Source organism: Halobacillus hunanensis, from assembly GCF_900166655.1.
Lineage (GTDB): Bacteria > Bacillota > Bacilli > Bacillales > Halobacillaceae > Halobacillus_A > Halobacillus_A hunanensis.
Genome location: NZ_FVZB01000006.1, coordinates 1,151,514 through 1,266,856, shown reverse-complemented (window position 1 = coordinate 1,266,856; position 115,343 = coordinate 1,151,514). Strand labels below are relative to the sequence as shown.

The window sequence follows — 115,343 nt, the reverse complement described above, 5'->3', positions numbered from 1 at the left end:
AGTTCACCAGACTAGGCCTGCCTATGAACGTGGTGAGAAGGTAGGAAAGTTCGTAATTCCTAAGTTAGGAACAGTGTATCCAGTCTTCTGGGGAACGGATGCCGATACCCTGAAAAAGGGAGTCGGGATGTACGATACCGCTTTTACGAATATTCCAGCATCCAAGCAGCATACTGCTCTTGCAGGCCACCGGGATACGACCTTTCGTCACTTGGATCAATTATCCGAAGGGGACCGGCTATATTTAAAGGTAGATAACGTGAAATACGAATATCAGATTAGGAAAACATGGATAACAAATGCTGATGATCGATCGGTGATTGTTACGAAGCAAACGCCAACTTTAACGCTTACGACATGTTACCCGTTTGATTATATTGGATCGGCCCCTGATCGATATATTGTTCAAGCTGCCTTGATTGGTAACTCCGAAGTGGATAAAGAGTGAAACAGACCAGCCGCCTCCTTTTGGGGAAGCGGCTGGCTTTTTTTGCAACCAGAATTTTCCGTTGCAATGAAACCAAGCATGTCCTTGTTCGTATATAATAAAAAGATAGTGGCTTTGGGAGGATGAGAAGGATGAATGATTTAGACGTGCTGTCTGTTGACAATTGTGATGTTTATATACGGGATCATCACATTCTTACTGATGTATCTTTTCGAACTCTGCGGGGAACCATTACCGCATTAGTCGGACATAATGGAGCTGGTAAGTCCACTCTGATGAAAGCAATTATTGGCTCACAGGAAAAGTCGGCTGGGAGAATATCGGTTGCGGGAATCGATCAAGATGATCAATTTTCATTTTATAAGCCGCAATTCAGTTATATTCCAGAAGAGCCGTTGTTAATGAGCGAATTAACCGTCTATCAACATTTTCAACTTTATCAAAAGAGTTACAACATACCTGATGACTCATTCAAACAAAGGGTCGATCAATATACAGAAGCGTTTGAGTTAACCGATAAACTGGATGAATACCCTGAGTCATTATCAAAAGGGATGAGACAGAAGGCGCAAACAATCTGTGCCTTGCTGCCTGAAGTTCCATTACTTTTAATTGACGAACCATTTATGGGGCTTGATGTTTATGCGGGCGCTTATCTTGAGAGATTACTAGCAGACCGAAAGAATGATGGAACGAGCATTTTGTTAACCACTCACCAGTTGGACAAAGTACGTGAACTGGCTGATGAATTTGTGATGTTAAAAGAAGGTGCTGTATCTTCTTCAGGAGCTGTTGAGCAATTTCATGAGCTCGATCGGAGGCATACATAAATGGAATCCTCAACTCGGTCTGTGTACAGATGGGTCAGGAGGGAGCGAGCTAGAAAGAAGCGCAATTTGTATAAGCAAGTGTTCAGCTTAAACTTTGATTGGACACTCGCCTTCTATTTAGCTATTTATACTGGTGTTATGCTGCTGATAATGTTTGAGTGGCTGCAAGATTTCATACCGATGTTCGAATCCTGGCAAACTACCAGCGCCTCCTGGCTATGGTTACTACCTTTCGCAGTATTAATACGGGCGTGCAGTCAATCCTTTTTTCATCCGGGAATATGCTTTACCTCTTCTGAATTGAAATTGAGTGTGCTTCCTCATTCAAGAAATCGGTTGTTCTGGCTCATGGTAGCAGAACGCGGACTGGTTCATTGCACGGTGGCGTTTACAGCAAGTAGTTTACTAGGAATCATCACACCATTTTCCCTCCTGTTTCTCTTGAAAGTGGCGGCTCTATACACGCTGTTTTTCTTGCTTACACTGCTCATTCATTGGAAGATGTATTCTGTTTCGCGGCGGAAAAAACTTCTCACCATATTGGTGATTTTTGCTGTCGTTGGGTTTTCACGTTATTTGATTTTATTGGCAGGCTGGAGCGGTTTCGCTATGGGTTTTGCGCTATGTATGGTTCTAACGGGAATTAACTTCTATTTGCTGCCGCGTGCATTACATCATGTCGATTGGGCTAAAGTGGTTGGCGCTAACGATGCAAAGGTCTGGAACATTAGGCTAATCAGTCAAGTGACGAGAATAGAAATTAAACCGCCAAAGCGTTACGGTATCTTGCAAACATACCTGCGGAGTCGTCGAGCAAAGCAGCGATTCACAAACATTTATTCCCTCTATCACAGGCTTTGGAGAAACCACTTGCAGTCTCAGTTTAAATATATCGGGACCACTATTGTAACTTGTATCGTAATTCTCACGGTTCTGCCCGGGCAAGTCGAGTGGATGTTACTCATTACAACTCCAATCGCTTTGTTTATCTATATTGAAGTTGCTGCGAGTCTGTTTGAAGAACAGTTTCATCAGGAGCCGATTCTCCGTCTTCTCCCAATCGAGGAAAAAGGCTGGAGGACGACGTATATTAAATGGGCGGCGACAGGAGTAAGTTTACTCGTTATCACTTTTTTCATCACCAGTTGGCTTCTTGCCGGTCTGAATATAGGCCTATTCATTCAAATTATTGGATTGGTGTATCTAGCTGTGCATGAACTTCTCGGACAAATCAGGGAGCGAATGTATAAAGTACAACGGATCAATTATCGAAAGAATGAACTCCTTCAGCTTGCTGGTTATACAGTATTAGGCCTGGGAGTCTATTTTGCACCGTTTATGCTAGCTATTTTTTTACTGCCCTGGATAGGAAAATATAAAAGCTTCTGATGTAAGTCCCATTACCATTAAAGAGGAGGGATTACACAGAAGCTTTTTATTCTAATTGCTCATGTTATCATCTCTCAGTAATAAAATCGAACTACGTATAATAAACTATATTGAAATAAAATTTCTAATTATCAGTCACTTTATTGACAAAATAGTTCACTAAGACTATGATTAGAGCAACTTAAATTTTTTAAAATACTATGAAAGCGCTTTAATAAATGACTGTGATAGATCAGTTCCTCTCTGAGCAGTAGACGGCTGATTCTGCAGTGAACGAATGTTAGGTTGTTGTTTAGAAACAACATTAACCGCGACATCAAGGGTTAATGCGTTTCATATATTTAATAAATCAAAGGGGGAAGCAACTTGAAGAAGGTATTCAAAGGTCCTGTTTTGTTTGGGTGGATAGCGATACTTAGCTTAATTCTAGTTGTGGGCTGCTCCTCAGATGAAGAAGCGTCTTCTGAAGGGGATAACAGTGAGCTTATGAACGATGGGAAAGTAAATGGCGAGCTTGAAATTCAGTATTTTGTTGGCGGATATGGAGACTCATGGTGGAAAGAAGTTATCGCCGACTTCAAAGAGAAATATCCTGATGTAACCGTAACGGAGCATGCTGGACCTAATATTAACAAAGAGATGAGATCGCGCTGGGTATCAGGCGATCCACCTGATGTTGTTTATATCGATGGTGCCGGCTCTAGTGAGACACAGATGGTTGAGGATGGCCAGTTGATGAATCTCACCGACTGGGTGAAGGATGTTGAAGTCGATGGTAAACCCATTTTAGAAAGTTTTATTGTAGACCCAGCTAAATATGATGGGGAAATCTACTCTTTACCTCTAGTCTTTGATACATGGGGAACCTGGTATGACGAAGCATGGTTTGAAGAAGAAGGCTATAAAGTACCAACTGACTTTGAAAGCTTTATGAGCACTATGGGAGATATTAAAGAAGGCGAAGATATTGCACCGTTTGTGACAACTGGACAACACCCTTACTACTTCTTGCGCGGGATGTTATACCCAGCCTTTGGAGCTGCCGGCGGGGATCAACTCCTTGAGGACGTGATTACAGGGAAAGAAGGCGCCTGGACGAGTGAACCTGTTCTTGAAGTTATGAAAAAAGTGGAACAAATGGCGAAAGAGGGCTATATCGATAAAGGGTTTGGAGCTTTGAATCATACCCAATCGCAAATGAACTTCCTTCTTCATAAGAATGCCTTTATTCCTGTAGGGTTCTGGCTGCCAAATGAAATGGAAAAAGATAAGCCAGAAGACTTTAAGTATGGATTTATTCCTTCCCCTATGCAGGATGCAGGTGAACCTTTCGCTGTAGTTCCTGATTTGCGTCCGCTTGCGATTGCTGAGGAAGCAGATAACCCCGAAGCTGCGAAAGCCTTTGTAGACTTTGTATTCACGAAGGAATATGCAACTTTATTCTCTGAACACACAGGAGCGATTATGAACATTAATGGTGTGGATTTGTCCGAGAATGAAAATGTTCCGAATTACTTAATCGAAGCGAATGCGATGATTAACGATCCAGAACAAGTCCAAATCTATCAAAAGCCGCACCCAATGAGTGCCGATTTGGAAACACCGATTAGTAACGCATTAGTGTCGTTAATGCTGGGCAATATTACAGCAGAAGAATTTTGTCAGCAGGCAGAAGAAGCTGCTGCTGAGTATCGAAACAGCAAGTAAGCAAGTGAGATGTTTACGGTATGGAATATAGAGGCTGATGTCTTTGTATTCCATACCTCTTTATATCTCCAAAGAAAGAGGGGATAAGATGGTACAGTCTAAAAAACAAAAGTATCTGTTTTTAGCCTTTTGTTTAATTCCAACTTTTGTGATGTTTTCTATTTTTACGCTATATCCATTGTTCAGTGGTTTATACTATTCTTTTTTTGAATGGTCTGGTGCGTCACAGGACAAGGAATTTATTGGGTTTAGCAACTACATACAATTAATAAATGATGAGATCATTCCTATGACCATTGTTCATGACTATTTTCTCGTGGCAGCAAAAGTGCTGGGGATTATGGTGCTGGCCCTTTTCTTTGCTGTTGCCCTGACCCAATTAAAGATAAAAGAAGCGCCATTTTACCGTATCGTTTTCTTCTTTCCTAATATCATGTCAGTTGTTGTCATCGGAATTCTTTGGACGTTCATTTACAACCCAAGCTTGGGACTGATTAATTCCGGGCTGCAGTTTGTCGGATTAGAAGACTGGGCGCGGCCATGGTTAGGGAGCGAAAAGTGGGCCCTTCCCAGTTTGGTACTGCCATCTGTCTGGGCTGGGATTGGTTTATTCATGCTGATGCTTATGGGCGGGATTGCTAATGTTTCAAAGAGTTATTATGAAGCAGCCGAAATAGACGGAGCCAATGAATGGCAGCAGTTTTGGAAAGTTACCTTGCCGCTTGTCTGGCCGCAAATCAAAATCTCTATTCTTTACATCGTGATTACTACTCTAAATGGGTCGTTTATTATCGTTCAGATTATGACGGGCGGGGGGCCTAACAACTCCACTCACGTCATGGGATCTTATTTATATGAACAGGCCTTTGTGCAATACAACTTTGGCTATGGTGCAACGATTGGGGTTATGATCTTAATCCTGTCACTAATTACCGTATTGATCCTTCAATTCTTTATGCGTCGTGAGCGAGTAGAATACTAGGATGATTGAACCGAAGGAGGGGAGAATGTGAAACGTAATAGTGTGGGGCACATCATGACAAGAACGGGAATTCGTATCCCATTAGTTCTATGGTCGCTTGCTGTACTTTATCCAATCATATGGATGTTTATTGGCTCTTTTAAATCAAATGGTGAAATTTATGCTAATCCGTGGGGCTTGCCCAAATCTTTTAATCTGGAAAATTTCACTACAGCCTGGACAGAATACAATATTGACACCAGTGTATTTAATAGTTTGATTGTAACCGTAGTAGGCGCTTTGTTAACGCTATTCCTGGCCATTCCAACAGCCTATGCTATCGAACGATTGCGGTTTCGGGGTAGTCAGTTACTGTTTACCTTGTACGTGTCGGCCATGATGATCCCAATGGTGTTAGGGTGGATTCCATTATTCTTCTTACTGGCTCGTTTTAACATGCTTGATAATATATATGGACTTGCCATTGTCTACGCCGTCAGTCAGCTTCCTTTTACGATCTTTGTATTAACGAGTTTCATGAGTACCATTCCGAAGTCGTTGGAGGAATCGGCGGCTATAGACGGGCTTTCGCCCTATGGGGTCCTGTTAAAAATTATTACTCCTCTTTCCATGTCAGGAATCATAACCGTTACGATTATGAATGCGATTCAATTTTGGAATGAATATTTCATGGCTCTCATCTTTCTTCAAACAGAAGAAAATTACACGTTAGCACTGGCGATTGATTTCATTAGCAGTGAAGCCCAGTATACGAATGCATGGGGCACTCTTTTTGCTAGTTTAACGATTGCTATCGTTCCCGTTATTATTCTATACGCGATCTTCCAACAGAGGATTGCTAAAGGGATGACAGAAGGGGCAATCAAAGGGTAAATAAAAACTCCCTCATGCGGCTTTATTGCCGCATGAGGGAGTTTTTCTGTTAAAAAGGATTCGTGGCCCACAAGCTGGCAGATTTAACAAAAGTTCGAGGGTTCAGTTTGAGTTGTGAAACGATATATTCAGCTAAATCCTCTGGCTGCATAAGGTGGTCTGTGTCATCATTTTCTTGATGTTGACCGGAAAAATTAGTTACCACTCGGCTTGGCGTTATTGCATTTACACGAATGTTGTGCTTTCTGACTTCCTGCATTAACGATTCAGATAAGCCAAGTACACCAAATTTTGAAGCACTATAGGCACTTGAAGTAGGAGTGCCTCTTAGACCTGAGGTAGACGATATATTGATAATGTCTCCGCTTTTTCTTTCTACCATACTTGGCAGAACAGCTCGTGTAACATAATACGTTCCCATCAGATTGACTTGAATGACTTTTTCCCATTCCTCAGGGTTTAAGTCCATGAATCCACCATATTTACCAATTCCCGCATTATTAATCAGGATATCAACAGGGCCTAATTCACTTGACACTTTTTTAACAGCTTGATTTACAGAGTCAATGTTAGACACATCCCCTTGAGCGATGGATCTTTTTACTCCGGTATGTTCAAGTTCGGCTGAAACGTTTTCTATATTCGCTTCCGTTAATCCAACTAGTCCAACATGTACACCTTCTTCCGCTAACGCTATGGCAGTAGCTCGGCCGATACCACGGCCGGCTCCGGTAATTAAAGCAACTTTTCCTTGTAGTGATTGCATATGTTATGATTCCTCCTTAATCTCAGATAAAATTTCATAAGAGCGCAGACGTTTCTGGTGATCGTAAATTTGAGAAGTGATCATCAATTCATCTGCTGCTGTTTCCTCAATGAACGACTGTAACTTTCGCTTTACTGTTTCTTTGCTGCCGATGATGGTAGCTCCTAATTGTTGCTGTAGAGAAGCCTTTTCATACTCCGTCCAAATCTCATCCATGTTTTCAACGGGCGGCTGCAGCGGCGTCTCGCGATTTCGAATGATATTTAAAAATTGTTGTTGGAGAGTAGTGGCTAAATACTCAGCTTCCTCATCTGTATCTGCTGCTACAACATTAACACCTAACATCGCATAAGGAGCATCGAGGACCTTTGATGGTTTGAAGCTGCGACGATATAAATCCAGGGCAGCCATCGTATTATTTGGTGAAAAATGGCTGGCAAATGAGAATGGCAAGCCTAGCTGACCTGACAGCTGTGCACTGAAGCCGCTTGAACCTAACAGCCAAATCGGCAGGTCCAAGCCATCGCCAGGAACGGCTCTTACATGATTATGATCAGATCGCAGTTCAGGATCAAAGTAGGCACGCAATTCCTGCAGTTGTTGAGGGAAATCATTGCCATCACTTCTCGAATCCCTCCTTAAAGCCCTAATGGTCACGGGGTCTGTTCCAGGTGCACGTCCAAGGCCAAGGTCAATTCTTCCTGGGAATAAGGATTCTAGTGTACCAAACTGCTCTGCAATAACGAGAGGGGCATGGTTGGGCAGCATAATGCCCCCAGAGCCTATACGCATCGCTTTTGTATGGGCTGCAACGTGACCAATAATAACAGAGGTAGCAGAACTAGCGATAAACGGCATGTTATGATGCTCAGCCAGCCAATATCTGTTATATCCCCATTGTTCTACATGCTGTGCTAGGTCGATCGTATTTTTATAAGCATCAGATGCTGTATTTCCAACAGTGATGGGAGCCAGATCGAGCACGGAAAACGGTGTGTTTTTTATTTGATTTTGTGCGTGTTTATCCGACATGTTCTCATCTTCCTTCTTCTCAAGACTTAAATACAGCTTCATCTTACCAATGTTCATTCGTGTCTCAAAATATCCTGCTTTTAAAAAGTTTATTATGCTATGGATTAGGAAAAATACAACACAGACGTTAAAAAAGGAGCGATCTCCATGCCAACACGTAAGGAACAAACTGCTAACGCCAAAACGGACAGCAAGCAGGATTATGTAGATATCAAAATGGGTGATCACGATCTGTTCGTTAAAAAGGGCTACGACGGTTTGTACACGCTAAATGATTTCTTGTTGGGCATATGGTTTTTAATCGGCAGTGTGTTCTTTTATTTTGAACATTTAAAGGACTGGGGAGTGACACTATTTGTATTAGGAAGTTTGCAAATGTTAATTCGCCCCACTATTCGTTTATTCCATCGCTTTCAACTTAAGAAACACTATGAAAAAGAATATGAGAAACAGCAATAATGGTTATGTGTAAGTGAGGAAAAGGCAAAGACTTTTTCCTCACTTTTTTTATAACTGGCAAAATCCATCATAAGATGACAAAGTTTTCAGAAAATTTTAATTGTAATAGGCCTGAGAACCTTTTATGCTTATAGTACACATAAAAAAGTTATGTTATCGAAATTCTAGCATATGAATAGGGGAGTGTAGATGTGATAGACGAAACAGCTATTGATCATGATATTTATTTGTTTCATCAGGGAAATCTTCGTTATAGCTATCAGCTCCTCGGTGCACATTTAATGACAATTGGGGGAAGAGCGGGCGTCCGCTTTATAGTGTGGGCCCCGAATGCTGAAAAGGTGAGTGTTGTAGGAATGTTTAATGAATGGGATGGCCGACGCCACCCCATGGAGAAACTGAACGATAACGGTTTATGGTGTTTGTTTATTCCTGACTTAGCCAGCGGCATCTTGTATAAGTATGAGATTTTGACAGCTCATGGGCATTTGCAGTTAAAGGCAGACCCTTATGCCTTTGCAAGTGAGCTTCGTCCTCATACAGCTTCGGTTGTGCATCCTCTTGATGATTATCATTGGAACGACGCGCATTGGATGAAGCGGCGTGAGGGGATGAATATCTATGAATCTCCCTTGTCTATTTATGAACTTCATTTAGGGTCATGGAAAAATATTGAGACGGAAGTTTACTACAATTATCGTGATTATGCAGAGATGGTGATTCCTTATGTGAAAGAGCTTGGATACACACACATTGAGCTTTTACCTTTGACGGAGCATCCATTTGACCGCTCCTGGGGTTACCAGGCCACTGGCTACTATGCTGTCACATCGAGATATGGAACGCCGGACGATTTCCGGTATTTCGTGGATCAGTGTCATGAACATGGAATTGGGGTGATCCTCGATTGGGTTCCTGGACATTTTTGTAAAGATCAACACGGACTAAGGCGCTTCGATGGTGAAGCTTTGTATGAATATGCTGATACGAAAAAGGCAGAAAAACCTCAATGGGGAACATTAACATTTGATTTTGCTAGAAATGAGGTTCAGAGTTTTCTCATCTCAAACGCTATTTATTGGCTGAAAGAGTTTCATCTGGATGGTCTGAGAGTCGATGCAGTGGCGAGCATGTTGTACCTGGATTTTGGAAAAGAAGGCGGTGAATGGGACGTCAATGAGTACGGGGGAAGAGAGAATTTAGAAGCAGTCGATTTCCTGAAAAAAATGAACGAGGCCATCTTTGAAGAGGTTCCCCATGTGTTGATGATGGCGGAGGAATCTACATCGTGGCCGCTTGTTAGTGCACCTACATACACAGGGGGGCTTGGGTTCAATTATAAGTGGAATATGGGATGGATGAATGACATGCTCCAATATATGCAATTGGATCCGATTCACCGAAAGCATCATCATCATTTAATGACCTTCTCGCTTTATTATGCTTTTTCTGAGAACTTTGTGCTCCCTATCTCTCATGATGAGGTTGTTCATGGAAAGAAGTCACTGCTCAATAAAATGCCTGGTGATTATTGGCAAAAGTTTGCTAACTTACGATTATTTCTCGCTTATATGTATGCCCATCCAGGCAAAAAGCTCCTGTTCATGGGAAGTGAATTCGGACATTTTGACGAATGGAAGGATATGGATGACCTGGACTGGGAACTTTTGGATTATGAGTCCCACAAGTCAATCTTTAATTTTATGCAGCAGCTGCATCAGTTGTATCAGGAAATGCCTGCTCTTTGGGAGCTTGATCATGAGCAGGAGGGGTTCTCCTGGATAGATCCGCACAATAATGAGCAGAGTATTTTATCTTTTGTGCGCAATAGCCGCTCACCTAACGATCAGCTTGTGGTTGTTTGTAATTTTACTCCGGAAGTTTATCGCGACTATAAGGTCGGCGTACCTAAAAGTGGTATGTATAAAGAGGTTTTTACTAGTGATGCGATTCATTTTGGAGGATCAGGCCAAACGAATGGCCTTAAGCTAGAAACGACAAAGCAGTCGTGGCAAGGACAGGATCACCATATTCACATGACGATTCCGCCCTTAGCGGTAAGTTTTCTGAAGTGTATATCGAAATCAAAGGAGGAGTCCCATGAAAGGTAAAGAATGCGTCGCTATGCTGCTAGCTGGTGGTCAAGGTACGAGGTTAAAATCACTCACTAAGAAGATCGCTAAACCTGCCGTTTATTTCGGCGGAAAGTATCGAATTATCGATTTTCCGTTAAGCAACTGTACCAATTCTGGAATCGATACCGTTGGGGTTCTGACACAGTATGAACCGCTGATATTAAATAATTATATTGGCATTGGCTCTTCCTGGGATTTAGACCGTAAATTCGGCGGGGTGTCGGTTCTCCCTCCCTATATGCAGTCAGAGGGAGGCGGCTGGTACACAGGAACAGCCAACGCCATCTATCGAAATATCGATTTTTTAAACCAATATGAACCTGAACACGTCCTGATCCTGTCCGGAGATCATATTTATAAAATGGATTATGGAGAAATGCTAGATTACCACCGTGGCAGTGGAGCAGATGCGACCATCTCTGTTATTGAAGTACCCTGGAACGAAGCCAGCCGCTTCGGCATTATGAACACAGATGGCCAGGGACGGATTACAGAATTTGATGAGAAGCCAGAATATCCAATGAGCAACCTTGCTTCCATGGGAGTGTACATTTTTCGCTGGGACGTTTTGAAAAGGTATCTAATCGATGATGAACAGAAAGGTCATTCTTCTCATGATTTTGGAAAGGATATTATCCCTGCCTTGCTTGCTGATCAGAAGAAGCTAATGGCCTACACCTTTGAAGGCTATTGGAAAGACGTCGGTACAGTCGAAAGCCTGTGGCAGGCCAATATGGACCTTTTAAAAGCAGAACCTGAGCTCAATTTGAATGACCAAACGTGGAGAATCTACTCAAAGAATCCAAACCAGCCTGCCCAGTATATTTCTCCTGCAGCTTCTGTACGCGGAGCTCTTATCAATGAAGGGTGTCGTATTTACGGCCAGGTGGACATGTCGATCATATTTTACGGAGTGCATGTGAATGAAGGATCGATTGTGAAAGATTCAGTGATAATGCCTAATGTGAAAATAGGTAAAAATGTTAGAATCTATCGGTCTATTATTGCAGAAGGTAGTGTGATTGAGGATAATGCTGTAATCGGCAACCCATCCCCTGAGAGTGATATCACATTAATTGCAGATGAAGGGAGTGTCATGGCAACCAGTTATGCAGCCAATCATTAAGGAGGAGAATCTCATGGATCGTATGGCCGGCATTATAAACTTAGATCATGAACAAGATGTACTGGATGAACTCACTTATTTCAGGTGTGGAGCAGCAGTTCCCTTTGCGGGGCGTTATCGAATGATTGACTTTGCCATTTCGAATATGACGAATTCAAGGATTGAATCGGTAGCCGTATTCACGCGTCGCAAATATCGTTCTCTAATGGACCATCTAGAGCAGGGGAAGGCATGGGAATTAGATCGGAAGCGCGGCGGATTGTTTATTTTACCCCCTGATTGGAACGACCCGACTGATATTTCCCGGGGTGACCTTCAGCACTTTCATAACAACATTGACTTTATTCATCGTACGTATGCCGACTATATTCTTGTGTCTGGCTCGCAAAACATTTGTAATATTAACTATCAGGACGTTCTTGAAGCGCACAAGGAATCGAACGCAGAAGTTACGGTTATTTATAAAAATGTAGAAGAGTTATATCCAGAACATAATCTGGCTCATAAACTCAGCTTTGATGAGAACCAAAGGGTTACAGCGATTCATAATGACAAACAGAGTACAAATGTTTATATGGATATGTATGTCATTGATAAAAACTTTCTGCACGAATTGATTGAAGAGGGGATTGCCCACGGAAGCTCACACTTTTTCTTGGATGGAATCAAAGGTAAGCTTCCGGATATTCACATTCACGCCTATGAGTATAAAGGGGTTCATGCTTTGATTAATTCAGTAGAAAGTTATTACCGCCATAGTGCGAACTTGCTTAATGAAGCGCGGCATAATGAACTATTTAAGGAAGATTCTCCTATTTTTACAAAAGTAAAAAACGAAGCACCATCGAAGTATTCCCCGCAATCAAACGTCACGAATACACTTGTGGCGAATGGATGTATAGTGGATGGCGAGGTAGAAGACAGTATTCTATTTCGTGGAGTCAAGATAGAAGAAGGGGCTGTTGTGAAAAATTCGATCATCATGCAGCGCTGTGAAATTGGCAGTGGAGCAGTACTTGAAAATGTCATTTTAGATAAAGATTGCAAAATATCGCAAGGACGTACGTTAATTGGTGCACCAGAAAAACCCTTTGTGTTAGCGAAACGTAAAACCATGTAGATTTCCAGAAGGGAACTGTCTGAAGCTACTATTCTGGCAGTTCCCTTTTACATCATAATGAAAACCGAGGAGTGGATCTAGATGAACGTGTTGATGGTTGGATCAGAGTGTACACCTTTTATTAAAACGGGTGGTCTGGCAGATGTGCTTGGGTCCTTGCCTCAAGCGCTTGAGGAACAGGGGCATCAAGTTCGAGTTGTGCTGCCTAAGTATGAAGATATGGCTGATGAGTGGAAAGAGCGGCTGACATTGTTACATAAACTGAATGTACAAATTGGCTGGAGGAATCAGTATGCGGGAGTGGAGTATTTGGAGTATGACGGAATTTCTGTGTACTTTATCGATAATGAGTATTATTTTAAACGCTCCAATTTATATGGATATGAGGATGAAGCGGAACGATTTGTATTTTTTAATAAAGCAGTGCTTGAGATGGTACGATCACTTGACTGGATTCCTGAGATTCTGCATTGTCACGATTGGCAGACAGGCTTGATCCCTGTGTTTCTACATACTCACTATCAAGATGATGAGGGATTAAACGGTATGAAAACATTGTTTACGATTCATAATTTGAAGTATCAGGGGGTCTTTGCCGATTCAGTCCTGCACGACCTGATGGATTTGGACGAACAGATGATGACAGAGGATCGGTTAGAGTTTTTCGGAGATATTAATTTTATGAAGGGCGCCTTAAATTATGCGGATGCGATCACAACAGTAAGTGAAACTTATGCAAAAGAGATTCAAACCCCTTATTATGGGGAAAACTTAGACGGAGTACTTAGAAAACAATCGGAACGGTTAGCTGGGATTGTAAATGGAATTAATACAAAAGATTACAATCCGCTAAGTGATGAATCTCTGGCATTCCCATTTCGCAGTTCTTTAGCGAAAAAGGTTCAAAATAAAATGTGGTTACAGGAAAAGCTGCAGCTGCCTGTGCGTGGAGATGTTCCTATGATTGGGATTGTTTCCAGGCTTGTTGAGCAAAAGGGATTTGACCTTGTTGCCAGAGTTATGGACGAGCTTTTATATCACGAGGATATTCAGTTGGTACTTCTGGGTACAGGTGAATACGATTACGAGAAAATGTTTGAATGGGCCCAGGTAAAGTATCCAGAGAAGGTATCTGCGAATATTATGTTTAGTGAATCGCTATCCAGGCAGGTGTATGCAGCGAGTGATATGTTCCTCATGCCTTCCCGTTTTGAGCCGTGCGGAATTGGCCAGTTGATCGCATTGCGTTATTTAGCTGCACCTATTGTCAGGGAAACAGGCGGGCTCATGGACACCGTCAAGCCGTTTAATGAAAACACAGAAGAGGGAAATGGATTCACCTTCACCAATTATAATGCGCACGATATGTTGTTTACGATCCGCCGTGCACTTGAGCTTTACCACAGAGAAGATGTGTGGAAGAAGCTTGTAAAAAATATGGTGAAAACTCAATTCCCGTGGAAATATTCCGCGCGTCGGTATAGTGAGGTATATCAATCGACGTTTCAAAAGCAGTGAACGAATGGAGGAAGCGATATGTTTAACAGCAAAGAGGAGTTCATACAGGCCTTTTCTGAAAAGCTGAGAACTACAATCGGAAAAGAAGTAGAAACAGCGACAGAACAAGATGCGTATCGATCCCTTGGTGCGTTAGTTAAAGATCATATCAATAAGTATTGGCTGCAGACGAAGCAGCAATATGAAAAAGAACAGCCTAAGCAAGTGTATTATTTTTCGATGGAATTTTTAATGGGACGTCTGTTAAGCAATAATTTGTTGAATTTACAGGTGCTGTCACTAGTAAGAGAAGGTCTGACGGATTTGGGCTTCTCTCTGGCGGATCTTGAAGAGGCAGAAAATGATGCAGGACTCGGCAACGGTGGACTCGGCAGGTTAGCCGCTTGCTTTTTGGATTCCTTAGCTTCTATGGGATTGCCTGGACATGGATATGGAATCCGTTACAAATATGGCATGTTTGATCAAAAATTGATCGATGGCTATCAAGTTGAATTGCCTGATCCATGGCTTTCTGATTCGTATATCTGGGAAGTGCGCCGTCCTGAAGAAGCTGTTGAAGTTCGATTTGGTGGTTATGTAGATGCAGGTATAACTCCTGAAGGCCTTTTGACTTTTGAGCATAGAGACTATGAACAAGTGAGAGCTGTTCCATATGACATGCCTGTCGTGGGTTATCAGAATGAGACCGTTCATACACTACGTTTATGGTCAGCTGAGGCGACACATGAGGACACACTGGCCCAAGCTTCGAAGCAAACTAAATTTGGTAATTTTCTTACTCAAAAGCGATCTCTAGAAGAGATTTCTGATTTTCTTTATCCTGACGATTCCCATGAAGAGGGTAAGAGGCTGCGATTGAAGCAGGAGTACTTCCTCGTTTCAGCTGGTGTGCAAAGTGTGCTACGTTCATTTGAGCGTTTAGAGCTTCCGCTTTCTTCCTTTCCCGAAAAAATTGCCCTTCATATTAATGATACTCATCCTGTTCTCGTTATTCCTGAATTAATGCGAATCCTCATTGATGAAAAAGGGTTAACTTGGGAGGACGCGTGGGAGATTACACAATCGTCCGTGTCTTATACGAACCACACTACATTACGTGAAGCACTGGAGACGTGGCCGATTGACTTAGTACGCGAACTGTTTCCAAGGCTCTATATGATTATTGAAGAAATTAACGAGCGATTTTGCCAAAAACTTTGGACGCAGGGCCCGGGTGACTTTGAACGAATTGCACAGCTTGCAATCATTGCTGACGGTCAGGTAAAGATGGCTCACCTGGCGATCGTGGGAAGTCACAGTGTCAATGGGGTAGCCAAACTGCACACGGAGATTTTAAAAACACGGGAAATGAAGAAGTTCTATGATGTTTTTCCAGAGCGTTTTAATAATAAAACAAACGGTATTACTCACCGCCGCTGGCTTCTGCACGCTAATCCATCGCTGGCGGACCATATTACGAGAGCGATTGGAAACCGTTGGGCTGCTCAACCCGAACGGTTATTGGATTTACTTGCAAAGAAAGAGGACTCAGCTTTTTTAGATCAATTAGAAAAGGTTAAACAGCAAAATAAAAACAAGCTGGCTGCATTTATTAAGGATGTTACCGATATTACCGTCGACCCGCAGTCTCTGTTTGATGTTCATATCAAACGGCTCCATGGCTATAAACGCCAACTGCTAAATGCCCTTCACATTATGTACCTTTATCATGAATTGAAATCAAATCCATCCTTTGAAATGACACCTCGAACCTTTATTTTTGCCGCAAAAGCAGCTCCTAGCTATCACTTTGCTAAGAAGGTAATCAAACTCATTACGACGATTGCAGATGTGGTGAACAATGATTCGGACGTACAAGGGCTAATGAAAATAGTCTTTCTGCCAAATTATTCAGTGTCTCTGGCTGAACAAATTATTCCGGCGACGGATGTTAGTGAACAAATTTCAACGGCGAGTAAAGAGGCATCCGGGACCGGAAATATGAAACTCATGATGAACGGGGCGTTGACGCTGGGCACAATGGATGGAGCCAATGTTGAGATTCATGAATTAGTTGGAGATGACGCGATTTATACGTTTGGCCTTAGTTCCGAAGAGGTACTTCATTATGCACACCATGGCGGTTACTGTTCCAGTGGAGTGTATGAGACCGATGAACGTGTTCGCAGGACAGTAGATCAACTCGTTCATTATAGTCCATTTTCAAAAGGTGAAACTGAATTTCAGGATCTTTATGATTCGCTGCTCATGCACAATGATGAATATTTTGTTCTCAAGGATTTTTCAAGTTATATAGCTGCCCAGCAGAGAATTGGTTATGATTATCATCAAAAGCGAAACTGGAATGTGAAGAGCTTAAAAAACATTGCCTGTTCCGGGAGGTTTTCCAGTGACCTTACCATACAAAAATATGCATCACAAATATGGAATATACAGCCTGTGAAAATATTAAGGTAAAACCGGGAAGGAAGGGTCTATTGTGAAGGCTCAGGATATTTATCATAATAGTTTTGACCTTACGTACAGGGAGCCATTTGGCGCAGCTCCAAATGGCTCCTCTGTTACGTTAACGATCGATATTAATCACCGACATCCTGTTTCATGTGTGATACTGCATTATATTTACGATAAATTAGATCGAGAAGCAACAATCGAAATGGATCGAGTGAGTGAGAAGCACCCGAGCAGCTCCTTTGAAGCTAGTATAATGATGCCGGAGAAACCTCAGCTCGTTTGGTATTTCTTTGAGGTGAAAATAGAGGAGGAAGTCCTTTATTATGGTCGATTGAATAATGAGGAAAGCGGGGAAGGAGAAATTTATAAAGAGGTTCCCCCCTCCTGGCAAATTACAGTGTACGATCCTAGTTATGAGACTCCTTCATGGTGGAAACATGCAACAATGTACCAAATTTTCCCTGATCGATTCAATGTATCGGGAAAAGTAAGGATTGGGGACGCTCCTAAGTCAAGTTTAATGCATACCCATTGGGATAACGATCCCTTTTATATTCGAAACGATCAAGAAGAAGTGGTTCGTTGGGATTTTTTTGGTGGGAATATAAATGGAATTATTAAAAAACTTGACTATATACAATCGTTAGGAGTTACGGTCATTTATTTGAATCCTGTCTTTGAGGCCGAAAGCAATCATCGTTATGACACAGGTGATTACCACAAGATAGATCCTCTTCTAGGTACGAAGGAAGAGTTCGAGCAACTAATTAGAAAGGCAGCCGAGTTGGGGATTGAAGTCATGCTTGATGGTGTGTTCAGCCATACAGGAAGTAATAGCAAATACTTTAACCAGAGAGATCAGTATGAAACAGTTGGAGCCTATCAATCTGTGAAATCTCCCTATTATTCGTGGTACACCTTTTATGATTATCCTGATCATTATAAAGCATGGTGGGGAATTGGGACGCTGCCGACCTTAAATAAAGAGGATGAAAGCTATCGGAATTTCCTGATTCACGAAGATAGCAGTGTGATAAAGACGTGGCAGCGATCCGGTGTGAAGCATTGGCGTCTAGATGTGGCAGATGAACTGACGGATGATTTGATTAAGCAGATCAATCGTCAGCTTAAGAAGTACGATTCGTCGAGTGTACTATTAGGTGAAGTATGGGAGGATGCATCCAATAAAACAGCCTATGGAAAACGAAGGGACTATTTCTTAGGCGGAGTGTTGGATTCTGCCATGAATTATCCTTTACGTGATGTAATGCTTGGTTTTATAAAAGGCGATGTAGATGCTTATTACCTTGATCGTCGTCTTCTGACTCTAAGTGAGCATTATCCCAAACAATTCTTTTATTCTCTCATGAATATGTTGTCCACTCATGATGTTGAGCGAATTAAAACACTGCTAGCCGAATTTTTGCCAGAGGATTTGGATAGTAATAAGAGAGCTGAATTAGTTCGTAAACAGATACAGGCGCTAAGCCTCTGGCTCTATACCTTCCCTGGCGTCCCCTCTTTATATTATGGAGATGAAGCTGGTTTAACTGGGGGAGAAGACCCTGATAATCGTAAACCTTACCCGTGGGGCAGGGAGGATCAACATCTGATTTCGTGGTATAAAACGATCGGAAACATAAGAAAGAAACATCCATCACTTAGAACAGGAAGTTGGAACTCGCTCACTCCACACGAAGATGTCTATGGCTATGAACGTTTAATTGAACACGGGGTTGATCATTTTGGGGATCCATCAGCCGACGAGCATTTATTATATATAATGAATCGTAATGTTAGTCAGGAAAGACAAGTGACCTTGCCAGCACGAAAAGGAAAATGGCAGCACTTGATTAACAAAAACCAAATGTTTCACGTGAAACAAAATGAATTGACGATTACACTTGAACCTTGTGAAAGTGTACTGCTCAGGCGTTTGAATTAGGCGGAATGTGAACCAATTGGAAAAACGTTTAAGAAAGACAGCCCGATTCAAGAAGTACAAAGAAGCCTTGCCGAGTATGTATTATAAACATTTAAAAGAGGCTGGGACAAAAGTGTTTTTATCAGATGAAAATCCGAACTAAGTAGAAATTATGATTAGTGCATTTAAACCGCTACGAAAATATACTTCGCTCCAACTGCATGTCGTTCGTCTTTTCACTTAAAATATTTAGTTATGTCCCAGCCTCTTTTTGTTTTGTTAACTTGGAGTTATAGAATCGTTCGTTCATCATAGGTTAACCATAAATGTAATCAAGTTGACAATTTGTTGTGAATAAGATACTCTTCACTACATACATAATGAAAAGCAGGTGTTGATCGTGAAGCTCAGAACAATGATTTATGCATCTTTATTTGCAGCAATAATTGGGGCGCTGGGGTTGCTTCCGCCTATTGTTACACCTTTTACGCCAGTACCTATAACAGCTCAAACTCTAGGTGTAATGCTGGCAGGCTCTATATTAGGTGCCAAACGAGGCGGTTTAAGTCTATTAGTCTTTGTTTTACTCATTTCAATCGGTGTACCATTGCTTTCAGGAGGTAGAGGAGGACTCGGGGTGCTTTTCGGTCCTTCCGGCGGCTACATTATGGCTTGGCCAATTGCGGCTTTTTCAATTGGGTTCCTTGTAGAACTTTTTTGGAAAAAGCTCAATATAGGCCTCTATATAGCTATTAATGTGGCAGGGGGGATTATCCTGGTTTACGCATTTGGGGTAACCTACCTTTCCATTATGACAGAAACGCCTTGGACAAAGGCGGCATGGGCGGCATTGGTTTTTATCCCAGGTGACCTTGTAAAGGTTGTTGCAGCCTCCTTATTAGCCAAACAAATTAATCGCGTCTATCCATTAATTGAAATGGACAGACGTGTTCAAAAAACATCTAAAGCGGCCTAAGAAGAAGGTTTGCCTTATTCGGGGCAAACCTTTTTTAAGACATAAAAGTAGAGTGAGGTGTGCAGAGTGTCTGTTATCGGTACGAGCATAAGAGAAATAGCTAAGAGATATCCTGAGCGGATAGCTATAGAAACTTGGAGGGAGCAAATCAGCTATAAGGAGTTCTATCAGTCTACTCAACTCCTTCAGCGTAAACTTACATTTTTATTTCCTAAAGGCAAGGGAAAAAAGATTGGGTACTTGCTTCCTAACGAACCAAAATGGATAGAACTATTTATAGCCATCAGTTCAATGGGAGGGATCGCAATTCCATTCGATCCTAAATGGAGTCCCCTCCAGTTATCCGAGGTTATAAAAGATGCTGAACCAGATCTAGTGGTCTATGATCAGGCTTTTGCTCATCAATTTGAAGGTATAAATACAGTTAAAACCTTTACGATAGAAGCTTTAGAGCTGCTTTCTCCAACTGGTGAGGTGGGGGGTGACTTCTCCAGTCAGGACCCATTTTATATAGGGTATACTTCAGGTACCACAGGTCAGCCGAAGGGGTTTATAAGAAGTCATGCATCCTGGGCTGATTGTTTCTCCCTGGGACGTCAGGCTTTTTCCTTAACAGAAGAAGACAAGATTCTATGTCCTGGCCCCCTGGTTCATTCACATTTTCTGTATGCTGCTGTGCAGTGTTTACATATAGGATCCACCTTACATCTGTGTTCCTCTTTCTCTGCGGACGAAGTTTGGGAACTTCTTCATACAAGGTCCATTACGGTAATGTATATGGTGCCGACTATGTTTGAAGCATTGACCAAAACAAGTGGCAGTGAGGTGAGCAATCATTTAACTACATTAATTTCTTCCGGGGCAAAGTGGAGAGAACGGTCTAAGCAGAAAGTTAGCAAAGTATTTCCGCAAGCCTCTGTTTATGAATTTTACGGAGCTTCTGAATTAAGTTTCGTTAGCTTTCGTAAGGTGAATGACGACACCCTGCCTGAAGGTTCGATCGGGAAGCCTTTCCCGAGTGTAGAGATTTCAATTCTCTCGGACAGCGGACAACCTGTACCCCAAGGGGAAGTTGGTACTCTGTTTGTGAAGAGTCCGTGGTTGTTCAATGGATATGTAAATCGACCTGAGGAAACGGCAAAGGTTTTTCATGGTGATTGGGCCACGGTTGATGATCTGGCATTTGTTAATGAAGAAGGTCATATCATCCTAAAAGGTCGGAAGCAGAATATGATCATTAGCGGTGGCCTTAATATTTACCCTGAAGAGGTGGAACAGGTGATCCGAAGACATTCGGCTATTGAAGAAGCTGCTGTGCTGGGTGTGGAGGATGAGTATTGGGGTCAGAAGGTGGTGGCTTTTGTTACCTGTGCAGGGGGCCGGAAACTAGTTATGGATGAGGTGAATGCTTACATGGCGAAGTTTTTGCCTAAATATAAATGCCCAAAAGAATGGATCCAGTTACATGAGTTCCCTTATACCGGCAGTGGAAAAATAGCGAGGAAGAAACTTCAAATCCCAATAAGGAGCGGTTAGATGAAGGAAGCAGTCATAGTCAAGGCGAAGCGTACACCGATAGGTAAGATCGGGGGATTACTCTCCCGTCTTCCACCTGAAAAACTCATCAACCCTATTTTAAAGAATTTAACAGAAGAGATCGACCCTGCTGAAATCGATGATGTGATCCTGGGGAATGTTGTAGGGCCTGGAGGGAATATCGCACGGCTGTCCTCATTAGAAGCCGGCTTACCCTTGACTATTCCTGGTGTAACGATAGACAGGCAGTGCGGATCCGGTCTAGAAGCGATTAATCTAGCAGCACGCTTAGTTCAGTCAGGTGCTGGAGACATTTTTATCGCTGGAGGGGTTGAGAGTACGAGTATGGCACCGTGGAAAGTGAAGAAACCTGTCTCTATTCATGATCCAATGGGGCCTGAACTCTATACGCGAGCACGTTTCTCCCCTGAATCAATAGGAGATCCTGAGATGGGAGAAGCGGCTGAAAATGTGGCAGAACATTATGGTATCACGCGTGAAAAACAAGATGAATGGGCTTATCTAAGTCATATGAAGGCTGTTGAGGCCCAACATGAAAACAGATTTAAGGAGGAGATCGTTGCAATAGATGGAGTACATCAAGATGAATGTCCACGGCCAAATACGTCCCTTGCAAAATTATCTACTCTTACACCCGTTTTTAAGCATGGTGGCACGGTAACCGCAGGAAATGCCTGTCCAATGAATGATGGGGCGGCTGCCGTTCTAGTGATGTCCCTGGAAAAGTGCCGCACGCTTGGTCTAAAGCCGCTAGCCCGGTTTATTGATAGTACGACAGCCGGCGTAGATCCTCACTTGCTCGGAATTGGCCCGATTCCTGCTGTGAAGAAATTGTGGAAGCGCCAGGGATTACGCTCAAAAGATATTGATCTTGTGGAATTCAATGAGGCATTCGCTTCTCAGGTTATAGCTTCATTAAATAGCCTGGAAATTCCATACGAAAAAGTGAATCAATCCGGTGGCGCACTGGCTTTAGGGCATCCTTATGGGGCGTCAGGAGCCATACTCGTGACGCGGTTAATGTCTGAGTTAGCCAGGGGGAGCAGCGTAAATCGAGGAGTCGCTACGCTTGGTATTGGCGGCGGAATGGGACTTGCAACTTTATTTGAATCTGTGAAAGGACTGTGATTTCACAATTTTATAGATACTCACGACAGAAGGATTTTTTAGATGCAATTCGCTTGTTGTATGAATACATATAGGATGTTCAAGCACAGGCACAGCTGCCTATCATACTTTATAACTGAGGTGGTAGCTGTGAAGAAGAATGTGCTTGTCTTTAGTGATTTCGGAATTGATGATTTTGTGGCAGTCATATACGCTTATTTCAATGAGGAAATAGAAATTGTAGGAGTTGTAGCTGACTATGGAAATGTGTCAAAAAGCACGGCTGTAAGAAATGCAGCTTATTTTCAGAAAGTCACTGGCAGAGAAGACATACCTGTTTTTGGAGGAGCAGAGATTCCTTTAACCGGGCGAGACCCTCAACTTTATCCAGATATACACGGTATTGGAGGGCTTGGCCCACTAACACCGGAAATAGACATTGGTAATGACCCATTTGAAAATTTTGATGAGATTAAAAAAATAATAGAAAAATATGAGGGGAACCTTACCATTCTAAACCTAGGCAGGCTGTCTTCGCTTGCTACTGCATTTATTTTATATCCTTCATGGATGGCGAAAATTACTGACTTTTATATTATGGGGGGAGCTTTTACGGTGCCGGGTAATGTGACTCCCGTAGCAGAAGCTAACTTTTACGGAGACCCGTATGCCACTAATATCATCCTTGAATTTGCCCCAAAACAACTTCACATTATTCCCCTTGATGTCACTCAGTATGCCTTGATTACACCTGAGATGATCAATCGATTAGATCACTTCTATCAATCTGTCAATAGTGATGTGGGCTTATTAGTCAAACCTATGGTCGATTACTATTACCAATTTTATAAAGAAAGGGACCCCACCATTAGGGGCAGCCCTTTGCATGACGTTTTAACGATGTGGGCAATTCAGGAAGATTCGATCATCGATTATGCAGAGATCCCCACTACGATTGTAGTTAATACTGGTGATGCCTTTGGTGAAAGCATAGGAGATTTTAGGAAAATTGAGGATAAGGCAAACTATCCACATCATAAAGTCGCTACGCAATTTTATTACCCGAAATTTATAGACTCCTTTTTCCGGATTATGACTAATGTGAATGCCCAAAAAGGGGTGTCCTTTGACGTTTCATAGAAAAACTAATTGAATGGTGTATAAACCATCGAGTAGACTATATACCAAGAGCTTTCAAAAGCAATGAGTTAGTCAATGGAGATGGGAGTCATACATTATGGGAGTTGAGGCACAGTCTAAACATCAAATGATAGACAAAAAGAAAGCTTTATCTATTTTGGGAATTATATTTGTTGCCTTTAATTTACGTCCAGCTATTACTTCTGTTGGTCCACTAATCAGTTCAATCAAGGCAGACATAGGTCTATCCAATGCTGCTGCAGGGTTTATTACAACACTGCCCCTGATAGCGTTTGCGGCATTTTCTTTTCTGGCACCAAAGTTTGGTCAGAGGTTTGGATTAGAACGAGTAGTGTTTGCGGGTTTACTAACATTAATAGCAGGAATTTTGATCCGGTTTATTTCAATGACATTTACCTTATTTGCAGGAACCGCTTTGATAGGTATTGGTATTGCGATATCCAATGTGCTTTTACCTGGGATTGTAAAGGAAAAATATCCTCTAAAGGTTGGCTTAGTAACAGCTGTTTATACCACTTGCATGTCTGTCTTTTCAGCGGTCGGCACTGGGCTTAGTATTCCTTTAGCTGAAGGATTTGGGCTCGGCTGGGAAAAAGCACTCTTGTGTTGGGGTGTGTTAGCTATTCCAGCTGCAATAATCTGGATGTCACAACTACGAAAACCAGCTAGAGCAGATGATGTAAAAACACCTGCACTGCAGGGTAGTTCGATATGGCGTTCGAAAATCGCCTGGCAAGTTACCATTTTTATGGGATTACAATCATTTTTATTTTATTCTATGATTGCGTGGCTGCCTGAAATCCTCAATGGCAGGGGGATTAGTATATCAACAGCAGGATGGATGGTATCAGTCATGCAGTTAACGGGGCTGCCGATGACGTTCCTGACACCAGTACTGGCTTCCCGGTTTACTAATCAAAGAGGAATTGTGGGAATGATTGGCTGCCTTTATACAACAGGCTTGTTAGGGGTATTGTTCGCAGAAGGCATCCCCTTATTGATTCTAAGTGTCATGCTGATCGGGATAGGCCAAGCCTCTTCTATCAGTTTGGCGCTTACCTTGCTTGGGCTTCGTGCAGATAATGCTCAGCAAAGTGCTGCACTGTCAGGAATGTCTCAATCGATTGGATATTCACTCGCTGCTGTGGGACCGGTATTGATCGGTATAATCCTGGATATTACCGCATCGGTGACAATTCCAATACTCTTGTTCATCGCCATTATTATTGTAATGGTAACAGCTGGTTTAGGAGCAGGGAGGAACCAGACAGTCTTTCAACAGAACAACCCCCCTCTTCCGTAATAGACAGAAGCAGAACACTCACGTTATAAGCAAGGCTTAGACATAACATAAAAGTTATATCATTCTATTAATATCAGTTCGGGCTGTACACCTGGAAAGATTACTACCATCGATTCGTAAGAATACTTCGCTTTCCGCGGCCCCACAGGACGTGGGGTCGTTCGGTGTTGGCAGGGGACGTGCCGATCTTAGTCGAACTTCCTAGGAAAGCAAATGTCGCTTTCCTGTGGAATCTTAGCTCGTGCTGTTTTCGCAGGAGGCTTATCATTTTGACTACGTTAATGATCTGCGTTTTCAAGTTAACTAATACTTCTCTATGCCTTTGACAATGCCTTTTGCCACTTGCTCGCGGTAATCTTTGCTTTTTAATAACTTCGCATCTTTTTTATTCGAGACAAACCCGGTTTCTACAAGAATTGCTGGCATATCAGTATGACGCAAAACATAATAATCCGCTTTAAACACCCCGCGACTCAGGTTACTAGTTTCAGAGATAACATTTTCTTGGACTAAATCCGCAATATCTTTTGCCTCCCAACTCCCTGCATTATAAAAGGTTTCAATACCTTTAGCGCTAGAGTCATAGTATCCGTTGGCATGAATACTGACAAAGAGATCGACTCCCCAGGTATTGGCCAGCTTTACACGATCTTCAAGGGTAACAAAGGTATCATCTGTTCGCGTCATTAAAACATCATAACCTTTTGCACGCAGTTTAAATTCAACGAGCTTAGCGATTTCTAGAATCACGTCTTTTTCCTGGAGAGAATTTCCGATGGCTCCAGGGTCTTTACCCCCATGACCAGGGTCGAGAATAATGCGTTCGATCTCCTGTCTCTCAGATTGATCAGGATTTTCCTCCCTGGACTCGTCTGGTTTTCTCGCGTGCTTCTCTTCAACGTGTTTTTCTTCCTCAACTCGCTCCCAAGCGCCTTCTGATAGAAAGGCGGTGCTTACAAATCCTAACTGTCCTTGATAAGTGATTTGCCCCCAGCCATTCTCAAGATCAATATACTCAACTTGTTGCCCTGGTAAAAGACTTCCGATCACCGTAGCATTCAAACTAGGCGCTTCCCGAACATTTAATGACAATTGGGTATCAACTTCGCCCGTTTGTGCTGCTTTTACTGGCGGGGTGATCGCCAGCGCAAATGTAACTGTCAGCACAAACAATAGAATGACCATGATGGAACGTGTTTTCAAATTCATACATAACTCCTCCCGACTATTAATAATGCAGTTTTTTTCTATGAAAGGTAGTGGATCATACTATTAATCTTGGACAAGTTTTAAATGATATATTCAGCAACACGCCACCAGGAGAATCTTTGACAAAAAACTCTAAAATACAAGCATTTTTTCATAATCTTTAGTAGAATAGTAGTTAATTGAATAGGCGAAGAAAACAGGCGTGATGTTACTCATCACTTAAAAGGGAAGTTGGTTCAAAATCCAACGCGGTCCCGCCACTGTAATTGCGAGCAGCCTGCAGATCCACTGTGTGTTAAACATGGGAAGGAGCAGGAAGCCATGACCATAAGCCAGGAGACCTACCTGTTTTTCTCACCAATAACCTACGCGGATAGGAGGTGTTTAGTAAAAAAGGAGTTCTGCTTATATGTCCATTCAGTGGAATTGCAAATCCTTGAATGTACACATCTTCATTGCGAGATGTGTTTTTTTATGCTCAAAAATAGATTCATTACAGGGGAGAGATTAATTTGAAACGTTTATTGAATTACATATTCATGCTTCTAATGACGATCAGTTTGCTGGCAGGCTGTGCAAGCAATGAGAACTCTGGCCAATCAGAGGAAAACAAGAAAGAAGATGCTGTAAATACGGAAGAATCCCAAGGTGCAACAGCTTACCCTCTTACAGTAAAAGATTCTGCTGGTAATGAAGTTGTCCTGGAGGAAGATCCTGAACGAATAGTTTCGTTAATTCCCAGTAACACAGAAATCACATTTGCTGTTGGTGCAGGTGAACAGGTTGTCGGAGTGTCAAAGCATGACAACTATCCCAAGCAGGTTAATGAAATTGACAAGGTTGGCGGCATGCAAATTAACACGGAGAAAGTTTTGTCATTAAAGCCTGATCTCGTGCTTGCACATGGGTCCAATGCTCATAATTCACAAGCAGCCATTAAGCAGATCAGCAATGCAGGGATTCCGGTCTATGTAGTTAAGAACGCCACTGATTTTAAAGGCGTATACGAAACGATTCAGTCAATTGGTAAATTAGTAAATGAGCAGAAGGAAGCGGATAGAATTGTTGCTGGAATGAAGAATAAGCTAAAGAAAATTAAGGAAAAAGCATCTACGATTGAAGACCCTAAAAGTGTCTTTGTTGAAGTATCCCCGGCACCGGAAATTTATACGACTGGAACGGGCACATTCATGAACCAAATGATCCTAGCGATTAATGCGAAGAATGCTGCTGCCAGCCAAGAAGGATGGGTGAAAATGAATGAAGAGGCCATTATTAGTCTACAGCCTGACGTCATCATTACCACCTATGGCTATTATACAGAGAAACCCATCGAAAAAGTTCTCAGCCGGGAAGGATGGGAACAAGTGCCGGCTATTAAAAATGAACAAGTGTTTGATGTTCACTCTGACATTGTTACACGTGCCGGCCCACGTTTAATAGAGGGTGTAAAGCGGCTGGCCGAAGCTGTTTATCCGGAAACGTTCGGTGATGAATAAACCATTAGCCTATATAGGGAGTTTTATGATCTTAATAGGTGCATGGCTGTCCGGCGTTGCTGTTGGCAGTGTACCTATTCCGCTCCCTGTCATTATCGGGGCTATAGCAGAAGCAGTTAGTCCTTATCAATCAACCATTGACCCTATAAACATCAGTATTATTGTAGATGTTCGCCTTCCGCGTGTCGTGTTAGCTGGATTAGTAGGTGCATCCCTAGCTATAGCAGGAGCATCCTTTCAGGGACTGCTGCAAAATCCGTTAGCGGACCCTTATACACTAGGTGTATCTTCAGGTGCCTCAGTTGGGGCAGTGTTGGTGTTATTTGTAGGCTTTTCTTTTCCGGTGTTCTCAGCTTTTACGCTTCCTATTGTCAGTATCAGTACGGCAATCCTTACCCTTCTTTTTGTTATCGCTTTTGCACGCATGCTTGATCGCACGCTTTCTATTGAGACGTTAATACTGACAGGGATTGTCATGGGATCTTTCCTAGGCTCGGTTATTTCACTCATGATTGCCTTGACTGGTGAAGAACTTCGGCAAATTGTTGGCTGGCTTCTCGGAAGTGTTGCGATGCGGGGATGGAATCACGTAGGGTTACTGTTCCCCTTTTTTGTAACAGGGGTGCTGCTGCTATTGACTCAGGGTCAGGAGTTAAATGCTATGTCCTTAGGGGAAGAACGGGCCAGACAGCTTGGTGTTCCTACGGAAAAGAGAAAAACAATAATATTATTAGCTGCTTCGATCCTCACCGGAGCAGCGGTTGCGGTATCTGGGACCATCGGTTTTGCCGGTCTAGTCGTTCCTCATATTTGCCGGCGTCTTTTCGGTACAGACCATCGACATCTTATTCCATTGTCCTTGATTAATGGAGCGACCTTCTTAATATTGGCAGATCTCATATCCCGAACAATAATTGCCCCTGCTGAGCTGCCGATCGGGGTGATTACATCACTTATAGGAGCGCCAATTTTTGGTTTCATTCTTTACCAACAGAGGAAAAAGGGGGCGAGTGTATGATTCAGGTAACGAACATGACAGGGGGATATGACGCGCGGCCGATCGTTAATGACGTCGACTTTCAAGTCAATCGTGGTGAGTTTTTTGGTGTGGTTGGGCCTAACGGAAGTGGAAAAACAACCTTATTTAAATTGATGAGTGGAATTCTTCCTTTGTGGAGAGGGGAAGTGATGATTGATCAGAAGCCACTTGAACACTATGGTCGTAAACAGCTGGCCAGGAAAATTGCAACTCTGCCTCAGATTCAACAGAGCTTCTTTTCCTATAATGTCTTTGAAACCGTGATGATGGGGCGATATGCTTATCAGTCTGGTTTCTTAAAACAGCCTGCGGAGCGGGATAAGGAAGTCGTCCGGAATGTACTCGATCAAACAGGACTGACGGAGATGAGCTCACTCCCTCTTAATCATTTAAGTGGAGGCGAAAAACAGCGTGCTTATTTGGCTCAAGCCCTGGCTCAGGAACCGGATATTCTGCTGTTAGATGAACCAACGAACCACCTTGATTTTAGTTATCAAAAGCAACTGCTGGATGAAATGAAACAGCTGTCTTTATCGGATCAGTTGACGGTTGTATCTATTTTCCACGATTTAAATACTGCAGGTCTTTATTGTGATCGAATGTTATTGATGGATCATGGAAAAGTGATTCGTATAGGTAAACCAGAGGATGTTATTCAAAAGTCTTTACTTGAGCAAGTCTATCATTCTTCCATTGCCGTTCACGCAAATCCGACAATATCAAGTCCACAAATGAACTTGCTTCCAAGTTATACTTCAAATGAAACACGAACTACCGTAACACCTGAACTTGTGAAGGTCACGGAGGAAAAAGTTACTGTAAGTACACGCAAGCCACTTAAAACCTTTTCCTCTGCTCTCATTGGTGGAGGATTTGGCTGGTATCGTAATTTCGTAAACGGTCATGTAGATAAAAGTTTCGCTTGTGATGCTCCTGACCAATTCATAAAGGGAAAGTGTCAACAATGGGGTCTGGCTGAACAAGATACTTTAGCGATGATGACAGCAGCCCACCTGCCTGATTATGCAGAGCGGTTTTTCAGGGGAGACGATGTTTCCATCTTAATTGTAGTTACAGCTGGACTGGGTAATGCAGTAGATGTTGTTTATGGGGATAAGCACGTGGAGTCGACCAATCCGGGGACTATAAACACATGGATTTTCGTTGAGGGCAGTCTATCTGAACAGGCATTTATTCAGGGTATCGTAACAGCGGCGGAAGCGAAGACAAAAGCTATTTCATCTTGTGGAATTAAAGGTCCACTGACTAATACAGGAGCTACAGGAACTTCCACCGACAGCATGATGATCGCAAGTACTCAAACTGGAAAGAGTCTGGAATATGCCGGACCGATAACTTTATTAGGAAGCAAAATTGGGCGGATGACTTATGAAGCAACAAAAGAAGCCATTGAACGTTATTTGGAAAGAATGAGACTTTCATGATCACACATCTTATAGCTTTAAGTTGCGCCTTTTTACTGGATATTTGGCTAGGTGACCCGCGGTGGCTGCCACATCCTGTCCGGGCGATAGGAAGTCTAATCAAATTCTTTGAAAATCGATGGAATAAAGGAAAGTTTCGCCGCTTAAAAGGGATGGTTATGGTTCTAATCGTTTGTGGTGCAGTCTACGTCATGACATGGCTTGTTATGACACTCAGCTATCATGTTCATGCCGTGCTCGGTGCAGCCGTAGAGTCTCTATTGATTTGGACAACGATCGCAATAAGAGGCCTGAAAGAAGCATCGCAGGAAGTGTATGCTCCGCTAATGGGGTCAGACTTTACCCGTGCGCGCCATCAGTTATCGATGATTGTTGGCAGAGATACCGAACATTTAGATGAATCCGAAATAGCGAGAGGGACAGTTGAGACAGTGGCTGAAAATACAAGTGACGGTATAACAGCACCACTTATTTTTGCTTTTCTCGGCGGCGCTCCGTTAGCTATGCTGTATCGTGCCGTAAATACTTGTGACTCAATGGTTGGGTACCGGCACGATCGATTTTACCTTTTTGGCTGGGCTTCAGCTCGATTGGACGATGTGTTGAATTTGATTCCAGCTCGGCTGACCTCGGTGTTACTTTTATTAGTAGAGAAAACTCATTTTCAAACGAAGAGAGAGGCTATGGCGTTATTGTTCCTTCATTCCAAGCGTCATCCTAGTCCGAATAGCGGCTGGGGCGAAGCGGTATTTGCTATTTTATTAGGAATTCAGCTCGGTGGGGAAAATCGTTATTTTGGTGAAGTATCGTTTCGACCTACAATTGGCATCCCCTATAAGAATATGGGGGCTGAACATATTAAAATCGCTCAAAACTATATGGTGCGAGCTGCTCTTTATGTTTTGACATTACTATGGATAGGAGGTGCCGCCATTGAACTGGCCGTCACATGGAGCTAACCCGCACTATTTAACAGATCCATTACAGCTCCCAAAAGTTACCCATGATTTTAGCGTGAATGTGAATCCACTTGGGCCTCCCCCATGGCTGCAGGAAAAATGGGGTGATTTTTTCGAACTCATAACTAATTATCCAGATCCTCATAACGAGGACCTACGTCAGACCATTGCACTGAAGGAGAAGGTTTCGGCGAAGCAAGTCCTTGTTGGGAATGGTGCATCTGAATTGCTTAGCTTAGTTGGACGAGTGTTTGCTGGCAAAAGGCTGTTGATTGTTGAACCGACTTTTTCAGAATACCGAACGATTGCAGAGGCAAATCAATGTATTATCGACTCTGTTTTTCTAACAGAATCAGAAGGGTGGGATTTGCCTGTAGAACGAATCAAAGCGAAGCTTCATGGTGTAGATCTCGTGGTGATTTGCAACCCCAATAATCCTACGGGCATCGCTTATAAACAAAGTGAGCTGGTTGAACTGCTGAATGAGCTGAAAAAGAGAGAGATTTCATTGTTAATCGATGAAGCATTCTACGATTTTGTTCAAAACGAACCATCGCTCATTCAGTATGTAAACAGATTCTCTCACCTCATTATTTTACGTTCACTGACAAAGATGTACTCCATCCCGGGGCTAAGGATTGGCTACCTTGCTGGGTCTGAGAAGATGGTTGAAAGGTTCGCGGCCCACCAACCGACGTGGAGCGTTAACGCCCTGGCCCAGCAGGTGGCTATGCTATGTCTCAACGATTATACTTACCGGCAGGAGACGAGAGAGCTCATACATAGCGAGAAAGAACGGATTTTCCCTCGGCTTCAGAACCTGGCTTTTACTGTGTCAAATACTGAGGTGAACTACTATTTATTAGGAGGAGTTCCGTCCTTGAGTGACACGTTGCTCCCTTTTTTATTGAAAAACCGAGTGGCGGCCCGGCACACACATAATTTCCCCAGCTTAGATGGGGATTACGTGCGAATAGCGGTCCGCACGCAACAGGAGAATGACTACTTGCTGGATCTTCTTGAAAGGTGGGTCCGAACATGATGACCTTTATCTGTGGAGGTGTAAGGAGTGGAAAAACAAGTTACGCCGAGAAGCGTACACTGGAGTCAAAGCTGCCCTATCTCCATTACGTGGCTACGGGAGTAGTAACAGATTCTGAGATGCATGAGCGGGTAACCCGCCATCAAAAAGACCGTCGTCAAAGTCTTCGGTCGTGGAAGACATGGGAACAACCGACGGCTATCGGCAAGCTTTCGTTTACGGGAGATGACGCGATATTGATTGACTGCCTTACTACATGGGTCATGAATGAAATGCTGGAGCAGGAGGACATGGAACCAGATGATAGGATAGGTTCTTTAATTGAACAGCTTGATCGGCTCATTGCGGATGCTGGAGAAGTTTATATGATTTCAAACGATCTTAGCCGTGACGTTCTTTCTGACAACGAAATGGTACGCGACTACCTTTACATTCTTGGTTCAATACATAAATATGTTGTTAAGCAGTCCGATCAAGCTATCGAGATGGTATTTGGCCGGCCTGTTTACCACAAGGGGGGAGAGGCATGAAGGGTGTAATGATTCAAGGGACGGCTTCTAATGTAGGGAAAAGTTGGATTGCCACAGGGTTATGCCGATCACTTGTAAATCGGGGCATACGGGTTGCTCCATTCAAATCACAGAATATGTCTAACAACTCTTTTGTCACTGTAAATAGCCAAGAAATTGGACGCGCGCAAGGTGTTCAGGCTGAAGCGGCCCGGGTTGAAGCAACCGTTGATATGAATCCCATTTTACTTAAACCTACAAATGATCAGTGTGCTGAAGTAATAATTCATGGAGTCAGTCAAGCTTCCTGGTCGGGGTCAGACTACCGAAGCCACTGGTATGATAAAGGCAAGCTGGCTATTCAGCAGTCTGTTCAACATTTGGAAGATCACTATGATGTTTTAGTGATTGAAGGAGCCGGAAGCCCCGTTGAAATCAATCTGAATGACCGTGAGTTGGTGAATATGTCGGTCGCAGATCAGATTGATGTACCCGTTATTTTAGTTGCGGATATTGACCGGGGCGGTGTGTTTGCCAGCATTGCCGGGACACTGGCGTTATTGTCTGAGCAGCACCGGCAGCGTGTAAAGGGATTAATCGTTAACAAGTTTCGAGGGGAACGCTCTTTGTTTGAAAGTGGAGTAGAATGGCTTGAAAACTATACAGGCATTCCTGTGTTGGGTGTGCTGCCTTATTTAGAAGATCATGGAATTGAGGGGGAAGATTCATTGACGGTTCAATCTACTTCGGCCAAAAGAGAATCGTTCTTAGATATCGCTGTGATTCACTGGCCGTATCTATCGAATGAAACGGATATAACTCCACTCACTCAAGAGGAGGATGTGTCGATCCGTTATGTACGATCCGGCTATCAGCTAGGTAAACCAGATGCGCTTATTTTACCAGGAACGCGTAGCACGATAGAAGACTATTTTGCTTGTCAGGAAAACGGAGTGACAGAAGCGATCAAGGCTTATGCTGAGCGAGGAGGAGTGATTGTTGGAATTTGCGGCGGTTATCAGATCTTATCTGATGTCATGTACCGTGATGAGGGAGATACACAGGGTGTGAAAGGGATGGGGGTATTTCCTCTCTCTACAACTTTTGTGAAAAACAAACAGACCATTCGAGTGAACGGACACATTCATGAGATGAGCGGCTATTCTCCAGGTCCTATGTCCGGTTATGAGATCCACCTTGGTCGAACGGCTGGGTCAAACACACATCCGTTTCTTCAATTAAATGATGGCCCTGAAGGCATCAGCCTTGATCAAGGACGTTTAGTAGGTACTTATCTGCATGACTGCTTTTACAATGACAAATGGCGGACAGAATGGTTAAACCGGCTGCGACTCCGTGCCAACCTGCCCCAACAGCCAATTGTCCGTTCTAAGAATCGAAAGGATCGTTACAACGACTTGGCTGATTATTTGGAAACGTACCTTAACATGGATAAAGTCCTTGAAATGATAGAGGGGAAAAGCCCATGAAAAACGTAAGCCAAGGAGGGTTGCTTGCCCTGCAGTTTTTTTCTGTCTTCCCAGTAAGGAGAAATATTGAACCAACCCCGTCTGTCGTACGTTCGTGTCTAATATGGCTGCCAGTTCTAGGCTTCATGATAGGAGCATTAAATGCACTTGTTTTCTACGGATTAGAATCCTTTACTACATGGAGTCTATTGAGTTTAGTTGTTTTCACGATCATGGTTCCTGCCATTTGCAGCGGCGGTCTTCATCTTGATGGATTAATGGATTCAGGCGATGCTTTCTTTTCTTATCGGGACAAGCCCAGACGTTTAGAGGTGATGCAGGACCCACGTACAGGAGCGTTTGGGGTATTCGTCTTGTTGGCAGTGATCATTTTACGTTTTGTATTTATATATGAAGCGTTTCTTACCGATTTTTCAGTGATCGGGTTTATGATCATTATTCCATTTTTCTCAAGAGGTGTGATGATCCTGCTGTTAGGACACACACTATCAGCTAGAAACAGCGGGTTAAGTCACTTTTTTAACAGCCACTATACCCTCAAGGTAACAATTGCGGTCATTGGGCTAACGTTCATGACCTGTGCTGCTGTGTCTCTTCTTTCAACCAGTTACTTTGCTATTAGCTTAGTTATTCTGCTGGCATCGTTAGTTGCTGTATGGGGAATCAGAGTTTGGGCTATACGATCATTTGGCGGAATAACCGGAGATGTTTGCGGTGCTACTCTAGAAGGAATGGAGACATATTTATGGTTTATCGTGTTGTTATGTATTTGATTCGTCACGGAGAGACGCCATCAAATGGACAGGGACGCTATATAGGCTGGCGAAATGAGCACATGTCACAGCGAGGACTCAGCCAAGTGAACAGGATCAAGTCACGTCTTCCTCTATTTAAAAAAGTGTACGCAAGTGATCTTGGCCGATGTGTAGAAACAGCAGCCATCCTTTCTGGATCAACTGGAACAACTCGAACAACTAAGAAGTTGAGAGAATACCATTTTGGTGATTTTGATGGGCGTACATACGAAGAATTGAAGACCCAAACCGGCTATCAGCAATGGCTCAATAATATGGAAAAGGTCACCCCTCCAGGAGGAGAAAGTCTTCCTCAGTTTAAAGGTCGCATCATGTACTTTTTTTCTGAAATACTGAATGATCATAGCCATACTGACGAGCCTATTGCGGTTGTGACTCATGGAGGAGTGATTCGAACAATGCTTCACCACTGGTCGAAGCATTCAGAGTCGATGTGGGACTGGCTGATAGCACCTGGGGAAGCGTATAAAGTGCTGCTGGAGAAGGAGGGAGATCAATGGATTTTGTCACAGGTGGAGCGTATAACGGCAAGCTAGATTGGGCCATAGAGAACTATGACAGCGATTACACAATTTTAAAAGAGGGACAGATACTTGGGACAGTGGGAACTCACTTGCTGATTGTCAATAATCTCGAGGTGATGTTTTATAAGGATTGCATGAAGCCGGAAAAAGTAGCAGATCAACGCTGGGAGGAGTTTTATCATTCATTGATGGGATGGGAACGAGCTGATCCTGCTCGCCAGCTTGTGATGATTGGAACAGATATCACAGGAGGGATTGTTCCTGTGCAGCAGCGTGACCGTTTATGGAGAGATAGAACAGGATTTATTTATCAGCAAATCACAAATGATGCCCAGCGGATCTTTCGGTTGTGGTTTGGCATTTCTGAACAATTAAAATAGGAGGAAACCCATATGAGATTATATACAAAAACTGGTGACAAAGGACAGACGAGTGTGATTGGCGGACGAGTAGACAAGGACGATATACGTGTAGAAGCTTATGGAACAGTAGATGAGGCGAATAGTTTTGTCGGGAAAGCTCGTTCAGAATTAATGGATCCCCGATTCATGGATGTTCAAGAAGAACTTGAGAAAATCCAGCATGAACTATTTGACTGTGGCAGTGATCTGGCTAATAAAAAATCAAACAGTCCTTTCAAGCTTCAGGAGGAAAGTGTTGAGTGGCTCGAGCAGCGCATGGATGATTACATTAAACAGGCTCCTGAATTGGAACGATTTATTTTGCCAGGGGGATCGCCTGCAGCATCGACATTACATATTGCCCGCACGATTACCCGTCGCGCCGAACGCCTTGTCGTTTCTCTGCAAAAAATTGAAACCATTCATCCGGTCTGCTTAACTTATTTAAATCGGCTTTCTGATTACTTCTTCGCATTAGCACGTTATGTGAATATGATCCTTGAAACGAAGGATGTGGAGTACATTCGCAGTGCAAAAGTGTTTCGGTCTGTGAAGAAAAAATCGGAAGGTGAAGAGTAACCCGATGGGACAGCCTTTGTTTATTCCTGTAGATAAGGAACGTGAGCTAGTCATCGCCACTGATAACGCAGGAGGAATCGGTTCAAAAAACAATGATATTGTTGATGTTCCCTATAAAACCGTGGCAGAGTCTTTGTTTAGAGTGTCATTCATGGATTGTTTAGCAGTAGGGGCGACTCCGTTTGCTGTAACTATCAGTAATTTTGTTGGCGACGAAGTATGGGATGAGCTTGAACAAACCGTTAGAAACCTTGGTCATTCACTTGGTTACAATCTGGATATTACCGGAAGTACTGAATCGAATATGGCAATGAGTCAGTCGGCGATCAGCTTATCTATATTGGGGTGGGTTGATACTAGTGAAAAAAGAATTAGTATTTCCCCGGAAATGAGCGGTGTGGCGCTCATTGGGGAACCGCTTGTTGGGGAGGAGGTTCTAGCCTATCCTGAGAAAATTGCTCCGCTTGAATTGTTTGTAGAAGTGAGTAAGCAAAAATGGGTATATGAGATTTTACCTGTTGGTTCTAAGGGTATTCAACAAAGTATCCAGGAGTTGAAACAAAGAAATGGCTGGAAAAATAGGGACTTAGACATTCCTTTTGATGAAAAAGCTTCTGGCGGACCATCGACTAGTTTTATGATTACCTTTGATAAACAATATAAGAATGAAGTAGTTCATTTAGCTGGTAAATACACGAGCTTCATAGTATGAGATCATTACAAGAAATCTTCAGCAATAGTTTGTTGATCTAAACTTTTGTCCCTAACAATAGTAGATCTTGTGTAAAAATAACAGCCCTTTAGAAAACAGCAAAATAGGTGATAGCTCCCTGAGCAAACGCACTTACGATTCTAGTACCAGAGGAATAGAATATTTTGAGTACATTGACATATTATTCTGACTTTAATCGAATGATATAATAGTGTATAAGATTTCCAATATATACCTTGGTAATCTAGCAAGTGCGCACAACTTGAAAGTTTTACAATCCAATTCTAGGAGGGAAAATCATGAGTGAAGTGAGTTTGATTCCGTACCGTACGGAAGAAGTGCTGGAAACGACCTCAGAAGTACCGAAGGGAATTGAGATGATTGAAGCTCCTGCACTTTGGGAGCGTACCGAACAAGGCAAAGGGAATGTCATTGCCGTTATTGATACAGGCTGCCAGACAGATCACCCTGACCTTAAAGGTCGTATCATCGGTGGAAAAAACTTCACCACGGATTATGATGGGGACGAAACGAATTTCAGCGATAACAATGGGCATGGAACTCATGTATCAGGAACTGTGGCTGCTATTGAAAATGGAAGTGGAGTAGTCGGTGCAGCTCCTCAGGCAAATCTTCTTATTTTAAAGGTACTGACTGGTGAGGGCAGCGGTAAGATGCAGTGGATTATTGATGCCATTGAGTATGCAGCAAACTGGACTGGGCCAAATGGTGAGAAAGTAAGAGTGATGTCGATGTCCCTGGGTGGTCCTAAGGATATTCCTGAACTTCATACAGTCATTAAGGATGCTGTGCTGAAACATGACATTTCTGTTGTTTGCGCTGCTGGTAATTCAGGTGATGGCCGCGGAGATACACCGGAGTATGGTTATCCTGGGGCTTATAATGAAGTGATTCAAGTGGGCGCTGTTGACTTTGAGCGCAACCTGGCGGAGTTTACCAATACAAATAATGAAATTGACCTCGTAGCGCCTGGTGTAGAAATTCTATCAACTTATCTCGAAGGAAAATATGCCAAGTTATCAGGAACCTCCATGGCAACCCCTCATGTATCTGGTGCTTTGGCCTTAATTATTAGTTTAGCGGAAGAACAATTTCAGCGTCGTATGACAGAAGCTGAGATCTTTTCACAATTAGTAAAAAGAACAGTGTCTCTAGGTCATTCCAAGGTAGCAGAGGGAAATGGCTTGTTATCATTAGCACTGCAAGATAAATTAGATAGTTTATTTAGTACTCATAATAGGAAACCTGCAAGATCAGCTCCATCCTATTCTACTAAATAACTTAATGCACAAAAGACCTCTTTCACGGAGGTCTTTTTTGTATGGAGAGGTTTTGCTGCCCTAACCTCTATTAAGGTTCAGGATCAAACATTGCTTATACTTCGTTAAAAAAGCGGTTATAAAACCATTCATAGCCTTCTACGATTTGACAACCTGAGATTATTCGTTAAGATAAGTTTGTAAAGAAAAAATTTAACATAGTTAATTATTGTCGTTTGAGGAGGTTGTAAATGTCGAACGTAAATAATGAGCAAGCTCGTACTTCTATTGAGGAGGCGAAGGCTTATGTGATCGATTCACTTGCGGAAACCATGGATTTATATGGTGTGACACGAAGTGCCGGTAATTTATACGGAACGATGTATTTTGAAGAGGATATGACATTAGATGAGATGCGTGAGAAACTTGGCATGAGTAAACCCAGCATGAGTACAGGCGTGAAAAAGCTGCAGGAGTACAACATTGTCAAACAAACATTTCGTAAAGGAACACGCAGGCAGACTTTTGTGGCAGAAAAGGATTTCTTTCAATTCTTCTCGAACTTTTTTACGAATAAGTTGTTGAGAGAAGCTAAAGTTAATTTGGATGCTATTAAGCAAGCACAACAAAAACTCGGCCATCTTCTCGAGGATAAAGATTTGGACGAAGGCTTAAGGCAGGAAGCAGAACAAACCTATATGAAGCTGGAAGATTCCAAGCCTTACTATCATTGGCTGCAAAAGCTGGTTGATTCTATTGAGAGCGGGGAATTGTTCGAAATGATTCCCATCGATAAAGACGACGAATAAAAGAATAACGCCTCTCCAAAATAACAATGTTTATTGAAGAGGAGAGGCCTGCATTCTATAGGATACATAATATTCAAATAATACCACAAAAACCCACCTCAGGTCATCCAGATTCTGGATGACCTGAGGTGGGTTTTTGTGGGAAATAATGATCTTGCTTTCTTTACTTGAAAAAGGGGGAAAAGTCAGACAATATTATAAATAGAGAAAGTTAAGGAGTTGAAGTTCTTTATTCCCCATTATTGAGAGCGCTTACCATTATTAGCAAACACAGGAAGTTGACAATTTAAATATGTGGAGGGTGCCAGGTGTGTTAAGTGTAAAAGGTGAATATAAAGACGAGCTTTTTGAAACGATTCTGGAGAATGCCTATCATTGTTTTGTAGTAGTGGATCGCAAGGGTGTCGTGACGTATATGAACAAAACGTACTGCAGATTTCTGGAGGCCAGTGAATCTGAAGTGATTGGCAGACACGTAACAGATGTAATCGAAAACACCCGCATGCACATTGTCGCAAGTACTGGAAAGGAAGAAATTGCAGACCTCCAGTTCATTCGCGGTAATCATATGATTGCCAACCGGATTCCTGTGATGTCAGGGGAGAAAGTAGTTGGGGCAGTAGGAACTGTATTGTTCCGGGATACAAAAGAGTGGATGATGTTAAATAGTCACATCAAAGATTTATTGTTAGAGCTGGAGTTCTATCGTGAACAAATGAGGGGCCATCATGGTGTAGTGTACTCGCTTCATGACATTGAAGCTAATTCACCTAAAATGATACAGCTCAAGGAAACGATTAAACAAATTGCGCCTGGTGATGTGTCCGTACTATTAAATGGGGAAAGTGGTACTGGAAAAGAATTGTTCGCTCATAGCATTCATCTGCTGAGCGAACGCCACACGAAACCATTTGTTAAGGTGAATTGTGCTGCAATTCCGGAGAATTTAATAGAGTCAGAATTATTCGGGTACAAAGAGGGAGCTTTTACTGGAGCGAAAAAAGGTGGGAAGTTAGGGAAGTTTCAGCTTGCAGATGGAGGGACACTATTTCTCGATGAAATAGGAGATATGCCTCTTAATGTCCAAGTGAAGCTGTTGAGAGTTTTGCAGGAGAAAGAGGTCGAAGCAGTGGGTGCAGTTCATCCTCAAAAAATAGATATAAGAATTGTAGCGGCTACTAATAAATCTCTTGAGAAACTAGTGCAGGAAAAGCGGTTCCGAGAGGATTTATTTTATCGGATTAATGTGATTCAAATCGATATCCCTCCTTTAAGAGAAAGAACTGAGGATATCTTGATGCTGGCCGATTTCTTTCTCCGAAAAGTTACGAATCGGACTGGAAAAAGGGTGATGGCATTCACCTCAGAAGTTCTGGAGCGATTTCAGCAGTACAAATGGCAGGGAAATGTACGGGAACTTGAGAATGTAGTAGAGGCTGCTGTACATTTGTGTCATTCCTCTACTATTACGATGAATGACTTACCAGGATATCTGCAATCTCCTCCTCTCTCTGCAATCGGAGGTGTAACGTTGAAGGAAATATTAGAAAATACGGAACGAAAGGCAATTGAAAATACGTTGGAGCAAACCAGCGGGAATAAGCTGGAAGCTGCTCGTCGATTAGGTTTAGGTAAATCGAGCTTTTATGAGAAACTAAAAAAATTTCAAATCTAAATATCGACCCATTTGAACAGCCCTCACACTCTGTTTATAAAGCTTCTGCCACAGAGATTACCAATATTAGGTGATGCCATGTTGCCGTTAAACGATTATACTAAGTACAGTAAATATAAGAGGGGTGATTGTAATATGAAATCATATATTCAAGAGCACATTGATAATTTTCTAGAAAAAAACCAAAATAAGGGTAGACTGCTCATTAAATGTCCTGACCAACCCGGGATTGTATCGGCCATGTCACTATTTTTAAAGCAAAATGGTGCTAACATCATCGAATCTAATCAATTTACAACGGACCATGAAGGTGGAACATTTTTCATTCGGATGGAATTCGAATGTCCAGATTTGCAAGAAAAAGGACAAGTACTAAAAGAACAATTCAAGGATATTGCTGACAAATTTTCAATGGATTGGGAAATTCATTTTCTCCATGATGTCAAAAAAACCGCTATTTTTGTATCCAAAGAACTTCATTGCTTACGTGAACTTTTGCTGGAATGGCAAAGCGGGGATCTGATGACGGATATTGTCGTTGTGATTAGTAATCACGAGGAATGCCGTGAGATTGTAGAATCCTTCAATATTCCCTTCTATTATATTCCTGCCAACAAGGATATTCGCAAAGAAGTCGAGGAAAAACAGCTTCAATTATTGAAGGACTATGAAGTTGAATTGATTGTGCTTGCCCGTTATATGCAAATTCTAACACCAGAGTTTGTAGCGGCACATAAGGCGCAAATCATTAATATACACCATTCCTTCTTGCCGGCCTTTATTGGAGCTAACCCTCATAAACGCGCTTTTGAACGAGGTGTGAAACTGATTGGAGCTACAGCCCACTACGTGACGAATGATTTGGACGAAGGCCCGATTATTGAACAGGATATTATCCGTGTTAATCATCGAGATAACGTAGAGGATCTGAAAAAGAAAGGACGATCCGTTGAGCGCAGTGTGTTAGCTCGAGGGGTGAAATGGGCGTTGGAAGATCGTCTCATCGTTTACGAAAACAAGACAATTGTGCTGTGAAAATTATGAGGTGGCTGGGACATAACTAAACTTTTCAAGTGAAAAGACGAACGATATGCTTTGTTAGCGAAGTATATTAACGCAGCGGATTATACAACAATCATAATTTCTACTTAGTTCGGATTTTCATTTGGTAAAAGTACTATTGTCCCAGCCCCTTTCTGATTAGAACGTAATATTATATTTTGTAAGTAAGTCTGATAAAATTGGTCTTTCGTTCCCATCTCGTCCAGTTTTATGGGTGGCTGTAACCAAAGCATTCAGTATAGCTTCTTCCGTTGCTTCTCCCGCAGCCCTGAACGCTGAGTCGATGTCTTGTTCATGAATCATTGGCAAAGTGAGGCATTGGGCCGGCTTTTCATGGGGGATTCTTGCAGCGGTAGAAAACCCGATAATGATATCGCCGCTTCCATTCGAAATGGTTGATCCAGTTCGGGATAAACCTGTTACAGATCGTTTGATAATTCGATTTAACTGCCTTTCGGATACAGGTAGATCTGTAGCGATGATTACCATAATTGACCCTTTATCCTCCTCCTCAGAAGGGTGGATAATTGCCTTTTTTAACTCCTCTCCAACTGCTCTTCCGTCAATTTTTAAATCGCTCAGCATTCCAAAATTTGCGAGCACTAATACCCCGAGTGTATAGCTTCCATGTTCCAGTTCCATTTCCCTGGAAGCTGTTCCAACTCCACCTTTTAACGAGTAACTGACCATCCCTGTTCCAGCACCGACAGCCCCTTCATGAAATTCAGCAGAGGTATGAGTCAACGCTGAGAAAACATGGTGTTCTTCTACAAACTGGGCGCGGATATCATTGAGATACATATCATTACATTCCCCTACCACCGGGTTAAGTGTGCCTGTTGTTCGTCCAATTTCAGGGTTGTCCGCCATCATATATTTTGTCAGGGCTAAGACTGCTGTACCGATATTTAACGTATTGGTTAATAAGATTGGTGTTTCAAGAGTTCCTAGTTCCTTCATTTGAATTGTTCCCATTGTTTTTCCAAACCCATTCAAAATATGACATGAGGCAATCAGCTTTTCTTTAAATAAGTTTCCTTGGTGGGGAAGGATAGCAGTAACGCCGGTTTGCATTTCTCCCTGACTTAAAGTGACGTGTCCAACTGTGACTCCGTCCACATCAGTAATTGAATTATAGTATCCTGTAGGTAATTTTCCGACCGTAACACCATAATCCCGAATTCTTTTTTGACCATGCATTTCAAATCCCTCTCTTTCAACTTCCTATTTAAACTCATTCAACTTCTTTACCAATAGTCCTTTTTTAAAATTAAATTCACGGTAAATTCCTAATAGTTAAAGAAAAATTTAAATTTTTTTTGAACAAGAATGGATACGCTTACATTTTCTGAGCAATTTATTTGAAGTCAGTTAATTCAGTAGTTTAATGGGATTTAAAATAGTTTATATTTTCTGAAAATAACGGTTAAGACTCAGGGAAATCCGTCTTTGACGCGTGAAGAAGGATTATTTTCATGCTATACTAGTAAAAAACTTCAAAAGACAGAATTTTAACACTACAATGAAAACGTAGATGAGGGGGACCTGGAATGCAGAAGAATGGCTATCCTATAGCACAAGGATTATATCACCCAGACTTTGAACATGAGGCCTGCGGTATAGGTATGATCGCAAATATAGATGGGACAAAATCACATAGCATTGTTGAAAATGCCGTAACGATTCTTTGTAACTTGGAACACCGTGGCGGCCAGGCTGCCGACATAAGTACAGGGGATGGAGCGGGAATATTAACGCAAATCCCTCATTATTTTTTCGAGAAACAGTGTGAAAAAGAAGACATTGAACTTCCGGCTGAAGGCGAATACGGTGTAGGGATGTTATTCCTTCCTTATAATCATGATAAACGTATGAAGTGTAAGGAAATGTTTGAGCAGATTGTCGAGGATGAGGGGCAGACCTTCCTTGGCTGGCGCACAGTACCGGTTAACGATTCCTTTGTCGGCAAAGATGCTAAAAAGACTAAACCATTTATTCGTCAAGCCTTCGTTGCTCCTAATAAAAGTGTAAAAAATCGAATGGACTTCGAACGCAGGTTATATATTATTCGTAAACGTGCTGAAACGACTATTGCCAAGATGGATGGTTACGATGACTTTTATTTGTCGAGCCTATCAACAAGCACCATTGTCTATAAAGGGATGCTCGTACCCGAACAAATGGATTCATTTTATATTGATTTAAATCATCCTGATTTTAAGACTGCTCTTGCTTTAGTGCATTCACGCTTTAGTACAAATACGTTCCCGAGCTGGAAACGTTCCCACCCTAACCGTTACACCATTCATAACGGTGAGTTTAATACTCTTAGAGGGAATGTGAACTGGATGAGGGCTCGCCAGCAACTTTGTGAGTCGGAACATTTCAGTAAAGAGGATCTTGATAAACTGCTGCCGATTATTGATGATGATGGCAGTGATTCCTCGATGTTTGACAATGCATTTGAATTTCTTTATTTGTCAGGACGATCCCTAGCTCATACAGCTATGATGATGGTACCAGAACCGTGGTCAAACGATGAGTCCATCAATGAGCAGAAAAAAGATTTCTATGAGTACCATAGCTGTCTCATGGAACCGTGGGATGGGCCGGCAGCACTGGCTTATACAGATGGAAAACAAATCGGTGCTTGTTTAGACCGAAATGGATTGAGACCAGCACGTTACTACGTTACAAAAGACGGCATGATTGTACTTGGTTCTGAAGTAGGAGCCTTAGACATTTTTGCTGATGATATTGAATATAAAGATCGATTACATCCAGGAAAAATGCTGCTGGTTGATTTAGAAAAAGGCAAAATTATTCCGGATGAAGACATTAAAATGCAAATTGCTGGTGAACAACCATATCGAGAATGGCTGGATGAGTATAAATGGGATTTGGCGGATTTACCAGAACCTTCACATCAGCCGACTTCACAGGTTGAGAATTTGATTGATCATCAATTGGCTTTTGGATATACAACTGAGGAATTAAATAAAATATTGATTCCACTCGTTTCAGATGGGAAAGACCCAGTTGGTTCAATGGGCTACGATTCTCCGCTCGCCGTGCTATCGAAAAAACCTCAACTTTTATATAGCTACTTTAAACAGCTTTTTGCTCAGGTAACGAATCCACCGATCGATGCCATCCGTGAAAAAATTATCACAATGGTTGAAACGACAATTGGAGCGGAAGGGAATCTCGCAGACCCACAGCCCGACAGTTGTCGAAAAATCAGGCTGCAAACACCTATATTAACAAATATGGAATTGGAAAAGCTTCGTCAGCAGAAGATTGAAGGCTTTGAAGCCGAAACCCTTTCGATTTTATTTGATACAACAGGTGAATCTGATCAAATGGAACAGACGCTTGAGTCTCTATTTACGCAGGCTGATCAAGCTATAGGGAATGGCAAGAGACTATTGATATTGTCAGACCGTGGCATTGATGAAAACCATGCGGCGATTCCTGCATTACTAGCTGTTTCAGGACTGCATCATCACTTAATTCGCCAAGGCACTAGAACAAAGGTTAGCTTGCTGGTTGAATCTGGCGAGCCTCGCGAAGTTCATCACTTCGCAACACTCCTTGGTTATGGTGCAGAAGGAATTAATCCGTATTTAGCCTATGAATCACTTGGTGCTCTCATTGACAAGGGAGATATAAATGTCCCTTCTCTGGAGGAAGCTGTTGACCGTTACATTCATTCCGTCACAGACGGGGTTATCAAAGTTCTTTCTAAAATGGGGATATCAACAATCCAAAGTTACCGTGGAGCACAAATTTTCGAAGCTATAGGGGTGCACCCAGATGTGATCGACAAGTACTTCACGCGAACAGCTTCACGTTTAGGCGGAATCGGCCTGGATATTATTGAAAAAGAGGTGCGTATGCGGCACGACCGCAGCTTCGACGATCATAGAACGAGCGGGCGGAAACTTGATGCAGGTGATGAGTTCCAGTATCGGGGAAATGGTGAAGATCATCAATATAATCCAAAAACCATTCACACCCTGCAGCATGCATGCCGTACGAATGACTACCAGCTTTTCAAAAAGTACTCGAAGCTTCTAACAGATGAAACGAACAATCTACAATCGCTGAGAGGGTTGATCTCTTTTAAGCAGCGTGGCTCTATCCCGATTGAAGAGGTAGAATCTGTCGAGGATATTACGAGAAGGTTTAAAACGGGGGCTATGTCTTACGGATCGATTAGTCAGGAAGCCCATGAAGCACTGGCCATTGCGATGAACCGTGTAGGAGGTCGCAGTAATACTGGTGAAGGCGGAGAGGATCCTGATCGCTTTACCCCGGATGAAAATGGTGATTCACGCCGCAGCTCTATTAAACAGGTCGCTTCAGGGCGCTTCGGGGTGACGAGCGATTACCTTGTAAATGCTGACGAAATTCAAATTAAGATTGCTCAAGGGGCGAAGCCTGGCGAGGGTGGACACCTTCCTGGCAAAAAGGTTTACCCGTGGATTGCAGAAGTACGTGGATCAACTCCCGGGGTTGAACTGATTTCACCGCCGCCTCATCACGATATTTATTCAATTGAGGATTTAGCTGAGCTGATTCACAACTTAAAAAACGCGAACCCGAGGGCACGTATCAGTGTGAAGCTTGTTTCCGCTGTTGGTGTGGGGACCATCGCCGCTGGTGTCGCTAAAGGACGCGCAGATCTTGTCTTAATCAGTGGTTATGATGGCGGAACTGGTGCTGCACCGAGAACAAGTATCAAGCATACAGGACTGCCGTGGGAAATCGGCTTAGCTGAGACCCATCAAACGTTGATGCTCAACCGTTTGCGTGATCGGATCGTTGTTGAAACAGATGGAAAAATGATGACAGGCAGAGATATTATTGTTGCCACATTACTCGGAGCGGAGGAGTATGGATTTTCTACAGCACCACTAGTCGTTTTAGGGTGTGTGATGATGCGCGTATGTCACCTTGACACATGTCCTGTAGGTGTGGCTACGCAAAACCCTGAGCTAAGAAAGAAATTCGGTGGTGACCCTGAACATGTGGCCAACTTTATGCGGTTTATTGCTCAGGAAGCCAGAGAATTAATGGCTGAACTTGGTTTTAGAACAATTAATGAAATGATCGGACGAACGGACGTTCTTCGCACTAATGAGGCAATTGACCATTGGAAAGCCAAAGGTGTAGATTTATCGGCCTTGCTTTATCAGCCGGAGGTAGATCCAAGCGTAGGGCATTATGCCATGAATAAACAGGATCATGGTTTAGATAAAACACTGGACCATGAAGAACTCATTCCACTATGTAAAAATGCAATTGATCATCAGGAGCCGGTTCGCGGTACAGGTTCGATTAGGAACATCCACCGTGTAACAGGAACTACGCTGGGCAGTGAAATTACTCGGCGTTATGGTGCAGCTGGTTTAGCAGAGGATACGATCCAACTGACTTTTAAAGGATCTGCTGGGCAGAGCTTTGGTGCATTTATTCCTCGAGGAATGACCCTTAGACTTGTCGGAGATGCCAATGATTACGTTGGAAAAGGCTTATCCGGCGGGAAAATTATCGTCAACCCATCAAGAAAATCAACCTTTATCCCGGAAGAAAATACAATTATCGGTAATGTTTCGCTTTATGGGGCGTCAGCTGGTGAAGCGTACATTAACGGATTGGCTGGAGAGCGATTCTGTGTCAGAAACAGCGGGGCTGAGGTTGTTGTAGAAGGCGTGGGAGACCATGGATGTGAGTATATGACGGGCGGTAAAGTAGTTGTACTCGGCGGAACAGGCCGTAACTTTGCAGCTGGTATGTCTGGTGGGGTCGCTTATGTACTGGATGATTCAGAGGCGGCATTTGAGAATAAATGTAACCAGGAACTCGTACATGTACACCAGCTTACTGATCAACAGGAAATCGATGAATTGCAAGAACTAGTGCGAAAACATGTGAATTACACTCACAGTCCTAAAGGCCAGCGAATCCTTGAAGATTGGGAGGAAATGGTGTCAAGGTTTAAACGTGTTATCCCGAAAGCATACCTTGAAGTGCAAAATAGAATCAGAACATTGAAAGACCAGGGGTTAACTAATTTTGATGCAGAAATGCAGGCATTTGAAGAAAGTAAACAAGAGAAAAAACCTGTAGAAGCTTAATCAGATCGATAAGGAGGGGATACGATGGGAAAGCCGACTGGATTTATGGAATATCAACGTCAGACTCAAGACGAGCGAGACCCGGTAACGCGTACGAAAGATTGGCAGGACTATACGATACCAATGTCAGATGAAGAGGTTCAGAGACAGGGAGCACGCTGCATGGATTGCGGTGTCCCAACGTGTCATACAGGAATGGAGATCAATGGGTCAACGACAGGATGTCCCGTCTATCATTTAATTCCGGAATGGAATGACCTTGTTTATAGGGGTCAATGGAAGGAAGCCCTGGAAAAAGAACACGAAATGAATAACTTCCCTGAATTTACTGGATTCGCTTGTCCGGCTCCATGTGAAGGAGCTTGTGTACTGGGGATTAATGAACCACCGGTAGCTATTCGGACAGTGGAACGCTCCATTATAGAGAAAGGATTTGACGAGGGCTGGGTAGTACCAGAGCCCCCGGAAAGCCGCACCGGTAAAAAAGTGGCTGTAGTGGGATCAGGACCAGCAGGGCTTGCAGCAGCCGCCCAGTTGAATAAAGCGGGGCATACGGTGACTGTTTTTGAACGTAATGACCGTGTTGGGGGACTGCTGACCTACGGGATTCCGGAAATGAAGCTCCCATATTCTGTAGTTGAACGCCGAGTTTCCTTGTTAGAACAGGAAGGAATTAAGTTTGTCACAAATACAGAGGTGGGGCGAAATTATCCAGTCTCACGCCTGCGTGAAGAGTTTGACTCTATTATTCTATGTGGCGGGGCAACCATCCCGCGTAATATTGAAGCTGAAGGAAGAGGATTGAAGGGTATCCATTATGCAATGGATTTCCTTCACGCCAACACAAAGAGCTTACTAGATTCAAACCACGAGGATGAAAATTATATTTCAGCTGAAGGGAAAGACGTTATTGTGATCGGAGGAGGAGACACCGGGACTGACTGTATCTCAACCTCTGTCCGTCATAACTGTAAGAGTCTGACTCAATTCGATATTTACGATAAGAAAGTGGAATCCCGTGATGACTTGACGAACCCATGGCCTCAATATCCAATCGTCCATCGCGTCGAGTATGGCCAGAAAGAAGCAGGAGCTGTATTTGGTCGTGACCCGAGGGCCTATTCCGTCATGACTAAGAAGTTTGTCGGGGATGAGGATGGTTACGTTAAAGAAGTCCACACAATTAATGTGGAATTAGTCTTTGATGAAGACGGCAACCGTCAACGCAGGGAGATTCCAGGTACGGAAAAAGTATGGAAGGCTGACCTGGTACTGTTAGCAATAGGCTTCAGCGGCCCTGAACAAGATCTTATTGAAAAGCTTGAAATTGAAACAGATAATCGCTCGAATGTGAAGGCGGAGTACGGAGATTACTCGACTAATGAGGAAGGGATTTTCTCAGCTGGTGATATGCGCCGCGGACAAAGCTTGATCGTTTGGGCAATTAATGAGGGAAGAGAAGCCGCCCGTGAATGTGATCGTTATTTAATAGGCGAAACGGTTTTGCCATAAATTCTATAGGTATCATGCTAACACCTGCTCGAGGGAGCAGGTGTTTTTCTATCTCTTATAGATAGATTGAAATGAGTTTAAATGACTCGTGAACGGGTACGATATCAGAGTAAAGGTTCATTCCATCTTCATCCATAAGGAGGATTACAGATGAGTGACGGGTATAATAGAAAAAAGAATAAAAAAAATGAGCAATTAGAGCAATTTAGATCTGATGACACTGGGAAGAAAATGACCACAGACCAGGGAGTTAAAGTCTCAGAAGATGAATTTTCTTTAAAAGCGGGAGAGCGTGGACCTACACTGATGGAGGATTTCCATTTCCGTGAAAAGATGACACACTTTGACCATGAACGCATTCCCGAAAGAGCTGTCCATGCTCGTGGTTTTGCTGCACATGGGGAATTCCAAGTCTATGAATCTATGAAAGAGTATACGAAGGCTGGTTTTCTACAGGATCCATCCGTAAAAACTCCAGTTTTTGTGAGATTTTCAACGGTAGCCGGCTCTAAAGGATCCGCTGAAACAGTTCGTGATGCCAGAGGATTTGCTACCAAATTTTACACAGAAGAAGGGAACTACGATTTGGTGGGGAACAATATCCCCGTTTTCTTTATACAAGATGCGATTAAATTTCCTGATTTAGTCCATTCGTTCAAACCTGAACCTCATAATGAGATGCCACAGGCTGCTACCGCCCATGATACGTTCTGGGACTTTGTTGCTAACAACCAGGAAGCGGCTCACATGGTGATGTGGACGATGTCAGACAGAGCAATTCCTAGAAGCTTCCGTATGATGGAAGGGTTTGGAGTCCATACATTCCGCCTGGTAAACGACCAAGGAGAAGCGCACTTTGTTAAATTTCATTGGAAACCTGTATTAGGAACCCATTCACTCGTGTGGGATGAGGCTCAAAAGATAAGCGGGAAGAACCCTGACTTCCATCGTGGTGACCTATATCAGTCTATTGAGGATGGAGATTTTCCTGAATATGAGCTTGGGGTTCAAATCATCAAAGAGGAAGATGAATTCGACTTTGATTTCGATATACTGGATGCGACGAAACTATGGCCAGAGGAAGATGTACCGGTTCAAATCATTGGAAAAATGACGTTGAATCGGAATGTTGATAATGTCTTTGCAGAAACAGAACAAGTTGCCTTTCACCCCGGAAATGTTGTACCGGGAATCGATTTCTCTAATGACCCGCTTCTGCAAGGCCGTTTGTTTTCCTATACAGATACACAGTTAATCCGCCTAGGCGGTCCGAACTTCCATGAGTTGCCGATCAACAGACCGGTTTGCCCTTATCACAATAATCAGCGTGACGGCTATGGCCGCATGACGATTAATCAAGGTCCTGTGAGCTACCACAATAATTCACTTGCTGACAATACGCCTGCCACTTCTAGTGAGGAGGAGGGCGGCTATGTACATTATCAGGAGAAAGTAGAAGGACGCAAGGTTAGAAAGCGCAGTGAAAGCTTTAAGGACCATTTCTCCCAGGCCACACTATTTTGGAACAGTATGAGTGAACCTGAAAAAGAACATATTATTTCTGCATTTAGTTTTGAACTTGGCAAGGTAGAGAACAAATCTGTCCAGCAGCAAAATGTGGATATGTTTGCGAATGTCAGTCTGGATCTTGCGAAAGCAATTGCCGATAACATCGGGGTAGATCGTCCTCAAAGCGGAGGTTCTGATATTACAAAATCATCACCTGCCTTGAGCCAGGAAAATACGAAGAAAAAGCCATCAACGAGAAAAGTGGCTGTGCTTGTTGCTGAAGGTTTTGATGGGGCAGAAGTTTCTTCCGTATTAGCTGCCTTAAAAGTTGAAGGAGTGATTCCTGAAATTATCAGCGAAAGGCTGGGTACCGTGAAAGGATCAAACCATGCAGAGTTCGAAGTGGATCACACCTTTTTAACCGTCGATTCAGTGTTGTTTGATGCTGTCTATGCTGTCGGTGGAAGCAAGATTAGCGAAAAGTTCCATCAAGATGCTATGTACTTTATTGATGAAGCTTTCAAACACTTTAAACCAATTGGAGCTACTCATGACGGGAAAAAATGGTTAAAAAAAGCGGATCTCGCAACTAGCAAAGGGGTTGTACTTGGAGATGATCCAAGTGGGTTTGCTAAAGAGTTTAGCGAAGCGATTGCGTCACACCGTTATTGGGATCGTCAATTAGTATAAGGTTAATGTGAAAGTCAGCCTGATCTACTTCAGAAAGTAGATCAGGCTGCTTTTTTTGCAATCAATTTATATGTTTGCGCTGGAAGTCAGAAATCGAATTATATTCCTCTTCCAGTAAACGGGAAAGCCGGATATATATAGGGAGAAGTTCCCGATAAACCTCTGTGGTTTCCTTTTCTGGCTGATGGGTATGCGTCTGGCCGATCATATTCGATACCACACTAAAGTCTTCAATTTCCCCAGTAGCATACATTCCAAGAACTACAGCCCCCAGACAGGAGCTTTCATAACTTTCAGGTACGACAACAGGTTTATCGAAAATATCTGTCATCAACTGTCTCCACATCTCAGACCTGGCAAACCCGCCGGTAGCTTGGATACGCTTAGGTTCCCCAGTTAATTCTTCAAGGGCTAGCAGAACCGTGTATAAGTTATAAATGATCCCTTCTAACACTGCTCTTACCATATGCTGTTTCTTATGGTGAATACTTAAGCCGAAAAAGGATCCTCGTGCACTCGAGTTCCATAGTGGAGCTCGCTCACCTGTAAGGAATGGATGAAAAAGCAGTCCATCCGAACCGGGTTTAATCGTAGACGCGATTCGGGTTAATACATCGTAAGGGTCGATACCTAGGCGTTCAGCGGTTTCTACTTCGGCTGCAGCAAACTCATCGCGAAGCCACCTCAGTACCATTCCACCGTTATTGACAGGGCCGCCGATGATCCAGTGCTCCTCGGTTAGCGCATAACAGAAGATTCGCCCTTTTGGATCCGTTCGGGGCTCGTTAGATACTGTACGAATCGCACCGCTTGTTCCAATCGTAATTGCAATTACCCCAGGGTCAACCGCATTTACACCAAGATTCGAAAGTACTCCGTCACTAGCGCCAATGATAAATGGAGTTTGTTCGGAAAGCCCGAGAATTTGCTGATATTCTTCCTTTAAACCTGTTAATGAGTGGGTAGTCGGTACAAGAGAAGAGAGATGATCAGGATTGATCTCCGCTAATGCTAAAGCCTCCTGATCCCAATCCAGTTCTTTTAAGTTAAACAAGCCTGTGGCTGAAGCGATCGAATGGTCAATTACATATTGATCAAATAGCTGATAAAAAACATACTCCTTAATCGAAATAAATTTAGCTGCTTTAGCAAATACATCTGGCTTCTCAGATTTTAGCCATACTAATTTTGATAAAGGAGACATGGCGTGAATAGGGGTGCCTGTCCGCATGTAAATCTCGTGGCCATTACGATTTTCTTTAATGTCCCTTGCGTGTGCTGCACTTCTCGTATCTGCCCATGTGATACTGTTCGTTAATAACGCCCCATCCTTATCCACTGCAATTAAACTGTGCATAGCTGAACTGAATGAAATAAATTGAAGCTGATTTCGTGAAATTTCACCTTTGTTCATGGCTTCGCGAATGGTGTCGAGTACCGCTTCAAAGATTTCCGCAGGGTCTTGTTCGGCTACTAGCGGGTTCGGGGTGTGAAGAGGGTAATTGACCGTATGTTGCGTTTTGATGTCTCCCTTTTTATTAAAAAGAACCGCCTTTGTACTTGTAGTGCCGATATCGACGCCTAAATAATACTGTTCGTTCATGGTGGACCTCCTCGTCATATCATTCCTGGAAAAAGAAAAAGGGCAGTCGCATCTGCCCGAATACTATCTTATTTCTTAACAACAGCATGACCGCCAAATTCATTACGAAGAGCGGCAACAACCTTACCTGTAAACGTATCATCTTCCAATGAGCGATAACGCATCATTAAGGATAGAGCTATAACAGGTGCGGCAACTTGATGATCCAGTGCTGTTTCTACCGTCCATTTTCCTTCACCTGAGGAATTCATGACCCCTTTGATTTCATCCAAGTTTGCATCTTTAGAAAAGGCCTGCTCTGTCAGCTCCATTAACCATGAGCGAATAACGGAACCGTGGTTCCATACTTTAGCAACTTTCTCGTAATCATAATCAAACTCACTTTTGTTAAGAATATCAAAGCCTTCAGCAATGGACTGCATCATTCCGTATTCGATCCCGTTGTGAATCATTTTTAAAAAGTGGCCGCTGCCCGCTTTCCCTGTATATAGATAGCCATTCTCGATGGAAACGGCTTCGAAAAGAGGTTCAATATGTTTAAATTTATCAGGATGTCCGCCTACCATCGTGCATGCACCATTTCTAGCTCCATCCGTACCGCCGCTTGTGCCACAATCAAATAAGTAGATCCCTTTTTCTTCGAGAGTTTCTGCGTGTTCTAAGGTTTCTTTGTAATTGGAGTTTCCGCCATCAATTAACATATCCCCAGCATCTAAATGATTTGACAGCTCGTCAATAACGGAACCAGTGATCTTCCCTGCAGGAACCATCATCCAGATGACGCGGGGAGTAGGAAGTTCATGGACAAGTTTCGCTAGCGAGTCCTGGTAAGAGAACTTTTCGTGTGAAACACTGTCTTGAACAGTTAAATCTGTATCGTATCCCACTACTTCATGTTCATGATCCAGTAAATTTAATGTTAAGTTCAGGCCCATTTTACCTAGACCTACCATGCCGATTTTCATATATGTTCCTCCTTGGTGGAAAAAATATTTTCCGTATGTTTGTAATTATATCAAAAATTTTTCCGTATTCAATATATTAATGTTAGTTCTTTTCTTATATAATAAAACCAGTATCATGAAGCGAGGAGATCGAGCAATGGAGAATGAAACACAGCATGGATTAGCAAGAATACGAAGCAGCTATGGAAAATTCAGTGATAAAGAAAAGAAAATAGCCGATTACATTCTGAACAGCCCTGAAACAATCATTCACCATACTATTAACCAAGTTTCGGACGAGCTAGGCGTAGCAGAATCAACAGTATTTCGTTTTTGTAAACGAATTGGGTTTAAGGGTTATCAAGCATTAAAGATAGCGCTTGCTGCGGAAATTGTTACCCCTATGAAAGACATTCACGACAAGATTGATGATGGAGATAGCTTTTCAACCGTTTCGGAAAAGGTATTCAGGTCAAACATAAAAACTTTGGAAAGTACGATGCAAATTGTTGATGGCACAACGATCACAGAAGCAGTAAATGTTATCTTAAAAGCACGCAAAATTGACTTCTTTGGATGCGGCGGGTCTGCTGTTGTAGCATTGGATGCTTATCATAAATTTATTCGCAGCGGGCTTGTAGTGAATGCCCAACTAGAGTCGCATATGCAGCTGATGGCTGCTTCACAGTTGACGAAAGATGATGTGGCTGTCGTGATTTCGCATTCTGGCACAACGAAAGACACTTTGGACGTACTGCAAGTGTTGAAAGATAATCAAGTGAAAACGATTAGTATTACAAACTTTGCGAAATCACCACTGACAAAAGCTTCTGATATCCCCTTATATACGGTAGCTGAGGAGACTGATTTTCGTTCAGAAGCTTTTTCCTCGCGAATTGCACAATTAAGTATTATCGATGCCTTGTACACGAATGTGATGATGGCCAGGGAACAGAGTGGGAATCAAGCTTTGCAGAATATGCGTAAGGCTATGGCATTAAAACGATTATAGAAAAAGGGGTGATTTTCAGTAGGGAAAAACAATGTAAAACAGGAAGAAGGTACGAATTTTCGGCGTAATTGTTTCATAATGGGCATAATAAGGAATAGGGAAACTAAGATTACTACAAAAAGAGGGTGTTCTTTTGATACGAACTATTCTAATGATAATCGGGTTAATCGTAGTTATAGGCTTCATAATTTCACTGTTTTAATACGTCTGCCCCGCCTAGTAAAGGTGGGGTTTTATATTCAAATTATTCCCACCTCAGGTCATCCATATTCTGGATGACCTGAGGTGGTTTATATTGTTATAAAACCAATTTATTCCCAAGGTTTTTGCGTTAGCGCATATTACTAGGGAATTCGGTTAAGGTAATTCCCCACACTAGTGGTATTAAGAAATATACGGCTATAGCTAATATGAAGATGGAGATAATGTTTAGCCAGAATCCTGCCTTCGCCATATCAGGGATTCTGAGATAACCTGAGCCGAATACCACCGCATTGGGAGGTGTAGCCACTGGCAGCATAAACGCACATGATGCGGCTACGCCGGCTGCAATCATTAGACTGTATGGGTGTACATTAATCGCAGCAGCTAGCGATGCCATAATAGGGAACATCATGGTTGCTGTTGCTGTATTCGATGTAATTTCTGTTAAGAAAATAACTAAAGTAATCACTGCAAGCAGGATGATAAAGAAAGATATCCCTTCTAATATGGTGAGCTGCTCTCCAATCCATTGGGCCAGTCCCGAGTCTCTAAAACCCGCTGCAATAGCCAATCCACCACCGAACAGTAAGAGAATCCCCCATGGCAGTTCCTTGGCAGTATCCCAGTTCATTAAAGCTTTTGCTTTCTTATTTCGAGCCGGAATGATAAATAAGACAATTGATGCAGCAATAGCAATGATTGCATCGTCAATACCAGGTATAAGAGAAGAGAGAACAAACGAGCGTAGAATCCAGGCTAGTGCTGTAATAACGAATACGGTCATAACAGCCTTCTCTTCGTAACTCATTTTTCCTAATGCTTTTCGTTCTTGTGAAATGACTTTGCGGCCTCCGGGAATCTCTTTCAACTTCATTGGATAAGCAACCTTAACAAGGTACACCCAGGTTATGGCCAATAACACGATAGCAATTGGTACACCAAATAACATCCAGCGCGCAAAGGAAATATCTATCCCGTATAGTTCATCAATAATACCTGCGAAAATGGTGTTCGGGGGAGTACCAATCAAAGTACCGAGCCCGCCAATGGATGCAGAGTAGGCAATTCCGAGCATAAGGGCCTTACCAAAATTAAAGTTTTCCTTAGAGGTGTCTATTGGGTCGTCTTTTAACGAGTCAGCCACTTGATAAATAATAGCGAGACCAATTGGGACCATCATCATGGCCGTAGCTGTATTTGAGATCCACATGGACAGAAAACCAGTGGCAACCATAAAGCCGAGGATGATACGCTCTGTATTCGTCCCAATCGCAGCGATAATACCGAGTGCGATTCTCTTATGCAGGTTCCAACGTTCCATTGCCAATGCAATAATAAATCCACCCATAAATAAAAATATAGTATCAGAGCCATAGGATGATGTTGTAGTATCAAGGTCTAAACCGCCAGTAACTGGGAATAGGACAATAGGCAACAGTGAAGTAACTGGAATAGGAATAGCCTCGCTAATCCACCAGGTTGCAATCCATATAGTCGACGCCAAGATGGCCTGTCCTTCACTTGATAAAGATTCAGGATTGAAGAAGATTAGTGTAAGAACAAATAATAGCGGGCCAAGCAATAGACCAACTTTTTGACTGGATTTGTAGTTTACAGGCGGCTCACTGCCATCACCATTATTACTATCTTGAGACTTTTCGTTATTCCCAGAAGCTTCGGTAGCTTTTGTGTTTCCGCTTGCAAAAAAACTTAATAAATCTTTCGCTTGCTGGTGAAGTTTCCACATATCATTCCACCAGTGAGAAATTGCATATTTCATAGGTTATTCCTCCTTTATAAATATTTGAACTTTAAAACTATTACGAAATTGACTGAATTTCAAGTCATTTACACTAGTGAAATTTTGTAAATCGATGTTAAACTCCATTATAATACAGATAACTAAACTTTTCGGAGGTTTTAATATGAGAGAAAATATTCATCTGCATGAAGATAGGTTTTTAGAAGAATTAAAAGATTTCTTGAGGATTCCGAGTATTTCTTCCTTATCAGATCATGAACAAGATGTACATAAAGGGGCAAATTGGGTAGCTGCTGCTCTTAATGAAATAGGAATGGAAAATGTCGAGGTTATAGAAACTAAGGGTCATCCGATAGTTTATGGAGACTGGCTGCATGCCAATGATAAACCAACTGTCCTTGTCTATGGCCATTATGATGTCCAGCCTGCTGATCCTCTTGAACTTTGGGATTCAGAGCCCTTTAAGCCAGCTATTAGGGATCATAAAATCTATGCTCGAGGGGCTACCGATGATAAAGGACAATTGTTTATTCATATAAAAGCGTTAGAACTCCTAATGGCGGAGCATGGATCACTTCCTGTTAACGTGAAGTTTTGTATTGAAGGAGAAGAGGAAATAGCAAGTCCGAATCTGCCGTCATTTATACATGAAAATAAGGAGATGCTCTCTGCGGATGCCGTACTTATATCTGATACTTCCTTTATTGAAAAAGGTCAGCCAGCCATTTGCACTTCACTTAGAGGAGCTCTTGCTGTGAACGTTAACGTTAAGACAGCGAATACTGATTTGCATTCTGGTTCCTACGGCGGCGGTGTACCTAATGCGATTCATTCTCTCGTAAGTATCCTTGATTCCCTTCACGACGAAAGCGGAAGTGTCGCCGTAGAGAATTTTTACGAGGGGGTTCCTGCCGTAACGGATCAACTTAGAGAAGAAGTAGCAGCCATTCCTTTTAATGATGAAAGAACAAAAGCCGAATTAGGGTTAGACAGTTTATACGGAGAAGAAGGGTTTACTTTTCAAGAACGAACCGGGATCCGTCCAACGCTTGAAATCAATGGAATTACAGGAGGATTTCAAGGGGAGGGGGTTAAAACGATCGTGCCTTGTGAGGCTAGCGCAAAGATAAGCTGCCGACTGGTAGGAGCGCAGGACCCTCAGACGATCTATAAGCTGATTAAACGGCATTTAGAAAAACATAAGCAAGAGGGAAGCCAGGTTATAACGAAATCGCTGATACAGGCCAAGCCTGTTTCTCTGAATTCTCAAGAAGCTATGCTTCAAAAGGCAGCTGATGCCTATGAAAAGGTATATGGTGTTCGCCCGCTGTTCCCGAAAGAAGGGGGATCGATCCCAATCGTTGAAGTGTTTGCAAGAGTTCTCGACACTCCTGTTGTGCTAATGGGATTTGGACTGCCGTCGGAAAACCTCCATGCTCCAAACGAACATTTTCACATTGATAATTTTACAAAAGGGATCGAAACCGTTTGTGAGTACTTAAATTCGCTTTAACGAAAAATGAGGCAGCCACTCTTTTTACGAGAGGCTGCCTCATTACATTACGATTCTTCTTGTTTGGCTGCGCATTCAAAACAATACAGGGTCTTATCTTCTGATACTTCACCATCCAGAAACCCATCTAAGCAATAGATTTCCTTCTCGCATAGGGAGCATTCGCCTACATGTTCTTTCATGATCACACCATCCTCTATTATTGATTCTCAATCAATTCTTTAAGAACAACAGCATGATTATATTTCGTTTCCTTGGCAGCGAACAGGAGAACAAGCCGTTCATTCGCTGCCATCTCCTTTAGCTCGGCCAGCTTATCCTGCCTCTCAGAACTTTGCTCAATCTCTTGTTGATAGGATTGCTTAAACTCGTCAAATTTATCAGGGTCATGAGCAAACCATTTTCTTAAAGAAGAGCTTGGCGCGATTTCCTTCATCCATTGATCAAGATCAGCATCCTCTTTAGATATTCCTCTCGGCCACACGCGATCGATTAGAATTCGATGACCTCCTGTACGCTTTTCTTCATCATAAATTCGTTGCAGTACAATTGACATCCGAATCACCTTCTCTACTATAATAATATTCCATTAGTAAGGTTATACCCTTTTTTCAATGTAAAAAAAACCTTTTAAACTCTTAATGGAAAATTAGCCGACCAAGCCAAATCCAGCTATCCATTCAGGGTAGTGTGTGCCTCTTGAGAATGCTGTCGACGCCTAGATTGATAGAGATGGAATAACCCGGCAGTCAGTAATACAATAACAGCACTCATGACATAAAGAGCTGAGAAACTAGTAAAGGTGATAAGCAGACCTAACACATAAGATCCGAGAGCTATCCCTGAGTCATATAGTGTGAAAAATGTGGCCGTAGCATGTCCGCTTCGGTGGTTTGATGCCGATTGGATGGCCATCGTTTGAAAGCTTGGCAATAAGGAGCCATAGCCAAGGCCGATTAATCCAGCTGAAATCAATAAGCCCCACGCAGATTGTGTGAAACTCAAGCTTACGAGTCCAATGGCAAAAATCATTAAACAGGGCAGAATGACAAAGCTTGGCCCCTTTACGTCAAAAGCACGCCCAAGATAAGGTCGGGATAAAATCATTAATAAGGCAAATACGACAAAGAAGTAACTGGAAATAGACGCTAAGCCTAAGGAATTAGCGTATAAAGAGATAAATGACAGGATGCCTGAGTAGGCAAAACCAGTTAAACCACTTATGGCCGCAATGGGCAGTGCTTTAACTTCAAATAGATCGTGAAACGATAACTTTTTTCTAACAGGAGCAGGGAATTCTTCTGCTTGCTGTGGAACATATACAAGCCAAGAACAGATCACGCCAAGTACCATAGATAAGCTTAAGGTAAGAAAAACAGTTTGGAATGTCGCAAATTGTAACAGGGACAAACCAATAAATGGCCCTACAACAACTGCGATATTCATAGCCATAGCAAAATATCCAAGTCCTTCACCACGACGTTCAGGAGGAATGACATCTGCTGCAATAGCTCCCGTAGCCGTAGTTAGCACCCCAAAGGATAGTCCATGGAAAAATCTTAAAGCAAGCAATGCCTCATACTCATTAATCCACATATATAAAAAGGTGGTGACAGCAAATAGGAGGACTGACATCAAAAGGGCGTTCTTTTTACCGGTCCTTTCAAGGATTTTTCCGGAAAATGGACGGACAAGAATCGCGGCAACAAGCATGATTGTTGCCAGTAACCCGCCCTGTGCTTCATTTCCCCCCATGTTATTTATAACGTAAATAGGTAATGTGGTAAGTAATGTATAAAATGTGATAAATACCACGAACTGGGTTAAAGAAATACTTACAAAACTTTTAGTCCAAATCGGATTTTTTTTGTTTGTCATAGCTGTTTATTCACTCCTTGGTTCCAAGTTTGTTTAAAAGCGTTCTTAATTGGTGTTCTTCCTCTTTCGTTAACCCAAGAAGTTCTTCATCTTCATATGTTCTGATGATATTGGCCAATTCTGCTACTTGATCGAAGGTAGACTCCTTGATCTGGATGATACGAGCTCGCTTATCCAAGCCGGGTTTTCGAGTAATCCAGTCTTTTTCCTCCAAACGGGTTAGAGTACGAGTAACAGTAGGGGCTTCAACGTTTAAATATTGGCAGATGGCTGTTTGGGTCATTGGGCCATTTTTGTATAAACAATAGAGAATAGACCACTGTGATGTGTATAAACCAAATTCATTTAACTTTTCATTAATCTGTTTATTTAATAATCGAACTTGCTGGTTTAAAAGGTGTACCAGATTATGATTAGAAGACTTCATATGTTTCACTCCATTTATTTACCTAGGTAAGTAATGTGCATAATGGCTATCGTATAAGAAATTGATGGCTTTGTAAAGAATTTTGGATCAGAGATAAGGGATTGTTTCTCCATCTATTAGGTGGTCATACGATTTTGTGATATGTTAGATGGTATAATTCCACACGAAAGGGCAGGAAAATGGAATGTCTAACGAAATAAACATAACGGTTCGCAATAAATATGCAAATAAATATAGAAAAGGCTATCCACTGATTCTCAAGGAAGCAGTGGTGCTTCCGAAAACATTGTTAGTAGAAGGCACTTTAATGAGGCTTATTGATGAGAAAGGGAAATTTATTGGGAAAGCTTATTATGGCAAACAAAACAAAGGCTATGGCTGGGTAATCAGCCACAACGAATCAGACACCATTGATGCCAGCTTTTTTGATAGAAAATTGAAAAAGGCAGTAAAAAATCGCAGTAAACTATACCAGGATGACGAAACAACTGCATTCCGAGTCTTTAACGGGGAAGGCGATGGCATTGGCGGATTTACCATTGATTATTTTGACGGATATTATTTAATTAACTGGTATAGTGAAGGGATATTTTCATTTAGCGACTATGTGATTAGTTCTTTAGAGAACAATGTCGATTTTAAAGCTATCTATCAAAAGAAACGCTTTGGCAAGCAAGGTCAGTATATAAAGGAAGATGAATTTGTAAAAGGGGAGCGCGGTGACTTCCCTATCATAGTGAAGGAAAACGGCGTGAACTTCGCGGTCTATTTAAATGAAGGAGCAATGGTGGGGATATTTCTTGACCAACGTGAGGTTAGACGCATCATAAGGGATCAATATGCTTACGGGAAAAATGTCCTTAACACTTTTTCCTATACCGGTGCGTTTTCAGTATTTGCTGCATTAGGCGGTGCTTCCCAAACAACTAGTGTCGATTTAGCTAATCGAAGCTATGCGAAAACGATTGAGAATTTTAGTTTAAATGGTATTGATTATGAAGCACACGATATTATTGTAGATGACGTGTTCAAGTATTTTAAATATGCGAATAGAAAGAATAAATCATTCGATTTAGTTATCCTTGACCCGCCTAGCTTTGCACGCTCCAAAAAATTTACTTTTCGGGCAGAGAAAGACTATACCAGTCTTCTAAAGGAAACAATCTCAATAACTGAGGACAGAGGCATAATTGTTGCTTCTACGAATTGCAGTAAATTTAATATGAAAAAATTCAAGTCCTTTGTTGACCAAGCCTTTAAGGAATCTGATATAAACTATAAATTAATTGAAGAATACTCCCTTCCAGAGGATTATAAAACTATATCCCAATTTAAAGAGGGTAATTACCTTAAAGTTCTCTTTATTCAGAAGCAGGGCGGTAAATAAGAATCCTTTATAGCCTCCCTTTAAATTATTTTTTCCTCACCATCATTTTTTGGACTCAGGTTAGAACAAAACTGAATTAAGCATCTACTAATCCGGACAATATCTTTTGAAATCAGTTCGGATTTTTTATGTGTCAATATAATAAGCACACAAAAAAGCACACAAGAAAACATTATGAATGCAACGAGTACTCAAAAATGTTTGCAAGTATGCAAAATTGAATACAAACTGGTTTAACAACTTGCTTGCAAAATAGATTGCAAGAAAACAATTTTGCACGCAAGTGTACGTAAAAGAATGCATAAAATGGCGCATTGACTATTAAGAAGAACTTTAATATGTTTGATAGTAGAGTTAGGTTATTTCTAGTAACCTGCCATTTGAATAAAAGGAGAGATTTAAATGACAAAATCAAGAATTGCTGCTGTTGATGTAGGCAATGATGCAGTAAAAGCAAACTTCGGGAAACTGGAATCTGAGTTATACATCCCTAACGTTATGGCTAGAGACTTGGAAGACCGTCCTGTTATTGGGATTGAAGAATTAGACGATAAAGACCCGCTTGATAATATACATATTAGAGTGCACTCACCTGCTTTAGATGAAAATAACGCTATTTATCGTGTGGGAAATCTGGCTGCTAAAAGTGATAATTCTACCGAACTAGATCCAGGTAGCAGTAAATCGGAAGAAGATCAGACATTGGTTATGCTGTTTGCTTCTCTAGCGTTAGACGCTGTATCAAATAAGGATGCTAAATCCTCCAAGAATAACGTAGTAGATGCAAACTATACATTGGGTACAGGGTTACCATTACGAGAAGTGAAAGAAGGAAAGGACGTAGGTTATCGTTCCCAGCTGCTCGGTTCCGTTCACCAAGTAGAATTTCTAGTAACACCCCAATATCAGGGGATGAAAGTAAATATTAAATTTGATGAAGTCAAGGTTTATCCAGAAGGATTTGCTGCGTTTGTTAATCTTGTTATGGATAATGACTTGAAGATTACCAATAAGGAGCTTATTGATAAACAAATTCTCATACAAGACATTGGTGGTCTATCAACAGATATTGCGGTCATCAGAAATAGAAATGTTGATGATGATAAGGCTCAAGGCTATAACTTGGGAGTATCTGAATCACTGGAACAGATAAGGGATGAAATTCTAACAAAACATGGAGTAGAGTTGGATAGTCGTCGTGATGTGGTAGATATTATTACCCGAAAAAATGATCGTCATCACATTATGGTTAAAGGTAGTCGTACAAGTGTTCATGATATTACAGACCGTATTCTGCTCGAACTCGCTAAGAAACAGTACCGCTTTTTAAGAAACGTTTGGCAGAAGAATTCTCAGTCCGAGATTTGCTATTTTGTCGGCGGAGGTTCTGCAGTACTTAAAGACTACATCAAGACCCTCAACAACAAGCTGGATGGCTTCAACATTGACTTTTTTGAAGATGAAGATGAAAGCATTTGGATGATGGCCAATGCGTATTACAAACTCATTTCTGACTTTGTGCGTAAATCTGAGAAAGTCGATAAGAAAACCGAAACTGCCTCATCATCAAAGTAAGGTGATTGAATGAGTAATGCCAAAAAAAGCGTGGAGAGGGGACAATCCATTACATTCCGTGTCCCTTCTGACACGCCCGATCATATATTGAAAAGTCTTTCTGATCTAAAAGAAAAAGAGCGGAGGAATTTTTCCAGTAAGATTGCCCAATATGTTATGGACGGAGTCAGCTCAACGATCTCAAAGGATAAGGAAACCGTCACAATCCCTTTGCCTCGAAAACTTACAAAAGAACAACGAAACTGGATCAAACATGAACACTCAGAAGCGCTTATGGGAAGCATTATTTATCAGCTTATGATAGATCCAACAAGGGCCATGAGTCTGCTGGCTTCCTTAAACAGCAATGCTGTAGACATCAATGAAGCTTTATTTCTTCAAGAGGAAACGGCTGCGACTACGTCAGATGAAAGTGCGAAAGAAGCAGAATTTCAAGAAGAGCGTAAAGAAGAGGAAGAAGAAGTTGTGGAGTATGATGACAACGACATAAGTGATTTAAACTTAGACAGTCTCCAGGATGAATTACATCAAGAAAAGTCGGAAGAAAATGAAGAAGAGGAAGAAGAAGGCATGCTGGATGACTTTCTTTCGAGTATGAATAGATGAAAATCAACCAAAAGCTATCGCAGCTTTTGGTTTTTCAAATTCGCGGACTAATCTATTCAGAATGATGGACTGAGTCCATAGAGAACTGCTTTATAATTACAGTTCTCTATAATGGATTATGTTCTGCGAAAGCAAGAAAAGTTCTTTCATCTTCAATCAACCCACATACCCCACATTGCACTTTATACTCTGGACCTCTATAATCCATATGGAAGGAAGCTAATTGCCCGCTGCCACATTCCGTTAATACTTCCCCAGTTCTTGGATCAAGTTGAACAGCAGTAGAAAGTTGTTTGATTTTATTAAACCTCGAGCGATTTGTCTTGCAGTTTGGACATAGATAAGGATTCATATAGATCACCTCCAGGATTATATTTTGTACAACTATTGTCTGATTATACAAAAAATAGCAGATAAACTCAGAAAGGTGAAAATTTTTGGCGGACATTTCCCGGGAAATATCGACGAATTTATACAAAGTATGAGAACAATACATAAAAGTAAACGATTTACTTTATTGAAAAAGCAGTTTGGCAATAAGTAGGGTGTTTTTCAGGTATGAAAGGTAGATGTTGAGATGGATGTCGTAATTTTGTTCATGGGAATTATTGTAGCTGCTTCTATTTTACAGACAAGTACAGGGTTTGGTTTTTCCATTATGGCAACACCTTTTTTGTTATTGCTGTTTGAACCAAGAGAGGCAATTCAAATTAACTTAGTATTATCCTTGATCATTTCTTTGGCCTTAATCAGAAAGATTCGTCGTGATATTGATGTGCTTATATTGAAAAGGTTAATCAAGGGGAGTGCGTTTGGGCTAGTGGTAGGAATCGGGATCTTCCTAAAGGTTAATACGGTTCAGTTGAAGTTAGCGGTAAGCATAGTAATCTTGTTGCTTACCTTTCTCTTAATGCTATCTTTCCGTATGAAACAGACGAGGAGAAGAGACGTTTTTACTGGTGGTATATCTGGAGCTTTAACAACGAGTATTGGGATGCCTGGCCCGCCTTTATTGCTTTACTTCGCGGGAACAGAAACAGAAAAGGAAAAAATTCGAGCAACTACTCTGGCTTTTTACTTGTTTATTTACTCAGCAAGTCTAGTCATGCAGATGATCGTTGCAGGTACGGACCGAACGGTTTGGATATCGAGCGGAATCGCACTGCCCTTAGTAATCATAGGGTTATTTTTGGGACAGAAACTTTTTAAATGGGTGAGTCCAGCTAAATTTAAAGTTATCACGTACATTATTCTACTGTTTACTGGATGTTACTTACTGGTAGAAAGCACTTTTTAAAATAAAAAAAGACAGCCTGTATCGGCTGGCGATATAGCTGCTATTTAACATTATTAAAAGCCCCTTTTGTACCTATAAATTCAATCATTGAAGAATGTTTGTTTCATCCTCTGCTTTACAGGCATCTAAATAAAGTCTGTATCGTTAAAGCAAGTAGTAAGTGTTGTGAGGCAAAAAAAGCAAAAATTTATCTTTTTCCAATTAATAGCACTATATGTTTATCCGTCTAAGAATTCAGTTGTATTTTAAAAGATCTACATAAAAAACGGCCCTGCCACAACAGAGCCTTATCCTATGATTATTTAGTCAATGGTTCTTCCTCTCCGAGCTCAATCCAATCATGAGCCCATTTCTCTATATCATCCATTATTGGTTGTAAAGATAAACCTTTATCGGTTAAAGAATATTCAATACGAACTGGCGTTTCAGGGAACACGTCTCGTTTAACTAATCCGTTTTTTTCCATATCTTTCAATCGGTCAGACAGAACTTTTCCGCTTATACCAATCGAAGATTCTATGGTACAAAAACGTTGTTTTCCTTCTAACAGCTGATAAATTATTAAACCTGTCCAGCGTTGGCTAAGGAGGCCGATTGCTTTTTCAAAACGAGGACATATTGATTTATTCATGTCTCATCACTCCTTTACTCATTATACCACGGAAAATAAGGTTATTAAATCATATTTATTTAGTTAGTTAAAATAACTAACTTTAGTTAACGAACTTACTAATAGTAATAACTATAACTTATTTTCCATTATTCAATAAAGGAAAGGCCAGGCATCCATTGCGAAAGGTGTTGTTTCTTTTCTTTTATGACTTGCTTATAGTTTGATAACTCGTTAGAAGTTAATTTATGCATAGGGATCACTTCGTAATTGTGTGGTCCAGAGGAAGTAACGTACGTCAAAACAAATCGTGGTTTTTTTACCTCAACTTTTCCATGGTCCTTCACCAAATTGAATTTTATAATACCCCCGACTCGTTTCTGAAAAGCGTCCTGCCCTGAAAAGAAATTTCCCAGGGAATAAACGGCGAGCATTTTGTTCCCTTGCTGTCCCTCCACCCATTCTATTGGCTGAAGCACATGAGGATGGTGGCCGATTACAGCCTGAACCCCTTGATCTGCAGCGAATTGAACAAGGTTTTTTTGGCGTTGTGAAGGAAAGGGTTCGTATTGTTTTCCAAAGTGAAGGCTCAGAATGACTGCATCACTCACCTTCTTTGCCTTACTGATATCCTGTTTCATTTTTCCCTTGTTAATTAAGTTTACGAGGTAAGGCTTGTTTTCTGGAACGGGAATTCCGTTCGTTCCGTAAGTGTAGCTCAGAAAGGATACGTTTATCTTTTCTTCTGTTTCATAAACGCGGATACGTTCTTGATCTTTTTTACTTTTATAAACACCTGTATACATCATACCTAGACTATTCCAATGGCGGATGGCATTGCGAATGCCGCTTTCTCCTTGATCCAAGCTGTGGTTGTTTGCCAGGGTAACAACATCTACCCCTAATTCTTTCAAAGTGTTTCCAATTTCTTTAGGGCTGTTAAACGTTGGATAACCGGATAAGCCTAGCTCCTTTCCACCAATCATTGTTTCCTGATTAGCTATTGTGATCGTGGTATCTTCTAAGTATGGCTTTACTTGTTTAAGCATGGGCATAAAGTTATAGCCATTCTTCACCTTAGCATCATTGTAAACCCGATCGTGAATGAGCACATCGCCAACCGCTGAAATACTTATAGAGGAAGGCCGCTCGGGAGCTGATTTTTGCTTAAGAGAAATATGTGAAGATGGTGCAGGCTGGGATTCTTGTGGAGGAGTATTCTCCTCACAAGCGCTTAATAAAAAAGCGATAAGAAGAAAGAATATCGGATATAACCGCATAGATGATCACAATCCTTTTTATTATGTAGTAAGCGTATAAATCGAATCAACGCGAACTTTGTCATCCATTATAACAAAAAAAACCTGACCTCAGATGGTCAGGTTATGCATTGCTATGCTGGCTTTTTATCTGGCATGGGAATGAGACTAGCCTGAAGCAGTCGATTTCTAATGGTTATGCCTATCCATGAGGCTAAGGAGGCTTTGATCAAACCTACAGCAATGAAGGGAAAAACACCCGCATTGAGAGCTCCTCCCCACCCTAATCCTGCTACAAATTTCAATTGTACTGCTCCAAAAATCAAGATGACAATCATTCCGAGAGTATTAGCAGCTATAGCCAGAGGAACGGTGAAGCTTGTTTTCTCTAGAATAAAACCAGTTATGTAAGCAGCTGCAATAAACCCAAAAATGTAACCCCCGGTAGGGCCAGCCAGAACTTGAATACCTCCGCTAAATCCAGAGAAAACCGGAATACCAATCGCTCCAATCGCTGCATAACATACCATCGCTGCTGTCCCTTGCCGACTGCCAAGAATTGTAGCTGTAATACCTACGGCCAAAGTTTGTCCACTTATAGGGACAAGAGGGAGGGGAATTTCGAATTGTGCCAAAATAGCGGTGATTGCTGCAAAGATAGAACAATTAAGAAGGGCTCTTAGTTTTTTGCTTTGTTCATTCACGATTAATCACTCCTCTTCACTTATGTTAACCTATTTTAATATAGGTTAACATAAGTGAAGATAACTTTGTAGGAGCGAAAAGTGTGCATGTGCTCGTATTAGTTCTGTTCTGTATAGCCACTAATCATAATATGCGGGTGTATCGTCAACAAATGAAATTAGGTGCAAGTATCGTAGATTACAATCATGCAGAGGCCACCTCAGGTCATCCTTTCATTTCCATTTCATAAAAGTGGTTTTAAAAAGGAGCGGCTGCACCCTCTGCAGTCCGCTCCTTAAGTCAATATATTTATATAGCGGCCTAACCGTAATATTTTGGTATTGCGCCTTTTGCAGCCTTTTTATGCTTTCACATACATTGGGAGATCTGTATGTCCCATCTCCCTGACGTAAACAAATAAATTTCCTTTATGGTTAATCTCATGATCGATAGCCATATTCAACAGCTGACCGGCAGTCATCTCTCTTCCGAAGATATGGCTGACATCTATTGTCTGTTCAAAATCCTCATCTGATAACTTGCTAAGCAATTTCACAGTTGACTCTGTATAAGCATGCGCACGTTCAGATAAGTCTGCTGGGTCATTTTCTTCAAAAAGTTTCTCAGATTCCTGTTTATTAGCCAACCTGGCAAAAGTATAAGTAGATTCAAGAATGTGATGTACGAGTTTTTGAGCTTCCATTGATGTAGGGGTAGGCTTGAACGAATAATCTTTAGGTTCGATCTTCGCTGCTAATTCATTCGTTACTTCTCGATGTGACATCAGATAATCAATTAATTGTGCGCTTTTACTCATAATACTGCCCCTCCTATAATATACTTACTCTTCATAATAAAAGTTATATTTCTTGTAACCAATAGTCAATTAAAAACGTCTAAATGTTATGGACAAGAATTAAGTGGTATTTTATGACTATTTTTTCGTAACGATGTGTTGTATATAGTGTTACATTTATTGCATTTAGTTAAAAGAAGGTGGTTAAAGGTTCAAAAGAGAGTAAAATTAATGTAAAATGAGTAAGTGTAATTTAACGGAGGTTTTACAAAATGTTTAAAGGAAAAAATTATTTTAATAAAAATACAAAAATGAAATTAATCGCCTACGCAATTGTGATCGGAATGTTCTGGATCAAGATGTATTACGTCCAGAGTAGCATTTTTGATTTGGGTGTAGAAAATACAAATCAAGCTTTTATTATGGCTTTTAACCCGTTAAGCAGTATTCTTCTTATCTTTGGAATCGGCATTTTATTAGCTGGCCGGAAAGGGATGCTGGTTTCCTATATTCTTGGCTCTTTGCTTATTTATGCAAACGTCCTGTTCTATAGGGAATACAGTGACTTTATTACGATTCCGATGCTAGAGCAAGTTGCCAACTTGGCTGGAATGGGGAGCAGTATTACAAACATCATGGCTCCGACTGATGCTTTGTTATTTATTGACGTTGTCATCGCTGCTTTTCTACTATTCTATTTAAAGCCAGAACGTTTGCAATTGTTTTTACCAAAGCGCAAAGAGGGTTTAATTTTAGCTATTGTAGCTATTCCTCTTTTTCTAGTTAACCTTACATGGGCAGAAACTGAGCGGACTGATCTTCTCGAGCGGACATTTGACCGTAATAAGCTAGTTAAATTTATTGGTCTTATAAACTATCATGTCTATGACGCCGTTCTTCAAGGGAAGACGGAAATGAAGAGAACGCTGGCGGATAGTAACGAGCTCGTTCCTGTCATAAATTATTTAAATGAAACAAGTACACCTTCGAGTGATAAATACGAAGGTATTATTGAAGGGAAAAATGTGATTGCCATTTCCTTAGAAAGTACACAAGAATTTGTTGTGGGTAAAGAGCTTCATGGCCAGGAACTTACGCCGTACTTTAACGACTTGAAGGAAGAGGGGATTTATTTTGATAACTTCTACCATCAAGTGAAACAAGGTCGTACGTCAGACTCTGAGTTTCTTTTAGCGAATTCTATGTATCCGTTAAATCGTGGAGCTGTATTTTTTACTCATTCTAGCAATGAGTATGAGGCTATGCCGGAAGTTCTGAGTAAAAACGGATATTCTACGAGTGTTATGCATGCTAATGACAAAACGTTCTGGAACAGGAACGTCATGTATGATTCTTTAGGTATCAATAAGTATTTCTCGAAACAGGACTACAAAGTAACAGAAGAGAATTCTTATGGATGGGGATTGTTAGACGAAAATTTCTTCGCTCAATCATTGGAAAAGATGAAGAATTTGGAGGAACCTTTTTATACTAGAATGATCACACTGACAAACCATTATCCATTTACCTTACCAGAAGATAAGAAGCTCATTGAAGAAGGAAATACGTCCAGTGCAACATTAAACCGCTATTTCCAAACGATCCGTTATCAAGACCAGGCATTAAAACAATTTGTAGAAGCATTTAAGCAATCAGAACTCTATGATAATACGATTCTAATGATCTATGGGGATCACTTTGGTATCTCAGAAAACCACCAGAAAGCTATGGGTGAGTATCTAGGTAAGGATATCAATGAATTTGAACAGTTCCAGCTTCAGCAAGTACCACTACTGTTTTATGGAAAAGGTCTTGAGCCGCAAGAGAACCATACAGTAGGAGGTCAAGTTGACTTACGTCCTACCTTAATGAACATGCTAGGGATTGAAGGTAATAACCCTATCCAATTTGGACATGATTTATTAAGTGAAGAGCGCCGTCAGCTAATGATTACACGTGATGGAGATTTTGCCAGTGAAAAATATGTAGGCATTCAAGGTGCCTGCTATGACAGGCAAACTGGTGAAAAAATCAAATCAGAAAAATGTGAGCCCTTCTTTAAGCAAGCCAAAGAAGAGCTGAACATGTCAGATTCAGTTATCTATGGAGACCTTCTAAGGTATCTAGATGAAACAAAAGTAGTCGAACCCATCGATGAACAACAGAAGCAGAAACCAAAAGAATAATCAGAAGCCCTCACCATTCACGGTGGGGGTTTTTTTGCTCAACGATATGAGTAATAATCACTCTACTGTATCAAACCTCAAAAGTGTACTAAAATAAGAGGAGCAAATGAGAGGACGTGAGCAAACGATGGAAAAGGATATCAAACTAATTGCACTAGATATGGACGGAACACTGCTAAACGAGGATTTACAAGTATCCAAAAGAAACCATGAAGCTATTCAAAAAGCCAAAAGTCAAGGAATCCATGTTGTACTCAGCACAGGCAGGTCTCTAGCAACTTGTCAAGGTATCGCAGAGTCTCTTGGGCGATCATCATACATGGTGACGATCAATGGCGGGGAGATTTATGATGAAAATTTTAACCTTGTAGAGCAAAACCTCCTCGAACCTAAACATGTCGAGAGGTTATGGGAACTAAGAAATGGACACGGAATCCATTTTTGGACCTCAACGGTTCAAGGGCAGTTTAGCAGTCAGCAGCCGTTTGAAAAGGAAATCGTTGATTATGACTGGCTTAAATTTGGCTTTGATGTAGAAGATGATGAGGTACGTCAAGTTATTTTAGATGAGCTGCGTAATAATGGAGCATTCGAAATTACAAATTCAAGTCCGACGAACATAGAGGTCAATCCAGCTGGAGTAAATAAAGCGGCTGCATTGTTAAAGGTTTGTGAAAAGTTAGATTTGAAAATGAGCCAGGTGATGTCGGTTGGAGATAGTATGAATGACTTGGCTATGATTCGTGAAGCCGGCTTTGGCGTAGCCATGGGTAATGCACAGGAAATCGTTAAGGAAGAGGCAGACTGGGTAACGAAGACAAACGAAAATGATGGAGTAGCCCACGCAATTGAAAGGATTTTGTGACGTAGTCAATTCAAGACATATTTAAGTAATCCGATCATAAAATAATAGTAACCCTATCCCAAAGTCTCCTCCCTGTTAAAGAAGTGCGTAGACGAATGTAAGAGGCCGAGTAGAGAAAGAACAACGTATGTCTATGGTATAGGTATAGGATAAAGCATCGTTATTCACTGAGACTAGCGGTGCCTATTTTTTTATTTCTAACTTTTCACTATTGTAACCTTCAATGAATCCTTATATATATGAGCATTTTATATAAAGCAGGAAAATGAGCAGGCAAGCCAGAATATAATATAGGACAAGTTTTTTAAAATAATATGACCGAATATTCCGAACTATCAGGAGGGCCCTATGGAAGCTGGCTATATAAAAGATGAACACAGAATAGTAAGGGAATCATTGAGGAAGTTTCTTGCAAAAGAAGCTTTTCCATACTTTGATCAATGGGAGAGTCAGGGGTACATTCCGAGGTCATTCTGGAAAAAGCTTGGAGAGCAAGGATACCTTTGCCCTTGGCTTAATGAAGAATTTGGTGGGGCAGGGGCAGACTTCGCTTATTCAGTTTTGATTAATGAGGAGCTGGAAAAGGTCGGGACAGGCTTAATCGGAATTGGACTTCACAACGATATTGTCGTTCCTTATCTTGCTGAATATGGAACGGTTGAACAGAAGAAAAAGTGGCTTCCTAAATGTGCAACAGGAGAAATTATAACTGCCATTGCTATGACAGAGCCAGGAGCAGGTTCAGATTTAGCCCATATACGTACATCTGCAGTATTACAAGATGACCATTATGTAATAAACGGGGAAAAAACGTTTATCACAAATGGCATTCAGGCAGATCTTATTCTCATAGTTTGCAAGACGGATACACAGACGAAACCACCTCATAAGGGGATTAGTTTAATCGTTGTTGAACGTGGCACTGATGGTTTTTCTCGGGGGAAACAATTACATAAAGTAGGACTGCACAGTCAGGATACAGCTGAACTAATTTTTGAAGATGCTAAAGTGCCTAAAGGAAATCTCCTTGGTGAGGAAGGAAAAGGATTTTATTATCTGATGGATAAACTACAGCAGGAAAGACTTGTTGTTGCTATCGGGGGGATTACCTCAAGTGAACGGATGCTGGAACTAACACTTGATTACGTGAAGCAGCGGCAGGCATTTGGCAAGTCGATCGCTTCCTTTCAACATATACAGTTTAGCTTAGCTGAATTACAGACAGAGGTGGAAATAGGCAGGGCTTTTCTGGACCGAACTATAGAAGCACACATGAATGGAGATGAGGTGGTTAAAGAAGTATCGATGGCAAAGTGGTGGATTACGGATTTAGTTAAAAAGACAGCTTCAACGTGTATGCAATTTCATGGAGGTTATGGCTACATGGAGGAGTACGAGATTGCAAGGCGATTCAGAGATGCCCCGGTAGCAGCAATTTATGCAGGGTCGAATGAAATTATGAAATCTATCATTGCCAAAAAAATGGGGCTCAACTAGCCAGGATAAATGGGGGATGCAGGATGAATGAAGTTGTTATTGTCGAAGCTGTACGAACTCCGGTTGGTAGAAAAAATGGTTTGCTGAAAGATATCAGGCCAGACGAATTACTGGCGAAAGTCCTAAAAGAATTGACTTGCAGAGTTGACCTAGACCCAGCTGAGGTAAATGATGTCATTGCGGGCTGTGTTTCGCAAGTTGGGGAGCAGTCTGGTGACGTAGCCAGAATCGCTGCTCTTATGGCTGGTTTCCCCAAAGAGGTACCTGGTGTCACAATTGACCGGCAATGTGGGTCAAGTCAGCAAGCTGTTCATTTTGCTTCACAAGCGATTGCAAGTGGAGATATGGATGTAGTGATTGCCGGCGGAGTAGAATCAATGTCTCGTGTGCCAATGTTTTCAAATAGGCAGGGAACAGAGTATAGCGAAAAGCTTACAAGTCAATATAGAATGATTAATCAAGGTTTATCGGCGGAACAAATTGCCGAACACTGGGGGTTGAGTAAGGAAGATTTAAATAGATTTGCGGTAAGAAGTCATGAAAAGGCATTATCTGCAATCGAGGAAGGGCGATATGAAAGGGAAATTATGCCTGTTGAAGCAAAGGATCGTAAGGGGCTGCCGATTACAATGAAGGATGATGAAGGACCGCGTCCTGGAACAACTATGAGCAGCTTGGAGCCTCTAAATCCGGCATTTAAAGAAGGTGGGGTGATTACAGCAGGTAATGCCAGTCAAATTAGCGATGGTGCTTCGGCTATTTTGCTTATGTCACGTCAGAAAGCTGAGTCTCTTGAGCTAAGACCGCGCTTTCGCATTGTAGCTCGTTCCGTTGTTGGGTCTGACCCAACTTTTATGCTTACCGGGCCTGTTCCAGCTACTCAGAAAGTTTTACAACAGGCTGGACTTAGTCTTAAAGACATTGATCTATTTGAAGTTAACGAAGCTTTTGCTTCAGTCCCTTTGTTTTGGCTGAAGGAAACAGGGGCCGCTATTGAGAAATTGAACGTCAATGGCGGTGCGATAGCGCTTGGGCACCCACTTGGAGCTACAGGCACTAAGCTGATGACAACTCTTATGCATGAACTGGAAAGGTCGGAAGGACGATATGGTCTTCAGGCCGTTTGTGAAGGATTGGGTATGGCTAACGCAACGATTATTGAGCGTTTGTCAGACTAATGTAGCTACTAGTTTTCAAACAAGTTTAAAGGAGTGGATAATGATGGGTCCAACACTTAAAAGTATGTTTGAGCAAACGGCGGTGAAGTTTCCGAATAAAGAAGCGTTAGTAGATGTAAGGTTAGGAAAAAGGTGGACTTATCGACAATGGGATGAAGAAGCAAATCACTTGGCTAATGCTTTGTCTGGTGCAGGGGTTACAAAAGGGGAAAAGGTTTCTACAGTACTTTATAACACGGCTGAATTTGCAGTTACATTATTTGCTTGTATGAAAATCGGTGCTATTTTTAATCCCATAAATTTCAGGCTAACTTCGCAGGAAATCAGCTTTATTATTAAGGATGCTAAACCTAAAGTAGTATTATTCGAACGGGCAACAGCACCGCAGCTTAAAGAAATTGCGAATGAAAGAACCCATATCCATTTCTGGTCCATAGATGAACAGCAGGAGGTTGTATTATCTCGCCATTATTATGATGTGCTGGAAGGAGCGGATCGTACACCGCCGTTCTGCGAAATCGACGAAGACGATTACTACGCAATCATGTACACTTCAGGTACGACGGGATTACCTAAAGGGGTCCTGCATACTCACCGGGATATGATTGACCAAGCACTCATACTAGCCCATACTTTACATCTCACCCACCACGACCGCGGTCTAACGGCAGCTCCGATGTTCCATTGTGCTGAACTCCATTGTTCATTTTTTCCAAGGGTGATGGTTGGGGCAACAACGGTAATTCTCCATCACTTCGATGCTCAGGAAATGATTCAAATAACGCGTGAAGAAGAAATCTCTACATTGTTTGCAGCTCCAACGATGTGGAATATGATCATACAAGAGAAATTCAGTAAGAAGGACTTCAATTCATTGAGGACAGGGCTTTATGGTGGGGCACCTATGGCTCCAGCCCTAACGAAGCGGCTTCATCAAGCTTTAGGAGTCCAATTGATCCAAGCATACGGAATGACTGAAATGGGACCGGCTATTACCGTTCTTCTCGAAGACGAACAGTTGTCTAAAGCAGGGTCTGCAGGACGGGCACTAGTAAACCATGAAGTACTCGTCGTACGTACACGGGAGGAAGGACCTGCAGATCCCGCTGACATCTGCAGCCCAGGCGAGTTAGGAGAAATTATTGTGCGCGGGCCAAGTATGATGCCTGAATATTACAATCGTTCTAAAGAGACGTCAGAAGCTTTATATAAAGGGTGGTATCATTCTGGAGATATTGGTTATTTCGATGAAGATGGCTATCTATGGGTTAGTGACAGGGTGAAAGACATGATTGTTTCAGGCGGTGAGAATATTTATTCCCGCGAAGTGGAGGATGCCCTGTTTGACCACCCGGCTGTTGTGGATGCTGCAGTAGTAGGGGAACCCGATGAATTGTGGGGCGAAAAAGTTGTTGCTTATATAGTGAAAAAAGGCGATGTAGAACCTGACGAACTTGATGAATTTTGCATATCAGGTAACAGGCTTGCCCGCTACAAGCGACCGCGTCGTTATGAGTTTGTGTCTGAACTTCCCCGAAATGCCAGTGGAAAGCTGCAGAAATTTAAACTCCGAGAGCAGACAAAACAGGTAACAGAATAGATTGGATGAGCCTCGACCCATCATGTCGAGGCTCTATTTGTTCAGTACTTTATCCTCCTAGTTGTTTCATGACATCAATGGGCTGGGACTCTCGCACTTTATGATAATCTTGAAAAGGACAGCCAAATTCCTGGACTCGCTGCATAACATTCTTAATGGTAAAGTCTTCTGGATTTAGATCTTCTGTGATTTCATGCCAAAAAAGCGGTGTGGCTACAGTTCCTTCTGAAGTGGCTCTGGCTGAATAGGGGGATATAATGGTTTTTCCTTCTGCATGCTGGACATAGTCCAGGTAAAGTCTTTGTCCGCGATTTTTCTTTAATCGCTCAATTGTAAATAAATCTGGACTTTCTTTTACAAGAAGATCGACTAAACTCTTTGTAAATTTCCTTGTTTCTTCATAACTCATGCTCCCCTCTGTAATAGGAATATGGAGCTGCATTCCTTTATTTCCGGATGTTTTTATAAAACCATGTACGTTGAGTTGGTCAAGCAAATGTTTCAATAGTTTTGCAGCTATGATCGATAAATGAAATGCGCTGCGATCAGGTGGATCAAGGTCAAACACAATCTCATCCGGGTCATTGGCTGCTGCTTTTTGAAACGGAATATGAAACTCTAGTGCTCCTTGATTGCTTAGCCAAACTAAACTTGACAGCTCGTTGCTAACGATGAAGGTCTCACCATTCTCCTTCCATGCCTCTACATAATCAGGAGAGTGTTCAGCCCGATGCTTTTGAAAGAAGGATTCGTCACCCACACCATGAGGATATCGAATTAACGTCAACTTTTTATCTTTTATAAAAGGAATCATGTAAGGAGCGATCGCTCTAATGTACATCAGGTAATCCTGCTTACTCCATTTCCTTTCTGGCCACAGTATTTTTTCAGGATGAGTGATCTCTACATCCTCAGGAAACAAAAGCAGGTCCCAGTCTCGTTTAGACACGGTACAATCATCGTGCTCCAAATCAAATCTAAACTGATGGAAGACAGGCTCGCGCATTTCTCCGCCTTCTGCCATTAAGCAGTTGATAGCGGCGCAAACACTTGGATTTAGTCTCCAATTAGTTCCCTTCTCTTTAAAAAAAGTTGCAAGTGTATGCGCCTGCTCTGAGGTTAATCCATGCTTAAAACTGCCTAACGGTACACGTTTATTCCCGTGCCAAATCTCCATTTTATAATAATCATTCCCTGGATCGAATGAGGTTAGAAAGCCAGAAACTGAACGCCATTGTTTCACTTTGAGCCATTGCCTCGTCCGAACCCCTTTTTGGTAAATGCTCTGTTTGCGCTTTGCTACGATACCTTCGCCTAAATGAAGGAGGAGAAGACTGTGGATGTCGGCTTTATGTTCAAAAACTTCGACCATTTGAATAGATGGAAAGTCGATATGGTTAATCATTTTACGAAGTCGTTCTTTTCTTTCTATAAAAACAAATGAGGTTAAATTTTTTCCAGATTCAAGAATATCAAATGCCATAAATGTAGCGGGCCGCTCTCCAGCTATCCTTTTAATAGAAGCTTTATTCCTCATCCGTCCACGTTTTTGGAGAATGGGGAAATTGGCCTGATAAGGGGTGTTGAGAATCACGATCTCGCCGTCGAGTAAAACAGGCAGTTGATCAGGAGGATCCCCTTTTTTTGCAGCATCAATGATTTCAGGAAAGCGGTCTGACAAATCCTGACCGTTTCTACTCATGAGCGAAACCCCGTTTTCTGTCCACTTAAGAAACGCCCGAAATCCGTCATATTTCACTTCATATACCCATTCATTTCCCGTCGGTATTTCTTCAGACAATGTCGGAAGCATAGGTTTAACCAACTCACTCACCTTCTTTTCTATCTTTATTTTGATCGAGTATATAGCTTTTAGTCATATTTTTTCTTAGAGGGTAAAAGCTAATCAAAAAGGAGTGAAATAGTTCATGCACACAATGTGGAAGGGATCGATTAGTTTTGGTCTTGTTAACATACCGATCAAGCTTCATGCTGCTACTGAGAACAAAGATATTAAATTGCGTCAATTACATGGAAAATGTAATTCTCCGATCGAGTATAAGAAAAGATGCCCAGTTTGCGAGGAAGAAGTGAAAAATGAAGAGATCGTCAAAGCTTACGAGTATGCTAAAAATAAATTTGTAGTGCTTGATGAAGAGGATTTAAAGAACTTAAAGAAAGAACAAGAAGACAAAGCTGTGGAAATACTTGATTTTGTCAAACTTGAAGAAATTGACCCTATTTATTTTGAGCGCAGCTATTTTATTTCACCAAACAGCGGTGGAAATAAAGCATACGGTTTATTAAGGGAAGCCCTTGAAGACACGGGGAAAATCGGCATTGCCAAGATTATTATTCGTTCAAAAGAACAATTGGCTATTTTGCGAGTGTATAAAAATACATTGCTTATGGAAACCATCCATTATCCGGATGAGGTGCGAGATGTTGGCGAGGTACCAAACGTTCCTGAGCAAACTGATTTAAGTAAAAAGGAAATGAAGACTGCTGTTGCGTTGATTGATGAACTCACAGCCGAGTTTGAACCAGAGAAGTACACGGATGAATATCGAACAGCTCTTCTGGAACTTATTGAAGCCAAACGAAATAATGAAGAAGTGACAACAGCTAAAGAGAAAAAACGTCCTGACAATGTGACAGACCTTATGGAAGCCTTAGAGAAGTCACTGGACGAGTCGAAAAATAAAAAGAAAGTTGCTCCTAAAAAGGCAGCTCCTAAAAAGAAAGCATCCAAGAAATCATCAACAAAGAAAAAGTCGTCATAACCCCTTTAATAACAGGATTTTGTCGAACGATTATCTGTATTTTAGCATCGAAATGTTGTATAATTGAGAATATAAACACATAATCGGAGGGTGTATGAAACAGGTGTTCGATCCCGTGAAATAGCAGAAGATATGATGAAATCTGCGAAGCTTCCGTAGTCATTGAAGGACTTTGCTTAAGTCAGTCGCAGGAAAGCTTAGTTAAGAAATGTTTAACAGATGTGATTCAACAATCCTTAATGAAATAATAAAGAGTTCATACAACGTTACATAGTATGCTCTCTTTTTTTGTTCAATAATATCTGAAAAATCTGAACTACCCTGGCATATGTATTAAGAGAGGAGAATAATCGTGAGCGAATTCATATCTTTAAGGGAGATTTGGAAGGCGAGGCAGAGGATTACAGGGCTGGCTATCCAAACGCCCCTTATCTATTCGAACACTTTATCTAATTACACAGGAAATCAAGTGTATTTAAAACTTGAAAACCACCAGCCTACAGGAGCTTTTAAATTAAGAGGAGCTGCTAACAAGATCCTTTCCCTCTCCAACGAGGGTCAAAAAAGAGGTGTGGCGACATTTTCAACAGGAAACCACGGTATTGCTGTCGCCTATGTCGCCAAGCAGCTTGGGATTCATTCTGTTGTATGCATTTCTTCACGGGTACCAAAAGGGAAAGTAAATCGGCTGAAGGAGCTTGGCGCTGAAGTTGTGGTCGTAGGTGAAAACCAGGATGATGCGGAAGATTACTGCTATCGATTAGAACAAGAACAAGGTGTCTCTGTTATCAAACCATTCGATGACCTTGATGTCATTGCCGGGCAGGGCACGATAGGATTAGAAGTGTTGGATCAGTGCCCTGACATAGATGAAATATTAATTCCCCTCTCAGGGGGAGGCTTGCTTTCTGGAATTGGCTATACCTTGAAGTCAAATGATCCATCCATTCAGGTAACGGGTGTATCGATGGAGAACTCAGCAGTCATGCATGAAAGCTTAAAACAAGGCCGCCCCATCAAAATTGCTGAATCGCCAACGCTGGCAGACAGTTTGTTAGGCGGGATCGGACCGGATAATCAGTACACTTTTCAATTGACTAAGCAGTATATGGATAAAAGCGTGCTTATTTCTGAGAAGGCGATTGCAGAAGGAGTATTGTTTCTGCTTGAGCATCATAAAATGGCAGTAGAAGGAGCGGCTGGGGCAGCAATTGGGAAGTTACTGTCAGAGAAGCAAGGTGACGGCCGTGTAGTAGTAGCAATTGTCAGCGGTAATAATATTGATCATGAAACAGTTAGTGAGTTGCTTAAAACTAGATAAGCTTGCGGGGTGTGGTAAATGGGTATAACCGTTAAGGATGTCTTACAGTTATCCGTCATGAAACCGGCAAAAGTCCATGTCGGGAATGAGCGTATTGAGACCAGTGAGGTGGAATGGATTTCAGTTATAGAAACACCTGTCGAAAACTTTGTGCGTAAAAATGAATTTGTGCTCAGTACCGGTGTCGGATGTGGCGATGACCCTGACTGTTTAGAAGTTTATGTGAAGGATGTTATTCATTCAGGAGCTTCGGCACTGGCCATTGCTACTGGACGGTATATTTTTAAAATTCCTGACCGCATCCAACAGCTCGCTCTTGAGCAGAATTTTATCATTATTGAAATCCCGTGGAATGTTCGATTCGGTGATATTTTGCAAGACGTTTTAGCTGAAATAAGTAAGGAAAAGGAATTGGAGCAGAAACAGGCGGAGGGCGTTCGGCAGGAGCTCATTAACTGTGTACTAAATGGCAAAGGTCTGCAAGAGATCATGACCATCCTCTTTCAGCATTCTCAAATTCCTGTGGCCATTAGTGATCATAATAAAATCGTGAGGGCAAATTACGAATTTGATCAACGGATGATTGACGTGCTGAACGGGGTAGAGGAAGGAGACTATGAACTTATTCCGACTAAGGAGACTCCGTTTCGCGATCACCCCCTTTACCATTACATTGAAGAATATAAAATTGGAGAACAGTACTGTTATCAGCTTACCATTCTATCCAATTATAAAAAGCAAGGCTATCTTCTGTTTCAGCCAAAAGATAACGAAGAGCTAACATGGCCGGTCTTAAATATATTAGAACATGCCCTTACGGCTTGCGCTCTTTATTTTGTTAAGGAAAATGCGATTGAAATGACAGAAATTCGGCTTAGAGATCACTTTTTACTAGATTTAGCAAAAAGTGAAGTCGAAGTAGATAAACAGATGCAGTCAAAGGCTCAACTGCTCGGCTACGAATTAACGTTACCCTATATTTGCCTTGTAGGATCAATCCGCTTTAAGAAAAAAAATAATCACGTCGAGCGGGCCGGGGAGCAGTCGGTTCTTTCTTCATCGATGAACAGTCGAAATTACTATATTCAGAAAGAGATCACTCATGCTGGTGATGTTTTAAATCGCCGAACCATGACGACGTTTGAGGATGGAGAAGTCATTGTATACTTAGAGGCAGATGATCATCCTTATATGGAAACAAGCAATCAATTTCTCGACCTTATCGAACGCAGATTAAATGAATTGCTTGCTGGCATTAATATTTCCTGGGGAATATCTTTTCCTAAGGATGGGGTTTTTGTATTTCATCAAGGTTATGATCAAGCCGTGACCGCTTTAAATATTGGCAAGCAGCAGCATGAGGATGGAAATCGAACTTTTTTTAGTGATACCCGTATGAATAGATTGCTCATGGCCTTATCCCACGAAAAAGAAATTGAAAATATTGTAAAGGATACATTGGAACCGCTGATTATCTACGATCAGAAACGTCAGGCTGATCTTATTCATACGTTTATTGTTTACAATAAATACAATAGTAATGTCAGTCAAACTGCGAGAGCGCTGATGTTGCATCGTCAATCATTACTCCATAGATTGCGCAATATTGAACATTTAACAGGCTTGTCGCTGTTAAATGCTGACGATATGTTTTTACTGGAGCTTAGTGTAAGGTTATGGAAGCTGAAGAAGGTAGAAGAAGAATAAGCAGACAGCTTTATAGTTGATTCATGATGACAATCCAAATCTTCTCTGTTATGATGAAAACAACCAAGCGAATAGTATTACACAATTACTACTAGGGGGGCCCTGATACGGGCTGAGAGAAAAGCGAAACAGCTTTTCGACTCTTATGAACCTGATCTGGTTAAGACCAGCGGAGGGAAGTAGTCAGAAGAAATGTCTTATGACTTTATCCATTCGAAGCCAGGTCCTCCTACAGGATCTGGCTTTTTTCATGTTCACTCCCCTTTTAAGAGAGGAGGGGAAATATGAATCGAACTCGCTTATTAACGACCATGGCTGTATTTGTAGCAATCGGAACGCTTGGTTCGCAAATGCTGTGGTTTCCTGCTGGAATAGCCAAGGCTTATCCTGTACAACACGCAGTCAATGTTATGGCCGCTGTCACGCTTGGACCCATTCCGGCGGTTGCGATTGCCTTTATGATCGGCCTGCTTCGTAATTTGCTTGGTCTCGGAACATTGCTTGCGTTTCCAGGAGGCATGATTGGGGCTTTACTCGCGGGTTACTTTTACAAATGGTCCAGAAAAACATGGACTGCAGCAGCGGGTGAAGTGATTGGGACTGGGTTAATCGGTGCCATGCTCTCCGTGCCTTTTGCCAACATTTTAATGGGGAGTTCAGCGGGAGCATTAGCTTTCTTGCCGTCCTTTCTCATCAGCAGTACAACTGGTGCATTGATTGGCTGGTTTGTTGTTTCAAAATTACGGCAAACTCATGCAATACCTCAGACAAATCTATAATCTTCGGAAACTACTAGGGGTGCGAACACGCTGAGATAAGGATTTTCCTTTATCCCTTAGAACCTGATCTGGGTAATACCAGCGTAAGGAAAGTAGCCTCATCTCAAAAGCACCTTTAAGTGGCTTCCTATAACCTAAGGAGGCAACATTCTATGACATTTACCGAAACTTTACGAAAAGAAAATAACGAGCTGTTTGAAGCAATTTTTAACCATCCTTTTGTTGATGGAATTGGCAAAGGAGAAGTGCCACACGAAGCATTAGCTCATTACATTAAGGCTGATTATGAGTACTTGAACGCCTTTATGCATGTTTACGGTGTTGCCATATCAAAGTCTCCAGAACGACGTGACATGGGCTATTTTAGTGAACAAGTCGGATTTGTTCTAAATAGTGAAACCCATCCTCATCACAATTTCTGTGATGTCATCGGTGCAGGTTATGACGAATTGCAAGGCTACCCGCTACCGCCAACAGCCGATCATTATGTCAAACACATGATGTATCACGCTCAAATGGGAGGACTCGGAGAAATCCTCGCTGCCCTGCTTCCATGTCCGTGGACTTATCTTGAAATCGGCAACCATTTGATGAAAAAATATCAGCCAACACCAAATCATACGTTCTACCCGTGGATAGATTTCTACGCAAATGAGGAATTTGATACGCTATCCATGGCCATGCGTGAACGCCTCAATGAGCTGGCCGAAGAGGCTTCAGAAGGTGAACTGAAACGGATGAAAGACGCTTTTCGCAAGAGCTGTCAGTTGGAGTTGAACTTCTGGGAAATGGCTTTCACTTGTGAAACGTGGCCGACTGGGGAGGCGGTGACTTCCAAATGAAACAAGCAGCTTGCGCATTAACGATTGCTGGAACTGATCCGAGCGGTGGAGCAGGCATTCAAGCTGATTTAAAAACATTTCAAGAATTAAAGAGTTATGGCATGAGCGCTATTACTTCTGTAGTCGCTCAAAATACAACAGGGGTCAAAGATATACACGATTTGCCTGTTGATATGCTGAGGAAACAATTAGAAGCCGTTTCTTCAGATATGCCCATTCATGCGTTTAAAACAGGGATGATCGCAAGTCATGACATGATGAAAACCATCGCAGAATGGCTGCCAGAAATACCAGCTCCATACGTTATGGATCCTGTAATGGTAGCACAAAGCGGAGATCCTTTGATCAAAGAAGAATCGCGGTTGTGGCTTCGTGATCATTTACTGCCATACACATCGATCGTTACACCGAATATACCTGAAGCAGAGGATATTACAGGGAGATCAATTGAGAACATCGATGATATGAAAGAAGCAGCCGCACAGATTGTGACTAAATTTGGAGCAGGTGCAGCTTTGGTAAAGGGCGGCCATATCAAAGGTCAGGCCATAGATGTTCTATTTGACGGCTCGGAAATTCATACTTTTACAAGTGAACGAATTGATACAAAAAATACTCATGGAACAGGATGTACGTATTCTGCTGCCATCACTGCTCATTTAAGTCATGGCTCACCTCTTGTAGAAGCGGTTGAGCAGGCCAAGTATTTTGTTACAGAAGCGATCCGTCATTCGTTTGAACTTGGGGAGGGGAGCGGTCCAACCAACCACTTTGCAACACGAGAGGAGGTTTTTAACAAATGGTTGTAAATGTGATTTCAAACGTGCGGGAAAAGCAGCCGCTGATTCATAATTTAACGAATCAGGTGGTCATGAACTTTAGTGCCAATGGTTTACTAGCATTTGGCGGATCTCCTATTATGGCGATGGCTAAGGAAGACGCAGTAGATATGGCAAACTTATCCGATGGTGTGTTAATCAATATGGGAACGTTGACAGAGCCTCAAATCCAGGCCATGATACTAGCTGGAAAAGCTGCAAATGAGAAGGGGGTCCCAGTAGTCATTGATCCTGTAGGTGTGGCGGCAACCCCCTTTCGTACGCAAGCTTTTAATCGGATCATAGCAGAGGTAGAACCTGCTGCTATTAAAGGCAATGCAGGCGAACTTGCCCATATCGTTGGCATTTCTATAGAAACAAAAGGGGTAGATTCAGTTGATTCAGGAAATCCACAAGAGATTGCAGAAAAGGTGGCCAACGAATTTAACACACTGGCTATTGTTACAGGAAAAGTTGATGTGATCTCAAATGGGAAAGAGACCGTATCCAATCAAACAGGACATGCTTTATTATCTAAAGTAACAGGTGCTGGGTGTTTGCTTGGATCGATTGTAACGGCTTGTCTGTCAACTAATGGTACCCGCCTGCGACAAGCTTATACCGCCGTTAAATTTTATGGGCTTGCTGCAGAATGGGCTGCTTCCAAGCAAGACATCGAAGGTCCCGGGACCTTTGCTGCCCACTTTCTGGATGCACTGGCTTTGGAGTTATCACAACTTGAGGGTATCTCTTCATGAACCTTCGGAAGAGATTAAGGAAATATCTTATTATGGGCAGTCAGAATTGCCAGCGCGACCCAGTGAAGGTATTAGAAGAGGCCATCGCAGGCGGGGTTACAGCTTTCCAATTTCGTGAAAAAGGGCCAGGAGCACTAAAGGGTGAGAAGAAGCTGGCTCTCGGCTTGAAACTGCGCCAGCTTTGCCGGAAGCATGATGTGTTGTTTATAGTAAATGACGACAGCGTTTTGATGGAACCTTTGGAAGCGGACGGAATTCATGTAGGGCAGGACGATGTGAGCGTTGAGCAGCTGCGTTCGGCTTTTCCTAATAAAATTATCGGTTTATCAGTATCTAATGAAGATGAATTAAGGAGAAGCTCAGTCGGTGTTGTTGATTACTTGGGGGCGGGCCCGGTGTTTGGGACGTCAACAAAAGTGGATGCGAAAGTACCTGTTGGAGTTGAATGGATCGAAAGGGTACGGTGGATGTATCCTGATATTCCGTTAGTTGGGATCGGGGGAATAACCGTTCAAAATTCCGGTTCGGTGCTTGAAGCAGGAGCTGATGGTGTATGCGTGATTTCCGCTGTTACGTATGCTGAAGATGTTCGTGAAGTTGTAAGTAGACTCTAGGCGTTAACCGCCGGCTTGCCCGGCGGTTAGCGCCGATAAAATAAAGCCGGGACCTATGTAGGCCCGGCTTTATTGTACTTAATGAGGATCAGGATCCATCCAATGATTTCAAAAAGGAATCAACTTTATGATTAAATTGATCCGGTTCTTCTAAAAATGGGCAATGACAACTTTTTTCAAATAGTTCTAAGCGTGAATGGATGATTTCCCTGTTTAAGTGCTCTCCGGCGGCAACTGGAATGAGTTTCTCTTCCTTGCCGAAACAAAGTAAAGTTGGAACTGTTATTAATGACAAATAAGGCCTGCAGTCAATGAGTGACTGGTCAAATAAAATGGCGCTGGCTGTCGTTGCCGGGAGTCGTGTTGTTTCTGCGAGCATCCACTCCATATTGTGTGGCGACACTTCTTCTTTAAACATCAAAGGAATGAATCCGGCTAGCAGGCTTTTTTGATCTGTTTGGAGGTCACGCATCATACTCGTTAACGTCGGAAGATCAAACGCTCCAATCTCGAAATCTTCCCATTTGTAATCAGAAGCTAGTTCATCGACAATTACTGTCGCCTTTATATTGTCTTCGCCGAATTGGCTAATATATTCCCAAATTACGAATGCTCCCATAGACCAGCCTAACAGGGTCACATCTTTAAGACCTAGGTGCTGGATAAATTGTTTTACATCACGAGCATAGTTGGCGACTGTGTGACCTGAATCTATTGCTGAAGACTGTCCGTGTCCTCTGAAATCCAATGTGATCGTTTGATATCCTTCACGAAAATAGGGAACTTGCTTTTGAAAAAAACGGCTACTCATCCAAACTCCATGCAAAAATAAAACAGGTTTTCCTTCTCCAGATACTTCATAATATAACTCGGCTCCATCATTTAATTTTACAATTGGCATTTCGATCGCCTCCTTGTATATTTTATCAACAATGATTGGTAAACATGTCTGGCTAGTGATGAAATAATGGCACTCTAACAATTTCAATTTGTTCTACAGGAAACCTTCTATAGAGCCAAATTAAGTACTCCATTAAAAAAAGTCAAAAAAATCAACAGTTAAATGTGAATAATTTGTGTCCTTTTTGAGAATGATTTGTTACAATTAGAATATGAATACGATTACACGGGATCATTAAATTAAGGAGATGGATATAATGGGTATTGTGCTTATGTTTTTGTTAATTGCAACGGTTGCCCCATTTGTATTTATTCATTTGAAAAGGACAAAGTTAGCTATCACTCAAACCATTCTGCTCGTGGGCATGTGGGTCTACTTTTTTGAGACGATGTTCATTTCAGCTCCTTCAGCATTTTCGATTACTTGGTCAATGTTTTACTTGAGCCTGATTGTTGCTGAAGTAGCTTGGGTTATGTTTATTATCCATGTGGCCAATACACACGAAAAACCTCGTGAAGCAGTAAGATATTAATATTATACTAAAAGCCCTCTTTTCAAATAGAAAAGAGGGCTTTTTTAAAGTCTATATTAAGGCTATTGTCGAGGTTGCACATAGAACAGTTGAAGTAATGCCTGTAAGAAAGCAACGCCCGATATGATGGCTAATAATGGTTTGAAACTATAATCTGAATACAGGGTTCCCCAGAGTGTGAAGGCAGCTAGGATAATACATAAGGTAAAGCTTACTACATGCTTCCAAGGGAAACTGCCTGAATTCTGACTATATTCATTGTAGAGCTGTTTGTTTTTTTCCAATCTAATCACCACCGTGGTCTTTTGATGTTGCGATACTGTAAGGCTTAATTTTATAATCAGGAGCGATTAATTCCAGACTGAGTTAATGGCCGCCAGAATGTTCCTCCTGCTGTTGGTGCTGTTCGTGTCCTCCGTTATGCTGCGGGTCATGATCATGGCCAAATGACATAGTAAATAGTGACCCGGCAACAACAATCGCTGCGAGGACAAAACCATGAAACATCATATTCCATGGTACATGGCCATTATGGCTTTCGGATTCAGTCATATGCATGAACATAAATAACTGGATACCAGCCTGTATGACGGCTAAAATCATAATCGATGTGATAATCCAAAACGTTGATAAATCTGATCTGAGAGCAGCCCAGGCTGCCAGTAATGTTAAGACTAAAGACAAGACGAAGCCAACAATGTGCTGAACAGGAATACGTTTATTGTGTTCTGCCATGTTAAACCACCATCCCGATCAAATAGATGCTTGTAAAGAGGAAAATCCAAACGACATCAAGGAAGTGCCAATACAAGCTGATAATAAAGAATTTTCTGCTGGTAACAGGTGTTAAGCCGCGTTTTGCTATTTGGATCAATAACAGAATTGCCCAGCCAATTCCCACAGTTACGTGCAGCCCATGGGTACCAGCTAATATAAAGAAGCCGGACCAATACGCACTGGATTGTAAAGTGGCGCCTTCGTGCGCATAGTGAATGAACTCTTCAATTTCTAACCCAATGAACCCAAGGCCTAGAGCTAGTGTAATGATCATCCACGTTATGAGTCCTTTCTTAGAACCCCGTCGCATTTCATGAATCGCTATACCACATGTGAAACTACTTGTAAGCAATAAAAAGGTCATAATGAGTACGGAGCCAGGTTCAAACAATTCCCCTGGCAACGGAGCATCTGCTGTTCGCCCGAATAATACAGCATAGGTCGCAAAGAGTGTTGAGAATAGAACTATTTCAGCACCGAGGAATATCCAAAAACCGAGAATATTCATTTGACCTTGCTGTGTGCGGTATTCCAGCGGGCCAGTTTTTAATTCATGTGAACTCATTTTACAACCCCCTTGCTTTGCGTTCGGTACGCTTGATTTCGTCTACTTCAACATGGAACCCATCATCATAGTCAAAGGAGCGGACTCCCATCATAACGACTAGTCCGATTAAACCGGCAATAGCCATCCACATCCATTCAAACACAAGTCCAAAACTTGCTATACCTGCAATTCCCATCATGATAATCGGCTGACCGGTATTGCTTGGCATGTGAATTGGCTCCACTTTTTCTTCATCGAATGTTGTTTCACCTTTTTCCTTCATTTCTATAAAGGCATCATGTGAGTTTACGTGAGGAACCGTCGCGAAATTGTAAAACGGTACTGGAGTTGGAGTAGCCCATTCCAGTGTGCGTCCATCCCAAGAATCTCCGGTTTTTTCACGCTCGCTGTAACGATAACTATAGTAAATGTTGTAAACAAAGATGGCAAAGCCAAGTCCCATACCGAAAGCCCCTACAGTCGAAATAACGTTAAGCGGCATCCATTCAGGAATGATTGAAAAGACTCGACGCGGCATACCATCCAGTCCCACGAAGTATTGTGGGAAGAAACAAACATGGAATCCAATAAGGAAGAACCAAAAGCTAATCTTGCCAAGTCTTTCATTAAGTTTGTGTCCGAACATTTTCGGATACCAGTACACAAGACCTGCAAAGCAGGCAAACACGGTTCCTGCTATAAGCACATAGTGAAAGTGTGCCACTAGGAAGTATGAGTTGTGGAACTGATAATCGGCAGCAGCCATACCCAGCATAACACCAGTAACCCCGCCAATCACAAAACTCGGGATAAAAGCAAGTGCCCAAAGGTTGGCTACTGTAAACTGAATTTTTGACTTATACAGTGTGGCAAGCCAGTTGAATATTTTAACACCCGTGGGAACGGCGATTAACATTGTTGAAACAGAAAATACTGAGTTAACAAATGCACCGGCACCCATCGTAAAAAAGTGGTGAACCCATACAAGGAAACTTAACCCTGCGATGAGGATCATTGACCAAACCATGGCTTTATAGCCGAACAATTGCTTACGGGCAAATGTGGCAATAACCTCTGAGAAAATACCAAAGGCAGGCAATATTACAATATAAACTTCAGGGTGTCCCCACATCCAGAACAGGTTGGCCCACATCATTGGTAAGCCTTCGCCGGTCAGTGTGAAGAACTGAGAACCAAAAACTCTGTCGATCGTCATTAAAGCTAATGCCACTGTTAGGATAGGGAAGGCAAAAACAATAATGAACGCTGTAACAAGAGTTGACCAAGTGAAAATAGGCATTTGGAACATTTTCATCCCAGGAGCACGCATTTTAATTATGGTAACCATAAAGTTTATCCCCGTTGCCAGTGTTCCAATCCCTGATAACTGAAGACCCATCAAGTAAAAGTTCTGTCCGGGACCAGGGCTCATGGCTGCACCGGCAAGTGGTGTGTAACTGGTCCAACCGGCATCTGGAGAACCGCCGATTACGAAAGAAATATTAAACAGCAATGCCCCAAAAAGGAAGGACCAGAAACTCAAGGCATTAAGTGCCGGGAAAGCAACGTCCCTGGCGCCGATTTGCAATGGTACGATCACGTTCATTAAGCCGATCAAGAATGGCATAGCCATAAAAATGATCATAACCGTTCCGTGCGTCGTAAAAATTTCGTTATAGTGTTGCGAACCTAAGAAGTCCATACCGGGAAATGCTAGTTGGACACGCATCATTAAGGCGTCCATCCCACCTCTGAACAACATCGCTAGAGCACTGAGAATATACATAATACCTATCTTTTTATGGTCAACAGTAGTCAACCACTCACGCCACAACCATCCCCATCTTTTAAAGTAAGTTAGAACAAAGATAATAGCAGCTGTAACGAGCACGATGGAAACCATTCCAGCGTAAATGAGTGGTTCCCCCGTGACAAAAAATTCATCTAGTTGCATAATTCCTCACCTGCTTTCTTTCTATCACTCTTCATCTGTAGCATCAATTTCAATATCCCCGCTTTTTAAATGTAATTCTTTCTCATAAGCTTCTCCATGAAGTTCGATAGCGTAGTCCATTCCGGCCATCGTACCATGATTAACCCATTGTAAGTGGGTGGAAGAAAAGGTCTTCCGGTCTGTTAATCCAGGTTTAAGGAGCTTATTATATTGATCCTGCGTAAGCTCAGGGGAATTTTGTGCTTGTTCTACCCAGTTGGAAAATTCCTCACTGCTTTCTGCGTAAACTTCAAATGTCTGAGCTGCAAAGCCTTCCCCCGTGAAGTTTGCGTTTCGCCCATCATACACTCCTTGTTCATCTGCTTGTAGGTAAAGCGTATTCTGCATCCCTGCCATACCGTATTTTTGCCCACCTAAAGCTGGAATCCAGAGCGAGGACATTGAGTCTGCAGAAGCTATTTTGAATTCGATTGGGCGATCAGTAGGAATATGAAGATAATTGACTGTTTCTATGTTTTGTTCCGGATAACTAAAGAACCATTTCCAGTCGGCCGATGTTGCATGGATAACGAGTGGTTCTTTGGCAGCTGTTGCTGAAGCTGTTGATTCGGGCGGTTTTTCGAGATCAAATAATGTTTGTACGGTCGGTACTGATAAAGCTGTTACGATGAGAATCGGAATCACCGTCCAGATGACCTCAATCATTGTGTTTCCGTGAAGGTGCGGGTTGTAGTCTTTATCACCCCGCCCAGGACGGTCGCGGTATTTAATGACCATATAAGTAAATAGGGCAAAGACAACCACTACAATCACGAGCATAAACCAGATTGAATACATAATCAGGTCTTTTTGACTTTCTGCGACAGGACCCTTTGGATCAAGGACAGTCAGTTGACTGCAGCCGCTTAATAATAGCACCAGGCTGAGTGGCAGCATAGCCAGCCATTTTTTAATATGCCGTTTGTTGCGTTCCACTTGGCAATACACTCCTTCTCACAAATATATTAAAAGGGATGGTTGTTCCAATTAATGAATTACTGGGGTTAGTATAGCAAATAAAGCTTCAATAGAGACCTAGTTAAAAAAATTGTCATATAAAAATCACGATTTCTATTCAATTTTGACACAAATTATTCAAACTTAGGGAAATTGCACAGACTACTCCATATTGTTGTAGCCATAATAGCTTTGATCTATTACCTAAAATGGAAAATGGACGCGATAGCGCCCATTTATAAAGGTACCGAAATAGTGTTTCCCTCAAAAGCCATGGGGATGAGAATAATTCAGGTATGGTTAGGATGTCAAGCTTTCAACTATACTTCTATTAATTCAACGTGGACAAACTTTCCATTGTTTGTCGTAAATTGAATACCAGGCTGTACAGAGACAGGATAATGAAAGATCGGCCCGTCTACTACAAATGTATGGAATTCCCCATTTTCACCACAAGGATCTACATCTGTCGGCAGTGAACAGAGGAAGTTGTTATCAACTTTACATCCTGCCTGGTCAGCGGGGAGCTTTTCTGTATCAACGGTCGAAACGATAGCTTTAAAACCCGCTGAGATAAACTCCTTTGCAATGGTATTGGAAGCTCTTCCCCACAAGGGATAAAGCCCTGACATTCCTGACTTAGCGAGTAGGCGGTCCCGGTATTCTTTTATATCTTCGAGAAATAAATCCGCGTAAACAATTGTAAAGACGCCCTCTGACTTAAACTGATCAAACTTTTGCTGAAGTGTCTGTTCATAAGTATTGTTGTCCGCCATTTCAGGTAATGGAACGTCATACAAAGGAAGGCCCATTGACTCAGCTTGGGCCTGAATGAACTCTCTTCGCACCTCATGTATGGGCAGTCTGCCGCTCGCTTGAGAGGTGGTCGATAACAATCCTTTAATGCAATAATCACTATTTTCCATAAGATTATAGAGTGCAAGCGTACTGTCTTTTCCCCCACTCCAGGAAACAATGACATTCTCCATCCAAGACACCTCCTTCTTAATAAGATAGTGCCATGTTACACCAGTTTAATTGCACCATTCCATTCCGAAGTTCCTATATTAATCTCTACCTCAAATCATACAGCTTTTCAAAATGCTGGACAAATGTCTTCTTGCATCTTTCCTAAATTGTACAATTTGGAATCTTGAATTTTCATACATTTTTTACATTACATAAAAAAAGCCTATTGAATACAATAAATGTAATAGTCATTCAAATATTCAGATAATGGTGGGAGGGAAAAACATGTTGCTTCCATTTGATATTTTGGAATATCAAAACCGTCTTAAGGAAACAAAGGATCGCATGGATGAGAAAGGGATTGAGGTCCTGCTGATTACTGATCCAGCTAATATGAATTATTTATCTGGTTACGATGCATGGTCGTTTTACGTTCATCAAATGCTTGTCATCATCATTGATGAACCGCAGCCTATATGGATTGGGCGTTTCCAAGATGCAAACGGGGCTCGGGTCAAGACATGGATCTACGATGAAAATATCATCTCATACCCAGATTATTATGTGCATTCCAGTGTTTATCATCCAATGGATTTTATCTCAGAAATCTTAACTCAAATTGGGCAGGGAAATCGTCATATAGGGGTTGAAATGGATCATTATTATTTCACAGCAATGTCACTTGATCGATTAAAGCGGGGAATGCCTAATGCGAAATTCCATGATGCATCAGTTCTGGTCAATCGAGTTCGGATGATTAAATCGGATCAGGAAATTGAATACATGAAGCGTGCTGCCACAATCGCTGATCTAGCCATGACTAAAGGTGTAGAAAGCATTCGTGCAGGCGGAAGAGAGTGTGATACGGCTGCTGAGATCTATTATCACATGGTACGCGGTACTCCTGAATTTGGTGGTGAATATCCAGCCATTGTGCCATTGCTTCCTACTGGTGACCATACGTCGATTCCTCATCTGACTTGGACAGACAGACCTTTTTTGGAAAATAGTGCCGTAATCGTTGAACTGGCAGGGTGTTATAAACGGTATCATGTCCCGCTAGCTCGTACGGTTTCGGTTGGAGAGCCGAGTGAAAAGTTAAACCATTTGGCAGCTGTTGTGACGGAAGGAATACAAAATGTGTTGCAAACAGCTAAACCTGGTATGACCTGCAGTGATTTGGAAGGAATCTGGCGTAAGAGTATTCAAAAGCATGGGTTTGAGAAAGAATCAAGACTCGGATACTCCGTAGGCTTGAATTATCCTCCAGATTGGGGTGAGCATACAGCAAGTATTCGCAGAGGTGATACGACAGTTTTGCAGCCAAATATGACGTTCCATCTTATCCCAGGGCTCTGGTTCGATCACGATGGAATCGAGATCAGCGAGACGTTCCGAGTTACGGAGGCAGGGACTGAACGGTTTACCACATATCCGCAGGAACTAGTTGTACGACGTGATCCTTACAACATTAATTCAAATGGTCAAATCAGCTAGGAGGTGTACGTTTTGCGCCTTTATTCAAAAAAAGATATTCAACAAGTGATACAACTTAACGCTGCCGTTATCAGCGAAATTGAAAACGCATTCACAGCATTGCAAACGAAAAAAGTTACGATGCCCCCTATTATGCGTATAGATATACCGGCTAGCAATGGAGAAGTCGACATTAAATCTGCTTATGTCGAAGGGTACGATAGTTTTGCTGTTAAACTTTCATCGGGATTCTTTGACAATCCGAAACTTGGCTTACCCAGCGCTAATGGGATGATGATTTTAATTGACACAACGACAGGGGAACCTAAGGCAGTTTTAGCAGATAATGGTTTGCTAACAGACATCCGTACAGCTGCAGCAGGAGCCGTTGCTGCAAAGCATTTAACCCGTGAAGACAGCAGTACCGTCGCCATCATAGGGACCGGTTCACAAGCCAAATACCAGTTAGAAGCTCTAACTAAAGTCAGACCAATTACTCAAGTATTTGTCTATGGGCGTAATTCAGAACGAGCTCAACAATATAAATCTTTCGTTGAAAAAACATTTAATGTGCAAGTAGACGTTAAGGAGACACCATCCGAAGCTGTCAGCAACAGCGATGTGATCATTACAACTACCCCGGCCACAGAGCCCGTTCTTAAAGCGGAGTGGTTCCACGCAGGTCAGCACATCACGGCCATGGGGTCAGACGCTCAGCATAAGCAGGAACTGGATAACGACATCATCAAAAAGGCGGACTTATTCGTGTGTGACGTCAAAGAGCAATCGATGATGCTGGGGGAACTTAGAACCGTTTCAAATAAGCAAATACTGGACCAAGTCCATGAATTAGGAGAAATAACCAGCGGGCAAAAGCCAGGTCGAACAAATGATCAACAACTTTCTGTTTGTGACTTAACAGGCACAGGAGTGCAAGATACGCAAATTGCCCGCTACACCTGGAAGTTATTGAATGCTAAGGAGGATGATTGTAATGGAAAAGGCTAAACTTGGTACGAAATCAATTTGGGCTGGTGAGAAGGATCAACTAGCATTTGGTGCAACACAAGTACCTGTGGTCCATAGCGTATCATTTGGATACGACGACATGGATGAATGGTATGAAGTAGCTGTGGGTAAGAAGAAAGGACATATTTATGGTCGTAATACAAATCCAACCGTTCAAGCATTTGAGGAGAAGATCAGAATTTTGGAAGGGGCAGAGGCAGCAACAAGCTTTTCAACGGGAATGGCCGCGATTAGTAATACTCTAGGAACATTGTTATTTCCAGGAGACAGGATCGTTTCGATAAAAGACACGTACGGCGGCACAAACAAAATTTTTACGGAATTTTTACCAAAACAGCAAGTAGAGGTTGTGCTTTGTGACACCGGCGACCATGATGCTATTGAGCAAGAAATTGAAAGAGGCTGTAAAGTCCTCTATTTAGAAAGTCCGACAAATCCAACCGTCAAGATTACGGATATTAAACGAATGGCGAGCGCGGGGAAAGCGGCTGGAGCCATCGTAGTTGTAGACAATACTTTTGCTACGCCAGTTAACCAAAACCCATTGGAGTTAGGGGCAGATTTGGTCATTCATAGTGCTACAAAGTTCTTGGGAGGTCATGCTGATGCTCTGGGTGGATCTGTCTGTGGAAGCAAAGAACTCGTTGAAGCGGTCTATCACTACCGTGAAATCAACGGGGCAACACTCGATCCGATGGCCGCTTACTTGCTGCTGCGTGGAATGAAGACGTTGAAGCTCCGAATTGATCAGCAAAATAAAAATGCTCAGGAAATCGCAGAATTCCTCAAAAGTATAGAGTTGGTAGAAGATGTGTTTTATCCTGGGTTGGAAACTCACCCCAATCATGATATTGCCAAAGAACAAATGAATGGTTTTGGCGGCATGCTCAGTTTCTCTGTCAAAGGCGGTGTAGAAACAGTTCGTCATTTACTGCCAAAACTAAAGTTCGCAAATCGGGCAGCAAACCTCGGTTCAGTAGAAACGGTTGTGGGGCCATCCAGAACAACGAGCCATGTTGAATGCACACCTGAAGAGCGGGCAGCTATGGGCATTCCAGAAGGGCTGATCCGCTATTCAGCAGGTATTGAAGATATTGATGACTTGAAACAGGATTTAGAACAGGCATTTAAAGCTCTGCCATCAAATATCATGATCAAAAACTAAGGGGGTGGCCCTGTGACAACGAAATTGGCGGACTTAGTTGAAAGGTCATTAGATATTCTCCCAGAGATGGTTAAATGGAGGCGACATTTTCACCAGTTTCCAGAGCTTAGCTTCCGAGAGAAAGCTACGAGTGAAAAAATTGCACAAATTTTGGATTCGTTTAAAGCTTATTCTATTGAGAAGAACATTGGAGGTTACGGAATAGTAGCAACCCTTACAACTGGGGATGGACCTGTGATAGCACTTCGGGCAGACATGGATGCTCTGCCGATCTATGAGCAAACGGGTCTCTCGTATAGTTCTAAACATCCGGGTGTCATGCACGCTTGTGGCCATGACGCCCATATTTCAATCCTTTTGGGTACAGCGAAGTTACTAGCGGAAGACGCAAAAAAAGGGCTTTTCAAAGGAACTGTGAAGCTGATCTTTCAGCCAGCTGAAGAAGATAGCGATGTGTTAGGGGAGACAGGAGCTGTGAAAATGCTCCAATGCGGTATTCTGGATGATGTAGAGGCCATTCTCGCCCTTCATATGTGTCCATGGCGGGAAAAGGGTGAAATCCAAATCCATGATGGTCCTAGTATGGCCAATAATGATGATTTTTATTTGATCGTTAAGGGCACTGGCGGGCACGGAGGGTATCCTCATCATACGAAAGATCCTGTATGGATGTCGACTTACTTGCTGCAGGCTCTATACAGTATTAATGGGCGTAAAGTAAATCCCTTAGACGTCGGAACCATTAGTGTTGGCCAGATCCATGCAGGAGAAGCTAATAACGTGATTCCTGGATTGGTTGAAATTCAGGGAACGATCCGCTCTTATAAAAAAGAGGTACGTGAGTTGCTTATAAAAGAGATTGAGGGAGCTGCGAGAGTAGTCACTGCATTAGGCGGGGATTTTGACTTGACAGTTCATCGCGGTGAACCGGCTTTAGTTAACGATCCAACGGTAAATAAAGTCATTCGCGATGCGGCGGCTGGTATGAAAGTCATAAACGAACCATTTGGAATGGGGAGTGAAGATTTCAGTCATATGACAGCACGTAAGCCTGGGGCGATGTTTTTCCTCGGATGCGGGATTGAAGAGGAGCGGGGCTTGCATCATCCGGGTTTTGATATTAACGAAGAAGCACTATCAGATGGTGTAGAAATCTTTGTGAAATGTGTGTATCAGCTTCTACAACGCGAAGGAGGGGAATTGTAATGGTGAATATAGCATTTATTGGCTTTGGCGGCGTAGGGCAAGCTCTTGCAGAAATTTTAATTGAGCGAAAAGAGAATTTGAGTAGTGCATATGGCCTCGATACGAGGGTCGTAGCGGTTGCCGATATGATGAAAGGGTCAATCTATGACCCGGAAGGACTCGATGTGGGGCAGCTTCTGCAAACTGTTCGAACTGAAGGAACAGTAGAGGGTATTTCTGGAGGGCCTCAAGCAAAAAAAGGCTGGAGCAGTATGGATACTATTATCCATTCAAACGCTGACGTAATTGTAGAAGTTACCTTTACAGATGTTAAAACGGGAGAACCGGCGATTTCTCACTGTCGTACGGCTTTTGAAAACAGGAAAAGTGTCGTGACGACCAATAAAGGTCCAGTAGCTTTAGCTTATAAAGAGTTAGCGAAGCTTGCTGAGGAGCAGGGTGTATTTTTTGGATTTGAAGGAACAGTAATGAGCGGTACGCCAGCGCTTAGAATGCCTGTTGAAACACTGGCAGGCAATAAGATAACTGAAATCAAAGGGATTCTCAATGGAACGACTAACTTTATTCTAACAGAAATGGAAAAGGGCTTTTCTTACGAGGAGTCCTTAGAAAAAGCGCAGCAGCTTGGCTATGCTGAAGCAGATCCTACTAGCGATGTGGAAGGTTACGACGCTCGTTATAAAGCGGCCATTTTAGCGAATTATTTAATGGGTGAGTCTCTCTCCCATACGGAAGTTGAATGTGAAGGGATTTCTGGAGTAACCGTTGATCAAGTACAGGAGGCACTTCGGGAAGGGAAAAAATTACGATTGCTTGCTCGGGTGAGAAATGAAGAAGGAACGGTCAAAGCCAGTGTTAAGCCTGAACGCATCGATGCGGATGATCCGTTATCCGGAGTGACAGGAGCTACAAACGCAATCGTCTATGAATGCGATTTAGCGGGACCTATTTTGTTGACAGGAGCTGGCGCAGGATTAAAAGAAACCGGATTTTCACTGCTGATTGATTTAATTCATTATCAAAAGGAGAGACAACCGGCGAAAATATAAAGGAGGGGATAGTAATGCACACAAAGGTAAAGGAGATGAAAATGTTAATCGGTGGGAAGTGGGTAAGTGGTGAAAAGACATTTGAAGTGCGCAACCCTCAAAGCAGCCAAGTAATCGCACGTGTCCCCCTTGCTTCAAAACAGGATATGTCTCTCGCTATTGATAAAGCGGAGCGGACTTATCGAAATACGCAAGTTTGGCCGACGCATGAACGAATTACCATTTTGGATCGAGTCGTCTCTTTTATGAAAGAGAATGCTGAAGAATTTGCACGTATTATTGCTTCTGAAGGAAGTAAAACGATTAATGAAGCACGGGGGGAGGTAAAGCGAGCCACACAAACCATTAAAATTAGTGCAGAAGAAGCAAGAAGGATGAATGGAGAAACCATTAATTTTGACCAAAATGAGGGAAGTGAAAATCGCGTAGGATATCACTATCGCTTTCCTGTAGGCGTAGTTGGAGCAATAACTCCTTTCAATGACCCTTTAAATTTGGTAGCTCACAAAATCGGCCCGGCCATTGCCGCTGGAAATGCTATTGTTGTGAAGCCGGCTTCTGTAACCCCGCTAAGTGCACTAAAGTTAGCAGAGGCTTTTGTGGAAGCAGGTCTTCCGGAAGGGTTCTTATCAGTTGTTACAGGATCAGGCCGGGAACTTGGAGATACACTTGTTACACATCCGTCAGTGCAAATGATATCGTTCACGGGTGGTCCGAATGCAGGAAACAGGATCACGCAAAAGGCAGGAACTAAAAAAGTCAGCATGGAGTTAGGGTCCAATTCTCCGGTTATTGTGCTAAGTGACGCTGACCTTCACGATGCTGTGCAATCTTCTGTATCGGGTGCTTTTTCGGCAGTGGGGCAAAATTGCATTGGGGTTCAGCGAATTTACGTGGAAAAGGACATTTACTCCCAATTTCTGGACACGTTTGTTACTCGCACAGCAGAGTTAATGGTTGGCGATAAAATGGATGAACTGACAGATATAGGGCCAATGATTGAAGAGAAAGAAGCGGAGCGTGTAGAGTTATGGGTGAATGAAGCAGTAACATCTGGGGCCACAGTGGAAGTTGGTGGAAAGCGTGAAGGGGCGTATTATTATCCAACCGTGCTAACGAATGTTCCTGAGTCAGCTAAAATAGCAAAAGAGGAGATTTTTGGACCTGTCGTCATTATTCAGCCTGTCGCCGACTTGAACCATGCAGTAGAATTGGCAAATGATGTGGATTATGGGCTGCAGGCAGGTATTTTCACAAGAAACATTCATCATGCTTTTTACACCATCAAGCATATGAATGTAGGTGGCATTATGATTAACGATAGTAGTGATTATCGAATTGACGCCATGCCATTTGGTGGAACTAAAGGCTCCGGGGTCGGTCGTGAAGGCGTACGTTACGCCATGGAATCGATGACTGAATCCAAAGTGGTATGTTTCCGTCTTCAAGAAAATATGTTGTAATATTGGATCCTGATGCTCTCACAGCATCAGGATATTTCTATGGTTCTTTTTCCTGGCTTTCTCCTTCAGACTTTTAAGGATAATTTTTTCATCGTTGCAAATAGTAATGATGATCAATTCCTTAAGGAGGATGGAAGATGAGAAAGTCTTTATTATTGTTCCTTTTCACAGTTATGCTCATGTCAGTTCTTGCGGCGTGTGGTACAGGTGATGAGGGAGCTGTGGAACGCGAATCCTATAATTATAACCAGGTAGAATATGGTCCAGAACAGCGTGAACAAGTTGAGCTGGAACGAGAGCAAAATCGTTTTAGTCCTAATATTCCTTTCGAAGGCACAGATCCGGGTCTGCCTATGGAAAACCATAATAACGACGCACCGAACTCTGATCGCTTCGAGGCGGACGGTAATAATACTGGTACAAACAAACAACGTGTGGATGAAGTAACAGGTGCTTTTCAGGAACAAGTGGTTCAATTAACCAATCAAGCACGCAAAAAGAACGGGTTGAAGCCTCTTAAAATTAACAGTGAATTATCTAAGGTTGCCAAGAAAAAATCAACTGACATGGCAAAAAATAATTACTTTGCTCACATATCGCCCACTTATGGCAGCCCTATTCAAATGTTGAAACAGTTCGGGATAGAGTTCAACTATGCTGCAGAAAATATTGCGGTCGGACAGAAGACTCCCGATGAGGTGGTCCAGGATTGGTTAGACAGTCCAGGGCACCGTAAAAATATCATGAATGAGCAAGTAACCCAGATTGGTGTCGGCTACACGGAAGAGGGCCAGCACTGGACTCAACTTTTTATAAGTAAATAACCATGGAGGCGCCGAAATAAGTTTGGCGCCTTTTTTCATTGTAAATAAAGGATGATTTTTACATGAGTGAACTTATATATTTCTGGAATACTGAGCAGTAAGCAGGATTATATGTTAATCCGTGGTGAAGGGGTGAAGGTTTTGAAGAAATTATCGGCCCTTTTTTGCGTAGTTTGTCTTTTACTTGGAGCTGTGCTCGCTCCTCACCACATCTATGCAAGGGAGTCAGAGCAGCTTGTCGCAATTGGGGATTCGATTCCCTATGGATATAACCTGACGAAAGATAACACCTTGCCAGCAGGGGAAGCGTTTCCTTACATCATGGGCGAGGAAGCCGGTTTAGAGGTGACTAATCTTGGGATACCAGGAATGACTTCTTCTGAGCTGCTTAAAGCTGTACGTACTAACGATAAGTTTCGTAATACGATCAAGCATGCTGATTATATTGTTGTAAGTATTGGAGGAAATGACCTTTTAAATCTTTTGAAAGAAAATAAGGGTCTTAAAGGTATCAAAATGGAAGAAGTAGCTCTTGTAGTCCGCGATCTAATCTTTAATGTTTACTCAACTGTCATCGAGCTAGAACGATTGACAAAGGGTGACATCATTGTTTACAACATCTACAATCCTTATCCTGAAGCGGGTGACAAGCTGGAGGCTCCGCTAAACTATATTAATGCTCAATACAGCTCTTTAATTGAACTGTTAAGCCGCTTCACTAATGTAGAAATGGCGAATGCTTATAAAGCTTTTAAAGGACACCCAGAGTATATTATAAAGGGTGATGTTCATCCTACTAGGCAAGGTCAGATCGTGTTAGCAGAAATAGGACTGAAGCTTATTGAAAAATGAAGCCTGCACAAGATGTGTGGGCTTTTTAGTTTGGGGAGGTTTTTATATCGAGGTTATCGAAATAATTAAGGTTAGGGGAGAATAGAAGAAAGAAGGATGGCATGTGAATAGTTGGAAGAAGAATTTAATTACGACAAATCGAGGAGTATTCGAAGTGTTTGCAAAAGGTAGCGGACCGCCTTTATGCGTCACCCATCTCTATTCAGAATTTAACGAATCAGGTGATTATTTTGCGGAAACGTTCACGGATACAAACAGCGTTTACATCGTAAACTTACGTGAGACAGGGGATTCTGCGAAGGCGGAAGAACCTTACCAATTAAGTATGCTTGAGACTGTTTTTGATCTGGAAGCCATTCGGGAAGAGATGAGTATAGAAAAATGGGGGTTTGCTGGGCATTCAACTGGGGGGATGCTTGGAATTGTATATGGCATTCAATTTTCCGAACGCTTGAATTTCCTTATTATTGCAGGGGCAGCTGCAAGGGAGTATATGACGTTCTCTGAGAAGTGTATCTATAATGTTAATCACCCCAAATTTCAACGCATGCAAGACCTAATAGAAGAACTAAAAAGCAGTGAATTATCGGAGAGCAATCGCAGCAAGTTATCTAAAGAAAGGACTAAGCTGTCTCTACATAAACCTGATCGCTATGAGGAGTTGTTTTGCAAGAGTATTCAGAAGAAGATGTCTGCCGTTCGAATGAATTATTTCGTCAGAGAGCTTCCCATTTTTGATGTTAGCAGAAAGTTATCTTTCATTAAGTCCCCTGTGCTGATCATGTGCGGTGAGCATGATGTCCAGTGCCCATTAGAGTATTCAGTTGAAATGAAAGAGCTTATTCCGAACTCGAAGTTAGTAGTGTTTACGCATAGTAACCATTATCCCTTCCTGGAGGAAAAAACAAAATTCAAGCGTACCATCTCAACATTTATCCCTAATCAAGGGGAAAGCAGCCAGGGTGAGTTTGGTACACTATGACAAAAAGGAGTAGTTAGCTGTATGGTACGTTTTGGCATTATAGGAACGAACTTTATAACTGAATCAATGATAAAAGCAGGTCGGCATGTGGAACAGTTTGAATTGAAAGCCGTCTATTCCAGAACAGAAGAACGAGCTAAGGAGTTTGCAGAGCAATTCGGAGCTGAACTCACCTTTACCTCAATTGAGGAAATGTGTAGTTCGGAAGAGGTCGATGCCATATATGTGGCCAGTCCGAATTCATTTCACGCTAAGCAAGCGATCACCGCAATGGAGCATGGGAAACATGTTTTGTGTGAAAAACCTATGGCCTCCAACCAACGAGAAGCAGCACGTATGATTGAGGTGGCGAGAGCTAATCAAGTACTTCTGATGGAAGCTGTTAAATCAACATTGATGCCAGGTTTTGTCAGAGTACAAGCGCATTTACATAAAATTGGTAAAGTGCGCCGTTTTACAGGGAACTTCTGCAAGTATTCTTCACGTTATAACGCTTACCGGGAAGGGAAGGTCCTCAATGCATTTAATCCTGTTTTCTCAAATGGCTCTTTGATGGATTTAGGTGTGTATGGGGTTTACCCCCTAGTAGTGCTCTTCGGAGAACCGGAATCGATTAAAGCAAATGGAGTGAGGCTTGCTTCGGGTGTTGATGGAGAAGGTAGTATTCTAGCTGAATATGAGGAGATGGAGGCTGTCATTACTCATTCGAAAATCAACCATTCTTATGCTCCTTCTGAAATACAGGGAGAAGAAGGTGTGATGATTATTCCTAATATTTCAGAGCCGAAAAACATTGAGATCCGCTATAATGATGGGACAGTTGAACACTTAGGGAAGCGGGATATTTACCCACCGATGTATTATGAACTTATGGAGTTTGTTAATCTAGTCCAAAAGGGTGAAATACAGTCCACTGTCAATTCCCACAAAAATACGCTGATTGCTACGCAAATTATGCAAGAGGCCAGAAGGCAAATGGGGATTCAGTACCCTGCCGATGATGAATAGAAAGAGAAAGCTCTGGAAATTGTAACTGTTATTATGTGAACTCCTCCAAATACTGTATGAGCATAACATGGTAAAAGGGTCGGAATAATATGTTATAGTTGAAATACAGTTGATACTTGTAGTATCCAGGAAAGGAGTTTGATCCGTGAGAAAAATTTATGTATTGCACGAAAATGATGAATGGACGGATCATTTAACGAAGCGATTAAAGGAATTGCAGTTACCTTTTGAATTATGGCATCTGGATCAAGGGAATATAGACTTAACTAATGAGCCTCCAGAAGGCGTTTTTTACAATCGGATAAGTGCCTCTTCTCATACAAGAGACCATCGCTTTGCTCCTGAATTTACAGAAGCAGTGCTTGCTTGGCTTGAGCGGCATGGTCGAACTGTTATAAACGGAAGTCGAGCACTGCGTCTTGAAGTAAGCAAAGTAAACCAGTATATGGCATTGAACAGTGCCGGGGTCACATCACCGAAAACAATCGCTGCTGTAGGAAAAGACCACATCATTGAGTCTGCCAAAAAGCTGGACTTAGCACCTTTTATTACGAAGCATAACCGTGCTGGAAAAGGTCAGGGCGTGCAGCTTTTTCATTCTATTGAAGCGTTGAAAGAGTATGTTTATGGAGACTCCTTTGAAGAACCGGTAGATGGTGTTACCCTCATCCAACAGTACGTAGAAGCCCCGGAGCCTTATATCGTACGACATGAATTTGTAGGCGGGGAGTTTCTATATGCCGTCAAAGTGGATACCTCTGAAGGTTTTGAATTGTGCCCTGCGGACGCTTGCACGATTGATGATATGTATTGTCCTACTGGTGAACAAGAGACAGGCGGACCTAAGTTCGAGATTCTTGAAGGTTATCATCATCCAATCTTGGATCAATATGAGAAGTTTCTCCAGGAGAATAATATTCAAGTTGCCGGAATTGAAGCGATTCAGGACCAAGATGGGCAGCTTTACACGTATGATGTGAACACGAACACAAACTACAATTCTGATGCTGAAGCCAATGCAGATGTTTACGGAATGCTTGCGCTCGCAAAGTATTTAGGTGAGCAGCTTCTAACCCTCCAAAAGGTATAAGGTGAGGGAATATTCTTTAGTATGGAATTAAACCTTTGAGATCAGTCTCTTTTATGAAGGAGGCTGATTTTTCTTTTTGCCAGTGATAAATTAGACAAGTTCTCATGGTTTGCTTGCATATGCATAAGTAAACAAGCATGGGCAGCTTTACACGTATGATGTGAACACGAACACAAACTACAATTCTGATGCTGAAGCCAATGCAGATGTTTACGGAATGCTTGCGCTCGCAAAGTATTTAGGTGAGCAGCTTCTAACCCTCCAAAAGGTATAAGGTGAGGGAATATTCTTTAGTATGGAATTAAACCTTTGAGATCAGTCTCTTTTATGAAGGAGGCTGATTTTTCTTTTTGCCAGTGATAAATTAGACAAGTTCTCATGGTTTGCTTGCATATGCATAAGTAAACAAGCTATGGGAGGAATTAATTGTGAAAATTTTACTTATTACTAAAAAGAAAATAGGTGTGTTTTTCGGTATCTTGGTGGCAATGGCTGTCGCATTTTTCATTGGCACTTCATTATGGGGGAGTGAGGCTGTCCCTACTCTTTCCAAACCAGCAAGCGCAGATACACGCGTTATTCATCTCGTGACAGGGGAATTCAAATCCGAGACGGCTAATGGTGAAGAAATAGAAGCTTATCGTTGGGATCCAGGGACTATTTATGTAGAAAAAGGGGAACCATTCAGACTGAATATATACGGTGTGAATGGAAAAGAGCACCCATTTCATATTGAGGGAACTGATGTCAAAGGTGTCGTTAAAAAAGGGAAAGAGACGATCGTTGATTTAAAATTTGATGAGGAAGGCGTGTACAGGCTGATTTGCACCACCCATTCGGACATCCAATCTAATGGGCCGATGATTGCTTATATAGTTGTTGATTAAGGTTAACTTCGAATAGATTGTATAAAGACCTCACTCAGCTTTAAGTAATTAGGAGGTCTTTTTTGTTGTGTTGACTAACAAAGTGTCCTCTTGTAGTAGAAGAGTTATGAGGTTGGACGAGTACATGAAGTTGAGAGGGATATGTTACTATAACCATACATTTTCTAGAAGGTAGGAGTCTAAAGATGAGCAGTGACCATTATCTTAGTATACCCACGCCCACTGACTTTAGCTTTAAAGAATGCTTAGTTTACCTCAATCGCTCTTCTCAAGAAGTTCTGCATAAAGCTGAGGGAGAATTGATTATCAAACTTCTCAATGTCAACCAATCTTTTGTTTTAATAAAGATAAGAAGTAAGGAAAATGCGATTATCGCGGAGCTTCCGTTTGGTAAAGTAAATAAAGAGACAGGCGACCTGATTACTAAATATATTCATGAATGGTTTGATCTAAATAAAGATATGACTGACTTTTATGCAATGGCCCAAAATGATCCTGTTTTAACTAACATTGTATCCAGACACCGTGGGTTACGAATTGTCGGTATCCCCGATTTGTTTGAAGCATTAACGTGGGCAGTCATCGGGCAGCAAATCAATCTAACGTTTGCTTATACATTAAAGAAACGATTTGTAGAACATTTTGGTAAAAGCTTTGAATATGATGGGCAGCTCTACTGGTTGTATCCTGATTGCCATCAGATTGCCTCCCTGGACGTCAGCCACCTTAAAAAGCTGCAATTCACAACACGAAAAGCCGAGTATGTTATCGGGATCGCCAAGTCAATAGTTTCCCGGGCAATAACGAAGGAAGCACTTTTACAAATGGATTATGAAGGGATGAAAAACAGCTTAATGAAACTTAGAGGTGTCGGCGCATGGACAGCCGATTATGTTATGCTGCGATGCCTGCTTCAGCCCCAAGCTTTTCCCTCAGCGGATATTGGAATTCATCATGCCCTTCGAAAGCATCTGGAATTAGATCAGAAACCAACGACTAACTATGTTGAGGAATTGTCAAAGAAATGGGGAGACTGGCGAGCATATGCAGCTTTTTACTTGTGGAGGTCTCAGTTGGAATAGATGAACATTTTTTCGATATTGTTCACTATGAATCGATCAAGAAGCAGGTTGATCAAGAGGGCGTCGATATCTTTAGGCGTCCAAATTTCTTCTCAATAAACGTAAAGCCCCGTCATTCTAAAAAGAAAAACGGGGCTTTTTATGTCTGCATAGAAAATTCTTCATCATCCAAACCTTATTGATCTGTTGGGATGAGCGGAAGCAGGATGTGCGATGGATATTTTTCACTGTGATAGATCGTTTGATGCGCAATCTTACTTTCATTGCTGTCGAATATGGTTTCTCCAGTATTTAGATTAGCAGCAAAGCGCGGAAAATTACTGGAGGAGATTTCAACTCTGATTTGGTGATCAGTTAGAAATACATTGCTCGTTGCCCATAAATCTATCTCATATTCAACGATTTCACCGTTTAACTCTAGCTCTGGTTTATACCCATTTCGATACCGTGCACGAACGATGCCATCTGTTAAGTTATATGCTGTACCATCTGGCATCACATCCACTAGTTTGGCTGTGAAATCGGTATCTTTTGCATCAGTTGAAGCCCAAAGGCGGACTTTAATAGGGCCGGTAACTTCAATTGGCTCTTTTAGTGGTGCTGTGGTGTAGATTAACACGTCGTCTCGGTTTTCTATAGTTCTTTGATCACGAGGCCCTGTAGTATTAACGCCATCATACAACGTGCCTCCTCCGTTTGAAGGGACCGGCTTTTCAGGGTTGTACGTAAACTGATCGGCCGGCTCGTGCCCGGGAGTTATCTCTGAAAGCTTTCCATCCCCAGAAAGTGAGTTAGCGTGGCCCTGGCTGTGTAAATAGTAAGGGGTATAGTTTGTACGTGCGAGCGGCCATTCAAGTTCATCGCGCCATTGATTGATCCCCATGACAAATAGCTTAACGGGGGATTCTTCCCGGATGTGTGTATGTTCACCTTTTAACCAATAGTCAAACCAGCGAACATGAAGGTCTGTCAGACTTTCCTTAAAGTCAATCCAATCTTCTGAGGCGTGAAGGCCAAATTTCCGGTCTCCAATCAACGAACCAAAATCTCCATGGGCCCAGGGTCCGATCATTAATCTCTGCTGTTTCCTCACACTGTGACCGTCCGCTTTCGCTTTCATTTCAGTATAATTGTCTATGGTGGATCCTAGAAGGCTATCGTACCATCCGCCAAGGTGATAGGCGGGAACATTCATCTGATCATATTGGGTTGCGATGCTTGACTTTTCCCAGCTCTCATCATTTAACTCGCGCTCCATTTGCTCGAAGAAATACTCCGCAACACCTAGTTCCTTGAGCGGCGGCCAATTTTTTATCGGCGCATGATGATACCATTCTTCTATATGGTCTACACTCTTAGCCCATTTGCCCATTACTGCATTATATGTTTCTGGATCTTTGTATTTTCTTTTTATTAGATCAGGAGCTATGGATTCTAGTACCCAAGTTTGTGATAACCCCAACCCGTAAGCACCATCATAGTAAAAATTACCTTTCCTTTGGTCGCTTAACGTTTGAGCCGGAAAGATAGCTCGTAAGCTGGGAGGGCGTTCCGCTGCAGCTAATAGTTGTGTAAAACCGTAGTAGGAAAGACCGAACATGCCTACTTTTCCTGATGAGTAAGGCAATGACGCCGCCCACTCAACCGTATCGTAACCATCTTCAGCTTCGTAAATAAACGGCTCGAATTCTCCTTCAGATTGAAACCTTCCCCGTACATCTTGAACAATTACAATGTAGCCATTCTCCACAAGGCGGTTTGTATCCAGGTAACGATGAGAATAAAAGGGCAGATCTTTGCTGTAGGGAAGGCGAGTTAATAATATAGGAAATTTACCTTCTAGATGAGGGCGATAGATGTCAGAGTATAATACTGTTCCGTCGCGCATTGTGCAGGGCACATTTTTTTCTACTAGAATCTCCATGGAGAGCGCCTCCTTTTTATACGAATTTAAGATATATGAAAACAGCAGGGAGCAGCCCCTGCTGTTAAGCTGTTTTTTCCATTTTATCCGTCTTTTTCCCTTTGACTGGTGAAAGCAGCTTCTCAAACCAACCCATGACGACGTCAGCAACAACCGCCATTACTGCTGTTGGAATAGCTCCGGCTAGTATAATAGCTGTTCCATTTGTCGCATTTGTTCCACGGATAATAATATCACCTAATCCACCTGCCCCGATAAATGTTCCAATCGTGGCAATACCGATGGCAATAACTAGAGCAGTTCTCAGCCCTGCCATAATAACGGACAGTGCGAGAGGTAACTCTACCATCCTTAATAGTTGAAACTTTGTCATTCCCATACCTCGTCCCGATTCGATCAGTGCCCGGTCGACACTGCGAATACCTGTATATGTGTTTCTTAGAATCGGTAAAAGGGAATAGAGAAATAACGCAAAGACAACTGTATTGGCTCCGAGTCCCATAGCCAGCATGAGGACAGCCAGCATAGCCAGGGCTGGAACCGTTTGAATAATGTTCGTCAAGGAAATCACCCAGGCACTTAATCTAGCATGACGTGCAATGACAATCCCTACAGGAATAGCAACCATAGCTGCAAGTAAAACACCGTAGGCAGACATTAGAAAGTGCCGAAAAAATTGTTCCCACACATACCCCATATTTTGTGAATAATACAGCCCTAAATCCGTAAGTGTTTCCAAAATATCTTCACCTCCTGGTGATCTTTATTCAAAGTAATTATGTTTTTCTAAGAATTCTTTAGCAACAAGTTTCGGTTCTTTCATTTTTACGTTGGCTTTATGATTCATCTTTCTCATTTGTTCCGTATCAATCGTACCCGCTAACTTTTGGAGAACATCGCGAAGTTCAGGATGTTTCTCGAGGAATTCGTCACGGGCAACCGGTGAAGCATCATACGGAGGGAATAGATGTTTATTATCCTTTAAGGTCACGAGGTCGAAGGCTTCTAAGCGTCCATCTGTAGTATAGGCCAGCACAACATCCATTTCGCCGCTTTCTACGGCTTTATAAACTAAACCAATCGACATCGGAAATACACGGCCGAACTCAAACCCGTATTTTTTTATGAACGAGTCGTAACCTACGGCTGGACGTCTAATCCATGCGCTGTCCACTCCTAGCCGCAAATCAGCGGCAATGGCTTCCAAGTCTGAAACAGTTTCTAAGTTTTCTTTTTCAGCCAGTTCACTTTTTACTGTAAAAGCATACGAATTGGCAAAACCATAAGAATCGAACCACGTTTGGTTAAATTGTTCCTGAAATTCTCTTTTTACTACTTTCATAGCTTTGTCTGGGTCTGTAATAGGTTCCATCCCAAGGGCACCGACCAAATCTGTTCCTGTATATCTTGTAGCCGTAATATCTACTTCGCCAGACATCATAGCTTCATGCTGCACAGTAGAGGATCCAAGATTGGTTATCATTTCTGTTTGGAGATCTGTGTAATGTTGTATCATGAGTCGAACCATATTGCCCATGATAGCTGATTCCGCTGTTCCTAATGTACCTATCGTGACAGTCTTTTCAGCAGGTCCGCTCAGTCCTGGCAATGAACAGCCGCTGAGCAGTGTTGTAACTAGCAACAATGCAATGAAGGGTTTCTTAATTATTTTAAACACCATGTATGATCCTCCTTTCTAAGCAGTCCTTATCCCTTTAGGGGTCGCGCGTTTTTCAAGGCGTCCTAGTATCAAGTCGGTAGCTAAGGCCAATAGTGTAACAGGCACAGCTCCGGCAATAATCAGGTCAGGGCGGTAGAGGTTTAGACCATTAAAGATATAATCACCTAATCCGCCGGCACCGATAAATGAAGCAAGGGTTGCCCAGCCAATCAAGTAGACAGTCGATACCCGGACTCCGGCCATAATCACTGGTATGGCGAGCGGCAGTTCCACATCACGAATGCGCTGCCAGCCGCTCATGCCCATTCCTCGTCCAGCTTCTAATAAGCTTTTATTTACTTCCTTAACTCCGATATACGTGTTTCTCAACATAGGCAGCATGGAGTAGAAAAACAATGCTGTAATCGCAGGAATTTTACCAACACCGAGAATCGGTATAAAGAAGGCGAGGATCGCAAGACTTGGGAATGTTTGAACAACTCCAACTGTCCCGATTACAAATCCTGCTAGCTTAGGAACACGTGTGAGTGCTACTCCAAGCGGGATTGCAACAATAACACCAAGGAGAACAGCGAGCAGTGAAATGTAAAAGTGTTCCCATGTTTTCATGAGCAATTGATTCCCGTTATTCGCCAAAAACTCTAACAACTGATCCATCTTATCCCCTCCTATACTTCTGTCGTGGCGAGTTGATCTTCTTCGCCCCAAATTGAGTCGTATACTACATCTGCAAGGCTTGCCCTTGTCACAAGACCACGGAGACGCTGATTATCATCAACAACAGGGACATATTTCATGCCTCTCCGCAATATTTTGTGGATGGTATCCCGCAGTAATGTTCCCTCATTCACGGTATACAGTTCTGTTTCTAACACGTCCCCGACACGGGTTGCTCTTTTGCGATTTTGATCAATCATTTCAATGTCGATAAAACCTTTTAACACTTGTTCTTCGTCAACAACTAACAATGAATCAACCCTGCGCTCTTTCATGATCTGAATAGCATCAGTTAATGTTTTATCTTCAGTTATTGTTGCAGGATCAGACCCCATAATTTGTTCAACCGTCTGAATACTTGGCCGGGCCTGTACTAAACGCTCTTTGCCGATAAACTCTTCAACAAATTGATCTGCTGGGTTTCTTAGAATTTCATCGGGTGTGCCAACTTGTACCAGTTGACCATCGCGCATGATCACAATTCGGTCAGCCAGTTTAAGAGCTTCATCCATATCGTGCGTGACAAAAACGATTGTTTTTCCGAGTGACTGCTGAAGCTTCTTAAACTCTTCCTGCAGGGCATCTCTCGTAATCGGATCAAGAGCACCGAATGGCTCATCCATTAAAATAAGGGGAGGGTCTGCAGCAAGTGCCCGCAGTACACCGATGCGCTGTTGCTGACCTCCGCTTAATTCATGTGGATAGCGGTTTAAGTATTCAGGTTCCATGTCGACAAGCTGCAACAATTCTGCTGCCCGACTTTTCCTCTTTTCCTCTGGCCACTTTAACAGCTTCGGTACAATCGAAATGTTTTCTTGAATCGTCATATGTGGAAATAATCCGATTTGCTGAATAACATAACCAATTTCGCGCCTGAGCTGCACCAGATCTTTTTCTAGAATATTTTCCTCTTCAATATAAATGCTTCCATCTGAAGGTTCGATTAGTCGGTTAATCATTTTCATTGTTGTCGTTTTACCACAGCCACTTGGACCGATAAATACAACGAATTCACCTTTTTCTACCTCAAGGTTCATGTTATCAACCGCTTTATTGTTACCTTCGTACACTTTTGTTACGTGATCGAATTTAAGCAAGTGAAAGCCACCTCCAAAATAATTAGTAATATAGTTTCTTTTCGACAAAACTATGAATGATTCGCTAATTAAGTATAAGATAGTTTTTGTAAACTACAAAATTTATTTATTGCACATATAATACGTAAAGTTTGTAAACTTTTTATTGTATAAAGTTCATTAGGGATCTTGCTTAAAATTCCCCTTTCTTAGTTAAAAATGCTTTGATTTGCTCGTTTTCCATTTCTTGTCCGGTATGTTAAATTGGCTTATATAAAACCGAAAGTCGAAAGGATGAAGCATGTGGAAGAAAAACCGTTCGACAAAACCAAAGAAATTGAAGAACAGTTTATAGAAAAAATTGCTGACAATATGAATACATTCGGAATATCGACCACTGTCGGACGCGTTCTGGGGACTATTTATATGAATAGAGAGCCGATGACACTCGATGAATTGTCGGAGAGCGTCGGGATGAGTAAAACTCGAATGAGCCAAGTTGTTCGTGAAATGGTAGATCTAAATATTGCGGAGAAAGTCTTTAAAAAAGGCGTTCGCAAAGATCTATACAACGTTGAGCGTGATTATTACCAAACTTTCGTATCGCTGTTTACTTCAAATTGGCGTAAAGCGATTAGCAAAAGTAAAATGTTCGAGCAAAAGCTCCAGCGTGAACTTGCTGAAATTGAAAAAGAAGAAGCTGTGGATGAAGAAACTGAACAGAAGGTCAATGAATTACTTAAGGAAACGAGAATCTGGCTGGATTATTATGACTGGATTAGCCGGGTAACGGAGTTTTTCGAAAGTGGTGAAATTTTTAAGCATGTACCCGTTCGACAGGATAGGGATAAATAATTGATTGGCCCTAAGACCAAACTATAAAAATGAGAAAATGCTAGGAGGAAATACTATGCAGAAGAAAGTTATTTTATCTTGCGCTGTGACTGGTGCTGGCGATACTGTTTCTAAAAACCCTGCTGTTCCTGTAACACCTAAGGAAATCGCAGATGCTTCCATTAAAGCTGCGAAGGCAGGTGCCACCATTGCACACATTCATGTTCGTGATCCAGAGACAGGACAATTGAGTCATGATGTGAATTTATTCAGGGAAGTCGTTGAGCGCGTCCGTGAAGCTGACACGGATGTCATTTTAAATATAACTGCCGGTGGCGGCGGTGACTGGGTCCCGAGTGACGAAGATCCAACGAGAGGCGGAGCAGGCACAGATATGCAAACACCTGAGGAACGTCATGAACCGGTTGGCGAACTGCTTCCTGAAATCTGTACATTGGATTGTGGAAGTGTTAACTTCGGGAATCAAGTGTACATCAGTCCAACAGACTGGCTGAGGAAACAGGCCAGCCTCATCCAGCAAAGCGGTGTGCGGGCGGAACTTGAGTGTTTTGACACAGGTCATATTCGTTTTGCTAACCAATTAGTGAAAGAAGGGCTGATTGACGGAGACCCACTATTCCAATTTTGCCTGGGAATACCATGGGGAGCTGCTGCGGATGCAGAGACCATTGCATATATGAAGAGCCGCATTCCAGAAAATGGGCGCTGGGCAGCCTTTGGTATCGGTAGAATGCAAATGCCCGTTGTAGCACAGTCCGTTCTACAAGGCGGTAACATCCGTGTAGGCCTGGAGGATAATATTTATTTGAAAAAAGGTGTACTGGCATCGAATGAACAACTGGTCGATAAAGCTGTCGGCATAACACAAAGCCTGGGTTCTGACATTATGACTCCGGCAGAAGCACGAGAGACGCTGAATCTGCGAAACCCGCATGGAAAGGAACAATAATATGGAACAGCAAACAACAATGGTAAAACACATTACTGTAGTCGGAACCGGAGTGATTGGCAATGGATGGATTACTCGCTTTCTGGCGAACGGGTACAAAGTAACGGCTACAGACCCTGCACCAGAAGCAGAGTCCAACATGTATGCGGCGGTGAAGAATGCCTGGCCAGCCATGGAAAAATACGGACTTAGCCAAGGCGCTTCACTGGATAACCTTTCTTTTGAAAAGGATCTGAAGACAGCGGTGGCTGAAGCCGACTTTATCCAGGAGAATGTGCCAGAACGGGAAGAATTGAAACGGCAGGTCATTGCTGAAATCGATGGATACGCTAAAGCAGAGGCAATCATTGCCTCAAGCACATCCGGGATTGTTCCTAGTGTTCTGCAAAAGGATTGCACAGCACATCCCGAGCGCGTCATGGTCGCTCACCCCTTTAACCCCGTTTATCTAGTTCCGCTTGTGGAAGTTGTTGGCGGCGAGAAAACAGACCAGGCATTCATAGAAAAAGCACGTGAATTTTATGAAACGCTTAATATGAAGCCACTAATTGTGCAAAAAGAAGTCGAAGGTCATGTTGCAGACAGATTGATGGAAGCGATCTGGAGAGAAGCGCTGCATATCGTAAATGATGGGGTTGCTACGACAGAAGAAGTTGATGCTTCAATTGTGTATGGCCCAGGGTTGCGTTGGGCTTTAATGGGACCATTTCTGACTTTGCATATGGGTGGAGGCAAACAAGGAATGAGACATTTGCTTCACCAATTCGGACCAGCCTTGAAGCTGCCGTGGACGAAACTTGAAGCACCAGAGCTTACGGACGAGCTGGCGGAAAAGGTAATCACTGGTTGTGAAGCCCAAACAGAGGGAAGCGATATGGCAGAGCTTGAAAAACGCCGTGACCAATTTTTAATCGAGCTGCAAGAGCTGTTGGAAAAATACTGGCCGGCCGCTAATTTGAATGGCAGATTATAAAGGAGCGGAAGATATGACTCCGTTAGTCGTTTTAAAAGATCATGTAAGAAAAGAGTGGATTGATTACAACGGTCATATGAATGATGCTGATTACGTCCGGGCAT

General features: G+C 42.1%; 104 protein-coding genes, 1 pseudogene and 3 riboswitches (2 of these 108 cut by a window edge). Of the genes and pseudogenes, 77 read left to right on the top strand and 28 right to left on the bottom strand.

Going from position 1 to position 115,343, the window contains the following annotated elements; all coding sequences use genetic code 11:
• The 6 genes from B5354_RS11735 to B5354_RS11710 all read left to right on the top strand — a co-directional run.
• On the top strand, positions 1-448 hold the 3' portion of the coding sequence (locus B5354_RS11735; RefSeq protein WP_079528956.1) for a class D sortase. 107 nt of this gene lie to the left of the window's left edge; the window shows 448 of its 555 coding nt (coding positions 108-555); the start codon falls outside the window, past its left edge; it ends in the stop codon at positions 446-448.
• Positions 449-579: 131 nt separating this feature from the next.
• A complete protein-coding gene (locus tag B5354_RS11730) occupies positions 580-1,278 on the top strand; it encodes an ABC transporter ATP-binding protein (protein ID WP_139377113.1) in 699 nt (232 codons plus the stop codon).
• Positions 1,279-2,667, top strand: a complete 1,389-nt coding sequence (locus B5354_RS11725) for a hypothetical protein (RefSeq protein WP_079528954.1) — start codon at positions 1,279-1,281, stop codon at positions 2,665-2,667.
• 366 nt (positions 2,668-3,033) lie between these two features.
• Complete coding sequence (locus tag B5354_RS11720) at positions 3,034-4,374, top strand: ABC transporter substrate-binding protein (protein ID WP_079528953.1); 1,341 nt, start codon at positions 3,034-3,036, stop codon at positions 4,372-4,374.
• A gap of 88 nt (positions 4,375-4,462) precedes the next feature.
• Positions 4,463-5,356, top strand: a complete 894-nt coding sequence (locus B5354_RS11715) for a carbohydrate ABC transporter permease (protein WP_079528952.1) — start codon at positions 4,463-4,465, stop codon at positions 5,354-5,356.
• A gap of 54 nt (positions 5,357-5,410) precedes the next feature.
• Positions 5,411-6,229: a carbohydrate ABC transporter permease gene (locus B5354_RS11710; RefSeq protein ID WP_079529163.1), complete on the top strand. Its 819-nt coding sequence runs from the start codon at positions 5,411-5,413 to the stop codon at positions 6,227-6,229.
• A gap of 49 nt (positions 6,230-6,278) precedes the next feature.
• Here the strand turns inward: B5354_RS11710 and B5354_RS11705 are convergent, their stop codons facing one another.
• Together B5354_RS11705 and B5354_RS11700 are read right to left on the bottom strand one after the other, a co-directional pair.
• Positions 6,279-6,995 (bottom strand): 3-ketoacyl-ACP reductase, encoded by a 717-nt coding sequence (locus B5354_RS11705; protein WP_079528951.1) that lies wholly within the window; start codon positions 6,993-6,995, stop codon positions 6,279-6,281.
• A gap of 3 nt (positions 6,996-6,998) precedes the next feature.
• On the bottom strand, positions 6,999-8,027 hold the full coding sequence (locus B5354_RS11700; protein WP_079529162.1) for an LLM class flavin-dependent oxidoreductase: 1,029 nt from the start codon (positions 8,025-8,027) through the stop codon (positions 6,999-7,001).
• A 216-nt stretch (positions 8,028-8,243) separates the two neighbouring features.
• On the opposite strand from B5354_RS11700, the gene B5354_RS11695 reads away from it, so the two are divergent.
• From B5354_RS11695 to B5354_RS11640, 13 genes are all read left to right on the top strand, one after another.
• On the top strand, positions 8,244-8,486 hold the full coding sequence (locus B5354_RS11695) for a YrhK family protein (protein ID WP_425432129.1): 243 nt from the start codon (positions 8,244-8,246) through the stop codon (positions 8,484-8,486).
• Between the two features lie 191 nt (positions 8,487-8,677).
• Positions 8,678-10,597: a 1,4-alpha-glucan branching protein GlgB gene (gene glgB / locus B5354_RS11690; protein WP_079528949.1), complete on the top strand. Its 1,920-nt coding sequence runs from the start codon at positions 8,678-8,680 to the stop codon at positions 10,595-10,597.
• A complete protein-coding gene (locus B5354_RS11685; protein WP_079528948.1) occupies positions 10,587-11,747 on the top strand; it encodes a glucose-1-phosphate adenylyltransferase in 1,161 nt (386 codons plus the stop codon). Before glgB ends, B5354_RS11685 begins: the two co-directional genes overlap by 11 nt.
• A 13-nt stretch (positions 11,748-11,760) precedes the next feature.
• Positions 11,761-12,867 carry a glucose-1-phosphate adenylyltransferase subunit GlgD gene (glgD, locus tag B5354_RS11680; protein ID WP_079528947.1) on the top strand — a complete coding sequence of 369 codons (1,107 nt, stop codon included), beginning with the start codon at positions 11,761-11,763 and terminating at the stop codon, positions 12,865-12,867.
• 81 nt (positions 12,868-12,948) lie between these two features.
• Entirely contained in the window at positions 12,949-14,385 is a 1,437-nt protein-coding gene (gene glgA, locus B5354_RS11675; protein WP_079528946.1) for a glycogen synthase GlgA, read from the top strand.
• 18 nt (positions 14,386-14,403) lie between these two features.
• Entirely contained in the window at positions 14,404-16,842 is a 2,439-nt protein-coding gene (locus B5354_RS11670; RefSeq protein ID WP_079528945.1) for a glycogen/starch/alpha-glucan phosphorylase, read from the top strand.
• Positions 16,843-16,864: 22 nt separating this feature from the next.
• Positions 16,865-18,784, top strand: a complete 1,920-nt coding sequence (locus B5354_RS11665; RefSeq protein ID WP_079528944.1) for a glycoside hydrolase family 13 protein — start codon at positions 16,865-16,867, stop codon at positions 18,782-18,784.
• Positions 18,785-18,800: 16 nt separating this feature from the next.
• Positions 18,801-18,926 (top strand): hypothetical protein, encoded by a 126-nt coding sequence (locus B5354_RS20905; protein WP_281252733.1) that lies wholly within the window; start codon positions 18,801-18,803, stop codon positions 18,924-18,926.
• A 237-nt stretch (positions 18,927-19,163) separates the two neighbouring features.
• Positions 19,164-19,739 carry a biotin transporter BioY gene (locus B5354_RS11660; protein WP_079528943.1) on the top strand — a complete coding sequence of 192 codons (576 nt, stop codon included), beginning with the start codon at positions 19,164-19,166 and terminating at the stop codon, positions 19,737-19,739.
• A 66-nt stretch (positions 19,740-19,805) separates the two neighbouring features.
• Positions 19,806-21,275, top strand: coding sequence for an AMP-binding protein (locus B5354_RS11655; protein WP_176142470.1), 1,470 nt, complete (start codon positions 19,806-19,808; stop codon positions 21,273-21,275).
• Positions 21,276-22,424, top strand: a complete 1,149-nt coding sequence (locus tag B5354_RS11650) for a thiolase family protein (protein WP_079528941.1) — start codon at positions 21,276-21,278, stop codon at positions 22,422-22,424.
• 129 nt (positions 22,425-22,553) lie between these two features.
• On the top strand, positions 22,554-23,543 hold the full coding sequence (locus tag B5354_RS11645) for a nucleoside hydrolase (RefSeq protein WP_245804763.1): 990 nt from the start codon (positions 22,554-22,556) through the stop codon (positions 23,541-23,543).
• A 97-nt stretch (positions 23,544-23,640) separates the two neighbouring features.
• Positions 23,641-24,867, top strand: coding sequence for a CynX/NimT family MFS transporter (locus tag B5354_RS11640; protein WP_079528940.1), 1,227 nt, complete (start codon positions 23,641-23,643; stop codon positions 24,865-24,867).
• Between the two features lie 303 nt (positions 24,868-25,170).
• Here B5354_RS11640 and B5354_RS11635 read toward each other — a convergent pair whose 3' ends face one another.
• Complete coding sequence (locus B5354_RS11635; RefSeq protein ID WP_079528939.1) at positions 25,171-26,076, bottom strand: N-acetylmuramoyl-L-alanine amidase family protein; 906 nt, start codon at positions 26,074-26,076, stop codon at positions 25,171-25,173.
• A gap of 181 nt (positions 26,077-26,257) precedes the next feature.
• A riboswitch (cobalamin riboswitch) is annotated at positions 26,258-26,439 on the top strand.
• A 149-nt stretch (positions 26,440-26,588) separates the two neighbouring features.
• Here B5354_RS11635 and B5354_RS11630 point away from each other — a divergent pair.
• The 16 genes from B5354_RS11630 to purU all read left to right on the top strand — a co-directional run bounded on the left by B5354_RS11630 (position 26,589) and on the right by purU (position 41,889).
• Entirely contained in the window at positions 26,589-27,575 is a 987-nt protein-coding gene (locus B5354_RS11630) for an ABC transporter substrate-binding protein (protein ID WP_079528938.1), read from the top strand.
• Complete coding sequence (locus B5354_RS11625) at positions 27,568-28,593, top strand: FecCD family ABC transporter permease (protein ID WP_079528937.1); 1,026 nt, start codon at positions 27,568-27,570, stop codon at positions 28,591-28,593. The genes B5354_RS11630 and B5354_RS11625 overlap by 8 nt, the downstream gene beginning before the upstream one ends.
• On the top strand, positions 28,590-30,059 hold the full coding sequence (locus tag B5354_RS11620; RefSeq protein WP_079528936.1) for an adenosylcobinamide amidohydrolase: 1,470 nt from the start codon (positions 28,590-28,592) through the stop codon (positions 30,057-30,059). Before B5354_RS11625 ends, B5354_RS11620 begins: the two co-directional genes overlap by 4 nt.
• Entirely contained in the window at positions 30,059-31,018 is a 960-nt protein-coding gene (cbiB, locus tag B5354_RS11615) for an adenosylcobinamide-phosphate synthase CbiB (RefSeq protein WP_079529160.1), read from the top strand. Before B5354_RS11620 ends, cbiB begins: the two co-directional genes overlap by 1 nt.
• A complete protein-coding gene (locus tag B5354_RS11610) occupies positions 30,993-32,060 on the top strand; it encodes a pyridoxal phosphate-dependent aminotransferase (protein ID WP_176142469.1) in 1,068 nt (355 codons plus the stop codon). The genes cbiB and B5354_RS11610 overlap by 26 nt, the downstream gene beginning before the upstream one ends.
• Positions 32,057-32,590: a bifunctional adenosylcobinamide kinase/adenosylcobinamide-phosphate guanylyltransferase gene (locus B5354_RS11605; protein WP_079528934.1), complete on the top strand. Its 534-nt coding sequence runs from the start codon at positions 32,057-32,059 to the stop codon at positions 32,588-32,590. Before B5354_RS11610 ends, B5354_RS11605 begins: the two co-directional genes overlap by 4 nt.
• Entirely contained in the window at positions 32,587-34,059 is a 1,473-nt protein-coding gene (locus B5354_RS11600; RefSeq protein ID WP_079528933.1) for a cobyric acid synthase, read from the top strand. Before B5354_RS11605 ends, B5354_RS11600 begins: the two co-directional genes overlap by 4 nt.
• Positions 34,056-34,832: an adenosylcobinamide-GDP ribazoletransferase gene (locus B5354_RS11595; RefSeq protein ID WP_079528932.1), complete on the top strand. Its 777-nt coding sequence runs from the start codon at positions 34,056-34,058 to the stop codon at positions 34,830-34,832. The genes B5354_RS11600 and B5354_RS11595 overlap by 4 nt, the downstream gene beginning before the upstream one ends.
• Complete coding sequence (locus B5354_RS11590; protein ID WP_176142468.1) at positions 34,805-35,410, top strand: histidine phosphatase family protein; 606 nt, start codon at positions 34,805-34,807, stop codon at positions 35,408-35,410. Before B5354_RS11595 ends, B5354_RS11590 begins: the two co-directional genes overlap by 28 nt.
• On the top strand, positions 35,371-35,778 hold the full coding sequence (locus B5354_RS11585) for a bifunctional adenosylcobinamide kinase/adenosylcobinamide-phosphate guanylyltransferase (protein WP_079528930.1): 408 nt from the start codon (positions 35,371-35,373) through the stop codon (positions 35,776-35,778). Before B5354_RS11590 ends, B5354_RS11585 begins: the two co-directional genes overlap by 40 nt.
• A 12-nt stretch (positions 35,779-35,790) precedes the next feature.
• Positions 35,791-36,378, top strand: a complete 588-nt coding sequence (locus B5354_RS11580; RefSeq protein WP_079528929.1) for a cob(I)yrinic acid a,c-diamide adenosyltransferase — start codon at positions 35,791-35,793, stop codon at positions 36,376-36,378.
• 4 nt (positions 36,379-36,382) lie between these two features.
• Positions 36,383-37,090, top strand: a complete 708-nt coding sequence (locus tag B5354_RS11575; RefSeq protein WP_079528928.1) for a hypothetical protein — start codon at positions 36,383-36,385, stop codon at positions 37,088-37,090.
• Between the two features lie 299 nt (positions 37,091-37,389).
• Complete coding sequence (locus B5354_RS11570) at positions 37,390-38,391, top strand: S8 family peptidase (protein WP_079528927.1); 1,002 nt, start codon at positions 37,390-37,392, stop codon at positions 38,389-38,391.
• A gap of 230 nt (positions 38,392-38,621) precedes the next feature.
• The gene (gene cudC / locus B5354_RS11565; protein ID WP_079528926.1) at positions 38,622-39,179 is read left to right on the top strand and encodes a choline uptake/conversion transcriptional regulator CudC; all 558 of its coding nucleotides are present in this window, start codon (positions 38,622-38,624) and stop codon (positions 39,177-39,179) included.
• 310 nt (positions 39,180-39,489) lie between these two features.
• Complete coding sequence (locus tag B5354_RS11560) at positions 39,490-40,854, top strand: sigma-54 interaction domain-containing protein (protein WP_245804762.1); 1,365 nt, start codon at positions 39,490-39,492, stop codon at positions 40,852-40,854.
• Between the two features lie 135 nt (positions 40,855-40,989).
• Positions 40,990-41,889: a formyltetrahydrofolate deformylase gene (gene purU, locus B5354_RS11555; protein ID WP_079528923.1), complete on the top strand. Its 900-nt coding sequence runs from the start codon at positions 40,990-40,992 to the stop codon at positions 41,887-41,889.
• Between the two features lie 165 nt (positions 41,890-42,054).
• Here the strand turns inward: purU and B5354_RS11550 are convergent, their stop codons facing one another.
• On the bottom strand, positions 42,055-43,116 hold the full coding sequence (locus tag B5354_RS11550) for a DmpA family aminopeptidase (protein WP_079528922.1): 1,062 nt from the start codon (positions 43,114-43,116) through the stop codon (positions 42,055-42,057).
• Positions 43,117-43,466: 350 nt separating this feature from the next.
• On the opposite strand from B5354_RS11550, the gene gltB reads away from it, so the two are divergent.
• The 3 genes from gltB (at position 43,467) to B5354_RS11535 (ending at position 51,770) form a co-directional block, all read left to right on the top strand.
• Positions 43,467-48,059 (top strand): glutamate synthase large subunit, encoded by a 4,593-nt coding sequence (gltB, locus tag B5354_RS11545; RefSeq protein WP_079528921.1) that lies wholly within the window; start codon positions 43,467-43,469, stop codon positions 48,057-48,059.
• 24 nt (positions 48,060-48,083) lie between these two features.
• Positions 48,084-49,571: a glutamate synthase subunit beta gene (locus B5354_RS11540; RefSeq protein ID WP_079528920.1), complete on the top strand. Its 1,488-nt coding sequence runs from the start codon at positions 48,084-48,086 to the stop codon at positions 49,569-49,571.
• 150 nt (positions 49,572-49,721) lie between these two features.
• Positions 49,722-51,770, top strand: coding sequence for a catalase (locus B5354_RS11535; protein ID WP_079528918.1), 2,049 nt, complete (start codon positions 49,722-49,724; stop codon positions 51,768-51,770).
• A gap of 61 nt (positions 51,771-51,831) precedes the next feature.
• Here B5354_RS11535 and gntK read toward each other — a convergent pair whose 3' ends face one another.
• Together gntK and gnd are read right to left on the bottom strand one after the other, a co-directional pair.
• Positions 51,832-53,373, bottom strand: coding sequence for a gluconokinase (gene gntK / locus B5354_RS11530; protein WP_079528917.1), 1,542 nt, complete (start codon positions 53,371-53,373; stop codon positions 51,832-51,834).
• Between the two features lie 68 nt (positions 53,374-53,441).
• Positions 53,442-54,338, bottom strand: coding sequence for a phosphogluconate dehydrogenase (NAD(+)-dependent, decarboxylating) (gnd, locus tag B5354_RS11525; RefSeq protein ID WP_079528915.1), 897 nt, complete (start codon positions 54,336-54,338; stop codon positions 53,442-53,444).
• 136 nt (positions 54,339-54,474) lie between these two features.
• Between gnd and B5354_RS11520 the strand changes: the two genes are divergently transcribed.
• Positions 54,475-55,329 (top strand): MurR/RpiR family transcriptional regulator, encoded by an 855-nt coding sequence (locus B5354_RS11520; RefSeq protein ID WP_079528914.1) that lies wholly within the window; start codon positions 54,475-54,477, stop codon positions 55,327-55,329.
• A 331-nt stretch (positions 55,330-55,660) separates the two neighbouring features.
• Here the strand turns inward: B5354_RS11520 and B5354_RS11515 are convergent, their stop codons facing one another.
• Positions 55,661-57,313, bottom strand: a complete 1,653-nt coding sequence (locus tag B5354_RS11515) for an SLC13 family permease (protein WP_079528912.1) — start codon at positions 57,311-57,313, stop codon at positions 55,661-55,663.
• A gap of 145 nt (positions 57,314-57,458) precedes the next feature.
• Here B5354_RS11515 and B5354_RS11510 point away from each other — a divergent pair, with 145 nt between their 5' ends.
• Positions 57,459-58,808 (top strand): dipeptidase, encoded by a 1,350-nt coding sequence (locus B5354_RS11510; RefSeq protein WP_079528911.1) that lies wholly within the window; start codon positions 57,459-57,461, stop codon positions 58,806-58,808.
• Between the two features lie 47 nt (positions 58,809-58,855).
• Here the strand turns inward: B5354_RS11510 and B5354_RS20900 are convergent, their stop codons facing one another.
• The 4 genes from B5354_RS20900 to B5354_RS11495 form a co-directional block, all read right to left on the bottom strand.
• The gene (locus B5354_RS20900) at positions 58,856-58,990 is read right to left on the bottom strand and encodes a hypothetical protein (RefSeq protein ID WP_281252732.1); all 135 of its coding nucleotides are present in this window, start codon (positions 58,988-58,990) and stop codon (positions 58,856-58,858) included.
• A gap of 17 nt (positions 58,991-59,007) precedes the next feature.
• Positions 59,008-59,364: a DUF488 domain-containing protein gene (locus B5354_RS11505; RefSeq protein WP_079528909.1), complete on the bottom strand. Its 357-nt coding sequence runs from the start codon at positions 59,362-59,364 to the stop codon at positions 59,008-59,010.
• 116 nt (positions 59,365-59,480) lie between these two features.
• Positions 59,481-60,686, bottom strand: a complete 1,206-nt coding sequence (locus tag B5354_RS11500) for an MFS transporter (RefSeq protein ID WP_079528908.1) — start codon at positions 60,684-60,686, stop codon at positions 59,481-59,483.
• Positions 60,687-60,696: 10 nt separating this feature from the next.
• The gene (locus B5354_RS11495; protein WP_079528906.1) at positions 60,697-61,113 is read right to left on the bottom strand and encodes a MarR family winged helix-turn-helix transcriptional regulator; all 417 of its coding nucleotides are present in this window, start codon (positions 61,111-61,113) and stop codon (positions 60,697-60,699) included.
• Between the two features lie 184 nt (positions 61,114-61,297).
• Between B5354_RS11495 and B5354_RS11490 the strand changes: the two genes are divergently transcribed.
• From B5354_RS11490 to B5354_RS11480, 3 genes are all read left to right on the top strand, one after another.
• Positions 61,298-62,500, top strand: a complete 1,203-nt coding sequence (locus tag B5354_RS11490; RefSeq protein ID WP_079528905.1) for a class I SAM-dependent rRNA methyltransferase — start codon at positions 61,298-61,300, stop codon at positions 62,498-62,500.
• 402 nt (positions 62,501-62,902) lie between these two features.
• Positions 62,903-64,075, top strand: coding sequence for a ParM/StbA family protein (locus B5354_RS11485; protein ID WP_079528903.1), 1,173 nt, complete (start codon positions 62,903-62,905; stop codon positions 64,073-64,075).
• Positions 64,076-64,084: 9 nt separating this feature from the next.
• Entirely contained in the window at positions 64,085-64,681 is a 597-nt protein-coding gene (locus tag B5354_RS11480; protein ID WP_079528902.1) for a hypothetical protein, read from the top strand.
• 106 nt (positions 64,682-64,787) lie between these two features.
• Here the strand turns inward: B5354_RS11480 and B5354_RS11475 are convergent, their stop codons facing one another.
• Complete coding sequence (locus B5354_RS11475; RefSeq protein ID WP_079528900.1) at positions 64,788-65,033, bottom strand: DNA alkylation repair protein; 246 nt, start codon at positions 65,031-65,033, stop codon at positions 64,788-64,790.
• Positions 65,034-65,258: 225 nt separating this feature from the next.
• Between B5354_RS11475 and B5354_RS11470 the strand changes: the two genes are divergently transcribed.
• A complete protein-coding gene (locus tag B5354_RS11470) occupies positions 65,259-65,978 on the top strand; it encodes a sulfite exporter TauE/SafE family protein (RefSeq protein WP_079528899.1) in 720 nt (239 codons plus the stop codon).
• A gap of 298 nt (positions 65,979-66,276) precedes the next feature.
• On the opposite strand, the gene B5354_RS11465 is transcribed toward B5354_RS11470, so the two are convergent.
• The 3 genes from B5354_RS11465 to B5354_RS11455 form a co-directional block, all read right to left on the bottom strand.
• Entirely contained in the window at positions 66,277-66,609 is a 333-nt protein-coding gene (locus tag B5354_RS11465) for a winged helix-turn-helix transcriptional regulator (RefSeq protein WP_079528897.1), read from the bottom strand.
• 128 nt (positions 66,610-66,737) lie between these two features.
• Positions 66,738-67,868: a CapA family protein gene (locus tag B5354_RS11460; protein WP_079528896.1), complete on the bottom strand. Its 1,131-nt coding sequence runs from the start codon at positions 67,866-67,868 to the stop codon at positions 66,738-66,740.
• A 113-nt stretch (positions 67,869-67,981) separates the two neighbouring features.
• Entirely contained in the window at positions 67,982-68,551 is a 570-nt protein-coding gene (locus tag B5354_RS11455; RefSeq protein ID WP_079528894.1) for a biotin transporter BioY, read from the bottom strand.
• 83 nt (positions 68,552-68,634) lie between these two features.
• On the opposite strand from B5354_RS11455, the gene B5354_RS20505 reads away from it, so the two are divergent.
• Positions 68,635-68,781, top strand: a complete 147-nt coding sequence (locus tag B5354_RS20505; RefSeq protein ID WP_176142467.1) for a hypothetical protein — start codon at positions 68,635-68,637, stop codon at positions 68,779-68,781.
• Positions 68,782-68,892: 111 nt separating this feature from the next.
• On the opposite strand, the gene B5354_RS11450 is transcribed toward B5354_RS20505, so the two are convergent.
• Positions 68,893-69,348 (bottom strand): DinB family protein, encoded by a 456-nt coding sequence (locus B5354_RS11450; RefSeq protein ID WP_079528893.1) that lies wholly within the window; start codon positions 69,346-69,348, stop codon positions 68,893-68,895.
• 251 nt (positions 69,349-69,599) lie between these two features.
• On the opposite strand from B5354_RS11450, the gene B5354_RS11445 reads away from it, so the two are divergent.
• From B5354_RS11445 to B5354_RS11425, 5 genes are all read left to right on the top strand, one after another.
• Entirely contained in the window at positions 69,600-71,513 is a 1,914-nt protein-coding gene (locus B5354_RS11445; protein ID WP_079528891.1) for an LTA synthase family protein, read from the top strand.
• A 106-nt stretch (positions 71,514-71,619) separates the two neighbouring features.
• On the top strand, positions 71,620-72,378 hold the full coding sequence (locus tag B5354_RS11440; protein WP_245804761.1) for a phosphoglycolate phosphatase: 759 nt from the start codon (positions 71,620-71,622) through the stop codon (positions 72,376-72,378).
• 348 nt (positions 72,379-72,726) lie between these two features.
• Positions 72,727-73,875 (top strand): acyl-CoA dehydrogenase family protein, encoded by a 1,149-nt coding sequence (locus tag B5354_RS11435; RefSeq protein ID WP_079528889.1) that lies wholly within the window; start codon positions 72,727-72,729, stop codon positions 73,873-73,875.
• 23 nt (positions 73,876-73,898) lie between these two features.
• On the top strand, positions 73,899-75,053 hold the full coding sequence (locus tag B5354_RS11430; RefSeq protein WP_079528888.1) for a thiolase family protein: 1,155 nt from the start codon (positions 73,899-73,901) through the stop codon (positions 75,051-75,053).
• Positions 75,054-75,096: 43 nt separating this feature from the next.
• Positions 75,097-76,653: a fatty acid--CoA ligase gene (locus tag B5354_RS11425; protein ID WP_079528886.1), complete on the top strand. Its 1,557-nt coding sequence runs from the start codon at positions 75,097-75,099 to the stop codon at positions 76,651-76,653.
• Between the two features lie 49 nt (positions 76,654-76,702).
• Here the strand turns inward: B5354_RS11425 and ligD are convergent, their stop codons facing one another.
• Complete coding sequence (gene ligD / locus B5354_RS11420) at positions 76,703-78,478, bottom strand: DNA ligase D (RefSeq protein ID WP_079528885.1); 1,776 nt, start codon at positions 78,476-78,478, stop codon at positions 76,703-76,705.
• A 103-nt stretch (positions 78,479-78,581) separates the two neighbouring features.
• Here ligD and ku point away from each other — a divergent pair, with 103 nt between their 5' ends.
• The 8 genes from ku (at position 78,582) to thiE (ending at position 86,275) form a co-directional block, all read left to right on the top strand.
• A complete protein-coding gene (ku, locus tag B5354_RS11415) occupies positions 78,582-79,436 on the top strand; it encodes a non-homologous end joining protein Ku (protein WP_079528883.1) in 855 nt (284 codons plus the stop codon).
• A 352-nt stretch (positions 79,437-79,788) separates the two neighbouring features.
• Positions 79,789-80,757, top strand: a complete 969-nt coding sequence (eutB, locus tag B5354_RS11410; RefSeq protein WP_245804760.1) for a hydroxyectoine utilization dehydratase EutB — start codon at positions 79,789-79,791, stop codon at positions 80,755-80,757.
• An 18-nt stretch (positions 80,758-80,775) separates the two neighbouring features.
• Positions 80,776-82,464 carry a PucR family transcriptional regulator gene (locus tag B5354_RS11405; RefSeq protein ID WP_079528881.1) on the top strand — a complete coding sequence of 563 codons (1,689 nt, stop codon included), beginning with the start codon at positions 80,776-80,778 and terminating at the stop codon, positions 82,462-82,464.
• An 83-nt stretch (positions 82,465-82,547) separates the two neighbouring features.
• A riboswitch (TPP riboswitch) is annotated at positions 82,548-82,659 on the top strand.
• 89 nt (positions 82,660-82,748) lie between these two features.
• Positions 82,749-83,243 carry an energy coupling factor transporter S component ThiW gene (thiW, locus tag B5354_RS11400; RefSeq protein ID WP_079528880.1) on the top strand — a complete coding sequence of 165 codons (495 nt, stop codon included), beginning with the start codon at positions 82,749-82,751 and terminating at the stop codon, positions 83,241-83,243.
• A gap of 5 nt (positions 83,244-83,248) precedes the next feature.
• Positions 83,249-83,351, top strand: a riboswitch (TPP riboswitch).
• 44 nt (positions 83,352-83,395) lie between these two features.
• A complete protein-coding gene (gene tenA / locus B5354_RS11395; protein WP_079528878.1) occupies positions 83,396-84,085 on the top strand; it encodes a thiaminase II in 690 nt (229 codons plus the stop codon).
• On the top strand, positions 84,082-84,894 hold the full coding sequence (gene thiD, locus B5354_RS11390) for a bifunctional hydroxymethylpyrimidine kinase/phosphomethylpyrimidine kinase (RefSeq protein ID WP_079528877.1): 813 nt from the start codon (positions 84,082-84,084) through the stop codon (positions 84,892-84,894). The genes tenA and thiD overlap by 4 nt, the downstream gene beginning before the upstream one ends.
• Entirely contained in the window at positions 84,885-85,661 is a 777-nt protein-coding gene (gene thiM, locus B5354_RS11385) for a hydroxyethylthiazole kinase (protein WP_079528875.1), read from the top strand. Before thiD ends, thiM begins: the two co-directional genes overlap by 10 nt.
• A 32-nt stretch (positions 85,662-85,693) precedes the next feature.
• Positions 85,694-86,275 carry a thiamine phosphate synthase gene (gene thiE / locus B5354_RS11380; RefSeq protein WP_245804759.1) on the top strand — a complete coding sequence of 194 codons (582 nt, stop codon included), beginning with the start codon at positions 85,694-85,696 and terminating at the stop codon, positions 86,273-86,275.
• Between the two features lie 88 nt (positions 86,276-86,363).
• Here thiE and B5354_RS11375 read toward each other — a convergent pair whose 3' ends face one another.
• A complete protein-coding gene (locus B5354_RS11375) occupies positions 86,364-87,176 on the bottom strand; it encodes an alpha/beta fold hydrolase (RefSeq protein WP_079528872.1) in 813 nt (270 codons plus the stop codon).
• Positions 87,177-87,432: 256 nt separating this feature from the next.
• On the opposite strand from B5354_RS11375, the gene B5354_RS11370 reads away from it, so the two are divergent.
• A complete protein-coding gene (locus B5354_RS11370) occupies positions 87,433-87,708 on the top strand; it encodes a hypothetical protein (protein ID WP_079528871.1) in 276 nt (91 codons plus the stop codon).
• A 366-nt stretch (positions 87,709-88,074) separates the two neighbouring features.
• Here the strand turns inward: B5354_RS11370 and qoxD are convergent, their stop codons facing one another.
• The 5 genes from qoxD to B5354_RS11345 form a co-directional block, all read right to left on the bottom strand.
• Positions 88,075-88,443 carry a cytochrome aa3 quinol oxidase subunit IV gene (gene qoxD, locus B5354_RS11365; RefSeq protein WP_079528869.1) on the bottom strand — a complete coding sequence of 123 codons (369 nt, stop codon included), beginning with the start codon at positions 88,441-88,443 and terminating at the stop codon, positions 88,075-88,077.
• Position 88,444: 1 nt separating this feature from the next.
• The gene (gene qoxC / locus B5354_RS11360; RefSeq protein ID WP_079528867.1) at positions 88,445-89,050 is read right to left on the bottom strand and encodes a cytochrome aa3 quinol oxidase subunit III; all 606 of its coding nucleotides are present in this window, start codon (positions 89,048-89,050) and stop codon (positions 88,445-88,447) included.
• 1 nt (position 89,051) lies between these two features.
• Positions 89,052-90,986: a cytochrome aa3 quinol oxidase subunit I gene (gene qoxB / locus B5354_RS11355; RefSeq protein ID WP_079528866.1), complete on the bottom strand. Its 1,935-nt coding sequence runs from the start codon at positions 90,984-90,986 to the stop codon at positions 89,052-89,054.
• Positions 90,987-91,010: 24 nt separating this feature from the next.
• Positions 91,011-91,922 (bottom strand): cytochrome aa3 quinol oxidase subunit II, encoded by a 912-nt coding sequence (gene qoxA / locus B5354_RS11350; protein WP_079529157.1) that lies wholly within the window; start codon positions 91,920-91,922, stop codon positions 91,011-91,013.
• Positions 91,923-92,302: 380 nt separating this feature from the next.
• Complete coding sequence (locus B5354_RS11345; protein ID WP_079528864.1) at positions 92,303-92,971, bottom strand: Dph6-related ATP pyrophosphatase; 669 nt, start codon at positions 92,969-92,971, stop codon at positions 92,303-92,305.
• A gap of 265 nt (positions 92,972-93,236) precedes the next feature.
• Between B5354_RS11345 and B5354_RS11340 the strand changes: the two genes are divergently transcribed.
• From B5354_RS11340 to B5354_RS11285, 14 genes and pseudogenes are all read left to right on the top strand, one after another.
• Positions 93,237-94,448 (top strand): M24 family metallopeptidase, encoded by a 1,212-nt coding sequence (locus tag B5354_RS11340; protein WP_079528863.1) that lies wholly within the window; start codon positions 93,237-93,239, stop codon positions 94,446-94,448.
• A gap of 3 nt (positions 94,449-94,451) precedes the next feature.
• Positions 94,452-95,435 carry a cyclodeaminase gene (locus tag B5354_RS20280; RefSeq protein WP_245804758.1) on the top strand — a complete coding sequence of 328 codons (984 nt, stop codon included), beginning with the start codon at positions 94,452-94,454 and terminating at the stop codon, positions 95,433-95,435.
• Complete coding sequence (locus tag B5354_RS20275) at positions 95,422-96,621, top strand: cystathionine gamma-synthase family protein (protein WP_176142466.1); 1,200 nt, start codon at positions 95,422-95,424, stop codon at positions 96,619-96,621. The genes B5354_RS20280 and B5354_RS20275 overlap by 14 nt, the downstream gene beginning before the upstream one ends.
• 12 nt (positions 96,622-96,633) lie before the next feature.
• Positions 96,634-97,827 (top strand): M20 metallopeptidase family protein, encoded by a 1,194-nt coding sequence (locus tag B5354_RS11330; protein ID WP_079528861.1) that lies wholly within the window; start codon positions 96,634-96,636, stop codon positions 97,825-97,827.
• Positions 97,827-98,876: a homoserine dehydrogenase gene (locus B5354_RS11325; RefSeq protein WP_079528860.1), complete on the top strand. Its 1,050-nt coding sequence runs from the start codon at positions 97,827-97,829 to the stop codon at positions 98,874-98,876. Before B5354_RS11330 ends, B5354_RS11325 begins: the two co-directional genes overlap by 1 nt.
• A gap of 14 nt (positions 98,877-98,890) precedes the next feature.
• On the top strand, positions 98,891-100,339 hold the full coding sequence (locus B5354_RS11320; protein WP_079528858.1) for an aldehyde dehydrogenase family protein: 1,449 nt from the start codon (positions 98,891-98,893) through the stop codon (positions 100,337-100,339).
• A 137-nt stretch (positions 100,340-100,476) separates the two neighbouring features.
• Positions 100,477-101,163 carry a CAP domain-containing protein gene (locus tag B5354_RS11315; RefSeq protein WP_079528856.1) on the top strand — a complete coding sequence of 229 codons (687 nt, stop codon included), beginning with the start codon at positions 100,477-100,479 and terminating at the stop codon, positions 101,161-101,163.
• Between the two features lie 132 nt (positions 101,164-101,295).
• Positions 101,296-102,015, top strand: coding sequence for an SGNH/GDSL hydrolase family protein (locus B5354_RS11310; protein WP_245804781.1), 720 nt, complete (start codon positions 101,296-101,298; stop codon positions 102,013-102,015).
• A 103-nt stretch (positions 102,016-102,118) separates the two neighbouring features.
• Positions 102,119-102,997, top strand: a complete 879-nt coding sequence (locus B5354_RS11305; protein ID WP_079528855.1) for an alpha/beta fold hydrolase — start codon at positions 102,119-102,121, stop codon at positions 102,995-102,997.
• Positions 102,998-103,018: 21 nt separating this feature from the next.
• A complete protein-coding gene (locus B5354_RS11300) occupies positions 103,019-104,005 on the top strand; it encodes a Gfo/Idh/MocA family protein (protein ID WP_079528853.1) in 987 nt (328 codons plus the stop codon).
• Positions 104,006-104,150: 145 nt separating this feature from the next.
• Positions 104,151-105,095, top strand: a complete 945-nt coding sequence (locus B5354_RS11295; protein ID WP_079528852.1) for an ATP-grasp domain-containing protein — start codon at positions 104,151-104,153, stop codon at positions 105,093-105,095.
• A 130-nt stretch (positions 105,096-105,225) separates the two neighbouring features.
• Positions 105,226-105,369: pseudogene (locus B5354_RS20755) on the top strand (alpha-L-glutamate ligase); the annotation flags it as partial.
• Positions 105,370-105,523: 154 nt separating this feature from the next.
• A complete protein-coding gene (locus B5354_RS11290) occupies positions 105,524-105,982 on the top strand; it encodes a cupredoxin domain-containing protein (RefSeq protein ID WP_139377110.1) in 459 nt (152 codons plus the stop codon).
• A 185-nt stretch (positions 105,983-106,167) separates the two neighbouring features.
• Positions 106,168-107,064 carry a DNA-3-methyladenine glycosylase family protein gene (locus B5354_RS11285; protein WP_079528850.1) on the top strand — a complete coding sequence of 299 codons (897 nt, stop codon included), beginning with the start codon at positions 106,168-106,170 and terminating at the stop codon, positions 107,062-107,064.
• Positions 107,065-107,239: 175 nt separating this feature from the next.
• Here the strand turns inward: B5354_RS11285 and B5354_RS11280 are convergent, their stop codons facing one another.
• The 5 genes from B5354_RS11280 to B5354_RS11260 all read right to left on the bottom strand — a co-directional run bounded on the left by B5354_RS11280 (position 107,240) and on the right by B5354_RS11260 (position 112,483).
• Positions 107,240-108,988: a CocE/NonD family hydrolase gene (locus B5354_RS11280; RefSeq protein WP_079528849.1), complete on the bottom strand. Its 1,749-nt coding sequence runs from the start codon at positions 108,986-108,988 to the stop codon at positions 107,240-107,242.
• 64 nt (positions 108,989-109,052) lie between these two features.
• Positions 109,053-109,727 carry an ABC transporter permease gene (locus tag B5354_RS11275; protein ID WP_079528847.1) on the bottom strand — a complete coding sequence of 225 codons (675 nt, stop codon included), beginning with the start codon at positions 109,725-109,727 and terminating at the stop codon, positions 109,053-109,055.
• 24 nt (positions 109,728-109,751) lie between these two features.
• A complete protein-coding gene (locus B5354_RS11270) occupies positions 109,752-110,669 on the bottom strand; it encodes an osmoprotectant ABC transporter substrate-binding protein (RefSeq protein ID WP_079528846.1) in 918 nt (305 codons plus the stop codon).
• Positions 110,670-110,684: 15 nt separating this feature from the next.
• Positions 110,685-111,326: an ABC transporter permease gene (locus tag B5354_RS11265; RefSeq protein ID WP_079528844.1), complete on the bottom strand. Its 642-nt coding sequence runs from the start codon at positions 111,324-111,326 to the stop codon at positions 110,685-110,687.
• Positions 111,327-111,337: 11 nt separating this feature from the next.
• A complete protein-coding gene (locus B5354_RS11260; protein WP_079528843.1) occupies positions 111,338-112,483 on the bottom strand; it encodes a betaine/proline/choline family ABC transporter ATP-binding protein in 1,146 nt (381 codons plus the stop codon).
• A gap of 273 nt (positions 112,484-112,756) precedes the next feature.
• Here B5354_RS11260 and B5354_RS11255 point away from each other — a divergent pair, with 273 nt between their 5' ends.
• The 4 genes in view from B5354_RS11255 to B5354_RS11240 are tightly spaced (at most 55 nt apart) and all read left to right on the top strand, a layout consistent with a single transcriptional unit that may run on beyond the window.
• Positions 112,757-113,317 (top strand): GbsR/MarR family transcriptional regulator, encoded by a 561-nt coding sequence (locus tag B5354_RS11255; RefSeq protein WP_079528841.1) that lies wholly within the window; start codon positions 112,757-112,759, stop codon positions 113,315-113,317.
• 55 nt (positions 113,318-113,372) lie between these two features.
• Positions 113,373-114,266 (top strand): beta-keto acid cleavage family enzyme, encoded by an 894-nt coding sequence (locus B5354_RS11250; RefSeq protein ID WP_079528840.1) that lies wholly within the window; start codon positions 113,373-113,375, stop codon positions 114,264-114,266.
• Position 114,267: 1 nt separating this feature from the next.
• Positions 114,268-115,239, top strand: coding sequence for a 3-hydroxyacyl-CoA dehydrogenase NAD-binding domain-containing protein (locus B5354_RS11245; RefSeq protein ID WP_079528838.1), 972 nt, complete (start codon positions 114,268-114,270; stop codon positions 115,237-115,239).
• Between the two features lie 13 nt (positions 115,240-115,252).
• Positions 115,253-115,343, top strand: the 5' portion of a protein-coding gene (locus B5354_RS11240; protein ID WP_079529154.1) for a thioesterase family protein. It continues 383 nt past the right edge of the window; the window shows 91 of its 474 coding nt (coding positions 1-91); its start codon is at positions 115,253-115,255; its stop codon lies beyond the right edge, outside the window.

Bases quoted from the DNA above. Each gene is read 5' to 3' on its own strand.
- B5354_RS11730 (WP_139377113.1), top strand. From the start codon at position 580: ATGAATGATTTAGACGTGCTGTCTGTTGACAATTGTGATGTTTATATA.
- B5354_RS11725 (WP_079528954.1), top strand. From the start codon at position 1,279: ATGGAATCCTCAACTCGGTCTGTGTACAGATGGGTCAGGAGGGAGCGA.
- B5354_RS11715 (WP_079528952.1), top strand. From the start codon at position 4,463: ATGGTACAGTCTAAAAAACAAAAGTATCTGTTTTTAGCCTTTTGTTTA.
- B5354_RS11710 (WP_079529163.1), top strand. From the start codon at position 5,411: ATGACAAGAACGGGAATTCGTATCCCATTAGTTCTATGGTCGCTTGCT.
- B5354_RS11705 (WP_079528951.1), bottom strand. From the start codon at position 6,995: ATGCAATCACTACAAGGAAAAGTTGCTTTAATTACCGGAGCCGGCCGT.
- B5354_RS11700 (WP_079529162.1), bottom strand. From the start codon at position 8,027: ATGTCGGATAAACACGCACAAAATCAAATAAAAAACACACCGTTTTCC.
- B5354_RS11695 (WP_425432129.1), top strand. From the start codon at position 8,244: ATGGGTGATCACGATCTGTTCGTTAAAAAGGGCTACGACGGTTTGTAC.
- B5354_RS11685 (WP_079528948.1), top strand. From the start codon at position 10,587: ATGAAAGGTAAAGAATGCGTCGCTATGCTGCTAGCTGGTGGTCAAGGT.
- glgD (WP_079528947.1), top strand. From the start codon at position 11,761: ATGGATCGTATGGCCGGCATTATAAACTTAGATCATGAACAAGATGTA.
- glgA (WP_079528946.1), top strand. From the start codon at position 12,949: ATGAACGTGTTGATGGTTGGATCAGAGTGTACACCTTTTATTAAAACG.
- B5354_RS11670 (WP_079528945.1), top strand. From the start codon at position 14,404: ATGTTTAACAGCAAAGAGGAGTTCATACAGGCCTTTTCTGAAAAGCTG.
- B5354_RS11650 (WP_079528941.1), top strand. From the start codon at position 21,276: ATGAAGGAAGCAGTCATAGTCAAGGCGAAGCGTACACCGATAGGTAAG.
- B5354_RS11640 (WP_079528940.1), top strand. From the start codon at position 23,641: ATGGGAGTTGAGGCACAGTCTAAACATCAAATGATAGACAAAAAGAAA.
- B5354_RS11635 (WP_079528939.1), bottom strand. From the start codon at position 26,076: ATGAATTTGAAAACACGTTCCATCATGGTCATTCTATTGTTTGTGCTG.
- B5354_RS11625 (WP_079528937.1), top strand. From the start codon at position 27,568: ATGAATAAACCATTAGCCTATATAGGGAGTTTTATGATCTTAATAGGT.
- B5354_RS11620 (WP_079528936.1), top strand. From the start codon at position 28,590: ATGATTCAGGTAACGAACATGACAGGGGGATATGACGCGCGGCCGATC.
- B5354_RS11605 (WP_079528934.1), top strand. From the start codon at position 32,057: ATGATGACCTTTATCTGTGGAGGTGTAAGGAGTGGAAAAACAAGTTAC.
- B5354_RS11600 (WP_079528933.1), top strand. From the start codon at position 32,587: ATGAAGGGTGTAATGATTCAAGGGACGGCTTCTAATGTAGGGAAAAGT.
- B5354_RS11595 (WP_079528932.1), top strand. From the start codon at position 34,056: ATGAAAAACGTAAGCCAAGGAGGGTTGCTTGCCCTGCAGTTTTTTTCT.
- B5354_RS11590 (WP_176142468.1), top strand. From the start codon at position 34,805: ATGGTTTATCGTGTTGTTATGTATTTGATTCGTCACGGAGAGACGCCA.
- B5354_RS11585 (WP_079528930.1), top strand. From the start codon at position 35,371: ATGGATTTTGTCACAGGTGGAGCGTATAACGGCAAGCTAGATTGGGCC.
- B5354_RS11580 (WP_079528929.1), top strand. From the start codon at position 35,791: ATGAGATTATATACAAAAACTGGTGACAAAGGACAGACGAGTGTGATT.
- B5354_RS11575 (WP_079528928.1), top strand. From the start codon at position 36,383: ATGGGACAGCCTTTGTTTATTCCTGTAGATAAGGAACGTGAGCTAGTC.
- B5354_RS11570 (WP_079528927.1), top strand. From the start codon at position 37,390: ATGAGTGAAGTGAGTTTGATTCCGTACCGTACGGAAGAAGTGCTGGAA.
- cudC (WP_079528926.1), top strand. From the start codon at position 38,622: ATGTCGAACGTAAATAATGAGCAAGCTCGTACTTCTATTGAGGAGGCG.
- purU (WP_079528923.1), top strand. From the start codon at position 40,990: ATGAAATCATATATTCAAGAGCACATTGATAATTTTCTAGAAAAAAAC.
- B5354_RS11550 (WP_079528922.1), bottom strand. From the start codon at position 43,116: ATGCATGGTCAAAAAAGAATTCGGGATTATGGTGTTACGGTCGGAAAA.
- gltB (WP_079528921.1), top strand. From the start codon at position 43,467: ATGCAGAAGAATGGCTATCCTATAGCACAAGGATTATATCACCCAGAC.
- B5354_RS11540 (WP_079528920.1), top strand. From the start codon at position 48,084: ATGGGAAAGCCGACTGGATTTATGGAATATCAACGTCAGACTCAAGAC.
- B5354_RS11535 (WP_079528918.1), top strand. From the start codon at position 49,722: ATGAGTGACGGGTATAATAGAAAAAAGAATAAAAAAAATGAGCAATTA.
- gntK (WP_079528917.1), bottom strand. From the start codon at position 53,373: ATGAACGAACAGTATTATTTAGGCGTCGATATCGGCACTACAAGTACA.
- gnd (WP_079528915.1), bottom strand. From the start codon at position 54,338: ATGAAAATCGGCATGGTAGGTCTAGGTAAAATGGGCCTGAACTTAACA.
- B5354_RS11520 (WP_079528914.1), top strand. From the start codon at position 54,475: ATGGAGAATGAAACACAGCATGGATTAGCAAGAATACGAAGCAGCTAT.
- B5354_RS11515 (WP_079528912.1), bottom strand. From the start codon at position 57,313: ATGAAATATGCAATTTCTCACTGGTGGAATGATATGTGGAAACTTCAC.
- B5354_RS11510 (WP_079528911.1), top strand. From the start codon at position 57,459: ATGAGAGAAAATATTCATCTGCATGAAGATAGGTTTTTAGAAGAATTA.
- B5354_RS20900 (WP_281252732.1), bottom strand. From the start codon at position 58,990: ATGAAAGAACATGTAGGCGAATGCTCCCTATGCGAGAAGGAAATCTAT.
- B5354_RS11505 (WP_079528909.1), bottom strand. From the start codon at position 59,364: ATGTCAATTGTACTGCAACGAATTTATGATGAAGAAAAGCGTACAGGA.
- B5354_RS11500 (WP_079528908.1), bottom strand. From the start codon at position 60,686: ATGACAAACAAAAAAAATCCGATTTGGACTAAAAGTTTTGTAAGTATT.
- B5354_RS11495 (WP_079528906.1), bottom strand. From the start codon at position 61,113: ATGAAGTCTTCTAATCATAATCTGGTACACCTTTTAAACCAGCAAGTT.
- B5354_RS11490 (WP_079528905.1), top strand. From the start codon at position 61,298: ATGTCTAACGAAATAAACATAACGGTTCGCAATAAATATGCAAATAAA.
- B5354_RS11485 (WP_079528903.1), top strand. From the start codon at position 62,903: ATGACAAAATCAAGAATTGCTGCTGTTGATGTAGGCAATGATGCAGTA.
- B5354_RS11480 (WP_079528902.1), top strand. From the start codon at position 64,085: ATGAGTAATGCCAAAAAAAGCGTGGAGAGGGGACAATCCATTACATTC.
- B5354_RS11475 (WP_079528900.1), bottom strand. From the start codon at position 65,033: ATGAATCCTTATCTATGTCCAAACTGCAAGACAAATCGCTCGAGGTTT.
- B5354_RS11470 (WP_079528899.1), top strand. From the start codon at position 65,259: ATGGATGTCGTAATTTTGTTCATGGGAATTATTGTAGCTGCTTCTATT.
- B5354_RS11465 (WP_079528897.1), bottom strand. From the start codon at position 66,609: ATGAATAAATCAATATGTCCTCGTTTTGAAAAAGCAATCGGCCTCCTT.
- B5354_RS11460 (WP_079528896.1), bottom strand. From the start codon at position 67,868: ATGCGGTTATATCCGATATTCTTTCTTCTTATCGCTTTTTTATTAAGC.
- B5354_RS11450 (WP_079528893.1), bottom strand. From the start codon at position 69,348: ATGAGTAAAAGCGCACAATTAATTGATTATCTGATGTCACATCGAGAA.
- B5354_RS11445 (WP_079528891.1), top strand. From the start codon at position 69,600: ATGTTTAAAGGAAAAAATTATTTTAATAAAAATACAAAAATGAAATTA.
- B5354_RS11440 (WP_245804761.1), top strand. From the start codon at position 71,620: ATGAGAGGACGTGAGCAAACGATGGAAAAGGATATCAAACTAATTGCA.
- B5354_RS11435 (WP_079528889.1), top strand. From the start codon at position 72,727: ATGGAAGCTGGCTATATAAAAGATGAACACAGAATAGTAAGGGAATCA.
- B5354_RS11430 (WP_079528888.1), top strand. From the start codon at position 73,899: ATGAATGAAGTTGTTATTGTCGAAGCTGTACGAACTCCGGTTGGTAGA.
- B5354_RS11425 (WP_079528886.1), top strand. From the start codon at position 75,097: ATGGGTCCAACACTTAAAAGTATGTTTGAGCAAACGGCGGTGAAGTTT.
- ku (WP_079528883.1), top strand. From the start codon at position 78,582: ATGCACACAATGTGGAAGGGATCGATTAGTTTTGGTCTTGTTAACATA.
- B5354_RS11405 (WP_079528881.1), top strand. From the start codon at position 80,776: ATGGGTATAACCGTTAAGGATGTCTTACAGTTATCCGTCATGAAACCG.
- thiW (WP_079528880.1), top strand. From the start codon at position 82,749: ATGAATCGAACTCGCTTATTAACGACCATGGCTGTATTTGTAGCAATC.
- tenA (WP_079528878.1), top strand. From the start codon at position 83,396: ATGACATTTACCGAAACTTTACGAAAAGAAAATAACGAGCTGTTTGAA.
- thiD (WP_079528877.1), top strand. From the start codon at position 84,082: ATGAAACAAGCAGCTTGCGCATTAACGATTGCTGGAACTGATCCGAGC.
- thiM (WP_079528875.1), top strand. From the start codon at position 84,885: ATGGTTGTAAATGTGATTTCAAACGTGCGGGAAAAGCAGCCGCTGATT.
- thiE (WP_245804759.1), top strand. From the start codon at position 85,694: ATGGGCAGTCAGAATTGCCAGCGCGACCCAGTGAAGGTATTAGAAGAG.
- B5354_RS11375 (WP_079528872.1), bottom strand. From the start codon at position 87,176: ATGCCAATTGTAAAATTAAATGATGGAGCCGAGTTATATTATGAAGTA.
- B5354_RS11370 (WP_079528871.1), top strand. From the start codon at position 87,433: ATGGGTATTGTGCTTATGTTTTTGTTAATTGCAACGGTTGCCCCATTT.
- qoxD (WP_079528869.1), bottom strand. From the start codon at position 88,443: ATGGCAGAACACAATAAACGTATTCCTGTTCAGCACATTGTTGGCTTC.
- qoxC (WP_079528867.1), bottom strand. From the start codon at position 89,050: ATGAGTTCACATGAATTAAAAACTGGCCCGCTGGAATACCGCACACAG.
- qoxB (WP_079528866.1), bottom strand. From the start codon at position 90,986: ATGCAACTAGATGAATTTTTTGTCACGGGGGAACCACTCATTTACGCT.
- qoxA (WP_079529157.1), bottom strand. From the start codon at position 91,922: ATGCTGCCACTCAGCCTGGTGCTATTATTAAGCGGCTGCAGTCAACTG.
- B5354_RS11345 (WP_079528864.1), bottom strand. From the start codon at position 92,971: ATGGAGAATGTCATTGTTTCCTGGAGTGGGGGAAAAGACAGTACGCTT.
- B5354_RS11340 (WP_079528863.1), top strand. From the start codon at position 93,237: ATGTTGCTTCCATTTGATATTTTGGAATATCAAAACCGTCTTAAGGAA.
- B5354_RS20275 (WP_176142466.1), top strand. From the start codon at position 95,422: ATGGAAAAGGCTAAACTTGGTACGAAATCAATTTGGGCTGGTGAGAAG.
- B5354_RS11325 (WP_079528860.1), top strand. From the start codon at position 97,827: ATGGTGAATATAGCATTTATTGGCTTTGGCGGCGTAGGGCAAGCTCTT.
- B5354_RS11320 (WP_079528858.1), top strand. From the start codon at position 98,891: ATGCACACAAAGGTAAAGGAGATGAAAATGTTAATCGGTGGGAAGTGG.
- B5354_RS11315 (WP_079528856.1), top strand. From the start codon at position 100,477: ATGAGAAAGTCTTTATTATTGTTCCTTTTCACAGTTATGCTCATGTCA.
- B5354_RS11300 (WP_079528853.1), top strand. From the start codon at position 103,019: ATGGTACGTTTTGGCATTATAGGAACGAACTTTATAACTGAATCAATG.
- B5354_RS11285 (WP_079528850.1), top strand. From the start codon at position 106,168: ATGAGCAGTGACCATTATCTTAGTATACCCACGCCCACTGACTTTAGC.
- B5354_RS11280 (WP_079528849.1), bottom strand. From the start codon at position 108,988: ATGGAGATTCTAGTAGAAAAAAATGTGCCCTGCACAATGCGCGACGGA.
- B5354_RS11270 (WP_079528846.1), bottom strand. From the start codon at position 110,669: ATGGTGTTTAAAATAATTAAGAAACCCTTCATTGCATTGTTGCTAGTT.
- B5354_RS11265 (WP_079528844.1), bottom strand. From the start codon at position 111,326: ATGGATCAGTTGTTAGAGTTTTTGGCGAATAACGGGAATCAATTGCTC.
- B5354_RS11255 (WP_079528841.1), top strand. From the start codon at position 112,757: ATGAAGCATGTGGAAGAAAAACCGTTCGACAAAACCAAAGAAATTGAA.
- B5354_RS11250 (WP_079528840.1), top strand. From the start codon at position 113,373: ATGCAGAAGAAAGTTATTTTATCTTGCGCTGTGACTGGTGCTGGCGAT.
- B5354_RS11245 (WP_079528838.1), top strand. From the start codon at position 114,268: ATGGAACAGCAAACAACAATGGTAAAACACATTACTGTAGTCGGAACC.